We start from the raw sequence: 88,655 nt of genomic DNA, 5'->3' as shown, positions 1-88,655 counted from the left end.
TCATGTAATATGAGCTGTTTGAATAGCTCGATTTGTTGTTACTAGCGAATTGACTTCGCAATGTTTAATTCTTTTCAATTAAGAAAAGCCCTATCACATTTACGAAACTTTGTTCAGTTTTCAAAGGACTACCTTGTCGTTAAGACAACTTAATGAGTATATCTTATCGCGACGATGTTGTCAACGGTTATTTTAAGGGGTGAATATTTATTCATTCCCGCCGCTCAGCAACCGGTGGGTCGCTTCGACAACAACAAGTATCTTACCAGCCAAAGGGGCGCAACGTCAACCAAAAATCTGCTTTTCCGCAGAAAAAATTGAAGAACCGAATGCCTTCCGAACGCTCGCGCGGCGATGAATATTCAGTTCCGTGATTCACGAACGGCGATGCCAATTTTGGAGATTTTATTCGTACCGGGTCGGGATAAAAAAAGAACGCGCTCACCGCGCGTCCTTCTCCAACTCCCTTAAGTACTCCGAGACCCATCCGTCGAGGCGGCTGGCGATCGGGGCAAACCCGGTGTGGTACTTCCGGTTCGTCCAGTAATGCTTGCGATGCCGATAAGTCGTCATCGCCGGCGCCGGCTGAAGCGCCCGCAGTGACAAGCTAATCTTGCCCGAGTACTCGTCGATGTCCAAAATAACCACCGCCAAGCTCTGGCCCACTTTGAATAGGTCCCCGAGTGCCTTGACGAAGCCGTGCTGGCACTCGGAAATGTGGATCAGCCCCTGGTGGTCCTCATCGAGCAGGACGAACACCCCATACGGCTGAATCCCCGTGACTTTGCCAGTAATGATATCTCCGATGCGATACTCCATGCTGACACTTCATTTCTGTTTTTCGATTTCCCTTAATAGTATACATGAAAAATCGCACGTGACCAGCCTACTTTTGGATGGTGACCGACTCGATGGTGATCGGCGTGTTCGGCTTGTCGGCCGTCGTCTTGACCTTGCTGATTTTTTGGACGATGTCCAGGCCTTCCAGGACGTGGCCGAAAACGGTGTGGCGCATGTCCAGCCACGGGGTGCCGCCGTTCTTGTAGGCGTCGATCACCGGCTGCGGGTAGCCGGCACCCGGCATCTGGCCCAGCATGTTCTGGTTGATGTGTTCGTTAGAGACGATGAAGAACTGGCTGCCGTTGGTGTTGGGGCCGGCGTTGGCCATCGACAAGGCGCCTTGCAGGTTGAAGACGGTCGGGTTGAACTCATCCTCAAAGGCCTTGCCCCAGATGCTTTCGCCGCCGGCACCGGTGCCGGTCGGGTCGCCGCCCTGAATCATGAAGTCCGGAATCACGCGGTGGAAGGTCACCCCGTTGTAGTAGCCTTTTTCCGCCAGGCCGATGAAGTTCTCGACGGTCTTTGGGGCCTGCTCGGGAAACAGCGCCAGGGTGATGGTGCCAAGGCTTGTGACCATCACCGCCTTGGGACCTTCAAAATGTTCGAGATCGAGTTGTGGGTACATAATTTCCTCCTTAGGCGCGGTGGCCGGCACCACGCATGTGTGTTCAGCTTATTTTACCTTAGCGGCCGCGTGATTACCATGCGACGGCAAAATGTGATACCTTAGGTCAGTAAGTCAGAAATGGGGAGAGACTATGTCAGAACACACCTATGAAATCACTGTTATCGGCGGCGGCCCCGTCGGCATGTTCGCCGCCTTCTACGCCGGCCTGCGTTCCGCCGACGTCCTGCTGGTGGAAAGCCTGAGCGAGCTGGGCGGCCAAACCGGCAACCTGTACCCGGCCAAAACGCTGTACGACATCGGCGGCATGCCCGGGGTGTCCGGCCAGGAGCTGGTCGACCGCCTCAAGCAGCAGGTGACACACTTTCAACCGACGATCCGCACGGCCACGGCCGTCACCGGCATTACCCCGGTTGACGGCGGCTTCACTTTGACCACCACCGGCGAGCCCATTCACACCAAGGCCGTGATCATCGCCACCGGCGGCGGGGCCTTCACGCCGCGGCGGCTGGCCGTCGACTACGACGCCGCGCTGGACGACCGCAACGTCTTGTACTACGTCAAAAACCTCGAGTCGTTCCGCGGCTTGGACGTCGCCATCGCCGGCGGCGGCGACTCGGCCATCGACTGGGCCCTGGCGCTTGAGCCGATTGCCCAGTCCGTCCACCTGATTCACCGCCGCAACCAGTTCCGCGGCCTGGAATCAAGCGTCGAAACGCTGCAGGCCTCGAGCGTTCAACTGCACACACCGTTTTTGATCGATGCGGTGACCGCCGCTTCAGACCGCATCGACGTCGCCCTCAAGGAGGTCCGCGGCCCGGCCGAGGCGACCCTGAACGTCGACCGGCTGCTGGTCAACTACGGCTTCATGAGCGACAACAAGCAGCTGCGCAACTGGGGGCTTGAGCTTGCCGGCAACGCGATCGCCGTCGACTCGCAGATGGCCACCAGCATCCCCGGCATCTACGCCATCGGCGACGTCGCCGACTACCCGGGCAAGCTGAAACTGATCGCCAGCGGCTTTGGCGAGGCGCCGACGGCCGTCACCGGTGCCCTCAACTACCTGTACCCGGAACGCAAGCAGGCGCTGCACAGCACCCAGCTCTACCATTAGGAGGCATTATGACTAACGAGGCAAAATTGTACGAACACACACTCGCGCTTTTGCAGGAACGCGGCGTGACGCCAGAGGCGATCGGTGAGCTGGTGATGTTCCTGCAGGCCAAGTTCATCCCCGGCCTGACGCTCGAGGTCGCCACCCAAAACGCCTTGATCGTGCTGAAGAAGCGCGAGGTGCAAAACGCGGTGATGACCGGCATCGCCTTGGACAAGGCGGCCGAGGCCAACAAGCTGGAGCAGCCCTTGCAAAGCATCATCGCCGAGGACGAAGGGCTGTACGGGGTCGATGAGATCTTGGCCTTCGCCATCGTCAACGTCTACGGGTCAATCGGCTTCACCAACTACGGCTACATCGACCGGGTCAAGCCCGGCATCCTGGCCAAGCTCAACGCGCATGAGCCGGGCATCATCCACACCTTCTTGGACGACATCGTCGGCGCGATCGCCGCGGCTGCGGCCAGCCGGCTGGCGCATGCCCACCCCGAGCTTGAAGACGACAATTATTAAGCTTTGGCCAAGCCCGGCGCCATCGGCCTGGGCCGCGCGTATAATACGGCTTATAATCGCGCAAAGGAGTAAGCCATGACGCAACTGATTGACTTCATTCTTCACATCGACACCCACCTGGTCAGCATCGTGAACACCTTCGGCAACTGGACCTACCTGATCTTGTTTGTCATGGTGTTCATCGAAACCGGGATCGTGATTTTTCCCTTCCTGCCCGGGGATTCGCTGCTCTTTGCCGCCTGTGCTCTGGCCGCCAATTCCGCCTACCACCTGAACATCTGGCTGCTGTTCGCCATGTTCTTGGCCGCGGCGGTGCTCGGCGACACAGCCAACTACGAGATTGGCCGCCACCTCGGGCTCGCCGCCGCCAACACCGGCTGGTTTGCCAAGCTGATCAACCGCGAGAAGCTGCAGTCGGCCGAGGCCTTTTTCAACAAGCACGGGGGCAAAACCATCGCGATCGCGCGGTTCATGCCGCTGGTGCGAACCTTCGCCCCCTTCGTCGCCGGTGGGTCGAACATGCACTACCCTAAGTTCATCCACTACAACCTGCTCGGCGGCTTCCTGTGGGTGACGATGTGCTGCGTGGCCGGGTTCTTCTTCGGCAACCAACCCTTCGTCAAGGCCCACTTCTCCGTGGTGGTCCTGGCCATCGTCGCCGTTTCGCTGGTGCCAGTGCTGATCACCGCGCTGCGGTCCCGCCGCGCTGGCAAGGCCTAGTCGGTCAAACACCAAAGGCGCCGCTTGCAATCCATTCGATTGCAGGCGGCGCCTTTTTGGTTGGTCACAGTATTCCAGTCACAGTCCCCGAGCGTCGCGGCGGCCGGTCACGATGCCCCAGACCATCAGCGCCTCAAACGCCACAAGCGCCAAGGCGAAGCAGGCCAGGAAAAAGTCCTCCGGCAACACCAAGATGATCGGATCGGTCACCGGGTTGAACAGCCAGTCGTTGTTTCTGAACATGATTTTGTGAAAGGCGACGAACACCGCGTCGAAGTTCAACGACATCAACGCCCCCAGCACCAGCGGGGCGACGGCGCCGATCTGAAACGGCCGCACCAGGCGGTAGCGTTCCTTGACCCGGCGCAGCTTGGCCAAAAACCGCACGGCAATCGGGCCGGTCACGATGCAAATCGCGATGTCCAGCAAGAACAGGTGCTTGACGTCGCGAAAGTGCCGGGCCCCGTGAACGCTGACCGGAAAGTCGCTCATGTGCAGATGCGTCTCCCAAGGCAGGTGCAGGTAGCCCATCAGTTGCACGTAGTTGTGGTACAGCTTGCCCATGCCCATCCCCGCCACGTCCTGCAGGTGATCGAGGTGGACGAACAGCGGAAACAGCGCAAAGGACAGCAGAATCGTCAGCCAGATTGCACCGCTGACCAGAAACAGCCACAGGGCCAAGAAGCGCCAGCGCATGTCACACCTCCCAGTCGGCCAGGGAGTCGACTTCGTGGGTCGGCTGAACCGCCTCGGCGCGAACCTGCGCCTTGGTGGAGATGCCGGAGTACACCAGCAGCTGGTCGATGCCAGCGTTGATGCCGGCCTTAATATCCGTGTTGTAATTGTCGCCGACCATCACCACGTCCTGCTTCTTCAGGCCCATGCGGCGCAGCCCCTGCTCCATGATGATGGCCTCGGGCTTGCCGATGTAAAACGCCTTTTGCTGGGTGCTGCGCTCGACCAAAGCGATCACCGAGCCGGCACCAGGCACGTGGCCGCGTTCGTTGGGCAGGTTGGTGTCGGCGTTGGTGCCGATGAACTTGGCGCCGCGCTGGATTGCCAGCGTCGCCAACTCGAACTTGTGGTAGGTGACGTCGTAGTCCAGCCCGACCACCACGTAATCGGGGTCGACGTCGTTGAAGCGCAGCCCGATGTCAAGCATGGCCTGCTTGAGGCCGAGCTCGCCGATCACGTACACCGACTTGCCGGTCGCATCGCCGTTGTTTTGCGCCTGAATCCAGGCGGCGGTGGCGAGGCTTGGCGTGTACACCTGGTCCGGCGTCGCGTGGATGTCGTGGTTGGTCGCCAGGTTGCGGCAGACTGCCGCCGGCGACTTGGTGGTGTTGTTGGTCAAAAACAAAAACGGGATGGCCTTGGCCTGCAGCCGTTCGATGAACGCCTTGGCTTCCGGGATGCGTTCCCGGCCGCGGTAAACCGTGCCATCCAGATCAATCATGTATCCTTTGTATGCCAAAATTTCGTCTACCCTATTTCTCGTTAGTCTCGCGCGAGTGAATCGTGAAGTGACGCTTGCGCGGTTGGTGCGGCGCCACGGTTTCCGCCTTGCCAGCGGTGACCTGCGGCTTCTTGGTGATGCGTTCGCTGTACGGCTTACGCGTAGCCTCCGAACGCCTGCCGGCATCGCCGCGGCGCTTTTGGTTGCGGCCGCCGCGCGAGCGTTTTTTGACCGGCTTGTCCGGCGCGTCCAGCCGCTGCAGCACGAAGTACGCGCAGCCGAAGTTGCAGTACTCCAGCAGGTAGTCCTGCAGGGTGCGAATCAGCTGGTCCTTGTTGGCCCGGCGGTTGTCGTCGTTGTAAAAACCGCGCAGCCGCAGCTGGTCGTAGCCCCAGTCGCCGACGATGTAGTCGTACTTCTCCAGGATGTCGGTGTAACGGGCGGCGAATTTTTCGCGGTCAAAGGCCTGCTTGTGATCCAAGGCGATGGCGTAGCGGCGACCGTCGACGGTCACCATGTCAGACGCCACCTGCACCACGCGCTGAGCCAGCACCTCATCCGGATTCACGGCTTGCTCCTCATTCACGTTCATGCCCCCTTCACCGCCACCGCGGCGGTTGATATTGGTTAAGTATAGCACGAAACCGCCGCGCTTGGGGCGGCAGCAGGCGGCCGGCACTTGGGCGGCTCGAGCCGGCCGGTCGCGACGCGGTTCGCTAAACCCGCCTCACGCCGCTCTGGGCGTCAAGCTACGCAGCGCAACGCGGGAGCGGCCTGCTCGAAGCGTCATTTGGGGCAAGACCCGCCCCAAGTGCCGCCGCTGCGCTACTCGGTTCGCTAAACCCGCCTCACGCCGCTCTGGTGGTCGGCGAGCTACGCAGCGCAACGCGGAAGCGGCCTGCTCGAAGCGTCATTTGGGGCAAGACCCGCCCCAAGTGCCGCCTCTGCGCTACCCGTCCCGCTAAACCCGCGCTTCTTCGCTCTGGAACCAAAAAAAGACCGGCCGCAGCCGATCTTCTCTTGCTTGTCTATGAACTTGGGTTACATCATGCCGCCCATGCCAGGGGCGCCGGCACCTGGCTGTGGGGCATCCGTCTTTGGTTCTGGCTTGTCGGCCACAACGGCCTCGGTGGTCAGAATCAAAGCGGAGACAGACGCGGCGTTTTGCAGCGCGGAGCGGGTGACCTTGGTCGGGTCGATGATGCCGGCCGCGGCCATGTCTTCCCAGACGTCCGTTGCGGCGTTGTAGCCGAAGCCCGTGGCCTCGTGCTTCATGCGCTCAACGATGACGGAGCCTTCAAGCCCGGCGTTTTCGGCGATCTGGCGAACTGGTTCCTCAAGGGCACGCAGCACGATGTTAATCCCGGTCTGCTCGTCGCCTTCCTCGCTGAGGGCGGCAACGGCCTTTTGGGCGTTGACCAAGGCGACACCACCACCGGCGACGTAGCCTTCTTCAACGGCCGCGCGGGTCGCGTTCAGGGCGTCTTCGATGCGGTACTTGCGCTCCTTGAGCTCGGTTTCGGTTGCGGCACCGACCTTGATCACGGCCACACCGCCGGCCAGCTTGGCCAGGCGTTCCTGCAGCTTCTCCTTGTCGAAGTCGGACGTCGTGTCCTCAATCTGCTTCTTGATGGTGGCCACACGCTCGGCGATGGCGTCCTTGGAACCTGCGCCTTCGACAATCGTCGTGTTGTCCTTGGTGATCGTGACCTTGCCGGCCTGGCCGAGCTGTTCGAGCTTGGCGTCCTTGAGGTCGAGTCCGAGGTCGCCGGTGATGACGGTGGCGCCGGTCAGAATCGCGATGTCTTCAAGCTGCGCCTTGCGCCGGTCGCCGAAGCCTGGGGCCTTGACGGCAACGACGTTGAAGGTGCCGCGGATCTTGTTCAAAACCAGGGTCGGCAGCGCTTCGCCGTCCACATCATCAGCAATGATCAAGAGGGCCTTACCCTGCTGCACGATTTCCTGCAGCAGTGGCAAAATATCTTGGATGTTGGAGATCTTCTTGTCGGTGATCAGGATGTACGGGTTGTCGAGGTCCGCTTCCATCTTGTCGTTGTCGGTCACCATGTACTGGGACAGGTAGCCGCGGTCGAACTGCATCCCTTCAACGACGGACAGCTCGGTTTGGATTCCCTTGCTTTCCTCGATGGTGATGACGCCGTCGTGGCCGACCTTTTCCATCGCGTCGGCGATCAGGTCGCCGACTTCAGGGTCGGCGGAGGAGACGCTGGCCACCTGCGCGATTTCCTTCTTGCCGGACACGGTGTGGGAAATCTTGTGCAGTTCGTCAACGGCCGCCTTGGTGGCCTTTTCGATCCCGCGGCGGATGCCAACCGGGTTGGCGCCGGCGGTCACGTTCTTCATGCCTTCGCGGATGATGGACTGAGCCAGAACCGTCGCGGTCGTGGTGCCGTCACCGGCGATGTCGTTGGTCTTAGTTGCGACCTCGGCGACCAGCTTGGCCCCCATGTTCTCGTAGTGGTCTTCCAGCTCGATGTTCTTGGCGATGGTCACACCATCGTTGGTGATTTCAGGAGAGCCGTAAGACTTGTCCAAAACGACGTTGCGACCCTTAGGCCCAAGGGTCGTCTTGACCGTGTTTGCTAACTTGTCGACGCCGGCCAGCATTGCGTGGCGTGCGTCTTCGCCGAATTTAATATCTTTTGCCATGTGTCTCGTTCACCTCATATGATAGATTATTGACTCAGACTACTCAGCGATCGCCATCAGGTCCTTCTCGTGCAGGACCAGGTACTTCTCGCCTTCGTACTTCACTTCGGAACCGGCGTACTTGTCGTAAACAACCACGTCGCCCACCTTGACGGTCAGCGGCAACAGCTTGCCTTCAGGGGTGCGTGTGCCTTCGCCCACGGCGACGATTTTGCCGGATTGGGGCTTTTCCTTCGCGTTGCTGGCGAGCACAATGCCTCCAACAGTCTCTTCTTGTTCCTCAACGACCGATACGACGACGCGGTCTCCTAATGGTTTTAACAAGGCAATCCCTCCATACATAATTGATTAGGCTTAGCACTCTTATGTACCAAGTGCTAACTACATTCATTACTATAACGAGTTTGCCGCCTGAATGCAACCCCCAAGTCGGTCTGTTATACTGACCCTGAACGAAAATCCTTGGAGGTGCCTGATGTCAGGAGTTAAAAATGCTTTCGCGATTGTCGGCTGCTACCTGGTCGCCTTGCTCGGCGGCCTGTGGCTGACGCGCTGGGGAACCGCCGGCCTGTGGCTGGCGGCCGCCTTGGGGCTGGTCTGCCTAGTCGCCGCCTGGTGGTTCAACCGCCGCCTGGTGATTCCCAACGCGATCGAGGCGGCCGGCGTGGCCAGCCCCACCAGCCGGGCCGTGTGGGGCATCTCCGGCATCGCGCTGGTGCTGGCGGTGCAGCTCGGTGCCAGCCTCTTGGAGCAGTTGCTGTTCAACCGCGCCGGCGGCTGGGCGTTGAACCAGACGCTGACGGCGGTGCAGGCCGCCCCGGGCTACCTGGTGAGCCTGGTGGTGGTGATGCCGGTTCTTGAGGAGCTGACCTTCCGCCGCGTCGTGTTCGGCAACCTCGCCGGCGTCACCGGCAAGGTTGGGGCGGCCCTGATCGCCGGGCTGCTGTTCGCCTTGGCCAGTGACCCGACGCACTGGCTGGTCGCCACCCTGGTCGGCGCCACCTACGCCTTTTTGTACGACCGCACCGGCAGCGTCCAGCCGGCGATCATCGCCCATGTCGGCACCGTGGCCCTGACGCTGATCTACGCCTTCGCGCATTAGGCCGGCGGGGCCTTGAGTGGCGAGCTTAAGGATGCGTTAACAATCGCCGCAAGCTGACCCAGCGGCGGTCGAGTCGGTACAATAGCTTTAAGGAGTGATTGCAATGGATACTCGCACCAGCCGCCACGACCAGGGGCGGCCGCACCGGCCCTGGCTCAAGTTCGTTTTGCTCATCGTGTCGACGCTTCTGGTCACCGCCGGGTTGTACGGCCTGCGCCTATACAGCCAGGCCAAGTACGCCTTCGACAAGACCTACGCGTCGCTTGGCAGCAAGGCCAACCCGACGATTCAAAACAAGAAGCCCTTCGCCGCGCTACTAATCGGCGTGGACTCCGGCGCCTTGGGCCGCACCGACAACGGCCGCTCGGACACCCTGATCGTCGCGGTGGTCAACCCCAAGCAAAAAAAGACCACCCTAGTCAGCGTCCCGCGCGACACCGCCGCCAAGATGATCGGTACCACCCACTTCAACATGCAAAAAATCAACGCCGCCTACTCGATCGGCAGCTCCAAGATGGCGGTCGCAACCGTCTCCGCCTTGGTCAACGTGCCGATCGACTACTACCTGACCGTCAACATGGGGGCGCTTGAGAAAATCGTCGATGCGGTCGGCGGTATCGACGTGCAGGTCCCCTTCTCCTTCACCGACAAGGACACCGGCTCCCAGCACTTCGTCAAGGGGCCGATGCACCTCAACGGCGCCTGGGCCCTGGCCTACGCGCGGATGCGCCACGAGGATCCGGAAGGCGACTACGGCCGCCAAAAAAGGCAGCAGCAGGTAATCCGGGCGATTCTCAAAAAGGCGCTGTCGACCGACACGCTGACCCATTTTGACCGGCTGCTCAAGACCATCTCCGGCAACATGCGAACCAACCTGAGCTTCTCGGACCTGACCACCTTGGTCACCAACTACCGCGCGGCCGCCGGCAAGGTCACGACCGACCACGTGCAGGGCCACGACGCCTGGGTCTACCCCGGGCCGTCGTCTTACCAGATTCCCGCGACCAGCGAGCTGCAGCGCGTCTCCGACAAGCTGCGAACCGCCTTGGGGCTAGCCACCGAGACCATCGCCAACCAAAACGTCCGGGAGAACAAGGCCAACACCGGCTTCAACTTCGCTAACCCGGCCGCGCAGGTCTACACCATCTACAACCCCGAGCTCTAACCCCAAAACGCCGTCGTGAGGCCATCGCGGCGGCGTTTTTGCGTCCAGCGGCGCCGCGTCAAAAAGCCGCCGCAACGATTGGGTTGCGGCGGCCGCGCCGAAGCCACCGAAGACGCATGTTCCGGTGGCCTTGGCCTGATTTGGTCACGTTTCTGGCTTCTGCTTACCGTGGTGGTACACCACCGATCTCGCCGGGGCCGCAGCTACCTCGCGTTGCGAGTAGGTCCCGGCTTGGTGCGAACGGTGGGTTGGTGAAATCCTATGCCCTGGTATCTCCTCCTAAGTTGAAGGGGTTGCACTAAAACTCTTGAGTTTGAAAGCCGTGTGGCAATACACTGCGGCTTGGCATGGGTTGGGTACTAGAGGCGCTTGCGCTCCGGATCGTTCCCCTATGCGGCAGAGGTGCCAGCGCTGCGGCCACAGCGTTGTCCCCGCACTTGAACAATCATTCGAGTGTAGCTTAACACCGGACCAATTGGTCGTCAAGCAATTTGACTCGCGTGAATGCACCCGTCGCTCGCCAACCGGTCGGCGAACCACTCGGCATCAACAAAGGCGCATCCCCGCTGGGAATGCGCCTTTGTCGTGCCTCAGCCGGTGCCGACATGCGGCTCGAACTGCGTTGCACTGAAACCTGGCCTACGTCGTACCTCACCCGGTGGCTGAACCGCGGCCTGGCCAGCGTCGTGCCTCACGAACCACGGCCGAACCGCGGCCTCGCACCGCGGCGCTTACTCGGCCTTTTGCACCGCGTCGGCCACCGGCTTGGTGCCGGCCTTGGTGCTGATGGTGCTGTTGATCACCTGCTCCAGGTCGATGCCGGTCATCTGGTGAATCATCGCCAGCTGCTTAGTCATGTTCTCGACCGACTGGCCGGTCACGTCGCCTTGACCGTACAGCGTCACGTGATCGACGTTCTTGTAGGCGTCGGCGTTGGCGGCAAACAGCGCCGGCATCACATCCAGCACCATCTGCAGCTTCCCGGACTCGTTCATTTTGGCCAGGGCGGCGGCCTTCTTCTCGGTCGCCTCGGCCTCGGCCAGCCCGACGGCGCGGGTCTTGGCCGCCGTCGCGTTACCGGTCAGCTCCGTGGCCTTGGCCTCGGCCTGCCCTTGCACCTCGACTTGGTGAGCCGCGGCGTCGGCGGCCTGGCGAACCTGCTCCGCCTGGGCGGCCGCCTGCAGCTTGACCTGCTCGGCAGACGCTTCGGCCGACAGCTTCACCTGTTCGGCTTCGGCCTGAGCCTTGGCGATGCTGGCCGCCTTTTGCGCGGCGGCCTCCTGCTCGGCCTGGTAGCGGTTGGCGTCGGCCTGCTTACGCACGGTCGCATTCAGCGTCATTTCCTGCAGGTCTGCGTCTTTTTGCGCCAGCTCGATGTCTTTTTCCTTTTGGACCTGCTTGGCCTTCATCTGCTCGGCAATCGAAGCCTGATCCGCCTGGGCCTTGGCAATCTGCTGCTCCTTTTCGAACTCCGCGACCTGCACGGCCTGGGCGCGTTTGGAGTCGGCGACCTGCGTCTGGCGCTTGATCTCCTCTTCCTGGGCCAGCTGGTCGGCCTCGGCCTGCTTGATGCGCCGCTCCTTGTCGGCCTCGGCCTCGGCGATCGCCGCGTTCTTTTTGACCTCGGCAATCTGCTTTTTGCCCAGGCTGTCCAAGTAGCCGTTGCTGTCGGTGATGTCCTTGATGGTGAAGGACACGATCTGCAGACCCATCTTGGCCAGGTCGGAGCTTGCGACCTCCTGCACCTTCTCGGCGAACACTTCGCGGTTTTGGTAGGTGTCCTCGACGGTCAGCGTCCCCAAAATGGCGCGAAGGTGGCCTTCCAGAATCTCGGTGGCCTCGCCGTTGATCTGCGCGTCCTCCTTACCCAGGAACTGCTCGGCGGCGGTGGCGATTTCCTCAAGCGAGGAGCCGATCTTCAGGATGACCGTGCCGTCGACCTTGATCGGCACCCCGGCCTTGGTGTAAACCTCGGGCGTGGCGACCTCGATGGTGCGGGTGTTAAGCGACAAGGCGTCCCAGCGCTGCACGATCGGCAGGATGAACGCCCCGCCGTTGGTGATCAGCTTCACCTTGTTACCGTTGGTGTCTTGGTAAGAGTGCTTGCCGCCGATCATCGCCCCGGAGATGATCAAGACCTCGTTGGGCAACGCCGTCTTGCGGTGCGTGACCAAAAAGACAAAGAACAAAATGATTAACACGGCGATGACGCCGATGATGATCAGACTCGAGTAGTTTTCCATCATGACACTTCCTTTTAGTAGCGTGTGGCCGGTGCGGTGGCGCCGCCCGGACTGCAAAAATCCCTTATTCCGTTGGCGGCGTTGCCGGATCGCGAACCGGCTGCACATACGCCACCCCGGCCTTGAGCTCGATCACGACGACCCGGGTACCTTGCGCGATGCGAGTGCCTGGGTCGTAAGCGCGAGCGGCGTAGGTCTGCCGGGCCCGGCCGTTGCCGACGACCATCACCTCGCCGAGGCCACCGACCGGGATCGTCAGGCTGAGCCGGCCGACCAAGTAGGCCTTGCTGCTTTCGGCGGTGCTGTTATCGACGCCGCGAAACAGCCGGCTCAAGGCCGCCAGAATCGGCAGTGCGACCAGGGAGAAAAGCGCCCACAAGAAGGCGCCGCCGACAATCGCCACGAGGAGGCCGACCAGCGCCAGCACCCACCAGGGTTGATTCCACAATGCCTGCATGGTCTCACCTCATCCCATGAAATAAAGCCAAAGCAACACGATCGCGACCACGCCGAGAATCAGCGTCCCCCAGTTGATCCCGCCGCCGGGCTGCCGGGTCGGGTTGGCACGCGGTGGCGCCGCTGGTTTGGGCCGCGCCTGATCGCCGCGAGCCGCGGTCCCACGCGGTTTTGTCGGGGCCTCGGTTGGCATCCGCACGTGGGGGGCGTTGGCCTGCCGGTGCGACTGCTTGGCGGCATTGCGCGGTTGGGGCGCGTTGGCCCCGCCCGTTGTGCCCTGAGTCGCCCGGTTACGCGCGGCGCCTTGCCCGTTGCGGGCGGTCTGCCGGCCCCCGTTGCGCTGACCGCCGCTGCCACTTTGACCGCTGGCGTTCTGGCCGCCGTGCCCCGCCAAGCGCTTGCGGTCGGTCCGAGCCGCCTCGCGCGATTGCCCGGCCTGGGCTGCGGTGGTCCGGTCTTGGGTGGCCGCCGTCGCCGCGGTGGCCCGGCCGCTGGTGCCCTGGCCGTGCGGGGCCGCGTCCAGCCCGGCGCGACCCGGCGTCGCCCGGTGGCCGGCCACCGCCTGCGCCGTTCGGCTCGGCTTGGTCGCAAGCCCGGGCCGGCCCAGACCCAGCCCCGGTCGCAGCACGTGGCGCTGCTTGAGGCTGACGCTTGAATGATGCTGTTTCAACAACTGACTGCCGCGCTGTCCGTCTAGGCTCATGCCGCATTCCTCCCCGCTAGTGATCGAGGTCAATATACCAATTTGTAGCGCTTACGTCAACGTGACAGCCCCTGTCTCCCCGGTCCTGCCGCCGCCAACGCTCACCTAGCAAAAAAGCCGCCTCTTTGTGAGACGACTCGCTTATGCTAGTCTTCCTCGGTGTCCTGCAGGGTTGGCCCGTAGTGTTCCAGGAAGTAAATCAGCGTCTGCAGCTCGGTAGCCAGGTCGACGTTTTGGACCCGAACGTAGCTTGGCACCGAGATGCGCAGCGGGGTGAAGTTCATCACACCCTTGATGCCGGCCTTCACCAGGTCATCGGTGATGCCCTGGGCCGCATCGATCGGCACGGTCAGAATCACGATTTCGATCTGCTGCTGGCGCAGCTGCGACACCAGCTCGGACATCGGGTACACCGGCACCCCGGCCTGAATGGTGCCGGCCAGCTGGGGGTTGACGTCGAAGGCCGCGCTGATGCGGATGCTGTTGGTCTGGCGGAAGTTGTAGTTCAAAAGCGCGTGGCCGAGGTTCCCGACGCCGACCAGTGCCACGTTGGTCAGGCGGTCCTGATTGAGAATTTTCTTGAAAAACTTGATCAGGTCCATCACGTCGTAGCCGTAGCCGCGCTTGCCCAGCGCCCCGAAGTACGAGAAGTCGCGCCGAATGGTTGCCGAGTCCACCTTGACCGCCTCGGACAGCTCCGTGGATGAAACCTTGGTGGTGCCGGAGTTCGCGAGGAAGTTCAGGTAGCGGTAATAAAGCGGCAGTCGCTTCGCCGTGGCCTTGGGAATCATCGTTTCAGCCATCAATATGCCTCCTAAGTTGGCCGCGTCAGCGCGGCAGCTCTGCATGCCTTATTGTGAAATTGTCAGCATGCTTCTCAAAATATAGTAACCGCTTTTTCATAAGACTGCAAGTTTCTAGACCGGTCATGCTCAACTTTTTTCACAACCCGAACATTCCTTCTATGGTAAACTGGAATTATTGACGACTGAAAGGAACGATAAGATGATCATCATGCAGGCCCAAGGCGTCGGCCGCACCTTCGACGGCAACGACTTATTCACGGGCATCACGCTTGAGGTTCAGACCAACTCCCGCATCGGCTTGGTCGGCCCCAACGGCATCGGCAAAACCACCCTGCTGCGCATACTCGCCGGACTCGACCCGGCAGACGGCGGCCTGGTCACCACCGGCAAGAACATGTCGATCGGCTACCTGGCGCAGGATTCGGGGCTCGACTCCAGCCGCAACATTTTCGACGAAATGCTGACGATTTTTGCCAAGCAGATTGCCCAGGAGCAGCGGATGCACGAGCTCGAGGCCGCGATTGCCGACCCCAAGCTCGCCGAGAACCAGGCCGACTACGACGCGGTGCTGAAGCAGTACGACCAGCTGCAGCACGACTTCGAGGCGGCCAACGGCTACGGCTACCGCGCCGAAATCCGCGGCGTCCTCACCGGCTTCAACTTCCCGGAAAGCACTTGGCAGATGCCGATTCACACGCTGTCCGGCGGCGAACGCTCGCGGCTGGCCCTGGCGAAGCTTTTGCTCGAGCACCACGACCTCATCATCTTGGACGAGCCGACCAACCACTTGGACATCGACACGCTCAGCTGGCTGGAGGGCTACCTCAAGACTTACGCCGGCGCGATTCTCACCGTCAGCCACGACCAGTACTTCCTGGACCACGTGGCGTCTGAGATCTACGAGCTGACCCCGAGTCGCGCGGTTCACTACACCACCAACTACACCGGCTACCTACAGCAAAAGGACCAAAACCGCGCCTTGGCGTGGAAGGCCTACGAGAAGCAGCAAGAAGAAATCGCCAAGCTCGAGGACTTCGTGGCCAAAAACATCGTCCGGGCCAGCTCGACCAAGCAGGCCCAGGCCCGGCGCAAGCAGCTGGAGAAGATGGACCGGCTGCCGCGGCCGGACGGGCCGGAGAAGACCGTGCATTTTCGCTTCAGCCCCGAGAAAACCTCGGGCAACGAGGTGCTGCAGGTCCAAGACGCCGCCGTCGGCTACCCGGACGGCCCGGTGATGGCCGGCCCGATCAACTTCCAGGTCAACAAGGGCGACCGCATCGCGATTATCGGCCACAACGGCGTCGGCAAGTCCACCCTGCTCAAGTCGGTCCTCGGCCAGATTCCGTTCAAAGCCGGCCACGCGCGGTTCGGCACCAACGTCACCACCGGCTACTACGACCAAGACCAGCACCAGCTGCACTGGGACAAGTCCGTGATCGCCGAGATCTGGGACGACCACCCGACCATGGCGGAAAAAGACATCCGCTCCGCGCTGGCGGCCTTCCTGTTCGACGCCAACGACATCGAAAAGCGCGTCGGTGACCTCTCCGGCGGCCAAAAGGCGCGGCTGGAGCTGACCAAGCTGTCGTTGAAGCACGACAACTTCCTGGTCCTGGACGAGCCGACCAACCACCTGGACATCAACTCCAAGCTGGTCCTCGAGCAGGCGCTGGCCGATTTTGAAGGCACCGTGCTGTTCGTCTCGCACGACCGCTACTTCATCAACCAGCTGGCGACCAGCATCGTCGCCGTCGAGCCGAGCGGCGCCGACCTGTACCTGGGCAACTGGGATTACTACCAGGAGAAGTTGGCCGAAAAGCTCGCGCTGGCCCAGGAGAACGCCGACCCGGTCGCGGGGCCGACCGTCAGCGCCGCCAAGGTCGACTACCAGCAAAGCAAGGCCGACCAAAAGGCGCAGCGCAAGCTCGAACGCGAGGTTGCGGCGCTTGAGGACCAGCTGGGCGAGCTGGCCGATCAGGCCGACGCGCTGCAAAAGCAGATGACCGCCCCGGACGTGTTGACGGATTACGTCAAGATGCAGGATCTGCAGACGAAACTGGACGCCGTCAACGCCAAGGTGGCGACCACCGAGGACGCCTGGGAAACCGCCAGCCTGAAGCTGGAGGACATGCAAGGCGCCTGAGACCCCAACAGCGGCCCGGCCGCACTTCCATTGCGAAGTGCGACCGGGCCGCTGTTAGTCCGTCTATTACCGGCGCCGCCGCACCGGCCCGGGCTTGGGCAGCACGACCTCGCCGCGGTGGCCCAGGTCGGGTTGTCCAGGCTTGGGCTGTGGGGCCTGGGCGGCACGAGTCCGGCCGGCCGAGGCCTGCGCTTCGGTCGCCGCCGCAACCGGCTGCGGCTGGCTTGCACCGCTCGCAACGGCCGGTGCCGCCTCGCTGGCCCGGGGGAAGTTCAGCCCCGGCGTGGCGGTCAGCGACTCGTCGGCCAGGTGGTGATGCGCCAGCTCGATGTGAGCGGCCGCGCCGATCATCGCCGCGTTGTCGCCGGTCAGCCGCACCGGCGGCACAATCAGCGTGATGTCCGGGTGCCGGGCGGTCAGGGCCTGGGCCAGCGCCGCGCGAAGCCCCTGGTTGGCCGCAACGCCGCCGGCCAGCACCAGCTGGGCCACCGGATGCGCGTCGAGGGCCGCCATGGTTTTGGCCACCGAGACGTCGATCACCGCGGCCTGGAAGCTCGCCGCCAGGTCCTCGCGGCTCAGGGTCTCCCCGATCTGGTCGGCGTGGTGAACCGTGTTGATGAACGCCGACTTCAGGCCGCTGAAGCTGAAGTCCAGGTCGTCTGAGTCGACCATCGCCCGAGGAAAATGAAACGTGTCCTGCCCCAGATGCGCCAGCCGGTCGACCTCCTTGCCGGCGGGATAGGGAATGCCCAGTACCCGCCCGATTTTGTCGTAAGCCTCGCCAGCCGCGTCGTCGCGGGTGTCGCCGATGATGGCGAACTCGCCGGGCGCGTTGACCGTCACCAGCTCGGTGTGGCCGCCGGACACCACCAGCGCCAGCAGCGGGTAGGTCAAGGGCTGCACGAACCGCGCGGCGTAGATGTGGCCGGCCATGTGGTTGACCGGGATCAGCGGCAGGTGATGCGCGAACGCGACCGTTTTGGCCGCCGTCACGCCGATCATCAGGCTGCCGACCAAGCCGGGGCCGTAAGTCACGGCCACCGCGGTCAGGTCGGTGTAAGTCACCTTGGCCTCCTTCAGCGCCAGGTCGATGACCTCAGTGATCTGCTCGACGTGGTGGCGCGAGGCGACCTCGGGTACGACGCCGCCGAAGCGCTTGTGCGAGTTGATCTGCGTGGCGATGATGTTGCTCAGAATGCGGGTGCCGTCTTCGATCACCGCAACCGAGGTCTCGTCGCAGCTGCTTTCGAAGGCTAGAATCAGTTCACTCAAAGTACTCGTCCTTTCAATCCAGTGGCCGCCACATGTCCATGGCGTCCTTGTGCGTGGCCACGTAATACCCGGGCTTGATCGCCCCGTCGTAAAACCCCAGCTGGTGGTACAGGGCCTGGGCCGGCGCGTTGTCGGTGCGAACCTCAAGCGTCATCTGCCGGGAGCCGAAGTCGTAGGCCTTGTCAATCATCACCTGCATCAACGCGGTGCCGATGCCCAGCCGCTGCACGGACGGGCCGACCGCGATGTTGGTGATATGGGCCTCGTCTCTGGTGAAGCTGGCGCCGACGAACGCATCGATGCCGTAGTCGCCGGCCAACACCAGGTACAGCGAGTGCTGCACCTTGCGCAGCTCGGACAAAAAGGCCATGCGGTCCCACGGCGTGTCGCCTTGGTATACCGCGCGTTCAATGCCCAGCGCCGCGTCGATGTCGGCGTTGCGCATTCGCCGCAGGGTGTAGGCCACCCCGTTGATGGTCAGCGGTCGCTCGGCGAAGGCCAGGCTGGCCGGCGGTTCGTGGTCCAGCCACGACTTAAACTTTCTCAACATAAGGGGCATGTCCTTTGTCGTCGTGCGTTTTCAGCCAGTTGGTCTCCGCCTCGGTCAGCCGCAAGTAACGCGGCACGAAGGTGATCGCAGACACCGGTGTGCTCATTGCGCCGAGCTGCGCCAGCCGCGCGGCGTCGGGCAGCGCCGTGATGGCGTCGGCAAAGCTCGCCGCGTGACCCAGCGCCGCCTGAATCGGCTCGCGAAAGGCCACGGCGTCCGGCCCGGTGAAAACGGCCGGCTGCTTGAGCACCGCAAGCTCCGCCAGAAGCTGATCCAGCGGCAGGTGCCGGTCGGCGATCACGTTTTCAAGCCGCCCGTTGGCCCATTGGTAGCCGCCGGCGAACACGTTGTGGCGCCGGGCGTCCATCAGCGGCACGATCACCGCGGTGGTCGCCGTGACGCCGGCGGCCAGCGCCGCCAGGCTGGACACGCCGACCAGCTCCAGGTTCAGCGTGTAGGCCAAGGTCTTGGCCGTGGTGACGGCGATGCGCAGCCCGGTGTAGGAGCCCGGCCCCTGCGCGACCACTACCCGGTCCAGCGCCGAGGCGGTCAGGCCGGACACGTCCAGCAGGCGGTGAATCGTCGGCAGGAGCTGTTCGCTGTGGGTTTTCTTGCGGTTGATGGTCATCGTGGCCAACACCAGCTCGCCGTCGGTCACGGCCACGCTCATGGCCTGATTGGACGTGTCGAGCGCTAAGATCTTCATGGTTAAGGTCAACTCCTATTATCTCTGACAAGGCGCGTCGGCCCCGGTCGCAGCGGCCCGAACCGGCGCCGCCCTCGGTCGCAGCGGCCCGAGGCGGCAACTTGGCCCGGCCGCACCGCGACGCCAGCGCCTGACCGCGCGTTTTTCTCATGCCCCTTAGTGTACCACAAAGGGACCGCCTAAGCGGTCCCTGGCTCTGGCATTCAGTTGAGGTGGGGCTTGATGCGTTCGACGGCCTTGAGCGTCGCGTAGGACAGGAAGGCCTGAATCGGCCACATCGCGAGGTTCTTGACGGTGCGAATGGCGATGACCCCCTGCCATGGCGTTCCCAGCATGTCGATCCACACCGTGTTCATGAAGATGTTCACGATGATAATCACCAACCCGACGGCGGTGACGACGCGCCAGACGGTGACCTTCTTATTGTAGAAGAAAACGCCGTAGATGATGGCGGCCAGGACGGCACTCAGCGTGAACGGTGGAAAGTTCGCGCCGGGGTTGAAGACGATGGTGGAGAGTTGGTCGGTGAAGGCGGCGGTCAGCCCCGACAGCCACGGGCCCAGGTAGTAGGCCATCAGAATGGTGGCGAAAAAGGCCGGGCTGAACTTCAGGAAGCTCGTGCCAAACGACAGGCGACCCAGCACAACCTGCATCGCCATGAACATCGCCATGTAGACGAGGTTGCGGGTGGTGAGCTTCGGGCCGGTCAAAGATAATGCTTGCATATGATAATCCCCTTTGCGGAGACGCCAAAAGCGGCGAATGCGGACCCACCACCGCGGCAATGCCTTCGTCCGCCGTTCACATTCCGTTCCGGCGGCACTTAACGCGGTGAGTCCTACTCCTTAGATTTTTGGTACGGCCTTATCATACGCCTTTTTCCGAAAAACCGCAAGAAACCGCGACCTTATCGAATTATTGTTCGGGGATTATGTGCAAAATTGATATCGGTTTTGCACGAGCTTTCCGACCTGGTCAACTTGCGCTTGCAAAGCGCCGGGCGCATGTTACGCTAGTGAGGACGCGGCGCGTGACGCTCGCGCATGCTCTGGAGGCGACTGATGATGAAACACATTTTGGCTTTGCACACCGGCGGCACCATCGCCATGACCGCGGATGAAACCGGGGCCGTGGCGCCTGGCGCCCACAACGCCCTCTTGGCCCAAGACGCGACGCTCGACGGCATCGACGTGACCAACGAAGAGGTCTTCAACCTGCCGTCGCCGCACGTCACCCCGGCGCGGATGCTGGCCTTGTCCAAGCGCATCCGCCAGGCCGAGGCGGCCGGCATCGACGGGATCGTGGTCACCCACGGCACCGACACGCTGGAGGAGACGGCCTACTTCCTGGACCTGACGCTGGACCCGACGATTCCGGTGGTGGTGACCGGCGCGATGCGCTCGGCCAACGAAATCGGCTCCGACGGCCGCTACAACTTCCTCGGCGCGATTCGCACCGCGGCCAGCGCCGGGGCCCGGCACAAGGGCTGCCTGGTGGTGATGAACGACGAGATTCACACCGCGCGGTTCGTGACCAAGACCCACACGACCAACGTCGCGACCTTCCGCACCCCCACCTTCGGCCCCATCGGCCTGGTGACCAAAACCGGCGCCGTGTTCTTCCAGGAGCTGATCAACCAGGCGGCCTGCCCGATCGACCGGGTCGTCTCCAATGTTTTCCTCCTCAAGGCCTACGCCGGCATGGACGCGACCTTGCTCGACGCCTTGCCGGCCACGACCGCGGGACTAGTGATTGGGGCGCTGGGGGCCGGCAACCTGCCGCCGGCGACGCTGCCGGCGCTTGAGCGGCTGATGCAGCGCCACGTGCCGGTGGTGTTGGTGTCGCGCTGCTTCAACGGCGTCGCCGAGGCCGTCTACGACTACGAAGGCGGCGGCGTCAACCTGAAGAAGGCCGGCGTGATTTTCTGTCAGGGCCTCAACGGCCAAAAGGCGCGGATCAAGCTGATTGTCGGCCTCAGCGGTGGCAAGTCCGGGGCGGAGCTGGCCGCGTATGTGAACAATGCCATCAGCTGACTGGTCCCTGCCCGACCTATACGCGCAACTCGGCCAGGCGCTTGGGCCCAGCGGCTGGTGGCCGGCCGACTCCAAGTACGAGATCTTGGTCGGCGCGGTGCTGGTCCAAAACACCAACTGGGCCAACGTCGACCGCAGCCTGGCCAACCTGCGCGAGGCGACCGGCTTTGACCCCGACAAGCTGGCCGCCTTGACCCAGGCCGACTGGGTGCCGCTGATTCGCCCCAGCGGTTTTTACCAAAACAAGAGCCGGGCGTTGGTCGGCCTCTTCGCCTGGCTGGCGCATTGGGACTTCGACCTCGCTGTCATCGGCGGCTTCCCGCCGGCGACGCTTCGAGCACAGCTGCTGGCCCTGCGCGGCATCGGCCAGGAAACCGCCGACGCGACGCGGCTGTTCGTCTTCGATCAGCCTACCTTCGTCGCTGACGCCTACGCCCGGCGCCTGTTCGGCTTCCTCGGGAGGCCGTATGCGACCTACCAGGCGCTGGCCAAGGTGACACAGGCCGTCGCCGGCTGGTCGCTGCACGACGCCCAGGAGTTCCACGGCCTGATCGACAACTTCGGCAAAACGGTCAAGACGCCGCTCGACTTCGCCGCCAGCCCCTTGGCCGGTGGCCGACTGGCGCCTTTGAGGGCGTCACTGGCCTGATGCCCCGGGCCGCTGAACGGCCGCTCGATGCTTGATCGCACTGCCGGTGATTGCATCGCCGGTAATTGCACCGCCGGTAATTGCACCGCCGCGACTGATGCGGCGGTGTTTTTTGGCGTGGCGCTGGTTCAAGCAGTCACGCGGCCGCCTCGGCTTCTTGGCCTTTCATGACCGGCGTCTGTGGCTCCTGCCACCACACCGCCACGTCCTTTTCATGAACTAAAACTTTGGTGGCAACAACGCGCTGGTCCAGCGGTGGCCGCCACCGCAAAGACCACACGACTGGTGAAGCGGCCACCATCGGCACAAGCCGCGGATATTGGGATTTTAATTGAGGGCGGCATTAAGTGGCACGCAATCCAATTGACCCATGTCGTGACACTCCGTATACTGAGGCGGATGAGACCACTCATCAAACCCGCTTCCCAAGGAGGAAACTTATGACAGAGCTTCGCAGCAGCACGACCCGGAAAAATCGCCACCGCATTTGGGTGACCGCCGCCCTCGCCGCCACGACCCTGCTCAGCTTCCAGGCGCTGAACGGCCAGCCCGTTCACGCCGCCAGCGTGATGGTCAGCCAGGCCGGCGTCACCGCCGCCCCAACCGCGCCGATCACCGACGCCACGGAAAACGGCGCCGCCGACCAAACCGGCCTCGGCCGCCCCGACTACAACCACGCCGGACCTAACACCGATGCGACCGCGCAAGGCGCAACCGACCAAACCGGTGCTGGCCGACCGGACTACAACCATGCCGGACCTAACACCGATGCAACCGCGCAAGGCAGCACAGACCAAACCGGTGCTGGCCGACCCGATTACAACCAAGCCGGACCTAACACCGATGCTTCTGCGCAAGGCGCAACCGACCAAACCGGTGCTGGCCGACCGGACTACAACCACGCCGGACCGAACACCGATGCGACCGCGCAAGGCAGCACAGACCAAACCGGCGCCGGTCGGCCCGACTACAACCACGCCGGACCTAACACCGATGCGACCGCGCAAGGCAGCACGGACCAAACCGGTGCTGGCCGACCGGACTACAACCACGCCGGACCGAACACCGATGCGACCGCGCAAGGCAGCACAGACCAAACCGGCGCCGGTCGGCCCGACTACAACCACGCCGGACCTAACACCGATGCGACCGCGCAAGGCAGCACGGACCAAACCGGTGCTGGCCGACCGGACTACAACCACGCCGGACCGAACACCGATGCGACCGCGCAAGGCAGCACAGACCAAACCGGCGCCGGTCGGCCCGACTACAACCACGCCGGACCTAACACCGACGCGACCGCGCAAGGCAGCACAGACCAAACCGGTGCCGGCCGGCCCGACTACAACCACGCCGGACCTAACACCGACGCGACCGCGCAAGGCAGCACAGACCAAACCGGCGCCGGTCGGCCCGACTACAACCACGCCGGACCGAACACCGATGCTTCTGCGCAAGGCGGCGCCAACCAAACCGGTGCCAGCCAGGCCGCAACCGACGCCTACGCCAAGGGCCTGATGATCGGTCAAACCGGTGCCGCCTTCCTGCCGACCAGCGTGTTGGAAGGCCTCAGTGCCGAGGAAAAAGACGCCTTGCAGCAAGGATTCGCCGCCGGCCACACGCTTTGGGCCAACCGCCTCGACGCCAAGACCAAGCCCAACACCGACGCTTCCGCGCAAGGCGGCGCCAACCAAACCGGTGCCAGCCAGGCCGCGACCGACGCCTACGCCAAGGGCCTAATGATTGGCCAATCCGGCGCCGCCTTCCTGCCGACCAGCGTGTTGGAAGGGCTCAGTGCCGAGGAGAAGGAAGCCCTGCAGAAAGGCTTTGCCGCCGGTCACACGCTTTGGGCCAACCGCCTCGACGCTAAGACAAAGCCCAACACCGATGCGGCTTCGCAAGGCGGCGCCAACCAAACCGGTGCCAGCCAGGCCGCAACCGACGCCTACGCCAAGGGCCTGATGATCGGCCAAACCGGCGCCGCCTTCCTGCCGACCAGCGTGTTGGAAGGGCTCAGTGCCGAAGTGAAAGAGGCCCTGCAAAAAGGCTTTGCCGCCGGTCAGCTGGTCTGGGCCAACCACGTTGGACCCAAGCCTGAGCTAATCATCCCGGCTCCCGAAATTGGGGAGAAGCCGACCCCGACGCCAGGGCCGGAACCGACCCCAGAACCCGAACCTAAGCCGGAGCCTGAGTCGAAGCCTGAGCTAAAGCCGACCCCGGAGCCAGAACCGCAGCCAGAATCAAAGCCAATCCCGGAACCGAAACCAGAACCAAACCCAGCACCTGAACCGAAGCCAACGCCGGCACCCGAGTCTAAGCCGACCCCGGAACCAGCTGAAGTAACCACGGCCACCGCGACCACCCCGGCCGTGCCGGTCACCACGCCGACGCCGTCGAAGGCCGTGCCGACAGCCGGCGGTAAGCCGACGGGCCTCAGCGCGACCGGCCGCGTTCACACCCGCAGCGGTCAGGCCACGCTGCCGCAAACCGGCGCAGAACCAAACCGCCTGCTGAGCGGTGCCGGCCTCCTGGTCGCCTTGGCCGGACTGTTCGGACTTGCTGGTAGTCGCCGCAAACGCGTCTAGTCACCGCACCGCCGCGGCGCATCCCGCGGTGCCGACCCACGCCACACACCTAACCCGGTGAGAATCGGCATGCCGCCCTGAGTCGTCACTGGGAACAAATCTCGCGACCGGCACCTGGACCGCACTTCAGGCAGCACTTCAGGCAGCACTTCGAATCGCACTTCGAATCGCACTTCGAATCGCACTTCGAATCGCGACTCGACCCGGTACCTACCCGCCACCGCGGGACCAGTCAAAAACAGCGTCACAACTTCGCAATTGCCGCAAAGTTGTGACGCTGTTTGCTATTCCGTTGGGTTAGCGAACGCCGAACGCCAGGCGCAACGTCGCCATCGCGTTGTCGCCGCTGATGGTGTAGTAGGCGCTCGTCTCGCGCCAGCTCACCGTATTCTGGCGCTTAGTGCCATCGGCCACGTGCAACACGATGGCGCCGCGGGTCGCGGTTCGTGGCAAGGCGTTGCTGGCCAGGACGCTCACGACGTTCTTGGCCAGCTCCTTGGCCTCGGTGGGGTCCTGCTGATCGTCGGCCACGATGATTGCGTAGTCGCCCTGTCGCCAGCTCACGGTTGCCTGCCCGGTGGCGGTGCTGACGGTGCCGGTGAGGCCGGCCCCCAGTGTCGTCTCAGTCTTGTCCGGGTCGGGAGCACGGTAGGCGAGCTTGCCGGCCTCGGTCTGCGCCTGGGCCGTGCTGGTCGGCGTCACCTTTTTGAGCGCCAAGGGGGCCGCCGTGGTCGTCAGCTGCGCGGCATGCTCGGCAAAAAGCAGCCGGTAATCGCCAACGCTGCCGGTCGCCTTGGTGTGGACGGTCACGCCGTCGCCGAAGGGGTTGACGGTCGGCACCTTGACGCCCGGCAGCTGCGCCTCAAGCGTGGCCTTCAGGGCAGCTAGGTCACTGGTCGCCTGCCGGGCCGCCACGCGGGTCGCCTGGCCGGCCCGCACCGTCTTGCCGACGTGCCGGGCCACCACCACGGTGTGCTCGGCCTCGGCCTGCGGCGCCGCGCCGGCGCGGCTGGCGACGTAACCCACGCCGCTCAGCAAGAGGATCGCCGGAATCAATAATAGTCGCTTATTCATCTGCTCCCCACCCTTCTCTCATTTCATTCTACGCCAGATTGCGGCGGCTGGCCAGCGCTTTTTGAAGCCGATTTCAGATTTTTCAGGCCTTGCCCCGTCTATTTTTCGCCGCCGCAAGCGCCGCGATGAAAGCGGCTGTTGAAAATTTCATTACGTGAAAACAATGAGAAAATTCCAACCAATCAGTGAGAAAAAGGCGGCACCCGACTGCCGGGTGCCGCCTTCTTCAGATTGTCTCCCAGGTCATCGTCGCCGTCGCGTTATCCGCCCCGGTCACCGAAATCTGGTGGTGCGAGGTCGCGCCGTCGATGGTGTAGGCCGACTCGACCGTGCTGCCGTACGTGACCTCACGCGCGAACTTGATGTCAACGCTGGTCAGCCGGTGCGTGGTCAGAAAATCCGCCCCCAGCGCGTCTTCCATCCACTCCATGTAATGAGTGTTGTTGACGTGGCCGTTGCCGTCGATGTCGAAGTACCGCACGGTGTAAGGCTTGCGATGCGCGAAGCCCGTGAGCTTGGGCAGCCGCGGGTAGCGCCTGACCTTGGTGGTTTTGGGTGCCTCGACCTTGGCCGCGAAGCTCTCGATGATGGGAATCAGCTTGCGGGTCGTCAGGTCCATCATCACCCACGCGCCGCTCATCGTCGCCAGCGTGTTGCCGGCGGGGTCTTTGACCCAGTACTCGCGGTAGGTCATCAGCTTGTTGTAGCCAGAGGCCTCCGTGCCGACCACCAGCGGCTCCTCGACTTTGGGCATCCGGGTGATCGCGATGTGGTACTGCGTGATCACCCAGCCGGCGCCGTGCTTGGCCAGCGCCGCGATGCCGGCGTCCAGCCGGTCCAGCTGGTGCTCGGACGTCAGGAGCATGATGTTGGTCAGGGTGGCCAGGCTCAGGTTGCCGGTCTTGGTGCCGAGGAAAAACGGCACGGTGACCGCTTCTTCGTAAATCATTGCGGCGCCTCCAATTCGTGATAGGCGGCATAGACCGCCTGCTTCTTCAGCCCGTTTTGCTTGGCCACGGTCTTGATCGCGTCGTTGGGCCGAGCCCCGGCCGCCACCAACGCTTCGACCTGCTCACGAAGCGGCACGGTGCTTGGCGTCGGGGCGACGACCGGCGCCGGGCCGACCATCACGACGAACTCGCCACGCGCGTTGTCGACCGCCCAGTCGGCCAGCTCAAGCAGGCTGCCTCGGGCGAACTCCTCGAATTTTTTGGTCAGCTCCCGGGCCAGCACCGCCGGCCGATCGCCGAACACTGTGGCGATGCTGGTCAGCGTTTTGGCCAGGCGGTACGGCGACTCGTAGAAAATGACGGTCTGCGGCTGCGTCGCCAGCGCCTCAAGCGCCGCCTTCTGTTCACTGGCCTTGCGCGGCAGGAAGCCGTAGAACATGAACGGCTGCGGCGGCAGGCCCGAGGCGATCAGCGCCGTGGTCGCGGCGTTGGCACCGGGCAGCGGCACCACGGGAATCCCGGCCTCAATCGCCGCGGCGACCAGCTCCTTGCCGGGATCGGAGATCGATGGCATCCCCGCATCCGAGACCTGGGCGATGCTGTCGCCGTTTTGCAGCCGCGCCAGCAGCTCGGGAATCCGGGCCTGGGTGTTGTGCTCGTGGAAGCTGATCTGCTTGGTAGCGATGTCGAAGTGGTTCAAGAGTTTTTGCGTGTTGCGCGTGTCCTCGGCGGCGATCACCGCGACCTGCTGCAGGACGTGGACGGCGCGAACCGTCATGTCCTCGAGGTTGCCGATCGGCGTCGGCACCAGGTAGAGGGTGCCGACGTCGTGTTCGGCGAAGCTTTTCTGCTGTGTCACGCCCATCAGTGTTCACCGTAGATGATGTCGACGCAAAAGGCGCAGGGCTCATCGTTGACCCGGCGCTGGCCGTACATGTACGGGCAGACGTGGAAGCCTTCCTCGTACAGGTTCTCCAGGTTCAGCTTGGACTTGGACAGCTCCACGGCGCCTGTCGACTTGTGGTCGCCGCTTTTTTGCAGCTCCTCCAAGTGCTCGCGCAGGTGGCGATTCTCGATTTCAAGCTCCGCGTTCTTCTCCAGCACCGTCGCCATGTCCGTTTTTAGGGCCGCCAGCTGCGCCAGGATGGCCGAAGTCTCGTGTTCTAACTGCAAAAAGCCGTCATAGAGATCTTTCTTCTCCACGGGCTCACCTCCACTACTCGTGACTCATGTGATTAATTCAGGTGCGACTGGTTGCACCAAACGCGGCGGTGCCGCGCCGTTGGCCGGCGGGATGGCCTACCCCGCCACCCCCAGCGCAATCACCAGCGCCTCGGTGGCCGATTGGAAGGTCACGTTTTGACGCAGGCGAATCTGGGCCTGCAGGATGGCGGCGAGACCGCCACTCAGGCGCCGGCCGCTGGTGCCGGCCAACCGCGCCACGCGCGGCTCCTCGCCGAACGCCGCGACGCCGGCCACCCCGTAGTGCTGGTTCAGCGCGTCGGCGTAGGCCTGGGCCAAAAGCGCCAGCACCTGCTCTTGATCCGGCGGGGTTTTGGCCAGCGGCACCAGGTCGGCTTGCACCGCGACGAAGGCCGCGGGGTCGCCGGCGGCCAGCTGGTCGACCAAGGCCAACACTCGCTCGATGCGCTGGGCGAACTGCGGGTCGGCGGCCATCGCCGTGCCGGCCTCAACCGACGCGCTCAGGTGAGCGGCGACCCGGGCCAACGGCGGCGTGACGCCGGCGGCTTCCAGCTGCTCGATCACTTGGCTGCGAGCCGGCGCCGGGAAGTTAATCACCTGGGCCCGTGACAGAATGGTCGGCAGCAGTTGGTTTTTGGCCGTGGTGGTCAAAATAATCAGCATCCCCGGCACCGGCTCCTCGTAGAATTTCAGCAGGCTGTTGGCCGCCCCGGGCGTCAACCGCTCGGCGCCTTCGATCACGAACACGCGCTGGTTGCCTTCCACCCCGCTTTTGCTCATTTCCTGCTTCAGGCCCCGCACGTCGTCGACCTTGATGCTTTTGGCGTCGCTTCGCAGCCACACCACGTCCGGGTGGTTCTCCGACAGAATCCGTGAACACTCCGGGCACTTACCGCAGGGTTGGCCGTCTTGCAGGTTCTGACAAAATAGGCGCATCGCCAACCACTGAGCGAACTGCGCCTTTCCCGTCCCTTTTTGGCCGTTGAAAATGTAGGCCTGGCTCAGCTGCCCCTCCGCGATGACTTGGCCGAACTGCCGCACCAAGGTCGGCTGCAGCGCCTCGATGTCTGGCATCAGAAGCGGTGGAACGCGTCGACCGGCAGCACGAAGACGGTGGCGCCGCCGACTTGGACCTCGATCGGGTAGGCCATGGTCGAATCGGAAGTCGCGTCCAGGTTAACCGGCGGGGTCATGAACTGCTCGCGCGTCTGAGCGGATTCCTTGATGATCTGAAGCACCTCTTGAACGCGTTCATCGTCGATCCCGATGATGAACGTGGTGTTGCCGGACTTGAGGAAGCCGCCGGTGGTCGAAAGCTTCGTTGCCCGAATATTGGCATCGATGAATTCGCTCGACAGCAAGTTGGCGTCCTTATCTTGAACGATGGCTAGAATCAACTTCATGGGCTTACTTCCTTTCTGCGCCGCTAAGCCAGCCAGCTCGCGGACAAAACCGTGTGCAACGTACCCAGACAATCCGAGACGACTTGAGCCAGTGGCTTAGTGGCATCGATGGTCACAATCCGCTCGGGCTCGCGCTCAGCCAGGCGCAGGTAGGCCCCACGCACCCGCCGGTGAAAGGCAATGGACTCGCGGTCCAGCCGGTCGTACTGGCGCTCTTGCCGATGCGCCTCGATGCGAGCCAGCCCGACCTGGCTTGGCACGTCCAGGTACAACGTGCGAACCGGCGTCAGCCCCTCGGTCGCGAACTGGTTCATCGCCAAAACCGCGTCCTCACCGATCTGCCGCCCGGCGCCTTGGTAGGCTACCGAGCTGTCGACAAAGCGATCGCAGATCACGACCTCCCCGGCCCCAAGCGCCGGGCGAATCACCTCGGCCAGGTGCTGGCGGCGCGACGCCGCGTAGAGCAAGGCCTCGGTTCGCGCATCCATCTCGGTGTTGGCCGGATCCAGGATCAGCTCCCGGATGGCCTCGGAGAGTTTGGCACCGCCGGGTTCGCGGGTGAGGCGAACCGGCTTGGCCAAATGAGCCTGAAGCTTGGGCATCAGCGCCGCCAAGACGCTGGTTTTACCCGCACCGTCGGGTCCCTCGAACGTGATGAATGTGCCTGCCAATACACTGCCTTCTTTCTCGTCAATATCTATAGTGTACTTGAAATCAGCGCCGATTGCACCAAATACCAGGGCGAAGGCCGGCGCCTTTAGCGGGACGCATAGCCTAGCCGTGGCGCGTGAGGCCCGAACTTGGCCTCGGGTGCCGCGGCGTAGCTATGCGTTCCCGCGTTGCCGGCCGCAGCCCGACGAACCAGGGCGGAGGCCGGCGCCTTTAGCGGGACGGGTAGCGTAGGGCTGGCGCTTGGGACCCGGGCCTGGTCCCGAGTGACGGCCCCAGCTAGCCGCTCCCGCGTTGCCGGCCGTAGCCCGACGAACCAGGGCGGAGGCCGGCGCCTTTAGCGGGACGGGTAGCGTAGGGCTGGCGCTTGGGACCCGGGCCTGGTCCCGAGTGACGGCCCCAGCTAGCCGCTCCCGCGTTGCCGGCCGTAGCCCGACGAACCAGGGCGGAGGCCGGCGCCTTTAGCGGGACGGGTAGCGTAGGGCTGGCGCTTGGGACCCGGGCCTGGTCCCGAGTGACGGCCCCAGCTAGCCGCTCCCGCGTTGCCGGCCGTAGCCCGACGAACCAGGGCGGAGGCCGGCGTCTTTAGCGGGACGCATAGCCTAGCCGTGGCGTGTGAGGCCCGAACTTGGGCGCAATCCAAACAGCCCGGCGATGGCCTTGAAGGCTCACGGCCGGGCTGCGGATGGCGGCTACTTCTTGTTGAGCTGCCAGCTTTGGTTGTCTTCTTGCAGCTGCTGAGCCGCCATCTCGGCGACCAAGGCGCCGGAGACATCACGAACCCGGGCCTGGCGGTGCAGGAAGTCGAACAGGCCCTCCTGCAGGTTGACCTGGGCCCGGGTCGCCTCGTCGACCTCGCGGAACGTGGCGACCAGCTTGCGCTGCGCCGCCATTTTGTCGCGAACCCGGTAGACCGTGGTCATCAGCTCGCGGTCTGCCTCGGTTTTGATGTTAGGACGCTTCTTGAAAAACATGGCCTCGCCTGCTTTCTACAGTTCGGTTCGCCCTTCGACGGCCTTGAGCAGGGTCATCTCGTCGGCGTATTCGATGTCCGACCCGACCGCCAACCCATGGGCCAGGCGGGTGACCTTGATGCGAGCCGGCTTAATCAGCCGCGCCAGGTACTGGGCAGTGGCCTCACCTTCCGGCGTCGCGTTGGTGGCCACGATCAGCTCCTTGACCTCGGGATGGGCCTGGAGCCGCTTGATCAGGCTCTCGATGTTCAGGTCCTCGGGGCCACGCCCTTCAATCGGGCTGAGGACGCCGTGCAACACGTGGTACAGGCCGTGGTACTCGTTGGTGCGGTCGATGCTCATCACGTCCTTGGGCTGCTCGACCACCAGAATCGTGGTTTGGTCGCGGCTTTGGTCGCGGCAGATCTCGCAGGGCTCGGTGTCCGTGATGTTACCGCAAACGGTGCAATAGTGCAGGTCGTTTTTAGCGGCGGTCAGGCTCTTGGCGAAGGCCGCGACGTCGTCTTGGTTCATGTCGATGGTGTAAAAGGCCAGGCGCGTGGCGGTTTTGCTGCCGATGCCCGGCAGCTTCATGTAGCTGTCAATCAGCTTGGCGATGGGTTCTGGGTACTGCATAACTTCCTCCTTCGACACAACGCGGCCGGTCGCAACCGACCGGTGAGGCTACATCCCCAGGCCGCGGGTGTACTTGCCCATCTTGGCCTGGGTAGCCGTGTCGACCTGCTTGAGCGTCGCGTTGACCGCCTCGATGATCAGGTCCTGGAGCATGTCCGGGTCGTCTGGGTCGATCGCTTCCGGCTTGATCTTGATGTCTTTGAGCTGCTTGTCGCCGGTGAAGGTGGTGGTGACCATGTCGCTGGCGGAGCTTGCGGTGAACTCGGTTTGGTTCAGCTCGTCTTGCGCCTCGGTCATTTCCTTTTGGAGCTTCTTCATCTGCTTCATCATACCCTGCATATTGCCCATTCCACGCATATTCGTCATCCTCTTCTTTCAGTCATTCTTGATTGCAACATTGTCTGCGTCGCCGAACATGTCGGCGATGGTGGTCAAAACCGGGTCGGCCGCCTTCTTGGCCGGCTTGGCCTTCGGGGCCCCCATTTCCTGGAGGTAGGCCTTGCGAACCCGCGGCCACTCGTCTTTTTGGACCAAAACGACCTTGAGCGTCTCCCCCATCAAGCGGTTCAACGCCCCTTCCAGCTCGGTCATTAGCGCCGCGTCGTTCATCGCCCGTTCGACCAAAATGTCGTAGGCGAAGCTGACGATCACGCCGGTCGGGCTGGCGGCGACCGGATCGGAAATCCGCATCATCGCGCGTTTGGTCACCGACAGCATGTTCAACAGGTCCGGCCAGATGTCCTTGACCTTCAGCAGGTCGGCCTTGGTCGCCGCACCGAGAATCGGGTACAGCTGGGCCTTGTTGACCTGCGCATGCTTTTTGGCCGCCGGCTTGGCCTTCGGGGCCGGGGCCGGCGCGACGCCGGCTTGCTGGAGGCCGGCGACCGTCGCCTGCAGCTTTTGAATCTGCGCCTCCAGGGCCGTGACCGACTCGCTCGGGGCGGCCGCGGCCGGCTGGGCCACGGTTGCTTGCGGGGCCTCGCCCAGCCGCACCGTGGCGACCTCCAGGTACAGCGTCGGGTGGTTGGTCAGCCGCAGCTGCCCCTGCGTCTCGTTGAGCACGTTGATCATGTGGTACAAGACGGCCGGCTGCAGCGCCTGGGCCAGGTCCTTGAAGTGGCTATCCTGCAACGCGCTGGTCTCGCCGACCAGGCTCGGGGCCTGCTGGAACACCAGCAGGTCGCGCAGGTAGCCGATCAAGTCGTCGAGCAGTCGCCCGGCGTCTTTGCCCGAGGCCAGCAACTGCTCGATGGTCTCAAGCGCCTGCGCCGGCTCGTGGTTGGCCACGGCGGTCAGGTAGGCGCCAAGCTGCGCCACCGCCACGCCGCCGGTCACATCCAAAGCGTTTTCCACCGTCACGTGGTTTTGGCCAAAAGACAGCACCTGGTCCAAAATCGACAGCGCGTCTCGCATCCCGCCTTCTGCGGCCTTGGCGATGATGGCAAGGGCCGCTTGATCGTAGGTGATGCCCTTGTCGTCCAGGATGTAGGCCATCCGTGAGACGATGTCGTCTGCGGTGATGCGGCGAAAATCAAACCGCTGGGTGCGGGAGATGATGGTCGCCGGAATCTTCTGCGGCTCCGTGGTGGCCAGGATGAATACCACATGCGCCGGTGGCTCCTCCAGCGTCTTGAGCAGCGCGTTGAACGCGCCGGTCGACAGCATGTGGACTTCGTCGATGATGTAGACCTTGACCCGGCCGACGGTTGGCGCGTACTTGGCCTTGTCTCGGATGTCTCGAATCTCGTCGACGCCGTTGTTGGACGCCGCATCGATTTCGATCACGTCCGTCAGGCTGCCGTTGTTGATCGCCTGGCACATATCGCAGGTGTTGTCGGGTTCACCATCTTGCAGGTGTTCGCAGTTCAGCGCCTTGGCCAAAATCTTGGCCACCGAGGTTTTCCCGGTGCCGCGGGGGCCACAAAACAGGTAGGCGTGGCTGGTCTGCCCCGTCACCAAGGCGTTTTTGAGCGTGGTTGTAATCGCGGTTTGACCGATCACATCCGCGAAGGTCTGGGGCCGCCAGACGCGGTATAAGGCTTGGTAACTCACCTGACTCATCCTTTCTGTACTCGTTCAAGTGTACCACACGGCCGCCTGATTCGGGGTGGCAAACGCGCCGAGTTTGGCCGCGTCTTACGGCCCGGCGAAGGCCGCGGCGGGGGCCTGTCACCCGAGGCCAAGCCCGGGCCTCATGCGCCAGGCCTGCGCTTGCCATCTCGCTAAACCCGCACCTCTTCGCTCCGGGGTCGTCGAGCTACGATGCGCAACGCGAGAACGTCCAGCTAGGCCTGTCACCCGAGGCCAAGCCCGGGCCTCATGCGCCAGGCCTGCGCTTGCCGTCTCGCTAAACTCGCACCTCTTCGCTCTGGGGTCAAAAAAAACCGGCCATCCATTCGATGGCCGGGCTCATTGACTACAAAACTTAAGGCACATGACCGGCGATTCTTAGTGCTGCTTCCTTCCGGACCTGACACAATTCGAAAGGCGGTCATTGCCTCAAGGCCTTTCGGCAAGAATAAGTATACCCGTTTTGGTTGCTTTTGGCCAGCCCGGGTTCGATAATGGCCATAACTCAGAAGGGAATGATTCCATGTCTTACAGCGTTACCTTGCTCAAGCACCAGGTTCTTCGCACCGACCGGCTGGTGCTGCGGCCGTTCGCCGTCACCGATGCCAAGCGCCTGTTCGAAATCGGCAGCCAGGCGCAAGTCGCCGATTTTTCCATCAAGTACCCGACACTCGACGCCGCTTACGCCGGCCTGGCCGACTACTGGATTGGCAGCCCCCTGGGCAAGTTCGCCGTCACGCTGGACGGCGAGCTGATCGGCGCCTGCGAGCTTCACGCCGATGAGAAAAACCGCAAGGCGGAAATCGGCTACTTGCTGGATCCGGTCTACTGGGGCCACGGCTACGCGACCGAGGCCGCCGCGGCGGTGATGGCCCTGTGCTTCGACCTGCTCGGCGTCACCCGCGTCGAGGCGATGCACGACGCGCGAAACCCCCGCTCCGGCCGCGTGATGCTGCGGCTGGGCATGCACGAGGAGGGCCGGCTTGAGGCCGAGCACATCGAAAACGGCGTGGCCGTGACCACCGTCGTGATGGCCAAGCTCAAGGAACGCAAGTAGGCGGTTCCGCCCGGGGCGTGGTTAGCAGCCTAATCCCGCCGGCGGTTCACCGACCGCTGGCCGCGCCACCTAGCACCCGAGCCGCCGCGCCGGGTGCCGCCGGTCATGCAGCCGCACCCAGCGCGGCCGTCACTTGACCCGGCCGCGCCACCGGTCGTGCGGCCGCACCTAGCGCGGCCGCCGTCACTTGGTCTGGCCTTGCCGGGCCTTTTTGGCTGCCTTGCGCTTGGCGCGGATGGCGCGAAAGAAGTCCTGCAAAAGCGCCGCCGCCTCGCCTTCGCGAACGCCTGGCACGACTTGGACCTGGTGGTTGAAGCGCGAATCCGTCAGCAGGTTCATCAGGGTGCCGGCCACGCCGGCCTTGGGATCGGCGGCGCCGTAGTAGCAACACCGCACCCGGCTGTTGATCATGGCGCCGGCACACATTGGGCAAGGCTCCAGGGTCACGAACAGGTCGCAGTCCTCCAGGCGCCACGACTTCAGGGTCGCGCAGGCCTCCTGAATCGCCAGCACCTCGGCGTGCAACGTGCTGTCTTGGCTGTGCTCGCGCAGGTTGTGGCCGCGGCCGACCACCACGCCGTCGTGGACGATCACTGCCCCGATCGGCACCTCGCCGACCAGGCCAGCCCAGCGTGCCTCTTCCAGGGCCAGGCCCATGTAGTGTTCAATGTCTGCTTTTTCCAATCGGACCTCCGTTTCGCCGAGGCGGGTTCTTTGTTACAATGGACGTGAAAGTTGGTGAGACAATGGCAGCAATGCTCCCATTACTCAAGCGGGTGGTGCCGGTGATCACGGCACCGCCCTTTCCGGAAAACGCGCTGGTCGTGACCGTCGACAACCAGGTCGTCGCCATCGATGCCGAGGCGCTGACGCCGCGCGAGGTCGCGCTGGTCAAGGCGCTGCTCCCGCAGGCGCAAAGCCAGCACCCCTGGGCCCGGTTCCTGCGCGGCGAGGGGCTGGCCCCGACCACCCATCCGGTTCGCATGCTCTATTTTAACGTGGATCTGCACAATAGCCAAGCGACGCCCGGGGCGTGGCTCGACGCGCTGTGCAGCCTGTTTGCAAGCGCGGTTACCGGCTTTTTCGACACCGCCTCAAGCGGCGTGGTGATCGAGCCGACCGAAAACTTCATCGCCAGTGCCGCCGACCTGGCCGGCATTCTCGACACGCTGGACTCGGATTTTGACTCCAAAACCCGCCTGTTCATCGGCCACCCCTGGCCGGTCGACGACGAGCTGCCCGGCCTGGTCGCCGCGGAACGCCAGCTGGCCGCCGCCGCCCCGCAGCGCCTGGCCACCATTCAGCAGACGGCGCTGACCACGCTGACCCGCAACGCTCGCCAAAACAACCCGCTGCTGCAGGCGCTGACGGCCGTGATCGCCCAGGACGCGGGGATGCAAGACGTCATCACCACGCTGTACCACGAGCAGGGCAACCTGACCGCGGCCGCCAAGGCGCTGTTCCTGCATCGCAACACGCTTCAGTACCGGCTGGAAAAATTCGAGCACCAAACCGGCTTCAACCTCAGGCAGATGGACGACCTGGTGCTTTGCGCCTTGCTGATTCAGGCCTGAGCGTTCAAAAACACGCCGTCGCAGACAATTGCGACGGCGTGTTTTTGCTGGCCGACGGTGGTTCGCGTCCGGTCCCCCGCTGTGAAATGGGTTCCCGCCGCTAGGCCTTCGTCGTCTTCAGGATGTAGTAGCCGTGTTCCTTCTTGACCACGGCGGCGTCGCCGAAGGTGGCCTTCATCAGCTTCAGGGCCGACGGGGCGCCTTGCTTTTTTTGCAGCACCACGAAGAGCTGGCCGCCCGGGGTCAGGTGGGCGAAGGCGCCGCTCAGAATCGCCGACACCACGTCCTTGCCGGCGCGAACCGGCGGGTTGGTGACGATCACGCCGAATTGGCCTGTGACTTGCTCGTACACCGAGGACTCGAGAATCGTGACGTTGGTGATTTGGTTGGCCGCGGCGTTGCGCTTGGCCAGCGCCAACGCGCGTTCGTTGACGTCGCTCATCGTGACGTGCCGGGCCGCAAAATGCCGGGCCAGCGCCAGCCCAATCGGCCCGTAGCCGCAGCCGACATCGAGAATGTCGCCGGCGGCAAGCGCCGGGTCCGTCGCCACCACGTCGATCAGGACGCGGGAGCCGAAGTCGATGGTGTGCTTGGAGAACACGCCGTTGTCGGCGGTGAACAACAGGTCGTGGCCGGCCAGCGCGAAGCGAAAGCTGTGTTCGTCATGCGCCAGCGTCGGGTCGTTCGTGTAATAGTGATTCATGGGTACCTCACTTCTTGGGAGTCAACACCGAGCCGATCTGGCTGACCAGGCCCAGATACTTGTGCCACAGGCCGTGCGGCGCAGCCGTCACCGGGGTGTTGACGAGCATCAGGATTTGCAGCAGCGTGAACAACAGCGACTGCCGCTTGCGGTACGCGACGTACTTGGGGGTCCAGGTGGTCACGTACTTCTCTTTATAAGAGCGTAACCCCTGGAAGCCGTAAAAGCGATACCCATATTCATAAACCAGGTGGGCCATTTTCTCTTCCAAGAAGGCGAAGTCGGAAGTCCCGACGTTGCTCAAAGGCGCCATGCCCATGTTGAACTGGGTGTAACCCGCCGTCTTGGCGCGTTCGAACAGGTTGACGAACAGCGCGTCCATGATGCCGCTTGGCGCCGCCTCACTGGAGCGCATCAGGTCGATGGACATGACGCCCGGGCCCATCGGCATGATGCTCGCGAAGGACACGATGCGCCCCGCCGCGTCTTGAATCACGGCCACCGGCGCCTGGTTGAGGTAGCGCGGGTTGAAGTAGCCGAGGGAAAAGCCGATCTCGGCCTTGCCGTCCAGCCAGCTGTCGGAGACCTGGCGCAGCTGCACCATGGTCGCCGCGTCGAACGGCGGCGTCAGCCAGGCGAACTGGTAGCCCTGACGTTCGAACTTGTGCATCAAGGCGCGTTCGCCCTTGCGCTTAGTGCCGGCCAGGGTGAAGTCGGTCACGTCGACCGTGCCTTCCTCGCCGAACTTCATGAAGTCAAACCCGTACTCGTGCAGCATCACGGTCAGCCGCTCGGACACCTCGTAGAACACCAAGGACAGGTCCTGCTTGTCCGCCTCCCGGATGAAGTCGGCGATGGCCGGCGCCCAGTTCTCGTGGTCACCGATCGGCTCGCCGAGGATCACCAGCTTGTCGCTTTTCTTGCGGAACAAGAACAGCACGGCGTCCTCGCCGTCGACTTGGTAAAAGCGCATCAGCTTGTCGCCGGTGAACGCCAGGTGCGACACGGCATTGCCGCCGACCCGCGCGATGAAGGCGCGAAGCCGCGCGTCGTCGACCAGGCCGCCCAGCGTTTTTTGCGGATTGCTCAAGTAACCGTAGATCAGGCTCAGCGTGATGGCCGCGACCAGCACCCCGGCCAGCGTGGTCACCCACATCCGCTCGGACGGGAAGAAGAACACCGGCGGCACCGGGTGGTGGTGGTGAATCTGCGGCACGTTGTAGAACAGCGCGACGGCGTAAAACAGCGCGGTGACGGCGAAGATGCCGCCGTCGACGATGCGGTTACCCCAGGGAAAGTCCATCCGGTCGCGCGTCAGCTCGCGCTTGGCCAGCACCGCCGCCAGCAGGATCACCGCCAGGAAAATAATGAATTTCACGCTGACCTCGCGCCGCAAAGACGCCACCAGCGCCAACCCCAAAATCACCAGCGTCGGCCAGTAAGCGCGACGCACCCGGTTGGCGATGCCTCGCGCCAGCCCGAAGATGATGAAGGCCATCATGATGTTGGTCACGCGGCTGAGAAACAGGAAGGTCCAAGGGTACAGCCTGAGGTAAACGGCGTTGCGCAGCGCGATATCCGGCACCACGCCGCGCAGCAGCAGCATGACGGCGGAGAAGTAGAAGAACACCACCAGCGTCACGTGGCCGAGGCGCGTGAACACCTGCACCGGCAGCCCTTCCAGCCGGGCGTTGAGCTGGCGGCCGGCGTCTTGGATGAACAAGCCGACCCCCAGGATGAAGGGCACGATGTAGTAAAACAGGCGGTAGAAAAGCAGCCACACCACGCCGATGTTGCTGTTGACGCCGACTTGCGCCAGCCCCATCAGCATGAACACGTCAAAGGAGCCCAGCCCCCCGGGCACCATCGAGATCACGCCGAGCACATTGGCGACCAAAAACAGCGGCAGCACATGCGCCAGGTTGACCGGGGCCCCGATGAAGTGGCCGATCAGCAGGAAGAAGCCGGCCGCGGCCCCCCACTCGCAAAACGAGCCCAACGTCAGCCGCAGCTGCCGGGCCAGCGGCATGTCGGCGAACACGCCGCGGCCGTTGAGGTGCGTGACCAGCATCAGCACCGGGAAGTAGGCGCCGCCGCCGATCAGCCAGACCCAGTAATCCGTGTACATCCGGCCGATCCCGAGGCCAAAAATCAGCCCCAGCGCGATCAGCGACCACAGCGACAGCCCGGCCAAAAGGAACAGTGCGATTTTGGCGATCGCGGCCAGCACTTCCTTGTTGGTCGCGTGCTTGTGGTAGAAATTGGCGCGGAGGCTGGCACCGAGGAAGCCGCCGAACCCCGCGATGTTGGTGAACGAGTTGACGATCCAGCCGGACTTGGCCACGTACCACGGCCGGTACGACCCAGGCAGCATCTCGGTAATCACGAAGTCGTAGTTCAGCATCGGCAAGACCGCCGCCATGCCGATGACGGCCATGGCTAACAGCGACCACGGGCTTTGCGTCGCCAGGCTAGCCCGTACCTCGTCGCCGTTCAGCTCGCGAAAGATCCGCCCCAGCATCACGACGGCAAAGACCAATACCGAGACGACAAACAGCACCTTCAACAGTGTGAGGTGCTGCTTGACCCAGCCGACGATTTTTTTCCCTAAAGTTTTCAACAGACGTCCTCCATTCAGACCTCTATTATATGAAATTTAGGCGGCCCTGTGCGGCAGGTAACAAAACTGTTAGCTCACCGGGCCGAAGACGCACCAACCCCCCCGACGGCGAATTTGGGCGTGGTGGTGTTGACACGTATCGGGTGACCAGCCCCCTGCGCGAGCTGCCACGCCTCAGTGAGACCAACCGAAGCCGGGCTGGCCCTACCCGACGTTCAGTTTAGCAGGTAAGCGGTACCCCGGCGAATCTGACGCTCGTACCACCGAACTTTTGGGCGGCTCACTTGGCGAACAGCTTCAACAGCGTCGCCTCGTCCAGGAAGGGCAGGAAGCGGCGAATCTGCGACTCCGCCGCCCCACCGGCCGCGCCTAACCGCTTGATGTGGTGGGCCAGCACCGCCGCCTTGACGAACGGCGCCATGGCGACCAGCCGCTCATCGGTCACGTCGGCCGCCTCAATGGCTTCGAAGTGCTCGGCGGCCTCGTCGTAGCCCAAAAACGGCAGGGCCGCCTTGAACAAGTCGGTGTCGTCTGGTGCCTGGGCCAGCAGCTTGGCCAGCGTCGGCGCAGACACGAATGGCAGCAGGTGGCGGATGCCGTCAAGCGGTTGCGGCGCCTCGGCCAGCCGCAGCGCCACCGCGTTAACCTTGGCCTGGGTCAAAAACGGGGCGAGCTTGCCGATGTAGGCGACGTCGGCCGACTCGCCGCTGGTCAGCTTGGCGTCGACGATCGCGTCAAGCGCCGTGGCGGCCAAGAACGGCGCGAGCTTGACTACGGCCGCGTCGTAATCCGCGGTGCCTTCAAGCGCCTGCAGCTGCGTGGCCAGCGTCTCGCTGCTGAGAAACGGCGCCAGTGACGCGAGGTTGGCCAGGTCCAGCTGCAGGCCGCTGGCGCTTTTTTCGACCTGGCTGGGCTTCATCACCGGGGCCGCCTGGGCCAGGGTCTCGGGTTCAAGCGGGGCGTCGGCCTCCACGATGTGAACCGTCGCCTCCGCCTTGGCCGAGCCCAAAAGCTCGGTCAAAGGCAGCTGCAGCACCGCTGCCAGCTGCGCGTATTTGTCAATGTCCGGCAGCGACTGGCTGCGTTCCCAGTTGGACACCGCCTGGTAGGACACGTTGAGCTGATCGGCCAAGGCGCTTTGGGTCAGGTTCAGGCGCTTGCGAGCCGCCGCAATCTGCTGGCCGATGCGCTGGGCGTCAAAAATGTAGGTTTCTGTCATGATAGTTCCTCCTGCCGCACTCGACGGCGCTGTGATGTGATGCTGACCTCAGACTACCCGATTGCGGCCAGCTTGCCTATCAAGCCGTGCTTGAGTCGCCGCCACAAGCCGCTTGATAACGATTCAGCGCTTTTCGGCTCGCCTAGTATTCATAAAAGTTAAGGGCTATAATTTTAATTAAACTCATGAGAGGACGGTGAGGACATGCGCCTGCCGCACAACCTGGCCGGCTTGGCCACGCAGATTGGCTTTGACCTCAAGAAGAACTGGCGCTCGACCACCAATCTGGTGGTCTTCGTCGTGTTCGCCGCGCTACTTTTGATCACCTTTTTCACCGCGCAAAGCGGCAGCGACTTGTCGGCTCGCCAGACCTACCAGGCCTACGCCAGCGCCGACAACATCATCCAAAACCAGGCCTTCGCGCTGCAAAAGACGGCCGACCGGCGCAAGCTGACGACGGCCGAGCGGCACCGCCTGACCCGCAAAATGGCGCAGCACGAGTACTTCAAGACCATCATCTTGGCCGACGCCGCCGTCTTCTCGCCGACTCTAACCAGCATGCGCGAGGCCAAGCTGACGTCGCAAAAGGCGGTGCTGGCCTACCAGCGCTACACGCTGCGCGAAACTCGGGCCGGCCGGCTGGACCTGGCGATCATCGCCGTGCCGGGCAAGCAGCCCGATGCCAGCCTCCTGGGCCGCAAGCTCGACGTCGCCTTTTACCAGTACCTGGTCGATCACAAGCTGGTGGAGATCCCGGTCACGCGCCAAACCGCGCCGGCCAACAACTACATGATCAACGTCTTGCTGTACCGACTGTCGCCGCTTTTGCTGCTCGCGGTGTTTGCGGTTCAGGCCGGGCTGCTGTTCACCAACGAGAAGCGCCGCGGCACCATCAGCTTCATGAACAACCTGCCGACCGGCAAGCTCGCGATTCTGACCGCTCGCATGACCAGCTACGTGCTACTGACGCTGCCGCTTTTGCTCATCGCCGGCGCCGTCACTTACGGACTGGTCGCCCAAAGGTTCGGCATCGGCAGCTGGCGGTACCCGATCGTGTTCTCACCAGATGGCCAGCACGTCGCGACCATGTTCCCCGCCCAGTTCCTACTATTGTACACCGGCTTGATCCTGGCCGGGGCAATTTGGCTGATGGCCGTCAGCGCGTTGACCAGCCTGTTTTCCGGGTCGCTCGGCGTCAACCTCGGGGTGCTGGCCGCGGTGATGCTGACCGCGTTGCCGCAGGTCACCGGGCTGTCGGTTCTGCGCGGCGTCGCGCCGTTTCTGCCGAGCAGCTACCTGCAGGTGTCTTCTGTCGTCTTGCACACCACCGCCGGCCCGATCCTGAGCGTCGGGGCCGGGGTCGTCGTGCTTTTGGCCTGGAGTGCCGCGCTGTACGTCGTCTGCGCCGTGGTGTTGCACCGGCGTGAGCGGCTCTAGCCGAAAGGAGGAACACCATGCTTGCACTGATTCGCCTGGAACTGCGCAAACAGCCGTGGGTGATCCACGCCATCGCGCTGGTCGGGATGCTGATGCTGTTCGCCGCACCGATGGGCCATTACCTCGGCGTTTTGCCCAACCAATACTACATCCTCAACGGGGTCAAGCACTACTTGAGTACCCGCCAAACCGCGGACGACCGCTACCACCAAGTCGTCGCCACCGTCGACCGCGAGCTGAAGGCCAACCTCAAGCAGCAGGCCTACTACCCCGACCACAACCGCGCGGCGGCCGTCACCATGCTCAAGGCGGTCCAAAAACCGCTGGCCGACCGCGATTTTGTCAAGGTCAACCAGCTCACGCTGGCCGCCATCACCAAGCACCCGACGATCGTCTACAACGACTACGCCAAGGGCTTCCTGCAGACCAGCGGCGCCAATCAGGTCAACAAGTGGGAACGCGTCGCCTACCCGCTGCGGTACCTGGTGAAGCACCGCGAAAACCGGCTGCTGGCCATCGACCAAACCACGTCGGCCACGGCCATCGTCTACAACGTCTGGGCCAAGGCCGGCAGCCACGCGGCCCAAACCGCCAGCGCCGATGACCCCAGCCAGATGACCGACTCGACGGCCATCGATCAAGGGACGCCTTTGATGTGGGCCTTTTTGGCCTACGCAACCATCGTCTTGACCCTGGTGTTCAACTTCGACCAGCGCAACCACACCGAGGCCTTCATGCGCATGACCCCGGCCGCCGACTTCCGGCTGGCCGTCTCTCGCGCCGTGATCACGCTAGCCGTGATCTTCGCGGTGATGCTCGCCTTGATCGGCCTGGCGCTGGCCGTCAACGCCGCCGTCCCCGGCCAGACTTGGGGCAGCCTGAGCCTGCCGATCGCCGACACCTTCCAGTCCCACACCACCGCGGTGCCGATCTGGCTGTACCTCGGCCGGGCCCTGGCCCTGATGATGGCCTGGGCCGCCTTGATCGCCGGCATCGCCTTCACCGTCAGCCAGTTCTCCGCCAACGCCTTGGTCGGCATGATGGTCGCCGCGGCCCTGATTCTTCTGATGCCGCTGCACGTGCTGGACGCCTTCGGCCAGCCGGTTCGCCAGCTGTTCCCCGCCTATTACACCAACCCGGCGGCCCTGCTCAACCACCTGGACTTTTTCGCCGGCATCACGCTGGGCTAGGTGCTAGCGCTGTTCGGCCGGTGGCTGGTCGCCACCTGGCTGATCGGCGGCGTCGTGCAGTGGCTGCGCAGCCACGTGCGAGGGCCGTGGCTGGCGTGACGCCAAGCGAGACTGTCCTGCGCGTCAGTGACCGAGAAAACCGGCCGCACCCCGCATGAATGATCAGCTCTCCGCTCTGGATCGTCGCGCTTTGAGCCGCAACGCGAGGGCGGCCTGACTGGCCCGTCGCGTGAGGCCAGGCCCGTGCCTCCCAGGCCGACGCGAACCGCTCTGGACACAAAAATGCCGCCGCACCACTCCCGATTGGGAATTGTGCGGCGGCATTTTTAACGAACCGTGAGCTGAATTACTTCAGGGTTACGGTTGCGCCAACGGCTTCAAGCTGTTCCTTGATCTTGTTGGCTTCTTCTTCGTTAACGTCTTCCTTGACGTTAGCTGGGGCACCGTCAACCAGGCCCTTCGCATCCTTCAGGCCAAGGCCGGTGATCGTGCGAACTTCCTTGATAACCTTAACCTTTTCCTGGCCAACTTCGGTCAGTTCAACGTTGAAGGAGTCCTTAGCTTCTTCAGCTGCACCAGCAGCTGCACCGGCAGCGGCTACAGGAGCTGCTGCGGATACGCCAAATTCTTCTTCGATTGCCTTAACGAGGTCGTTCAGTTCAAGAATGGAAGCTTCTTTGAGCTGGTCGACGATTGCTTGTGTGTCTAAAGCCATGTTTGTTTCCTCCAATTTATATTGTATTTGAAAATTAGGTTGAACTCAGGCTGCTTTAGGCAGCTGGTTCCTCGCTCTTGCTGTCGGCAATAGCCTTGACAGCGTAAGCAACGTTGCGAACTGGTGCCTGCAGAACAGACAGCAGCATGGAAAGCATGCCGTCGCGATCTGGCAGCTTGGAAAGGGCAAGGACTTCTTCAAGGCTTGCAACCTTACCTTCGATGATGCCACCCTTGATTTCAAGGGCATCGATCTTGTCGGCGTACTTCGCCATGATGCGGGCAGGTGCGACAACATCGTCGTTAGAAAAGGCGATGGCAGTCGGGCCAGCGAACACATCATCCAGTGCCTCGTAACCGTTCAGGTCAGCGGCGCGGCGAAGGTACGTGTTCTTGATAACTTCCATCTTGACGCCGGCGTCACGGAGCTCCTTACGAAGTTCGGTCACTTGTGCGACGGTCAAGCCACGGTAGTTCACAACAACGGCACTCTTAGCAGCCTTGAACTGTTCAGAAATGCCGTTAACGACCTCAGCCTTCTGTGCGATAATAGCTTCACTCATTTGGTTCACCTCCTGTTAGTTTGTTGAAGTTTTTCGCATAAAAAAACTCCATGTCCACCAAGACATAGAGGTATCTAATCGTTCCGATACCACCTCGGCAGGATGATTAAGGCTTGCGCCCCCTGAGTCTTAGGTAGAGTGAAATAATCACGAGGCCCATCTTACCATTGAGCGGCGCCAGGCGTCAAGGGGGCGGGGAAAATAAAAGGCGCGGCTGAATGGCCGCACCCTTATGCGATGCATCATTGGGTCTGTAAATATGAGTCGGCATCCGCAAAGGCGCTTGGAACGTACTTGGTTCCGCTGTACTTGCCCGCTTTGGGCCCAAACTGCGCAGAACGCCCGGCATAAGTGAGCTTATAACTGCTGATGCTGACGTTTCGATACTGAATATCAGATAGCAAGATTTTGAAGTGGTCGCCATTATCGTCCTTGAGTTCAACTAGGATATTGTCATTGTCCTGCCATGCATTGACTACCTTGCTTTTCCGGTAAGAGCCGCCTTCCGCAATCTTCCACGTGAAGTCTTCATCGTTACCCTTGAACGAAGACTTGGCCGCGTCTTTTTTTCTCAATTGATGCGACGAATTCTGCTCCACTGCCGGATCGATGCCCAGAAACAGGTCCTGCCACGCGTTCGTGGGAATCGCCTGATCATGCGGCGGCAGCGCTACTTCCGGTTTCGGCAGCGCCTTGTGCTGGAGATCTGCCTCCCAACTTTTGATTTGCGGCAATCTGACGAACTTCTTAAGACGATCGGCGTGGAAGATTCTACTGTTGTTTGTTACAGTCTCTCGATCGGTTGAAGTAGTCATTCCATCTGACTCCTCTGCCGACTTTTTTTGACCATAAAACTTGCCACGAACGTAATCGTACTCATCGCTTACTCGTGTTGTCGTCATTGTCAATTTCCCCGTCATAAGATCAAGATGGTACTTGCCTTCGGCCATCGCCTGATTGTGCCCTAGCTCACCCAATGAACTCAAATCACCACCGGCAACAGCGACATTATGCCACGCCTCGGGGGCCCCATCGGGTTGGGTGATTACAATCATGCGAAAACGGTCCTTGGTAAAGGATACCGTACTCTGATTGCCCCATTCCAGTGAATACGAGCTGTTGGCAACATCTAGGTACTTATGCGCCAGCTTCAGGTACTGCTTCTTCACGCTCGGTAATTGACTCGCAGACGGCTTGCCAATGTAGTGTTTGGGAATGGGCGCATCACTGATGTCCGTTAACTGATACTTCTTATCGAAGGTCATCGTGAACGACTTGGGCCGCTTCTTATCCGCGTACTGGCCAGTGAGCTCCGCCGCCTTAGGGTACTTTTTCCCCTTGATGACCGGGCACGAATACTCGCCACCCCAGCTCGGCGTCAACTTGAGGTGACGCCCGTGACCGCTCATCCGCCCGGTCTGAAAATCAACCAGAATGAACTGACGATCACCTTCCGGGTAATCCGGCCGCGAAATTCGTGACACTGTCATCGACTCAAAGGTGTGATCGTCCTTGAGCTGGATTGAAATCGTGGATTTGTGGCCCGTGTCGTCCTTGCCACTGATCGAGTAGCTCATCTGATCCACCCCCGGCACCCGGTCGGCCACCGGCTTGCCACAGGCGGTCAGAATCAGGCCCAGCGCCGCGGTGCCGAGCAGGAGCAATCGCTTCAAAGGTTTCATTCGTGGTTCCTCCCCAGCAGGTTGAGCAGGATGCCGACGCCGTAAACCGCCATCACGGCCACCGGCAGGTACTGCACCATCGTCGCCAGGTTGCCGATGTCGTCCAGGCTCGCACCGCTTTCGTAGGCCGCCCGGGCCGCCTGGTAGGCGCTGGCGAAGGGATGCGCGTAGACGTAGCTGGCCGCAGCCGCGGCGGCCGCACCGGCCAAAACGGCCAGGGCCTTAAGAATCGCCCCACCGTTGGCCTTGTGCATCAGGCCCTTGACCAGGCCCCCGACCACGGCCAAAATGCCGAGCCGCAGCGCTAGGTAACCCCAGATGAACACGTAACCGTCGCTTGACAGCGAGCCGGACTGAATCACCGCCTGCAGCTGGCCGATGCCATCGGTCACGCCTTGGCCGCCTTGCTGTTGGGCGAGGTAGCCGACCACGCCGACCACCAGCCCCAGCCAAAGCTCCAGATTATTGGTGAAAAGCGGCTGGTGCGGCCGGGCCACCGAAGCGCCCTGGTTAGCCGTGCCCTGGACGGGTTGGCCGGCCGCGGCCGCAGTCGCAGTCGCTGATGCCGGCTGACCGGCGACTGGTTGCGTTCCGGTAGCGCCGGTCGCCTGGCCGCCAGTCGCCCCCACGCCACCCGCTGCCGTGGTATCACCGGGCTGCGCCGCGGCAGACTCAGCACCGGTGGTGCCGCCTGCGGTCGTCGCCGCACCTCGCGCGTTTTTCACGCTGTCGGCCAAGGCGCCGGCCTGCTGGCTCAGCTCGTCTTTGACCTGGTTCAGCCGGGCCAGCTGCTGCTGGTTTTGCCGGCGTCTGACCTCCGGATCGGCCAGCCAGTCGTCCAGCCGCCGGTCCCAGCCAAAGCGCGTCTTGTGCGTCAAAAGCGGGTAGGCGTAGCACAGCACCATGTAGGCCAGCATCAGCCAAGTCGCCCACCAGGCAGGCAGGAACACGGCGACCCACGCGACGGCGAACAGCATCAGCGGGTTGGCCTGAAAGAACCGCAGCGCCTGAATCCAGTGCTTCTGGTTCGGTGCCAGCGCCGCGGTGAACGAGCCGGCCGGCGTCTGCTCGGCCAGCTGGCGCCGCAGCTCGTCAATCTGCGCCTGCAGATTGGGATCGGCGGCCGGCTGCGGCTCCTGGGCCGCCGCGGCAGCTGACGTGGCCGCGTTCAGATCAGCACGTCCCGACGCCGAGGCGGCGGTGTTCGAACCGCCAGCACCCGTGGCAGTGGCGGCAGCGTTCGAACCAGCCACATCCGTGACAGAGGCGGCAGTGTTCACCCCGCCGGCACCCGCGGGCGCGGTCTGCGCCGCCGGGGCAGTCTTCGCGGCCGCCGTAACATCTGGCGTCGACGTGGCAGCGCCTGGCGTTGCGTCGGCCGCGTTCCCATCCAGTGCCGCGGCATCCCCCGGCGCCTCGCTCAGCGCCTCCAGCTGCGCCGCCAAGTCCTTGACCGCGTCATCCGAAGGCGTGGTAAGCTTCTTCTCCATGCTTTCTCCTCCAAGCGACGGCGGCACACAAAAAGCCGGCCGCGTCGCAATTATTCCCCATCCGTTGCATATCTGCAGGTCCGGAGTGGGTTGAGCAATAATGACTTAGTCGGCCGACTATTTTTTGAAATTCGAATTATGCCTACATTGTAGGCGAAAAAGGGCAAGCAGACAACCTTAATCTCAGCACTGTTCGCCGCCAACCTCCTCGCAAAGAGCTGCTAATGTGCTTGCCAATTCGCCACGTCGTTCGTATATTGTGCTAAAATATCTTAATAACGGGGCAAATTCCGAATGATTATTCGGAAATATCGAACCTTTATCGTTTTTGCTGGGGCTTACGTGAGGCTTTCGCATCTCATCATCAGTTTGCCCCACCCCATGCAAGCCAGCATTGCAATACCACACCCGTCTTGGACACCTGATCAGGGCGGCGGGTCAACTTCACCAGGAGGACGCCATGAGTACCGCAAAGGAACGGTTGTTACTGGAGTACATCACGAAAAATCGCCGGCCGGTCACCGCCAAGGAACTGGCCACCTACCTCGGCGTGTCCCCACGGACGGTCAAAAACTATGTTCACAATCTGAATACTGCACAGGCGACCGCTGTGGTTCAATCCAGTTACAGGGGGTACGAAATCACGCCCAAGGCCGGCCAATCCGCGATTCGGCAGGCAAGGACGACCGCCTCACCAATTCCGCAAAACTATGCCGAACGGGCGCAGTTCATCAACCAGCGCTTCCTGCTGATGCACACCAACATGTTGAATCTCTACGACCTGAGCACCCAGCTATTCGTCAGCATCCAGACAATCAAGAATGACTTGGACCGGATGACCCTATCCTACGCGAATTTCCACGTCCAATACATAGTCCATCGCGATACTGTCACGCTTCAGGCAAGCGAGCAGGCCCTGCGTCGACTTGGCAAATACACGCTTTTTGAAGGCAGCGACAAGAGTTTCTTTGACCTTAGCGAGTTTGAGTCGCTGTTTCCAACCGTCTCCATGACGACGCTTCACCGCCTCGTTCAGCAAACCGTCGACAACTACGATTTTTACATCAACGATTTTGCCCGACGCAACCTCGTGCTTCACCTCGCCATTGCCATCATTCGCATCCAAGGCAAAAACTACTTGCAAGACGCCCCGACCCCGCTCAAGACGCCACAAGACAGGGTTCACCGGGCCGCACTTGAGCTGGCCGATGCGATGGCGGCCGCGTTTCGCATCGAGTTGACTAAGGACGAACGCAATAACATCTACCTGTTGTTGAAGACCAACGTGAATTTTTCCAACCCCTTCTCCGGTGAGGTAGCCGACAACGAGCTTGATCCGGCGGTGCTCGCCTTCACTCGCCACGTCACCGCTGCGCTGGGTCACCAATACTACGTCGACCTCTCAAATCCGACGTTCATCAAGCTACTTGCCATCCACTTTCAAAGCCTTCACACGCGCCTCCTGCACCACCAACAGACCATCAGCGCCGTCAGCCCTGTCGTCCGCGTGGCCTACCCAATCATTTTTGACATGGCGGTGTTCACGGTCGTGGCCTTTGAAAAACACTTCAGATTGCAGGTGACGGCCGACGAGGCAACCTACATTGCACTTCATCTCGGTGGCGAAATGGCCCGTCAGCGCGTCGACGACGAGAAGGTGCAGGCCGTCTTGGTGTGTCCCGAGTACCTGCACCTCGGTACCCATCTGATTCGCCAGCTTCAACAGCGCTTTGGTGAAGACATGGCACTGGTTGCAACGCTGCCCGACGCGACCCAGCTGACCCGGTACGCTTACGATCTGCTCTTGACCACTGTGCCGCTTCCCCGCCAGCTGACTAGCCAGAAACTCACGATTGAGGTACCACTACTGGGGTTATCAGGGACGCAGACCGACATTTCCGATGCAATCGAAATCATCAAGAATCGTGAGGCCCGAGCCATTTTCCACAGTAGATTCGATGAGCTCTTCAGCCCCCAACTATTCTGGCCGGCAGCGGACGCAATCGCTGACAAGAACGCGGCGATGACGCGCATGGCCCAGGCCATGAAGCAGGCAGGCAAGGTGCAGGCAAGCTTTTTGCAAAGCATTCTGGACCGCGATGCGGCCTCAAGCACCGGCTTCCCCAACATCGCGATTCCCCACTCGCTGAACATGGACGCGGTCAAAACAAGCATTGCTGTAATGCTTTGTCCCGGCGGCCTGCGCTGGGGCGAACAGGTCGTGAAGTTGGTCTTGGTCATCGCCATTCCCCGTGCCGACGGCGCAATGTTCCGCAAGCTCTATCAATACCTGATCCAGATTCTGAGCGAGGGCAACAACGCCCAGCTATTGAGTCGTTGTCAATCCTACGCCGAATTTCGCCAGCTGATGCTGGCCATGGGCGTCTAGTTGCCCCGAGTCGGGCAATTCTCTAGTTGAGCGTGACCGGGTCGCGCCGCTATGCTTGAGGCGCATTCAATCTTCTAAGGAGCGTGACTCGCAATGGCAACTCAACGCATTATGCTTTGCTGTGGGGCTGGTTTTTCCAGTGGCTTTCTTGCCCAAAAAACCCGGCAGGCGGCTAAGAAACAAGGACGTGACCTTCATGTCGACGCCCGCAGTGAATCTCAGGTCGCACAGTATCTGAACAACATTGATATGCTCCTGATTGGGCCGCATTTCGCCAATCAGCTGGCGACTTACAAGGAAATGACGGCCGGGCGCGACATCATCGTCGCTGTGATTCCATCAGAGATTTACGGGACGCTGGACGGCAGTGGGTTGATTGGCTTCATCGATCAGCTGACACAATCCAACGCCGCCGAGTAGGAGGCTGACCATGAAAGCAATGATGGCTTGGCTTCAAAATTCCTTCTCCCCAGCGATGAACAAGGTGGCGCGTAACCCCTGGGTCGCGGCCGTATCCAGTGCGATGATGAAAATCCTGCCGTTCATCCTGGTCGGGTCTGTCATCTACTTCTACAACGTGTTCCGCACCTACATTCCGGTGCTGCCCGACCTATCCATAATCCTGCAGTGGTCATTTCAGATGATTTCCATTGTCCTGGTCTTCATGGTGACCAGCCAGGCGATGGAAAAACTGGATCATCCCCAGTACCAGATGAATGCTGGTCTGACCGCGATTATCGCCTACTTGATGTCTACGATGCCGAAAATCAACGCCAAGAGCATCATGACCATCGATTTCTCCAAGTTCGGCCCATCGGGGATGTTCGTGGCGGTGGTGGTTGGCCTGTTCGTCGCGGCGATTTATCACTGGTTCGCTAAGCTTCACCTGCTTGAAGACAGCACCGCGGTCCCGGATTTTGTCGGTGAGTGGATCAACAACATCATCCCCATTTTCATCGCAGTGGCCGCAATGATGCTGCTGGTCGATAACCTTCACTTGGACATCTACAACCTGATTCTCGACCTGTTCAAGCCCATTCAAAGCTTCGGTTTCACTCTGCCTGGCTTCATTCTGATCAGCCTGCTGCCAGCCTTCTTCTTCACGCTTGGGATTTCGACGTGGTTCATCGGCGCCGTCACCACCCCCATCCTGATGGCCGGCACCGCCGCCAACATTCAGGCTGCCGCCGCGGGTCACGCCATTCCGTACATCGTGTGCTACGAAAGCATTTACGCACTGTCTTTGATTGTACTGGGCGGCGCTGGCGGAACCCTGCCGCTCAACATCATGATGCTTCGATCCAAGTCCAAGCGCCTTCGGACCCTGGCCAAAATCTGCCTTGGCCCCTCGCTGTTCAACATTAACGAACCGATTGCATTCGGCACCCCCATCGTCTTCAACCCGCTGTTGATGCCGCCGATGTGGATCAATTCCATCCTGTCGGCTATCATCGTGTGGTTTGCGATGAAGTGGCACTTTCTGACCATTCCTAGTGCAGCTCTGACAACCGGCCAGTTTCCCGCCCCCTTCGGCTACATCGTCATCACCCGCGATTTTCGCGCCCTTCTGTTCTACGTCCTGATCTTCGCGCTGCTGTGGTTGATTTGGCTGCCGTTCTTCAAGGTCTACGAGCATAACGAACTGGCCAAGGAGCAGGACACATCCAAGGATTAGAGGAATTATTATGGCAGACACAGAAGAAACATTAATCACGGTTTCCATGCAAATCATTCTTCACGCCGGCAACGCGCGAACGCACTGCACTGAGGCCGTCGAATGTGCTAACCAAGGAGACGGGGCCAAGGCAGATGCACTGTTAGAGGCAGCCCAAGACGAGATTGTGCTGGCCCATAATGCCCAGACCGCGATCATTCAGCAAGAGGCCCAAGGCGCCAAGTACAACCTCCCTGTTTTGTTCATTCACGCCCAAGACACCCTTATGACCATCATGAGCGAGCTGAATTTCAGCCGTGAGCTGGTTCGCCTTTACAAGTACATTCAAGTACACTGCCTAACGGACAAATAGGAGGTCATCATGTCTTTTCCTAAAACATTCCTTTGGGGCGCTTCCACCAGCGCCTACCAAGTCGAAGGAGCCGCAACCGAAGATGGTAAGGGACTATCTCAACAAGACATCATCAACCAGGAGAACTTCACCAAGCGCGGTTTCGCTACTGCGGCGGTTACCAGTGACCACTACCATCATTACGAGGAAGACGTGGCCCTCATGGCCGAGATGGGCTTTTCCACCTATCGCTTTTCCATCGCCTGGTCGCGCATTTTTCCGGCAGGTGTCGGCAAGCCCAATCCCGCTGGCGTCGCCTTTTACCACCACTTGATCGACGCACTCAAGGCCAACGGCATCGAGCCCATCGTGACCCTTTACCACTACGATCTGCCTTGGGCACTGGTTCAAAAGTACGGTGGCTGGCTTAACCGGCAGGTCGTGGCCGATTTTGAGGCTTATGCGCGTTTCGTCATCATGGAGTACGGCCAAGATGTCACCTACTGGACGACCATCAACGAGCAAAGCATCATTGTGCAGTACTGGACGCAAAAGTGTTACATTCCCACGAACTACCAATCTCAAGATCAGCTGCGGTTCCAGATTAATCACTACATGAACCTGGCTCACGCCATCGCCTGCAACCTCGTGCATGAGCTAGTTCCCGGTGGCAAGGTCGGCGCCGCAATCGGCTACGCGCCGATTTATCCGCTCACCTCCACCCCGGCCGATCAGCTCGCGGCGCTGAACGCCAACGATTTGCGCAACTGGTACTACCTAGACATTTACTTCAAGGGTTTCTACAACGAAGGCGCCTTTCGTTACCTGAAGGCCCACGACCTGGCGCCCGATATCGCGCCTGGCGATATGGCGCTCATCAAGAGCGGCACCTCGGACTTTCTGGCGTTGAACTACTACGCCAGCGAATGTGCGAAGGCCTGCCCCGATGACGGCGAGACGCCGCTTCAGTTCAGCGGCGTCAACTGGAGTGGCAAGAAGGGGGCCATCAGCGGCTATGAGACTCATCCCGGCTACTACCAGCTCTGCAAGAATCCCGCGCTGGACACCACCGACTGGGACTGGGCCATCGATCCAGATGGCATGGAGTACCTGCTTCGCGATATCTATACCCGCTACAACAAGCCTTTAATGATCACTGAAAACGGCATCGGGGCCTTCGACACGCTCACCACGGATCATCACGTTCACGACGACTACCGCATCAGCTATCTGCGTGAACACATTCGCGCGGTCGGCCACGCAATCGATGCGGGAGTTCCGGTCATCGCATACTGCCCATGGTCTGCCCTCGATCTGCTCTCAACCAGCAACGGTGTCAAAAAACGTTACGGCTTCATCTACGTAGATCGAACGGACAGCGATTCCAAGCAGGCCGCGAGAATTCGCAAGGACTCCTTTTACTGGTACCGCGGCGTTATCGCCTCGAACGGCGAGCAACTCGACTAACCCGTTGCGCCTCATGTCGAAACAACTAATGCCTATCAAAAAGATCTGTCAATTCCGACTTGCTCGGGGCTGGCAGACCTTTTTTAATAGGCAGCAGCGTCGCGTATGCATCGGAACACAAGGCGACATTATCGCACAGCGACACCGTGCCAGCGTTCCGTAACCAGGGTCAGCATTGGCCGCCGCTCACTTGACCTCAAGGCGTAGCAGCTGGCGCATCCGTGTCTTCATGGCCAGCGTTCGGTTGAGCTCGTCAATTTGGTTGGCGCGAAGCTCGAGGCTCGCCAGCAAGTGGCGCAGCCCCAGCGTGTCGCCGGTCGGCGCGGCCGCCAGATACGCGGTCATCCCCGCCGCCACGTCGCGGTGTTGTGCGTCCAGCGCCGCGGTCAACTGCGCCAGCTCCTCATCCAGTCGTGCCAGTTCCTGTTTGGCTGTCATATCCCAGTCCTCCTGTCGCGCCCCCACGCGTATTTGCGCCCATTATCGCATGCCGAGGCTGCCTTGGCTAGTGGTATACTGAAGGCCAGACAATCCCAGGAGGTTCACCATGTCACTCACCATTCGCCCCTACCGGCCAAGCGATGCCGCGGCCTGGCTCGCCGTTCGCGCTTCGGCTTACAGCCGCTCGCAGTTCAACGACCAGATCGAACCGGCTCGCGAGCAGTACCCCGAGGCCGATTTCGGCTACGCAAGCGTGGTCGAGCTGGTCGCAGAACGCGCCGGTCAGCTGGTCGGGCTGATTGACGCCGGCGTGTTCAACGCCGACCGCAACCAAGGCGACCTGTACGTTCAAAATCAAGGCACCGGCAGCTACATCGAAGTCGTTGCGGTGGCGCCGGCCGCTCAAGGTCAAGGCGTCGGCCGCGCCTTGCTGACGGCTTGCCTGGCCGCGCTGCGGGACCGCGGGGCCGATTTCGTGGAGATTTTCACCCGCAGCGATGCGGCGGCCAACCGCCTCTACCAAGGCATTGGCGCGGTTGAAATCGCCCACAGCTGGCGGGTGCTGGGCAGCCTTCGCGATGCGCCGGCGCCGCGACAACACTGGCACTTCAATCCGGCCAGCCAAGAGCTTGAGGTCACCGACGAAACCGGGCGGCGCCTCTTGTACCGCGCCGAGCAGCCGCAGTGGTTCACGGTTTTCACCGCCTCGGCGCTTTCGGCCTTTGACATCGAGGTGCAATACGTCGAACGCACCTACTTCCTGAAGCTCACCTGAAGTACAAAGGCAGCCCTGTCGCCTCGCCCGTCTGCAAGACGGACCAGGTGGCAAGGCTGCCTTTTTGAGGCGCACGACCTAGCTTGCCGGCTCGAAGAACGTCAGCAGGTCGCTGCCCAAGAGCAGCTCGGAGCGGTACTTCTTGGTCAACGCGATTTTGCGCTGCGCCGTCGCGTCCCCGCGGTCGGCCGCGGCCAATGCGGTGTAGTAGGTCAGCACCGCCTGTTGGGTGTAGGCCAGCTGGGACCACTCGCCTTGCAGCTCGCGCAGCAGCCGAGTGACGATTCCGGTGAACCCGAGGCGCTGGGCCCGGCGCAGAATCATCAGGGCGCACATGCCCCGCGCCTCGATGACCGCCGGATCGACCACCGTGCTGAAGTCGATGTAGTCCTCGAACGTGCGAATCAGCCGCAGGAAATCGGCGTCGGCTAGCAGATCGCACCCAAGCGTGAAGAGCTGGATGACCGCGGTCGGCCAGGTCTGCTGCGACGCGAAGTACCGCCCCAGCGCCGCCTGCTTGCGCGGCGACAGGCTGCCCTGCCGCAACCCAGCGATGACGACCTCAAGCTGCCGATCAAAGGCGTCGTTGAACACGCTTTGGCTGTTGGCCACAATCGTCGCGGCGTTAGCCAGCCGCACATCGTCGAGCCGCAGTGTGACCCGGGCGGTGATCAACCCGTGCAGCAGCACCCCGCGGTCGGTTTCACGAAAACAGGCCCGGGTGAACTTGGTCACGCTGAAGCCCAAGTGGTTGAGAATGGCCACCAGCCGCGCGAACGAAATGTTGGCGTTGTTGCGCTCGAAGTTCGACAGCGCCTGGGCGCTGAGCACCCCGTCGGCGGCCTCGCTCAGCGTCTTGCCGCGCGCCACGCGCAGGTGATGAAAGGTTCCCCCGAAGTCCAGCTGTGTCTCCTCTGCCATGTGACGCCCTTCCTTTCCACTCATTGACTCCATGTTAGGCGGCAGGGCGGCCATTGTGCGAAAGTGAATCAGAATGTGCAAAAACGCCTCAATTCGTGCATCGCTTCCGCGGCGCAAAAAAGGCCCGGCCGTGGCCGAGCCCGTCTGGATGTCACCGCGGCTGGGACTTTGGCGCCGTCCCCATGAACTCGCGGGCGTCTGCAGCCACCTCCTGCGGCGGGTTACCGGCCTCGCATGCTGCCGGCCAGAGGTCGGAGGCCATGAGCAGCTCCTGGTTGCCGCCGAAAATGGCCATCAGAAACTGTTTGGTGTCCGGCATCAGCGTTTTGGCCTGATGATTCAGCCGCAGCCATGCAGGGCTAGCTTGCGTTGGCCCCGTGGTCACCACCGCCGCCACATATTGCGCATAACGACGCAGAATGCTCCACGCCAACGTATCGGCCCCACCGCGTCGAGGTGTGGCGAGCCCCTGAATCGTGTCGGTGACCGTCAGCACTGCAGCCACTTCATGAGTCCGATAGGCTACCAGCAGCAGGTTCATCCACAAGGTCACGTAGGTTTGAACCGGGATCCGCGCGATGACGGGACTGGCCGTCGCAATCGCCTTGACCAGCCGCTGCATGACCAGGCGAGCCGATTGCATGTCAGCATACCCCCCGACGTCGCCGTACAGGACGTAATCCTGGTAATTCCAGTTATCGTAGGTCATCAGCAGTGCCACCATCGCCTTAACAATCGGCATTGTGGACGAGTTGTCAGCGGTGCCTTCGACGTCGATGGCGCGAATCAGTCGCCACATATTCAGGAAAAACGGGCTACCCGCTGCCAGCGCAAGCTCGTGAACTTGCGCCGTCTCGGCCAGATCGGTGGCAGTCAGCTGTCCCGCGGCGCGCCGTGTGATGTGCGTCTGCACCATGGTCTGAATCGTAGTGGTCCCCGGCAGGTCCCGAACCGTGAGAAATTCCCCCACTCCGATGTGGCAGCAATCCAGCAGCCGACAGAGCTGATTCAAACGCAGCGTGTCGCTGCCGTCGCAAAAGCGCCGGTAGACACCGCGGGACAGGCCGGACAGGCGACACAGGTCCTTGACGCTGACCCCCTTGGCGCGACGTAACCGCGCAAAGCGCAACCCAAAGTTGGCCACGTGCTGGCTGTGGACTGGCGCGACAACTACCTGCTCCCGCCGACGCCTGTCGTGATGGTAGGGGCAACCGGCCAGAAGTCCTTGCAGCCACGTCTGAAGTCGGCCGGTCAGGCGGTGAGGTGCGTCATCCTGCCACGCAGTCAGGATCGCCAACCGCGGCGCAAACACCGCCTCTATGTCAGTGCTCGCTACCTGCGGCCGCTCGAACAGCGACCGCAGTTCCTTCGCGATTGCCGCAATCACCCAACCGTCATAGAACCTCCGATCTGCATCGTTGAAGGTCTCACCGTACCACCGGCAGACTTGCGCGACATTCTCGCAAATGTGCGTTTTGGCCGCCGCCGTCGCATACGCAATCAGCAAGGGCTCCTGGTTCCCGAACGCGGTTTCTCGCACCGCGGTACCGGCCGCGCCGCCGCTCACATACCGCGACATGCAGTGCGACACAATCGGCCAACTGAGGGCGGGCGCGGCAATCACAAAACACTGAAGCTCAAAGCGAGACCACTGCTGCCGCTGCCGCAGCGCCGCCACCACCCGGCGAGCAATGGCCGGCCGTGCCGCCGGTGCGGCCCGCCGCAGGTCAACGAGCATCGCCAGCAGGCGGTAATCACTTTGCTGCGTCTGTACCGCCATTGCCAGCAATGACTCCCGCAAAGGCTCGGCATCGGCCAGCGGGGCCGGGTCACGCAGTCGCTTCAGCGCGTGATTCTCAACGCCAGTCAGCCGGAAGTAGTCCTTCTCCAGTGCCTCCCCGATGGCCGAACCCGGTGCCAAGAACATGAAGTCGATCCACCGACAGAACTCGCTGACCTTGGGACTGACCTCACCGCGCAAAATCCGGCGATACGTGGTCGGCGAAAAACCGATGTACTGACACAGCGTCTTCACGCTGATGTGATGGTCGACGCGCGTCGCCTCGAGGTACGCGCTGTAGCTCAACTGTGCCATTCCAACTAAGCCTCCAAAAATTTTGTCCCCCTCATTTTGCCGCCCGGCCGGCCCGAGCGCAAGCGTCTCACCGCGCCGGCCAAAGTTTTGGCGGCCGTTCTCAAGTATACTTGACGGCGGCGCAATTTTTTGTGCTGTCAGTCAAGTTCAGTTGAGCACTCGCTTCATCCCAAAAAACGTCCGGCGCATCGCTGCGCCGGACGCGCCGAAGCCACCGCGGGTTCGGATCCGTGGCGGCCTCGGTTATTTTGTTGATCACTTGCGTTCTTGTGCCGATGGTCCCGCGGCGCCCGCGCTGCTGCGCGGTACCTTGGGACAAGCCACCGGTCAATGCCCCGCCGCAGCTACCTCGCATGGCGAGTAGGCGGACCAATGAGCGGCCGGTGGGTGGTGGTCCACACCCTGGTGGTCGGCCCCAATCGGAGGAGGCCGTTGCACGAAAACGTCGACGTTGTTGCCTGGTTCGGCATGGCATGGGTGGGGGTACTGGGAATGCTTATGTCCCGGACCTTCCCCCTAAGCAGTAGAGTTGCAAGCGCTGCGGCCGCAGCGTTTTCGCCTGCCCGTTGACAATCATCTGAAGCTAGTGTAAGCCCTGTCATTTCAGCCGTCAAATTTTAAGCTCACGTTTTTGACCAACAAAAAAACAGCCGCTCGAAAGCGGCTGCTCAACGTTCAATTAGAAGCCCAGGGCATCGGTCTTGACGCCAGGACCAAAGGTGGTCGTAACGGTCAAGCTCTTGATGTACTGGCCCTTGGCGGAAGCCGGGCGAGCCTTCAAGATCACGTCGTTCAGGGTCTTGAAGTTCTCAACCAGCTTGGCGTCGTCGAAGGACACCTTGCCGATTGGCGCGTGAACGATCCCCGCCTTGTCGGCACGGTAAGCCACTTGGCCGGCCTTGATGTCGTTGATCGCCTTAGCGACGTCCATCGTCACGGTGCCGGTCTTCGGGTTAGGCATCAAGCCTTTCGGGCCGAGGACACGGCCGAGACGACCAACCTTGGCCATCATCGGTGGCGTTGCGACCGCAACGTCGAAGTCCAGCCAGCCGTCCTGGATCTTTTGAACCAGGTCGTCGCCGCCGACAACGTCGGCGCCGGCATCTTCAGCGGCCTTAGCCTGAGGACCTTCAGCGAAAACGATCACGCGGCTGGTTTTACCAGTCCCGTTAGGCAGCACAACGGCGCCACGGATCTGCTGGTCAGCCTGCTTAACGTCGATGTTCAAGTTGTAAGCAACTTCAACGGTTGCGTCGAACTTGGCGAAGTCGATCTTCTTGACCAGGGCAACCGCTTCAGCGGGTGCGTAGGTCTTGGTGGCATCAACCTGCTTTGCTGCTTCGATATACTTCTTTGCTTTCTTAGCCATTCTGGAATTTTCCTCCTTGCAAATGTGGTCAGCGGGCCGAAGCCCTTCCACTTGATTCATTCAGCTTTCGCTGATGATCCGGATTATAAGCCCTCGACGGTGAAGCCCATCGAACGAGCGGTCCCTTCAACCATGCGCATAGCAGCCTCTACGTCTGCAGCGTTAAGGTCTTGCATCTTCGTCTCAGCGATCTGACGAACTTGGTCCAACGTGACCGTTGCGACCTTCTTCGTGTTCGGTTCGCCTGAGCCGTGTTCAACACCAGCGGCCTTCTTCAAAAGGACAGCAGCCGGTGGGGTCTTGGTTACGAAGTCGAAGGAACGATCTTCGTACACGGTGATCACAACAGGGATGATCATGCCGGCCTGGTCTGCAGTCCGTGCATTGAAGTCCTTGGTGAAGCCCATGATGTTGATCCCGGCCTGCCCAAGAGCAGGACCTACCGGGGGAGCTGGAGTTGCCTTCCCCGCAGGGATCTGGAGTTTAACGATGTTTGCTACTTTTTTAGCCACGAAACATAACCTCCTTAAGTCCGTGATGTGGTGATGATGGCCAAGACAATTTTGGCCTCCCACGCGTATGCCTAAACATACCTGAATAAATTACCATGAATGCCCGCCAAAAGCAAGCATAGGCGGCCATGTCGCACCAGGAGTGGACCCGAGTCGGCACCGGCCCGGCCGCGGGAGCGGCTTTGGGTCGGCGAGCTGCGTCCCGCTAAACCCGCCGGCTTCCGCTCTGGGTTCGTCGAGCTGCGCAAGGCAACGCCAATCCGCCCAGCTAAGGCCGGCACTCGGGGCAAAAAACGCCCCAAGCGTCGGCCTTACGCTAGGCGGTTGGCTAAATACGCCTTGCTCCGCTCTGGGTTTTTAGTGCTTGTCCACTTGGTCGAAGTCCAGTTCGGCCTCGACTTCGCGCTCGAACATCATCATGGCGACCTTCAGCTTGTTCTTCTCCTTGTCGACGGCGGTGACCTTGCCGTCGGTGCCGGCGAAGGCGCCGTCGACGATGGTGACCGGCTCGCCGACCGTGAAGTCCAGGTTAGTCTGGCGGGTGCTCATGCCGAGGCTGTGCAGGATGGTCGCGACTTCGTCAGGCAGCAGCGGTGACGGCTTGGAGCCGGCACCATGGGAGCCGACGAAGCCGGTCACGCCTGGGGTGTTCCGCACAACGAACCAGGATTCGTCGGTCATGACCATTTCGACGAGGACGTAGCCCGGGAAGGTTTTCTCCATCTTGGTCTTCGCCTTGCCGTTTTTGACCTCTTCCTCTTCTTCTTCCGGCACGATCACCCGGAAGATGTAGTCGTCCATCCCCATCGACGTCGCGCGGGATTCGAGGTTCGCCTTGACCTTGTTTTCGTAGCCTGAGTAAGTGTGCAGCACGTACCAGAGCTTTTCTGCTGATTCGACCATCATGATTCTCCTTTTTTTGAGTAAAATAAAAAACCCGCCCCAAGACGGGACGCGGTTCGATGTCTGAGACTAGTATAGCAGGAAAGCTGCCGAATACCAACTAGAAAATGAAGGCGTTCAAAAGCAGCAGGATGATCCAGTCGGCCAGCGCGAAGTACAGCGCGAACAGCAAGGAGGTGATGATCACCGTGGTCGTGTCGCGCCGCGTCTCCTTGGCGGTCGGCCAGGTGACAAGCGTCATTTCGTGAAACACACTCTTGATGAACTTCATGGTCTTACTCCTCCCTTACTTGGTTTCGCGGTGCTCGGTGACCCGCTTACAGTACTTACAAAATTTATTTAACGTCAAGCGCTCAGTCCGGCGCGGGTTCTCCGGCACGAAGTAGTTCCGGCGACCACACACTGAGCAGGCAAGTGCCACTTTTTTAACAGACATTTCGGGCCTCCAGTCATTCAACCTAGCCTACCAAAATTTCACCCAGTGTGCAAGCCCGGCCAGGCCAATCAGCACCGCGACTTCGGCGCCGAAGGTCACAAGCATCGTGTGAATCGCGGTGATGAAGGTCGCCTGCTTGCTGGGGTGCTGCAAGAAGCGGTGGGTGTTTTGATGCGCCAGCGGCCAAAGCCCCCACACCAGAATCACCGGCCAGGGCAATAGCCGCAGCGCCACGCCGACGCCGATGCTCAGGTAGGCCAGGGCCGGCAGCCACGGGTAGACGCGCAGGGCCCGGTCGCGGCCCAGGTAGTAAGGCAGCGTGAAGCGCTGGTTGCGGACGTCTTGCTCAAGGTCACAGATGTTGTCGGCAAACATGGTGGCCGCATCTAGCAGCACGATCGGTAGCGCGACTACGAACAGCCGCAGCAGCAGCGGCACGTCAACGCTCAAGGCGAAGGTGCGACCCGCCAGGCTCAGGGCCACCGGCCGCGGCTGTAGGTGGCCACCAGGTGCATGTCTTGGGTCAGGCGGTTCAAGTCAGCGTCGCGGCCGGTGACCAGCAGTCCTTTGTGCGTCAGGCCGAACTCTTGGGCCTGATTGACGCTGGCCATCTGGACGGCCGCCGCCAGGTCGGCGGAAGTGAAGCGCTGGATGTTGGCGAAGGCGCGGTCGAAGGGCAGCACCGAGCCGGCGATGGTGCCATCGGCAAGCCGCGCCTCGACGCCGCGAACCGTGACGGTTTGGCCGCCCAGCTCGCTTTGACCGTCGCCCAGGCCCTTGGCTCGCATCGCGTCGGTCACCAGCTCCAAGCGGCCCGGCCCCTTCAGGCGGTAAGCCAGCTCGAGCATATCCGGCGCGTTGTGGAAGCCATCGGCGATCAGCTCGCAGGTGATCGCCGGCTCCAAAAGCGCGTGGCCCATCACCCCGGCCTCGCGGTGAACCGCCAGGCGCTGGGCGTTATACAGGTGGGTGACGTGTTGGGCCGGGCAGTGCAACAGCGTCGCCCGGGTCGCGTCGCTGTGCCCAATCGCAAGCGCGATGCCGTGGCCTTGGCAGTAGGCCTCAAAGCCGTGCGGTTCGCCGACCTCCGGCGCGTAGGTAACCAGGCGAATCAGGCCCCGGGCCAGGTGCTGCCACCGCGCGACGGCCGCAGCCGACGCCGGCTGGATGTAGGCCGCCGGCTGGGCCCCTTTGTAAACCGGCGAGATGAACGGCCCCTCCAGGTGAATGCCCTGAATCAAGGGCGTCAGCGCCGCCGCCTGGGCGATGCCGGCCACCGCCCGATCGATGGCGCCGGGCGATTGGGTCATCGTGGTGGGAAAAAGCGTGGTGACCCCTTCTGCCGCGGCGATGCGTTCGGCCATGCCGGCGATGGCATCAGCGTCGCCGTCCATCGCATCCACGCCGTAACCGCCGTGAACATGCATATCGATGAAGCCCGGCACGATCAGGTCACCGTGGACATCCTCCACGGATTCACCCGGCTGCGGCGCAAAGGCGGTCATCGGCCCCGCGTTTTGCACCGTCTCGGCGAAGCGAATGAAGCCGTCCTGCCACTCGGCGGTGCCGGTCACCAGATGCGCGTGGGTCAAAACCCGCGGCTTCATTCGGTCGCCTCGAACGCCGCGACGGCCGCCGGCACAATCAGTTCGGCGTTCGGGTGGGTCTGCACCAGCGTGACCGGAAAGGCCGCGGTCGGCGCAGCGCCCACCGCCTGTCGCACCACGCTGCGGTGCCAGTCGCGAAAGCACCCCAGCACGATGCGGTCGGCCGCCAAAAGCTCGCGCATCCCGAGGGTGACGGCCTGTGTCGGCACCAGGGCCAACGCCCCATGGGTATCGCCGATCGCGCTGGCGATTCTGGTCGCCGGCGTCAGGTCGACCACGCGGGTCGGCAACGCGGCGAAGGCGGCTACGGACAGGCTTGGCTGCGGCTCGTTGAAGGCGATGTGGCCGCTCAAGCCGATGCCGCCGATCACCAGGTCGGCGTGGCCCAGCTTTGCCAGCAGACGGTCGACGGCGGCCGGGTCCTGCGGGTCGGGGAACACGCGCTGGGCCACCGGCGGCGCCAGCGCCGGGTCCAGCCGGTCGTACAGGTTGGCCTGCATGAAGCGGTGGAAGCTCCAGCCGGAGGCGGCGTCGATGAAGCGACCGGCCACCACGTACTCGTCCATGTTCACGAACCAGGTGTGGCGCAGGTCGAGCCGCTCGGCGTTGGCCCGGGCGACGAACACCGGGTATTGCCCCATCGGCCCCACCGGCGTGATGATGACGGTCGGCTGGTTCGCCGCGTTGTTGGCGGCGATGGTGGTGATCATCGCGTCGGCCAAAGCGGCGTAGACGTCTTCGACCTCGGGGACGACGGTCAGCGGCAGCCGGGCCCGTCGCTTGAGTTCCTCAACTGAGTAGCGGTAGTAGTCTTGCATGGGTGCCTCCTAATCCGCGGCCTTTTGGATCACGTCCAGCAGCAGGTAGTCGCTGGCGGTGGCCAGTTCGCCGGTGTCCTTCAGGGTGCCGACCTTGATGAAGTTCTGCTGCTGCGCATTGTACAGCTTGGCCAGCTTGCCGCTTGCGGCCATCTGCTTAATCTGCTTGCTGGTGTAAAGCGTCTCCATCCCGACCATCTGGGCCTTGGCCTGCTTGGTGGTGATCGCCAGTGCTTTGGCGATGTACGGTGCGACCTTGCTGATCGAAGCGGCACGGGCGTCGTTGGCCGCCATCAGCGCCTTGGTGATTTTGACCACCCGGGCCGCGTTGGCCTTCTCGTACTTAGCCGTCACCACCCAGGAGCTGATGAACGGCATCGTGCTGGCAAAATCCTTATCGGAGGCTAGGGTCACGGCGTCGTCGCCCAGCTTGTCCTTGATGGTGGTGGTGCTTGGCGACCAGGTGGCCGCCGCGTCGACCTTGCCGGAGGCCATCGCGCTGGCGATGTTGTTGGCCGACATGTTGACCACGGTGACGTCCGAAGTCTTCATCCCGGCCTTCTTCAGCGCCGCCTCGAAAATCATCTCGGAAGTGGTACCGGCGACCACCGCGACCTTCTTACCCTTCAGGTCGGTGATCTTGGTGATGCCCTTGGCCGAGTTGCCGATCAGCTCGTCGGCGGTGCTGACGCCGTCGATCATGATCACCTTCGCGGCGCCTTGGGCCAGGGCCGTGTGAGCCCCGGAGCCGATGTTGCCGACGTCGATGCTGCCGGACTTCATCGCGGCGAGGATCGACGGGCCGTCGGCGAAGGCGACCAGCTTGACCTTGAAGCCCTGCTTCTTGAAGTAGCCGGCCTGATCGGCGATGGCGGCCAGGCCAACCGAGTTCGCGTTTTCCATGTAGCCGATTTTGATGGTGGTGAGACTTGCGGTGCCGCTTTTGCCACAGGCCGTGACGATCAGCATCATCACCGCAATCAGGGGCAGCAGCAGCCAGCGCCAGCGTCGTTTTGTCATGTCTTTGTCCTCCGAATATTTGAATACCGTTAGTGTAGTCTGAGAATATCCAAAAACCGGGGCCGAGATTGGAACGAGTTGTTAAAATTTTGCGAACAAACTGTGAACGGTGCCGCGACGCCTTTCCCGGACGATTGCGACACGCCGGGCGAATTCCGAACGTTGCCACTGCGCCGCCTAAAGTGTGAATAAACTGTGAACAAAATGATAAACAATGCCGTGGCCGCAACCAAAAAGCGCGGCCCGTGCCGCCCTCATCGGGAAGCACAGGCCGCGCCTGTGGGTGATGCTTAGTTTTCCTTACGCTTACGGTTAATGCCAAAGCCAAACATTGCCAGTGTTGCCGCTGCAAGCACTGCAATCCCCGCTCTCTCAACGTTCGTATCGTGAACGTCGCCGGTTTGTGGCAGGTTACCACTGTTGACAGCGGTCTGATCCTCTGCCGGTGCGTCGATTGCGGTTTGCACCATCTGACCGTTCCCCCCAGTTACTGGCAGTTGATTCTTACCACCGTTGTCAGTGCTGCCACCGTTGTCGGTGCTGCCGCCGTTGTCGGTGCTGCCACCGTTGTCGGTGCTGCCACCGTTGTCGGTGCCGCCGCCGTTGTCGGTACTGCCACCATTGTCGGTACTGCCACCGTTGTCGGTGCCGCCACCATTGTCGGTGCTGCCACCGTTATCGACAATCTTGGTCAGGACCACTTTGAAGCTCTGGTCAACGGTCGGGTCGGCGTCAAACGTCGCACCAACTGTACCGTCACTGGTCAGGTTGTAACCCTGAGAGATCAACGCCTGAATTTGCTTAGCGATTTCCGCGTGACTGACGGCCTCGTTGCTCTGACCGGCAACCTTCAGCGTTGCCAGGGCCCGACCATCCTGATCCACAAAGTTAATCGTGGCACTTTGGTTGGTGTCCTCAGTTGCCATCTTGGTCAGGACAACCTTGAAGCTCTGATCAACGGTCGGGTCGGCGTCAAACATCGCACCAACCGTGCCGTCGCTCGTCAGATTGTAACCTTGAGAAATCAAGGACTGAATCTGCTTGGCGATTTCCGCGTGACTGACCGCCTCGTTGCTTTGACCAGCAACCTTCAGCGTCGCCAGGGCCTGACCAGCCTGATCCATGAAGTTAATCGTGGCACTTTGGTTGGTGTCCTCAGCGGCCATCTTGGTCAGGACAACCTTGAAGCTCTGATCAACGGTCGGGTCGGCGTCAAACGTCGCACCAACTGTACCGTCGCTCGTCAGGTTGTAACCCTGAAAAATCAACGCCTGAATCTGCTTGACGATTTCCGCGTGACTGACGGCCTCGTTGCTTTGACCGGCAACCTTCAGCGTCGCCAGGGCTTGACCATCCTGATCCACAAAGTTAATCGTGGCACTTTGGTTGGTGTCCTCAGCTGCCATCTTGGTCAGGACCACCTTGAAGCTCTGGTCAACGGTTGGGTCGGCGTCAAACGTCGCACCAACTGTACCGTCGCTCGTCAGGTTGTACCCCTGAGAAATCAAGGACTGAATCTGCTTGGCAATTGCTGTGTGACTCAGCTCCTGACCATTTTGACCCTCGACCGTTGCGGTAACCAGTACCTTACCATCTTGATCTACGAAGGTGACCGTGGCACGTTGAGTAGTATTCTCAGCGGCCATCTTGGTCAGAACGACCTTGAATCTCTGGTCAACGGTTGGGTCGGCGTCAAACGTCGCACCAACTGTACCGTCGCTCGTCAGGTTGTAACCATCAAAGATTAGTGTTTGAAGTTGTTTAGCAATTTCAAGACGACTAAGTGCCACACCACTCTGCCCAGTGACTTCGAGTGTTGCCAGAATGTTACCATCCTGATCCACGAAGGTGACTGTGGCACGTTGAGTGGTATTCTCAGCGGCCATCTTGGTCAGGACAACCTTGAAGCTCTGGTCAACGGTCGGGTCGGCGTCAAACGTCGCACCAACTGTACCGTCGCTGGTCAGATTGTAACCTTGAGAAATCAAAGACTGAATCTGCTTGGCGATTGCTGTGTGACTGACCGCCTCGTTGCTTTGACCGGCAACCTTCAGCGTCGCCAGAGACTGACCATCCTGATCCACGAAGTTGACCGTGGCACTTTGGTTGGTGTCCTCAGCGGCCATCTTGGTCAGCACAACCTTGAAGCTCTGGTCAACGGTCGGGTCGGCGTCAAACGTCGCACCAACTGTGCCGTCGCTGGTCAGGTTGTAACCCTGAGAAATCAAAGACTGAATCTGCTTGGCGATTGCTGTGTGACTGACCGCCTCGTTGCTTTGACCGGCAACCTTCAGCGTCGCCAGAGACTGACCATCCTGATCCACGAAGTTGACCGTGGCACTTTGGTTGGTGTCCTCAGCGGCCATCTTGGTCAGCACAACCTTGAAGCTCTGGTCAACGGTCGGGTCGGCGTCAAACGTCGCACCAACTGTACCGTCGCTGGTCAGGTTGTAACCCTGAGAAATCAACGCCTGAATCTGCTTAGCGATTTCCGCGTGACTGACGGCCTCGTTGCTTTGACCGGCAACCTTCAGCGTCGCCAGAGAATGACCATCCTGATCCACGAAGGTGACTGTAGCACTTTGGTTGGTGTCCTCAGCGGCCGTCTTGGTCAGAACGACCTTGAAGCTCTGATCAACGGTCGGGTCGGCGTCAAACGTCGCACCGACTGTGCCGTCGCTGGTCAGGTTGTAACCTTGAGAAATCAACGCCTGAATCTGCTTGGCGATTTCCGCGTGACTGACGGCCCCGTTGCTTTGACCGGCAACCTTCAGCGTTGCCAGAGAATGACCATCCTGATCCACGAAGTTGACTGTAGCACTTTGGTTGGTGTCCTCAGCGGCCGTCTTGGTCAGGACAACCTCGAAGCTCTGGTCAACGGTCGGGTCGGCGTCAAACGTCGCACCAACTGTACCGTCGCTCGTCAGGTTGTAACCCTGAGAGATCAACGCCTGAATCTGCTTGGCGATTTCCGCGTGACTGACGGCCTCGTTGCTTTGACCAGCAACCTTCAGCGTTGCCAGGGCTCGACCATCCTGATCCACGAAGTTGACCGTGGCACTTTGGTTGGTGTCCTCAGCGGCCATCTTGGTCAGCACAACCTTGAAGCTCTGGTCAACGGTCGGGTCGGCGTCAAACGTCGCACCGACTGTACCGTCGCTCGTCAGATTGTAACCCTGAGAGATCAACGCCTGAATTTGCTTGGCGATTTCCGCGTGACTGATGGCCTCGTTGCTTTGACCGGCAACCTTCAGCGTTGCCAGGGCTCGACCATCCTGATCCACGAAGTTGACCGTGGCACTTTGGTTGGTGTCCTCAGCGGCCATCTTGGTCAGCACAACCTTGAAGCTCTGGTCAACGGTCGGGTCGGCGTCAAACGTCGCACCGACTGTACCGTCGCTCGTCAGATTGTAACCCTGAGAGATCAACGCCTGAATTTGCTTGGCGATTTCCGCGTGACTGATGGCCTCGTTGCTTTGACCGGCAACCTTCAGCGTTGTCAGGGTCCGACCAGCCTGATCCACGAAGTTAATCGTGGCACTTTGGTTGGTGTCCTCAGAGGCCATCTTGGTGAATACGATCGTGAAGATTTGATCCGCGTCATCGTCGGCGTCAAAGGTTGCACCCACGGTACCATCACTGGTCAGGTTGTACCCCGCCTTGATGATTGCTTGGATGTAGCTTGCCAGCGGCATGTGGTCGACAGCAGTGTCACTGAACCCGGCAATCTGCCGAGCGTCCAGCTCCTTGCCGGCGGCATCCTTGAAGACAACCGTTGCCACTTGGCGGTTCGCCTTGTAAACCACATCCACGTTTCCATCGGTTGTTGGAATTGATGGTGTGTTAACCACGGTATACCCCGGCACAGTCGGGGCAGTAATATCTGTTCCTGGCACACCATTGCCTTCAGTTGGTGTGGTGCCAGGGACCTTGGTACCATCCGCCAGAACTGGCGTGATTGTGTAATCCACGGTGATTTGTTTCAGCGCTGTAAAGGTGATGACAAAAGTCTGATCTTCATCATCTAACGCGTCAAAGCTTGCGCCAACCGTTCCGTCGCTGGTAAGGTTGTAACCTTTATCCAGAATCATCTGAATGGCATTTTGTAATGCGCTGTGATCAACCAGGGTGTCGCTGCCGCCACTGACTTGTCGAGAATCAATCAGTTTGCCGGTCACAGCCTTGAACAAAACAGTTGCCTGCTGCCGGTGAGCCTGATAAACAACGTTGATGTTTCCGTCAGTGCTTGGGACCGTCGCCGTCCCGACTGCCGTGTAACCTGGCACATCCGGCGCGGCCACCGTCGTGCCAGGAACCGCGCGGCCACTGGTCGGGGTGACGCCAGGAATCTTAGTACCATCGGCCAGAACTGGCGTGATTGTGTAAGCCACCGTTCGTTCAGGCAATGCGGAGAAGATGACAGTGAAGGTTTGATCGGTGGCATCATCAGCATCGAACGTCGCACCCACCGTGCCGTCTTGAGTCAGATTGTAGCCACGGTCCAACAGAATCTGAATGGCATTGTGCAGCACCGAGTGATCGATTGCACTGTTGCTGTCGCCAACAATCTGCCTTGCATCAAGCTGCTGACCGCTGGCATCTTGGAACACCACCGTCGCCACTTGGCGGTTCGCCTTGTAGACAACGTTCGTGTTGCCTTCGGACACCGTGGTCGTTGTGCCGTTGACAGCGGTGTAACCCGGCACGATTGGGACATCAATCGTGCTACCCGGAACACCGCGACCGGTGGTTTCGGTTCCGCCTGGTACCTTTGTTCCGTCTTCCAAAACTGGCGTTAGGGTGTAAGAAACAGTCGCGTCCGGCAACGCCTCGAAGGTGATGGTTAGCGTCTGATCCGTACCATCTGCGGAATCGAAGCGCTGACCGTCCGTTCCGTCCGACTTCAGGCTATATCCCTTGTCGAGAGCGGTCTGGATTGCATCGTGCAGTTGCGCATGGCTAATGAGGGTGCCGCTGTAGCCAACCAACTCAACAGTACCCAATACGGTCCCATCAGTTGCCTTTAGCACCACGGTCATTTTTTGCTGATTGGCCGTATAGTAGACTTGATCACCCAACACAACTGGCTTATCCGTTGAAATTTCAGGCACAACCAGTCCGGTACCACTTTGTCCCTCGTAATGAGCGGTATAGCCGTCGATGACGGGAACGTCATGCGTACCAAAGGTCACAGGGTTGCCATAAGCCACCGGCTTGCCCGTGGCGATATCTGCGGTGTAGGTCACCGGCAATGTATCTGTAATCGTGTCTGGCAGTGCGAGTCCTACCGGCAGGTCATCACTATCGCTCGTCCAGTATTTGGTCATCCCCTGGCCGCTAGCGTATTCATCGGCGTCAACCAAGTAGAAGTAAATTTTGTGAGTGGCGTCCTTCGTGACCGTTTCCGTAGTTGCCGGTACGACAATTTGCTTGACTGGCACGATGATGGTGCGGTTTGGATTGGACATGGTCACAACATCGGTCGGCGTGACAATTGCCTTGCTTGCATCACGCTCATAGCCGTCAGGTAACGTCACTTCGTCTTCGTTGAAGTTCAGCTCAAAGCCCGGGGTTCGCTTAATCTGAGTCGTCCCGACCGGCTGGCCCGATTCATCCACAAAGTTCACGTTAAAGGTCACCGCATCAGGTTCCGGAACCAAGTAGAAAGTATCGGAGAGCTGGCCGTCACTGTAGCCGTCGGCATCTGGCATGTAGGCAAAAATCATTCGAGACCAGCCGTCTGTCGTGTCGACCTGTTTCTTAATGCCTGCATTATTCGTGTAAATCGTGTAGCCTGCGTAGGTATCCAGCGTCGCATAAGGCACCTTCAGGGAGTAAATCGTGCCACTGCCACCGGCAAGTTGCGATTCTTGCACGTAGTCGGTGACATTCGCACTTGATTTATCGAGATTCAGTCCGATCCCTTTGTAGGTGCCGTCAACTAGGTCCTTCTTCAGCTCAAAGGTGGCGCTCATGCTCATCTGTTTGCTTTGCGACTCATCCGGAACTCCGGCCAAGTCCATCTTGAACGTCCCGGTCCAGTTCACGGTGTGACTTTCTAGCGTGGTTTTGTGCGTCAAATGAACCGTCACGATGCGACTGGCATTCATTGTTGGATTCCCAGCAATGCCGTTAGCATCCGCAGCAGCTAATTCATATTTTGACGCGTCGAAATAGTTGAGCTGACCGACTTTGTTCAGATCAACGTCGACGCCAGAATTTGCGACGTCGGCGGCCGAACTAACAAGAACCCCGTTGTTGTCATCGTCGACGTAGCGAATATCAAAAGTTGTTTTCGAGTAGGTGACCTGTGGATTGCCTACCCAGTGGAACCCAGTCTCATCAACGGTTGCGGTCAGGGTCTGCGTGTCCGACGTGTAGCCGGCCGGCGTTGGAACAGTGACGTCAAACGTCGTCCCGTAATCCGCAGAAACTTTGACAGTCTGCTGCAGACTCGTGCCTGACAAATTAGACGGTACGACCAGACTGCCTTCGTAATGCTTGGCCACGTAATGGACAGTGCCAGAGGTTACCTTGTACTGGTTACCACTCAAGAATTCCACGGTAAATGTGCTTTCCAGCGCAGTGTAACCTGTCTGCTCCGGCACGTTGAAGGTCTGAGTTGCACCCACCACGTTATCAACCGGGAGAAACGAAACTTGTTTAGTTGTCACCTGACCGCCGGTAATAAACTCAGCATCAAGCTTGATGTCAGCATGTGACAATTCAGGCGTCGAAACTGCAGCCGAATCTGTTGGATTACTTGGATCAGTTGTCGTCGCATCGCCCGTGTTGTCTGCGTCCGACTGTGTCGTGGTTGATTCGGTCGTCTGGGCTGGCGTCTCGCGACTTGTCAGCGTCGCAGAATCTGCTGATGCAGCCTGAGCAACAGTCTGACTCTGGTCGGTCCCAACCGCATTGGCATCAGCATGGACTGCCACCGCGTTGCCGCCGCCAAGAATGGCAACGGAAAGAAGCCCGGCGAAAACCCAGTTGCGTCCTGCCTTGTACATTTTCACCCGCCGTGTCGCCGTGTCGGTAGCGTTCACCAGCTTGGCGTGATCAGCGCGATAGCTCTGCTTCATATGTTTATCCTCCCCATATGGCATTCAAAAATAAAATTCAAATTGATGCCTAGATATCAAGAAAATAGTAGCATGCCCCCCCCGATTTTAAATTCACTTTTCAATAATTTGATTTGTCGAACTTGTTTTCCGATGATAAGTGCAAAACTATAGCAATGAGCCATTATATTGTGTGTCACCAATTGTTCCATGCTGTACTGACACGCATTCGCACCTTTAACCCCGCAGCTTTCAGGCCTTTTCTACGAGCAAAAAAACAAATTGGTAACTTGGTTAATTGACTCAACTCCTATCCTCAGTCAATTGTTCAAACTACGAACCGTTCCTACTCACGTCGTTCGGTATTCATTAGGAACACAAAATCCCCCTCACCTGCAGTTACGCAGCCGAGGGGGATTCTAATGTCGTATCTCAGGATTTTGGTTTCCGCTCCAGCTTCCGCCGGGCCTTGTCCAGCTGCAGCAGCTGGTCGGTTCGCCACGGCACGTTGCGGCGGTTCTCCCGCATGATGAACGGGTCGGTGGACTTGGTGAACTCGTTGTGCGACCGCTTGACCTCGCGCAGGAAGTCGCGCGAAGAGATGCGCAAGGCCCCGCGGGAGAACACGGTCCACTGCTCGGCCTGATCGGAGGTGACCACGGTCAGCTGGACCAGTGGCGTGTTCAGGTCGTTGGCGAGCTTTTCGATGTAGGAGTCGGCGGTCAGGTCCTGCTGGGTGAACACCACCTGCAGGTCCCACTTGTCGTAACGCTCCCCGATCCCCGGCACGAACATCGCGTCGAAGACCACGATCATATTGGCGTTCTCGTGGCTGCGGTACTCGGCCAGCCGATCGAGCAGGCGGTCCCGTGCGGCGTCGAAGTGACCATCGGCCTTGAGCTTGGCCAGCTCCGGCCAGTTGCCGATCACGTTGTAGCCATCCACGATCAAAATGTGCTTGCGCATGTCAGGCCTTCGTGCGAGCGGTGAAGGCCTGGTACATCAAGATGCCGGCCGCCACGCTGGCGTTGAGGCTTTGGACGTGGCCGACCATCGGAATGGTCAAGGTCGCGTCCATCAGCTTGGCAACGCCCGGCGAGATGCCTTTGCCCTCGTTGCCGATCACCAAGGCGACGGCGCCTTGCGCGTCCCACTCGCGGAAGTCCTGGCCGTCCATCGCGGTGCCGAAGACCCACATGCCGCGGTCCTTCAGGGTTTTGATAGTCGCGGCAAGGTTGGTCACCTTGGCCACCGGCACGTGCTCGATGGCCCCGGTCGAGATCTTGGCCACCGTGCTGGTCAGGCCGACCGCGCGGTGCTTGGGAATGATGATGCCGTCGACGCCGACCGCGTCGGCGGTTCGCATGATGGAGCCCAGGTTGTGCGGGTCCTCCAGGTTGTCGAGCACCAGGAAAAACGGCGCGTGACCGGCGTTTTGTGCGTGTTCGAACAGCTCGTCCAAGGTCGCGTAGGCGTATGGCGTCATCGCGACCAGGACGCCTTGGTGATTGCCGCCGTCGGACAGCAGGTCGAGCTTGGCCTTGGGGACGCTTGACACCAGGATCTTGGCCTTGGTCGCCTTTTGGACGATGGTGCGAATCTGGTCGGCGTTCAGGCCGCTTTGGACGAACAGCTTGTTGATGGTCTTGCTGCTGCCGACCTTCAGCGCCTCTTCGACCGCGTGGCGGCCGAAGACGAACTCGTCTTCGTGCTCGGCGTCGCTCGGCCGGTCGCGGTACTTCTCCGGCACCACGTTGGCCCGGGGCTTGCGGTCACCGCGGTTGCTTGGCCGCTCGCCGCCGCGGTTGGCCGAACGCTGGTTGCCGCGGTTGCTGCCAGGCCGGCGGCTGCCTGGTCGGTTGTCACCGCCGCGACCGCCTTTGGGGCCGCCGGTGGTTGCCCCGCGGCCGGGTTGGCCCTGTGATTCTGAATGCGCGTTAGGCTTTGCCATGACCGGTTCCTCCGTTCTCCACGTAATCGATGCACCACTGCGCCAGCTGATCGAGCCGCGCCAGCTGACCATCAAGCTTCAGGTAGCCGAACAGCGCCTCAAAGCCCGTCGAGGTGCGGTAGGTCACCACGTCCGTGTTCTTGGCGTGGGTGTAAGACTTGGCGTTGCGGCCGCGCTTGAACATCTCCCACTCGTCCTCGGTCAACAGCGACGCGTCTTCCATGCCGGCGATCAGGGCCGCCTGGGCCTTGGCCGACACGAAGGACTTCGCCGTTTTTTGCAGCATGTTCGGCCGCACGATGCCGCGGTTGAGCAGGTGCTCGCGAACGTACACCTCGTACACCGCGTCGCCGAGGTAGGCCAGGGTGACCCCGTTCAGTTGTTTTGCTTCAGTCAAATTTTTCTCCATCTTGTGCCTTGCGGGGTGTCTTCCAAGACGACTCCGGCTTCCGTCAGTTGGTCGCGAATCGCGTCGCTGGTGGCAAAATCCTTCGCCGCTCGGGCCGCATTGCGCTTGGCAATCAGCGCCTCGACGTCTTCGTCCAGCAGCTGTGCCTTGAACTCAACGCCAAAAATCGCCAGCCACGCCGCTTGGGTGCCGAGCAGCAGGCTCAGGCTTGCGGCCTGGACGTGCGACGCCGCGGCGTAGCTGTTCATCAGCTTGGTCAGCTCGTACAAGGCGGCCAGGCCGTTTTGCACGTTGAAGTCGTCGTCCATCGCCTGCGTGAAGGCCTCACGCAGCGTGGCGACCTGCGCCGTGATGGCCGCGTCCTCACCGGCCGCCGCACCGGCCTGGCGGTAGGCCACGGCGTCGTGGGCGTTGCGCAGCTTCTCCAGGTTCCGCGCGGCCTCGGCCAGGCCGGCCTGCGAGTAGCGAATCGGCTTGCGGTACTGGGTGGTCGCCATCAAGAAGCGCAGCACCTGCGGGTCGACGGTCTTGACGATGTCATGCACCGTCACGAAGTTACCCAGCGACTTGCTCATCTTCGCGTCGTCGTCGCCGACGGTCACGAAGCCGTTGTGCATCCAGTAGCGAACGAAGGGCTTGCCCGTCGCCGCCTCGCTTTGGGCAATCTCGTTTTCGTGGTGCGGGAACTCGAGGTCCTGGCCGCCGCCGTGGATGTCGATGGTCTCGCCCAGCATCGTGGTCGACATCACCGAGCATTCGATGTGCCAGCCCGGGCGGCCGGCGCCCCAAGGCGAGTCCCAGCTGATCTCGCCCGGCTTGGCGCCTTTCCACAGGGCAAAATCGATCGGGTCCTCCTTCCGCGCCGTCTCGGCGTCGGCCGTGTGCTGGCTGGCGCCTTGCTCGAGCTCGTCGAGGTTCTTGTGGGCCAGCTCGCCGTAATGCGCGAACTTCCGGGCCCGATAGTAGACGTCGCCGTCGACCGCGTAGGCGTAGCCCTTGTCAATCAGCTTCTGGACGAAGGCGATGATCTCCGGAATCATCTCGCTGGCCCGAGGATGCGCCGTGGCCGGCTCGATGTTGACGGCGGCGGTGTCTTGCATGAATGCGTCGATGTAGCGCTGCGCCAAGGCCAGCGGCGCGACGCCTTCTTCATTGGCGCGGTTGATGATTTTGTCGTCCACATCCGTGAAGTTGGACACGTAATCGACCTGGTAGCCCGAGTACTCGAGGTAGCGGCGGATGGTGTCAAAGGCGATGGCGCTTCTGGCGTTGCCGATGTGGATGTAGTTGTACACGGTCGGACCGCAGACGTACATGGTGACCTTGCCCGGCGTCAGCGGGTGGAACACCTCTTTCTTGCGCGTGAGGGTGTTATAGATTTCAAGCATAAGCGTTATCCTTTCGCAAGTGTCTCCCTATCAGTGTACTCGAAAAGCAGGCCGGGCGAAAGCCGGCGGCCGCAATGTTTCTCGCGGTGCCAGGGCCAGTGTCGGGACCGATTGCCAGGGACCGACCGTCACGCACGGGCCGCCGTTCACCCCACGCTGGCCGTGTTGTTACTCCTGCGCGTCGCCCTGGTCTGCCGCCAGCGCGGCCAAGAAAGTCTCGCCGTACTTGTCGAACTTAGCCTGGCCGATGCCCTTGACCGCCAGCATCTCGACTTCGCTTTGCGGCTTGGCCGCACAAAGGTCGCGCAGGGTCTGGTCGGAGAAGATGACGTAAGGCGGCACCCCGCCTTTTTCCGCCAGCTCGCGGCGCAGGTCGCGCAGCTTCTGGAACAGCGCGTCGTCGACCGGCTGGGTGCGGGTCGCGCGAACCGCCTGCTTGCGCGACACGGTCTGCTGACCGCGCAGCACCGCGGCACCGGCCGGGGTCACGTGCAGCGTCGGGTACTGGCCGCCAATCGGGGTCAGGTAGCCGCCGGCGGTCAGAAAATCGATGAAGCCGCCGATGTCTTTTTTGCGGAGGCTACTCATCAGGCCGTAAGTCGAGAGCTGATCGAAGTGCAGGTCCAAGACGCGCTGGGTCTTGGCGCCGGCCAGCACGTCGGCGATCAGCGCCTTGCCGAAGCGTTCGTGCATCCGGTAGACGCAAGACAGCACCTTTTGGGCGTCGACGGTGACATCGAAGCTCTCGCGGTCGTCCAGGCAGTTGGAGCAGCGGCCACAAGGTTCCGAGGCCTGCCCGAAGTAGCGCAGGATGAACTGCTGGAGGCAATCGCCGGTGTTGGCATACTGGTTCATCACCTGCAGCTTCTGGTACTCGCTGGCGCGGTAGGCCTCGTCGCCGTCGCTTTGGTCGATGAAAAAGCGCCGAATCTGCAGGTCGGCCGGGGAAAACAGCAGGATGGCCTCGGAGTCCAGGCCGTCACGGCCGGCGCGACCGGCCTCTTGGTAGTAGGACTCGAGGTCGCCCGGCACCTGGGCATGGATGACGAACCGCACGTTGCTCTTGTCGATGCCCATGCCAAAGGCGTTGGTCGCGACCATCACCGGCTTGCGGTCGTAGAGAAAATCCTCCTGGGCCGCCGACCGCTCGGCTTCCGGCATGCCGGCGTGGTACTTGGCGACTTGGATGCCGTTTTTGGCCAGCAAGGCATACAGCCGCTCGACCTCCTTGCGGGTGGCGCAGTAGACGATGCCGGCGGAATCCGGGTTCAGCCGCAGGTAATCCAGCAGGTAGGCGTCTTTGGCCTGGTCCTTGATCACCTTGAAGCTCAGGTTGGGCCGGGCGAAGCCGGTGTTGATGCGCCCGGCCTCGGGAATCGCCAGCCGCGAGCTGATGTCCGTTGCGACGCGGGTGGTAGCCGTGGCGGTCAGCGCGATCACGGTCGGGTGAGACGGAAGGCTGGCGGCGACGTCGGCGATGGCCAGGTAGCTGGGGCGAAAATCGTGCCCCCACTGCGAGATGCAATGCGCCTCGTCGACGGCCAGCAGGTCGATTCTCAGCTGCCCGAGCTCGGCCTGAAAATCGGCCATCTCCAGCCGCTCCGGGGCGACGTACAGCAGCTTGACCTGTCCTTGGGCCGCCATGTCCAGCCGGTGGTCGGCCTCACCCCTGGCGATCGTGCTGTTGATGAAGGTGGCGGGGATGCCATTCTCGTTCAAGGCGTCGACTTGGTCCTTCATCAGGGCAATCAGCGGCGACACCACCACCGTCAGCCCGTCCAGCATCAGCGCCGGAATCTGGTAGCACAGCGACTTCCCGCCGCCGGTCGGCATAATCACCAGCGTGTTGTCCCCGGCCAGCACCCGGCTGATCGCCTGGCCTTGACCGGGCCGGAATTCGTCGTAGCCGAATTTTTCCTTCAATAAAGCATGCTGCGTGTCCATCTCGCGTCTCCCCCGTTTCGTATCCATCCATTCTACGCGTTCGCCCGGTTGAAGTAAATTACGCCAAAAAGGCCGCCTCCCCGCAACCGGAGGCGACCAAGGCGGTTTCAAGCCGCCCGTTGCCAAGATTAGCCGGCCCCAACCCCGGTACGACGGCGTTTGGGCCGCGCCGGGTGACAAACTGGCGGCTGCCTTGCTACACTTAGGCTGTCGCTACGCCCGACCGCGTGATACCGCGCCGGAAAGGGGGTAACATTGTGACAACGTTTGATGCTGCGGTAACCGCGCCGCTCATCGTGGGGGTACTCCTTACCTTATTCGAGTACTGGCTGAACCACCGCGATTAGCGTAGTAGCGACACGCGTTCAGCCAACCGGCGTCACACCGGCCACTGCAGGTCGCGCTGCAGTGGCTCCTTTTTTGTGCAATCAAAAACCGCTACCTGTCGCGAGGCAGCGGCTTCGGCAACATTGTGCCAACGTTTGATTCGTCTCGAGTATACCATGGCCGCCGCTTGGGTGTAAAGTCTGGGCAACCCCAATCCGGAACGGCCCGGCTTCAAGGCCGCCACAGCAGGCCCTGGGTCCCCCGAATCGGTTCACAGCCGGTGCCGACACCGGGTCACCCAACTTGCGGCCACCGGTGCCGACACCGCAAGGCCGCCGCACCCGAAAAACTGCGGCGGCCGCGCCGAAGCCACCGGACTCAATGAACCCGGTGGCCTTGGCCTTTTCAGTTACGTTCCTGGCTTCGTCTTGCCGAGTGGTTCACCACCGGTCTCGCCGGGGCCGCAGCTACCTCGCGTTGCGAGTAGGTCCCAGCTTGGTGCGAACGGTGGGTTGGTGAAATCCTATGCCCTGGTATCTCCTCCTAAGTTGAAGGGGTTGCACTAAAACTCTTGAGTTTGAAAGCCGTGTGGCACGACACTGCGGCTTGGCATGGGTTGGGTACTAGATGCGCTTGCGCTCCGGATCGTTCCCCTATGCGGCAGAGAGGCAGGCGCTGCGGCCACAGCGCCATCCCCGCACTTGAACAATCATTCGTACGTAGCTTAACACCGGACCAATTAGGCGTCAAGCAATTGAGCTCACACGCATCGCGCGACCGGTTGGCGCCTAAAAATCACTGTGCGAATCCCACAACCACGCGGCTTTTCCAACCTAACCCGCCCAAAAATTACGGTCACGCTCACCCCTGCTAAAAAAAGACTGTCGCGATGCCCGTCACCACGGTCCCAGAGGTGACTGGTCGGCCTTGGCGCCCCGCACCAGTCGCCTGGCGCCAACTCAAAAACCGCCGCCTTCCTGAGCGGAAGACGGCGGCAGCGGGGCTACTTGGTCATTTCGGCAATCGTCTTGTCGATGTTGGCCAGCACCTTGTCGCGACCCATCAGCTCGATGGTCTCGGCCAGTTGCGGCCCGTGCATGTGGCGGGTGGTGGCGATACGGATCGGCATGTAGAGCTTGCGGCCCTTCACGCCGCTTGAAAGCCGTACCGAATTGACCAGCTCGTTGACGAAGTAGGCCGCGAAGGTGTCCAGGTGGTGCAGCTTCTCAGCCACGGCCTTGATCACCGGCAGCGCGTTGTCGTCTGCGAGCTCCTTGAGCTCGTCTTCGGTCAGGCTGTCACGGTCGTCGAAGAAGATGCTCGACATATCCGTGATCTGGGCGGTGTAGCTCATCTGCGGGATGTAGAGGCTGATCATCTGGCGGGTCCACTCGATGGTCTTGGGGTCCGGATCCTTGGCGATGCGGCCGGCCTCGATCAGGTTGGACAGGGCCAAGGCGGCGAGCTCGGACGGGTCGGTCTTCTTGACGTACTGGTTGTTGACCCATTCCAGCTTCTTTTGGTCGAACCGCGCCGGGGACTTGCTCAAGCGGTGTTCGTCGAAGAGCTTGATGAATTCCTTCTTGGTGAAAATCTCGTCTTCACCCTTCGGCGACCAGCCGAGCAGCGTGATGAAGTTGAACATCGCGGTCGGCAGGTAGCCGAGCTCGCGGTACTGCTCGATGAACTGCAGCACGTTCTCGTCACGCTTGGACAGCTTTTTGCCCGTGGCGCCGTTGATGATCAGCGTCATGTGGCCGAAGACCGGGGCCTCCCAACCAAAAGCGTCATAAACCGCCATCTGCTTAGGGGTGTTGGCGATGTGGTCGTCGCCGCGCAGCACGTGCGTGATCTCCATCAGGTGGTCGTCGATGACCACGGCGAAGTTGTAGGTCGGCATGCCGTCGCGCTTCAGGATTACGAAGTCGCCGCCGATGGTGTTGCCGTCGATGGAGATGTCGCCCTTGACGATGTCTTGCCACTCGTAGGTCTTGTCGGCCGGAATGTGGAAGCGAATGACCGGGGTCAGGCCCTTGGCCTTGGCCGCGTCGATTTTGGCCTGCTTTTCTGCCTCGCTCAGCCCTTCGTACTCGTAGACGTAGTGCGGCATCTCGTGGTTAGCCTGCTGAGCTTCACGGTCGGCCTGCAGCTCCTCTTCGGTCTTGTAAGACTCGTAAGCCTTGCCTTCCGCCAGCAGCTGGTTGACGTACTTGAGGTAGATGTCCTTGCGCTCGGATTGGCGGTAAGGGCCGAAGTCGCCGCCCTTGTCGGGACCTTCATCCCAATCGATGCCAAGCCAGTGCAGGTTTTCGATCTGACTCTTTTCACCATCCGCGATGTTGCGCTTGGTGTCGGTGTCTTCGATGCGCAGCACCATGGTCCCGTTGTTGTGACGCGCGAACAGGTAGTTGAACAGCGCAGTACGCGCGTTGCCGATGTGTAAGTGCCCGGTTGGACTTGGTGCATACCGCACCCGAATTGGTCGATCTGTCAATGCATGACGCCTCCATTTGTTTTAACAATGCATTGCTAGTGTACCACAATCCCTCATAGATGGGGGCGAAAATGCCAGAGTTGCGGCCCCGAGGGCAGGCTTTGCTCACCCCTCGCCGGTGGTCGCTCGCCGCGCGGCCAGCCGCCGCACGAACGGCGCGTAGACGGCGGCGCCCAGCGCAAGCTCGAGCAGCTGCAAGGCGGCGCCGCGCCAGGAGCCCGTCGCCAGCCACCCGGACACCAAGGGCGGCGTGGTCCAAGGCAGCATCACCCCGTTGGGCCGCGGCACCCAGCCGAGGTGAAAGGCGGCGCCGGACACCGCGACGTTGAGCAGCGGCACCAGCACGAATGGCACGGCCAGCAAGGGCTCCAGCACGATCGGCAGCCCGAACAGCAGCGGCTCATTGATGCCAAACAGCCCCGGGGCCAGCGCCAGCCGGCCGGTGCGGCGCAGCTCGGCGTTGCCAACCACCAAGAGCACCAGCGCCAACGACAGCGTGGAGCCCCCGCCGCCGTACGTGGTGAAGAAGTCGATGAACGACTGGGTGTAGATGTGCGGCAGCGGCAGCCCGGCGGCGAAGGCCTGCAGGTTGTCCAAGCTCAGCCCCAGCCCAAGCGGCGACCACACGGCGTTGACTACCGCCGGCCCGTTGATGCCCAGGCTCCACAGCAGGCTGGACAACCCGGTGTACAGCAGTTGCGCCGGCATGGTGTCGGCCAGGGCCAACAGCGGTCCTTGCACCCAGGTGTAAGCCAGCCGGGCCAGCGGCGGCCACCAGGCGTCGGCGGCCAGCCGCAGCCCGGCACAGAGCGCGACCAGCACCACCCCGGGCACCAGCTCACTCAAAGACTGCGCGACGGCCGGCGGCACCGCGTCCGGCAGCCGGCGCGGCCACGGGTGCCGGCTCAGCCAGGCCAGCGACTCGGCCGCCGCCAGTCCGACCAGAATGCCCAAGAACAGGCCGCTGGTCCCCAGCCCCTGGGCCTGAGCGGTAGCGTCCCAGGCGGTCGGCTTCGCCGGCAGCGTCAGAATCGTCAGCGCCAGGCCCCCGGCCACCGCGCCGACCGCCGGCCGCAATCCGCGGTTTCGCGCGTGGCTGGCCCCGACCGCCACGGCCAGCGCCAGGCCCATCAGGGTGCTGGCGCCGTGCATCGCCACGTTGGCCCACTCGTGCCAGGCGGGACCCGGCAGCTGCTGCCAAAAGGCGTCCCATCCCGGCAGCGGCAGGTCGACCACCAGCAGCACCAAGGACAGGGTCGCAACCCACGGCACCACCGCCGCCAGGCCGTCTCGCAACGAGCGCAGCACCAGCCAGTCGGCGACGCCGCCCAGCGGCGCCAGCCGCTTCTCAAGTTTCTCCATCATCTGCGTTCTCCAAAGTCTTGTCGTGGGGGACCGCCGGCGCATCACGACTGGATACCCAACTGCGGGGGGCGTGTCGTCCGCTGCCGCGGTGCGGTCAACACCGGTCGCGGTTCTTCGCGGCGTCAGGCCCTCGGCGTCAGTTCTGCGCTTGGTCGGTCAAGCCCGGCACCGGCGCCTTGATCCGCTTTTCGTAGGCGTCCAGCCAGGCCTGCGTAATCGGCTCGATGATTGTGGTCTGGTCGGGGCCGGGGTTGGCCAGCAGGATCCGGGCCGGGTCGCCCTGGGTCGCCACGCTGAAGGTGAACTCGACGTTGGTCGCCACGCCCCACGCGCCTTGGTTGTTCATCGCGATCAGCGAGAACTCACCGGCCTTGCCGTAGCGACGGCGAAGCTTTGCGATGAACGGGTACACCGCCGCATCGCAGGCCTGCTGCGGGGTCTGCCCCTCACCCATGCGCCGGACGATTTCGTAGGCCAGACAGCCCTTCATAATGTCCTCGCCCAGGCCGGTGGCCGCCGCGCCGCCGATGGTCGAGTCGACGTAGTAGCCGGAGCCGGACAGCGGCGAGTCCCCCACCCGGCCGGCCTTTTTCATGAACAGGCCCGAAGTCGAGGTGGCCGCGGCCATCGAGCCCTGCTTGTTCAGCGTGATGGCGCCGACCGTGTCGTGGCCGTCGTAGGGGTTGAGGTCCTGGTCGCGCATCTCGGCCAGCCGATTGAGCCAGACCTGCTTGGCGCGAGGCGTCAGCATGTTGGTCATCTCAAAACCCTGCAGCTGGGCGAACTTGGTCGCCCCGGCACCGACGCGAAAGCTGTTGTAATGCTCGGCGCTCAACGCCCGGGCGACGGACACGGCATGCATCACGTTGTGGATGCCGGCCACGGCGCCTTGCGCCAGCGTGTCGCCGTCCATGAAGGCCGCGTCCATTTCGACGACGCCTTCCTCGTTGGGCAAGCCGCCAAAGCCCACGCTTTTGTAGTAAGGGTAAGCCTCCACCAGGTTGATCAAGGCCTCCACCGCGTCGCCGGCGCTTGCGTCTTGCGCCAGCAGCTCGCTGGCCTTGACCACGCCTTCATGTGCCATCCGCCACGTTGCAATCGTTCCCCAAGTCATGTGCGTCATCCTTTCTGTTTACCAGTTACACCTATTATGCACCGCCGCCGCTCGCCCCGCCAAGTTTGCGGTCGCTGACCGGACCACCGCGGCGGCACCGGGCCACCAGTGCGAAGCCGGCCACCGGTGCAAGGCCGCCAATCCGCGCAAGCCAACCGCCGCCAGCCGGTCAGCCGCTGACCGCGGCGATGGCCCGAGCGTAAATGCGAACGCAGGCGATCAAGTCGGCCTTGGCCAGCCACTCGTCTTCCTTGTGGGCGATGCCTTTTTGCCCCGGAAAGGACGGGCCGAACGCGACGATGTTGGGCACCGCCCGGGCGTAGGTCGCGCCGGTGGTGGTGACCGGCGCCGCGGCTTCGCCGGTCACCGCCTGGTAGGCCGCAGACAGCGCCTGGATGCGCGGATCCAGCGGGTCGTGGCGGGTGCCAGGCAGCGACCGAGTCACGGTCACGCGACTGCCGAGCGGCACCGCCGCGGCCAGCCCGGCGGTGACCTGCGACTCGGTGACGCTGACCGGGTACCGCACCGCCAGCTCAAGCGCCAGCCCCGTCGCCGTGCGGGTCAGCTTGTACGGTGTTTGAATCAGGCTGCCGCTGGCCGCGTCGTGAAAAACGATGCCGAGCCCCTCACCGTGGTGCTGGCCGTGCAGGCCGCCCAGCCAGCCGAAGTAGGCGGAAAGCTCTCCGGTGGCCACCGGGGCGACCGCCTGAGCCAGCTTGGTCAGCGCGTTGTCGCCCAGCTCCGGGGCGTTGCTCGGCGACCGGTGGCCGTGAGCCTCAAGAAGTCGCCCGGCCAGGGTCGCACGCATCACCGCCGGCACGTGACCGCGGTCGGTGTCGCCGCTCACGGCGGTCAGCGCGGCCAGGCTGCCGTCAACGATTGGCGTGTCGATGCGGTAGTTGACGATGCCGCGTTCGCCGTACACCACCGGGAACTTGCAGTCCGGCGTCCAGCCGAACGCCGGGGCCCCGGCCGCCGCCAGGTACCGCGGCATGTCGCGGCTGCCGCTTTCCTCGTCCGATCCCAGCACCAGCCGCACCCGCCGCCGCGGCGTGAAGCCGGCGTCCTTGAGCAGCCGCATCGCAAAGAGGCAGGCCCAGGCCGGCCCCTTGTTGTCCAAAACCCCGCGGCCGTAGTAGCGCCCGGCGCGTTCGGTCAGCGCAAACGGGTCACTGTGCCAGTCCGCCCCCGCCGCCACCACGTCCAGGTGGCCGAAAATACCGATGTCACCTTCGGCCGCCGGGGTCGCGGCGGTAGCCGGCGGTTCGGTTTGGGCCGAGGCCCCACCTGGGGTCCCGGCCGGAGTCGCCGGCACGGTCCCCGCCGCCCCTGGGTCACCCGCTGCGGCGGCCGGCGCGTTGGCTGCCGGGATTGCGGCCGCTTCCGGTCCCCAGGTCACCTCGGCGGCGACGTCTGCGACCACCCGCGCCGAGAACCCGGCGGCTGCGGCCAGCTCGCAGGCGACGGCCAGCACCCGCCGCGGCGCCTGGCCGAACGGCGCGTGGGGCGCCGGCTCACCGGCAACGCTGGGTACCGCAACCAGCACCGCGAGGGCCGTCTCGAACTCCGGCAGCCGCCGCGTGACGGCTGCATCCAATGCTGTCCAATCGATCATGTTCGCACCTCCGTTGTCCTGTCCATTCTAGCGGGACCGGCCCCGAATTGGCAAGCGCTCATAAACTTTCACATTCGGCCGTGTTAGCGCTTTCCTCTGTGATATAATGAACGTATCAACGAAAAGAGGGTGGCAGAATGACTGAACGAAAAGTGATCCTGTATTTATCTGAGAGCTTAGACGGTTTCATCGCCGAGGAAGACGGTTCCACCAGCTTCCTGAGCAAGCTGAACTCGAGCGCGGCCGACCAAGCCTACCAAGACTTCTACCAGACAATCGACACCGTTTTGATGGGGCGCAAGACCTACCAACGGGCGCTGCGGCTGGCCGGGGTCTACCCGTACCAAGACAAGGAAAGTTACGTCTTCTCCACCACGCTGCACGACACCGACGACCCGACCTCAGTCGTGGCCGGCAACATTCCGCAGTTCGTGCGGCAGCTCAAGGCCAAGAAGGGCAAGGACATCTGGCTGGTCGGCGGCGCCGACATTTTCACCGACCTGCTGAAGGAAAAGCTGATCGACGAGCTGATCATCACCGTCGCCCCGGTCCTGCTGGGCTCCGGCGTCAGCCTAGTCTCGACGAACCTGGCCGACGTGCCGCTGCGGCTGACCAACGCCGTGCAGCACGACCAGTTCGTCACCCTGACCTACGCGCTGGATTAGCTCGCACCGAGGACCCGGTTTCAAACCGATAACGCAAAATCGCACCGCCACCCTTGTCGGGCGACGGTGCGATTTTTTGTGGCTTAATTGAACAGGCCGGTGACCCAGTCGGCGATTGCCTTGAAGAACGAGACGATGGAGTCCCAGACCTTTTGCAGGAAGTTGCGGTTCTCCTGGGTGTTCAGGCTGGAGAGCTTGGAAAACAGGCTCTTGGCCGAGTCCTGAATGCTGGTCGCGAGCTTTTGGGCCTGGGCCTTGAAGTCGCTGGACTTCAAGGCGCCGGAGCTTTGAATCTTCACCAGCAGGTTGATGATCTGAGTGCGTTGGTTGTTGTTGATGATGTTGGTCAGGTTGTTGACCTTGAGCTGCGAATCGACGATGTTGCCGATCTGATTCTGCGACAAGGTCTGCTCGCCGCTGTTGCTTTGGCTGGCCATGTCCTTTTTCATGCCGGCGACGGCGTTGTTGAGCTGCTTGTCGGTGTAGCCGTCCTTGTCCTTGTTCTCGGCGGTGATGCCCGACAGCGTGTTGACCTCGCTTTGCGCCGCGTCGATCTGGCTGGCGTTGAGGGTCTGGCCGTTCTGGGCGAACGCGGCGTAAACGCCGGCCAAGGCGCCGGAGCCATCGATCTTGACGGCGCTTGTGATGTACAGGTTCGCGTTGGTCACCCCGGCGGTCAGGGCCGCGTTGCGGTACTGGTCGGCGGTGATGGTCGTGATGTTGTTCACGTTGTTGTACGGCACGATTTTGACGTTGATGCCACCGTCGCTGGTTTTTTGCACCAAGGCGCTGGACCAGACGCCGCTGGCGCTGGTGAAGCTTGCGCCGGACGGGTTCAGGTACTTGACCAAGGTGTCGCCGGTCACGGTCAGCTCGCTCACCGTGTCCAGGCCGGCGGCGCCTTTCAAGGTGCTGAGCGTCCCGGTCTTTTGAGCCGTCGTCAGGCTGGTACCAAGCGTCGCCACCGGCTGAAAGCTTTCGGCGGCAGACACCGGCTTGGCGGCCGTAATTGCCGCGGTGGCCAGGGCCGCCACCGCCGTTAGTGTGATGAGCCATTTTTTCATGCTGAACGCTCCAATCTCAGTCTGTTTAGCCCAGTGTAGCAGACCCGCCGCCAATGCGCCGCAATTGGCCCCGGGACTTAACCAAAACTTCTCGATTGCAACGCAAAACAGCGGCCCCAGGTGGGAGTCGCTGCTTTAGTCGGTGCCTGGCCTAGCCCTGCTCATGCGCGTTGAGGTAGGCGTACAAGGCGCCTTCGCGCAGGCCGTTTTGGGAGAAGGTCAGGCGGTCGGAGTCCAGGTAGCGGATCATGGTGATCACCGGAATCAGGCCGCCGACGATGATGTCGGCGCGTTCCTTGGCCAGGCCGGGAATCGCCTTGCGCCCCTCCAGGTCCTTGGTCAGGATGTCTTCAAAAATCGTGTTGGCGGCGCTGGTCGCCATGCGGTAGCCGTGGATGTCCTCGAAGTTGACCGCCTGCTCCTTGCGCCGCTGGATCTTGGCCAGGGTGCGGTTGGAGCCGCCCAAGGCGACCACCGGCAGGTTCAGCGCTTTTCTCAGCCACCAAATCGAGTTGAGGACCCGGTTGAACTCGGAGATCAGGGCGAACAGCTCCGCCGCCGTGATCAGGTTGTGGTTCAGGTACCGCTCCGTCAGGTTGACCGAGCCGACCGGCAGCGAGATGCGGTGCTGCAGCTTGCGGTTTTGCACCAGCACCAGCTCCGTTGAGGCGCCGCCGGTGTCCATGATCAAGGCGTTTTGGATCGGCAGCGTGTTGATCACGCCGAGGTAATCCAGCTCCGCCTCGCGGGTGCCGGGAATCACCGTAATGGTCAGGTTGCAGGCCTGCTGCACCTGGCGCAGGAAGTCCTTTTGGTTGACCGCTTGGCGGGTGGCCGCCGTCGCGAAGGCCTCAAGCGTCAGGTCCGGGTAGGCGCCAGCCGCCGTCACGAAGGCCTTGAGGGCCGCGAGCGTCCGGGCGATGGCCGCCGGCTGCAGGGTCAAGGTGCTACCCATGCCTTCGGACAGCCGCACCATTTCCTTGAGCTTCAGGACCTGCCGCGGCGCCGCGTCTTGGTCCAGGGCCCACACCGACAGCCGCGCCGAGTTGGAACCCAGGTCGATCACACCGTAATGCCTCATTCGTCTTCCTCCTCACTGTCCGGCGCCTGCATCGGCGTGAAGCGCCGCGTGTTTTGGACGTCGCCGACCTTTTCGGCCGCGTCTTCGGCCTTGGCCTCCTTGATGGTCTTGGCCACCGCCTCGGCCATGAAGGTCGCCTGGGCGTTTTGCTTGGTCTGGCCGCGCAAGTCGATGCGTTCCCACGAATCGTCCGGCATCAGCACCCGGGTCTTGACGTTATCGGCCCACAGCGTGTCGAAAATGTCGCAGACGCGCTGGTGGATGTCCGGTTGCAGAATTGGGAACAGCAGCTCGACGCGCCGCGACAGGTTGCGCTTCATCAGGTCGGCCGAGCTCAGGTACAGGTTCTCGGCCCCGCCGGCGTAGAAGTAGTAGATGCGCGAGTGCTCGAGGTAGCGGCCGACGATCGAGTGAACCTCGATGTTCTCGGAAACGCCGGGGATGCCGACCTTGAGATTGGTGATGCCGCGAACGATCAGCTCGACCTTGACCCCGCAGGCCGCCGCGCGGTACAAGGCGGCGATCATGCCGGCGTCCGACAGCGAGTTCATCTTCATGCGAATCAGCGCCGGCCGGCCGGCCTTGGCGTTTTGGCACTCCTCTTCGATGCGCTCGTAGAGAAAGTCGCGGATGCCCAGCGGCGCGATCACCAGTTGGTTGAAGTAGGCGGGTTCGGAGAAGCCCGACAGCATGTTGAAAATGTTCGAGGCGTCGGCGCCCATTTCGGCGTTGGCCGTGAACAGCCCGAGGTCGGTGTAGACGTTGGCGGTCACGTCGTTGTAGTTACCGGTCGCCATGTGCATGTAGCGGCGGATACCGGTTTCCTCGCGCCGCACCACCAGCGCCAGCTTGCTGTGGGTCTTGAGCCCGACCAGCCCGTAGATCACGTGGCAGCCGGCGCGTTCCAGCTCCTGGGCCCAGTGGACGTTGTTCTCCTCGTCGAATCTCGCCTTGAGCTCGACCAAGACGGTGACCTGCTTGCCGTTCTCGGCGGCCTGCTTGAGGTAGCGGATGATCGGCGACTTGGAGGATACGCGGTACAGCGTCATTTTCACCGCCAGCACCTGCGGGTCCGTCGCGGCCTGGTGGATGAATTCGACCACCGGCGTGAAGGCGTCGTAGGGGTGTTGCACCAGGATGTCGCGCTTGGCGATCGCCTCGAAGATGTTGCCTTCGATCAGCTTGCGGTCGACGTACGGCGTGAACGGCGAGAACAGCAGGTCGGGGTGACCCTGCACCTGCTTGACCAGCTTGCTCATCACGTTCAGGTCGATCGGGCCCTTGATCTCGTAGACGTCGGCGGCGGCGCGAACCTCCAGGCCCTTTTCGAGGTGCTTGCGCAAGTACTTGCTCATCCCCGCGTCGATTTCAAGGCGCATCACCTTGCCGCGCTGGCGCTTTTTGAGCTGGGACTGAATCTCCTTCATCAGGTCCGACGCGTCCTCTTCGGCCACGTCCAGGTCCATGTCGCGGGTGACGCGAAAAATCGCGGTTTCCTGCACCGTGGCGCCGACGAACAGCTCGCCGACGTAGGCCTGCACCACGTTTTCAAGCAAAATGAAATCATTTTCGGCATCGGGCAGCCGCAGCACCCGCGGGAAGACATCCGGCACCTGCACGGTCGCAAAGCCCCGCGCCTTGTCGTCGTCGCCGTCCGGCCGCTGCAGGCGAATCGCCAGGTTCAGCGAGTTGTTGGCCAAAAAAGGAAACGGCCGCGTCGGGTCGACGCCCATCGGGGTCAGCACCGGGTACAGCTCCTGGTGGAAGTACTCGGAGACGAACTCGTGCTGCTTGGGCGTGAGGTCTGCGAAGCCTTTGAGGCGAATATCAAGCTCCTCGAGCTTGGGCACCAGCGACC

General features: G+C 61.9%; 79 protein-coding genes, 1 other RNA gene, 1 pseudogene, 1 riboswitch and 1 other annotated feature (1 of these 83 only partly in view). Of the genes and pseudogenes, 21 read left to right on the top strand and 60 right to left on the bottom strand.

What is annotated here, in order from left to right:
• Nucleotides 1–441 precede the first annotated feature (441 nt).
• Both ACYVRZ_RS06555 and ACYVRZ_RS06550 read right to left on the bottom strand, forming a co-directional pair.
• Nucleotides 442–819, bottom strand: coding sequence for a CvfD/Ygs/GSP13 family RNA-binding post-transcriptional regulator (locus ACYVRZ_RS06555; RefSeq protein WP_461225804.1), 378 nt, complete (start codon nt 817–819; stop codon nt 442–444).
• A 67-nt stretch (nt 820–886) separates the two neighbouring features.
• A complete protein-coding gene (locus ACYVRZ_RS06550) occupies nt 887–1,468 on the bottom strand; it encodes a peptidylprolyl isomerase (RefSeq protein WP_461225817.1) in 582 nt (193 codons plus the stop codon).
• 130 nt (nt 1,469–1,598) lie between these two features.
• Between ACYVRZ_RS06550 and ACYVRZ_RS06545 the strand changes: the two genes are divergently transcribed.
• The 3 genes from ACYVRZ_RS06545 (at nt 1,599) to ACYVRZ_RS06535 (ending at nt 3,811) form a co-directional block, all read left to right on the top strand.
• Complete coding sequence (locus ACYVRZ_RS06545) at nt 1,599–2,579, top strand: NAD(P)/FAD-dependent oxidoreductase (RefSeq protein ID WP_461225802.1); 981 nt, start codon at nt 1,599–1,601, stop codon at nt 2,577–2,579.
• Between the two features lie 8 nt (nt 2,580–2,587).
• Complete coding sequence (locus tag ACYVRZ_RS06540; protein WP_461225800.1) at nt 2,588–3,091, top strand: phosphatidylglycerophosphatase A family protein; 504 nt, start codon at nt 2,588–2,590, stop codon at nt 3,089–3,091.
• Between the two features lie 75 nt (nt 3,092–3,166).
• The gene (locus tag ACYVRZ_RS06535; RefSeq protein WP_461225798.1) at nt 3,167–3,811 is read left to right on the top strand and encodes a VTT domain-containing protein; all 645 of its coding nucleotides are present in this window, start codon (nt 3,167–3,169) and stop codon (nt 3,809–3,811) included.
• 78 nt (nt 3,812–3,889) lie between these two features.
• Here the strand turns inward: ACYVRZ_RS06535 and ACYVRZ_RS06530 are convergent, their stop codons facing one another.
• The 5 genes from ACYVRZ_RS06530 to groES all read right to left on the bottom strand — a co-directional run bounded on the left by ACYVRZ_RS06530 (nt 3,890) and on the right by groES (nt 8,261).
• Nucleotides 3,890–4,507: a TIGR01906 family membrane protein gene (locus ACYVRZ_RS06530; protein ID WP_461225796.1), complete on the bottom strand. Its 618-nt coding sequence runs from the start codon at nt 4,505–4,507 to the stop codon at nt 3,890–3,892.
• A 1-nt stretch (nt 4,508) separates the two neighbouring features.
• Entirely contained in the window at nt 4,509–5,285 is a 777-nt protein-coding gene (locus tag ACYVRZ_RS06525; RefSeq protein WP_461225794.1) for a TIGR01457 family HAD-type hydrolase, read from the bottom strand.
• 13 nt (nt 5,286–5,298) lie between these two features.
• Nucleotides 5,299–5,853: a YutD family protein gene (locus ACYVRZ_RS06520; protein WP_461225792.1), complete on the bottom strand. Its 555-nt coding sequence runs from the start codon at nt 5,851–5,853 to the stop codon at nt 5,299–5,301.
• Nucleotides 5,854–6,308: 455 nt separating this feature from the next.
• Nucleotides 6,309–7,937 (bottom strand): chaperonin GroEL, encoded by a 1,629-nt coding sequence (gene groL, locus ACYVRZ_RS06515; protein ID WP_262315731.1) that lies wholly within the window; start codon nt 7,935–7,937, stop codon nt 6,309–6,311.
• Between the two features lie 39 nt (nt 7,938–7,976).
• Nucleotides 7,977–8,261, bottom strand: a complete 285-nt coding sequence (groES, locus tag ACYVRZ_RS06510) for a co-chaperone GroES (protein ID WP_262315730.1) — start codon at nt 8,259–8,261, stop codon at nt 7,977–7,979.
• Nucleotides 8,262–8,412: 151 nt separating this feature from the next.
• Here groES and ACYVRZ_RS06505 point away from each other — a divergent pair, with 151 nt between their 5' ends.
• Both ACYVRZ_RS06505 and ACYVRZ_RS06500 read left to right on the top strand, forming a co-directional pair.
• Nucleotides 8,413–9,039, top strand: a complete 627-nt coding sequence (locus ACYVRZ_RS06505; RefSeq protein WP_461225789.1) for a lysostaphin resistance A-like protein — start codon at nt 8,413–8,415, stop codon at nt 9,037–9,039.
• 103 nt (nt 9,040–9,142) lie between these two features.
• Complete coding sequence (locus ACYVRZ_RS06500) at nt 9,143–10,204, top strand: LCP family protein (RefSeq protein ID WP_461225787.1); 1,062 nt, start codon at nt 9,143–9,145, stop codon at nt 10,202–10,204.
• 731 nt (nt 10,205–10,935) lie between these two features.
• Here the strand turns inward: ACYVRZ_RS06500 and ACYVRZ_RS06495 are convergent.
• The 4 genes from ACYVRZ_RS06495 to ACYVRZ_RS06480 form a co-directional block, all read right to left on the bottom strand.
• Nucleotides 10,936–12,447 carry a flotillin family protein gene (locus ACYVRZ_RS06495; protein WP_461225815.1) on the bottom strand — a complete coding sequence of 504 codons (1,512 nt, stop codon included), beginning with the start codon at nt 12,445–12,447 and terminating at the stop codon, nt 10,936–10,938.
• A 64-nt stretch (nt 12,448–12,511) separates the two neighbouring features.
• The gene (locus ACYVRZ_RS06490) at nt 12,512–12,904 is read right to left on the bottom strand and encodes a hypothetical protein (protein ID WP_461225785.1); all 393 of its coding nucleotides are present in this window, start codon (nt 12,902–12,904) and stop codon (nt 12,512–12,514) included.
• A gap of 9 nt (nt 12,905–12,913) precedes the next feature.
• Entirely contained in the window at nt 12,914–13,606 is a 693-nt protein-coding gene (locus tag ACYVRZ_RS06485) for a hypothetical protein (RefSeq protein ID WP_461225783.1), read from the bottom strand.
• A 146-nt stretch (nt 13,607–13,752) separates the two neighbouring features.
• The gene (locus tag ACYVRZ_RS06480) at nt 13,753–14,409 is read right to left on the bottom strand and encodes a redox-sensing transcriptional repressor Rex (RefSeq protein ID WP_262315725.1); all 657 of its coding nucleotides are present in this window, start codon (nt 14,407–14,409) and stop codon (nt 13,753–13,755) included.
• A gap of 202 nt (nt 14,410–14,611) precedes the next feature.
• On the opposite strand from ACYVRZ_RS06480, the gene ACYVRZ_RS06475 reads away from it, so the two are divergent.
• Nucleotides 14,612–16,555 (top strand): ABC-F family ATP-binding cassette domain-containing protein, encoded by a 1,944-nt coding sequence (locus ACYVRZ_RS06475; protein WP_461225780.1) that lies wholly within the window; start codon nt 14,612–14,614, stop codon nt 16,553–16,555.
• A gap of 255 nt (nt 16,556–16,810) precedes the next feature.
• Here the strand turns inward: ACYVRZ_RS06475 and tsaD are convergent.
• From tsaD to ACYVRZ_RS06455, 4 genes and pseudogenes are all read right to left on the bottom strand, one after another.
• Nucleotides 16,811–17,827 (bottom strand): annotated as a pseudogene (gene tsaD, locus ACYVRZ_RS06470) (tRNA (adenosine(37)-N6)-threonylcarbamoyltransferase complex transferase subunit TsaD); the annotation flags it as partial.
• Between the two features lie 13 nt (nt 17,828–17,840).
• Nucleotides 17,841–18,377 (bottom strand): ribosomal protein S18-alanine N-acetyltransferase, encoded by a 537-nt coding sequence (gene rimI, locus ACYVRZ_RS06465; RefSeq protein WP_461225778.1) that lies wholly within the window; start codon nt 18,375–18,377, stop codon nt 17,841–17,843.
• Nucleotides 18,361–19,083, bottom strand: coding sequence for a tRNA (adenosine(37)-N6)-threonylcarbamoyltransferase complex dimerization subunit type 1 TsaB (tsaB, locus tag ACYVRZ_RS06460; RefSeq protein WP_461225776.1), 723 nt, complete (start codon nt 19,081–19,083; stop codon nt 18,361–18,363). Before tsaB ends, rimI begins: the two co-directional genes overlap by 17 nt.
• Nucleotides 19,084–19,286: 203 nt before the next feature.
• A complete protein-coding gene (locus ACYVRZ_RS06455) occupies nt 19,287–19,808 on the bottom strand; it encodes a folate family ECF transporter S component (RefSeq protein ID WP_461225774.1) in 522 nt (173 codons plus the stop codon).
• Nucleotides 19,809–19,837: 29 nt separating this feature from the next.
• A riboswitch (THF riboswitch) is annotated at nt 19,838–19,931 on the bottom strand.
• Between the two features lie 213 nt (nt 19,932–20,144).
• Here ACYVRZ_RS06455 and ACYVRZ_RS06450 point away from each other — a divergent pair.
• The 3 genes from ACYVRZ_RS06450 (at nt 20,145) to ACYVRZ_RS06440 (ending at nt 24,350) form a co-directional block, all read left to right on the top strand.
• Complete coding sequence (locus tag ACYVRZ_RS06450) at nt 20,145–21,116, top strand: asparaginase (RefSeq protein ID WP_461225772.1); 972 nt, start codon at nt 20,145–20,147, stop codon at nt 21,114–21,116.
• Complete coding sequence (locus ACYVRZ_RS06445; RefSeq protein ID WP_461225770.1) at nt 21,103–21,765, top strand: deoxyribonuclease I; 663 nt, start codon at nt 21,103–21,105, stop codon at nt 21,763–21,765. Before ACYVRZ_RS06450 ends, ACYVRZ_RS06445 begins: the two co-directional genes overlap by 14 nt.
• A gap of 440 nt (nt 21,766–22,205) precedes the next feature.
• Nucleotides 22,206–24,350, top strand: a complete 2,145-nt coding sequence (locus ACYVRZ_RS06440) for an LPXTG cell wall anchor domain-containing protein (protein WP_461225768.1) — start codon at nt 22,206–22,208, stop codon at nt 24,348–24,350.
• 297 nt (nt 24,351–24,647) lie between these two features.
• Here ACYVRZ_RS06440 and ACYVRZ_RS06435 read toward each other — a convergent pair whose 3' ends face one another.
• The 12 genes from ACYVRZ_RS06435 to ffs all read right to left on the bottom strand — a co-directional run bounded on the left by ACYVRZ_RS06435 (nt 24,648) and on the right by ffs (nt 33,749).
• The gene (locus tag ACYVRZ_RS06435) at nt 24,648–25,424 is read right to left on the bottom strand and encodes a hypothetical protein (protein WP_461225766.1); all 777 of its coding nucleotides are present in this window, start codon (nt 25,422–25,424) and stop codon (nt 24,648–24,650) included.
• 226 nt (nt 25,425–25,650) lie between these two features.
• On the bottom strand, nt 25,651–26,373 hold the full coding sequence (locus tag ACYVRZ_RS06430) for an acyl-[acyl-carrier-protein] thioesterase (RefSeq protein ID WP_461225764.1): 723 nt from the start codon (nt 26,371–26,373) through the stop codon (nt 25,651–25,653).
• Nucleotides 26,370–27,233, bottom strand: coding sequence for a 16S rRNA (cytidine(1402)-2'-O)-methyltransferase (gene rsmI / locus ACYVRZ_RS06425; RefSeq protein WP_461225813.1), 864 nt, complete (start codon nt 27,231–27,233; stop codon nt 26,370–26,372). The genes ACYVRZ_RS06430 and rsmI overlap by 4 nt, the downstream gene beginning before the upstream one ends.
• Before the next feature lie 5 nt (nt 27,234–27,238).
• Nucleotides 27,239–27,577 (bottom strand): DNA replication initiation control protein YabA, encoded by a 339-nt coding sequence (locus ACYVRZ_RS06420; RefSeq protein ID WP_461225762.1) that lies wholly within the window; start codon nt 27,575–27,577, stop codon nt 27,239–27,241.
• A gap of 96 nt (nt 27,578–27,673) precedes the next feature.
• Nucleotides 27,674–28,651 carry a DNA polymerase III subunit delta' gene (holB, locus tag ACYVRZ_RS06415; protein ID WP_461225760.1) on the bottom strand — a complete coding sequence of 326 codons (978 nt, stop codon included), beginning with the start codon at nt 28,649–28,651 and terminating at the stop codon, nt 27,674–27,676.
• Nucleotides 28,651–28,980 (bottom strand): cyclic-di-AMP receptor, encoded by a 330-nt coding sequence (locus ACYVRZ_RS06410; protein ID WP_262315714.1) that lies wholly within the window; start codon nt 28,978–28,980, stop codon nt 28,651–28,653. Before ACYVRZ_RS06410 ends, holB begins: the two co-directional genes overlap by 1 nt.
• 23 nt (nt 28,981–29,003) lie before the next feature.
• Nucleotides 29,004–29,651 carry a dTMP kinase gene (tmk, locus tag ACYVRZ_RS06405; protein WP_461225757.1) on the bottom strand — a complete coding sequence of 216 codons (648 nt, stop codon included), beginning with the start codon at nt 29,649–29,651 and terminating at the stop codon, nt 29,004–29,006.
• Nucleotides 29,652–30,341: 690 nt separating this feature from the next.
• On the bottom strand, nt 30,342–30,623 hold the full coding sequence (locus ACYVRZ_RS06400; RefSeq protein WP_461225755.1) for a YaaL family protein: 282 nt from the start codon (nt 30,621–30,623) through the stop codon (nt 30,342–30,344).
• Nucleotides 30,624–30,638: 15 nt separating this feature from the next.
• Complete coding sequence (gene recR / locus ACYVRZ_RS06395; RefSeq protein ID WP_461225753.1) at nt 30,639–31,238, bottom strand: recombination mediator RecR; 600 nt, start codon at nt 31,236–31,238, stop codon at nt 30,639–30,641.
• 48 nt (nt 31,239–31,286) lie between these two features.
• Nucleotides 31,287–31,595, bottom strand: coding sequence for a YbaB/EbfC family nucleoid-associated protein (locus tag ACYVRZ_RS06390; RefSeq protein WP_262315710.1), 309 nt, complete (start codon nt 31,593–31,595; stop codon nt 31,287–31,289).
• 18 nt (nt 31,596–31,613) lie between these two features.
• A complete protein-coding gene (dnaX, locus tag ACYVRZ_RS06385) occupies nt 31,614–33,290 on the bottom strand; it encodes a DNA polymerase III subunit gamma/tau (protein ID WP_461225751.1) in 1,677 nt (558 codons plus the stop codon).
• Nucleotides 33,291–33,652: 362 nt separating this feature from the next.
• Nucleotides 33,653–33,749, bottom strand: an RNA gene (gene ffs, locus ACYVRZ_RS06380) — signal recognition particle sRNA small type.
• Between the two features lie 82 nt (nt 33,750–33,831).
• On the opposite strand from ffs, the gene ACYVRZ_RS06375 reads away from it, so the two are divergent.
• Nucleotides 33,832–34,365, top strand: coding sequence for a GNAT family N-acetyltransferase (locus tag ACYVRZ_RS06375; protein WP_461225749.1), 534 nt, complete (start codon nt 33,832–33,834; stop codon nt 34,363–34,365).
• A gap of 183 nt (nt 34,366–34,548) precedes the next feature.
• Here ACYVRZ_RS06375 and tadA read toward each other — a convergent pair whose 3' ends face one another.
• Nucleotides 34,549–35,049, bottom strand: coding sequence for a tRNA adenosine(34) deaminase TadA (tadA, locus tag ACYVRZ_RS06370; protein WP_461225748.1), 501 nt, complete (start codon nt 35,047–35,049; stop codon nt 34,549–34,551).
• 62 nt (nt 35,050–35,111) lie between these two features.
• Here tadA and ACYVRZ_RS06365 point away from each other — a divergent pair, with 62 nt between their 5' ends.
• On the top strand, nt 35,112–35,939 hold the full coding sequence (locus ACYVRZ_RS06365; RefSeq protein WP_461225746.1) for a helix-turn-helix domain-containing protein: 828 nt from the start codon (nt 35,112–35,114) through the stop codon (nt 35,937–35,939).
• 100 nt (nt 35,940–36,039) lie between these two features.
• Here the strand turns inward: ACYVRZ_RS06365 and ACYVRZ_RS06360 are convergent, their stop codons facing one another.
• The 3 genes from ACYVRZ_RS06360 to ACYVRZ_RS06350 form a co-directional block, all read right to left on the bottom strand.
• Entirely contained in the window at nt 36,040–36,642 is a 603-nt protein-coding gene (locus tag ACYVRZ_RS06360; RefSeq protein ID WP_461225744.1) for a class I SAM-dependent methyltransferase, read from the bottom strand.
• Nucleotides 36,643–36,649: 7 nt separating this feature from the next.
• Nucleotides 36,650–39,262: a bifunctional lysylphosphatidylglycerol flippase/synthetase MprF gene (mprF, locus tag ACYVRZ_RS06355; RefSeq protein WP_461225742.1), complete on the bottom strand. Its 2,613-nt coding sequence runs from the start codon at nt 39,260–39,262 to the stop codon at nt 36,650–36,652.
• A gap of 280 nt (nt 39,263–39,542) precedes the next feature.
• Entirely contained in the window at nt 39,543–40,481 is a 939-nt protein-coding gene (locus tag ACYVRZ_RS06350) for a helix-turn-helix domain-containing protein (RefSeq protein WP_461225740.1), read from the bottom strand.
• A gap of 204 nt (nt 40,482–40,685) precedes the next feature.
• Here ACYVRZ_RS06350 and ACYVRZ_RS06345 point away from each other — a divergent pair, with 204 nt between their 5' ends.
• Nucleotides 40,686–41,918: a hypothetical protein gene (locus tag ACYVRZ_RS06345; RefSeq protein ID WP_461225738.1), complete on the top strand. Its 1,233-nt coding sequence runs from the start codon at nt 40,686–40,688 to the stop codon at nt 41,916–41,918.
• A 17-nt stretch (nt 41,919–41,935) separates the two neighbouring features.
• Nucleotides 41,936–43,108 carry a hypothetical protein gene (locus ACYVRZ_RS06340; RefSeq protein ID WP_461225736.1) on the top strand — a complete coding sequence of 391 codons (1,173 nt, stop codon included), beginning with the start codon at nt 41,936–41,938 and terminating at the stop codon, nt 43,106–43,108.
• Nucleotides 43,109–43,454: 346 nt separating this feature from the next.
• On the opposite strand, the gene rplL is transcribed toward ACYVRZ_RS06340, so the two are convergent.
• From rplL to ACYVRZ_RS06320, 4 genes are all read right to left on the bottom strand, one after another.
• On the bottom strand, nt 43,455–43,823 hold the full coding sequence (rplL, locus tag ACYVRZ_RS06335) for a 50S ribosomal protein L7/L12 (RefSeq protein WP_262315701.1): 369 nt from the start codon (nt 43,821–43,823) through the stop codon (nt 43,455–43,457).
• 55 nt (nt 43,824–43,878) lie between these two features.
• Entirely contained in the window at nt 43,879–44,385 is a 507-nt protein-coding gene (gene rplJ, locus ACYVRZ_RS06330; RefSeq protein WP_461225734.1) for a 50S ribosomal protein L10, read from the bottom strand.
• 31 nt (nt 44,386–44,416) lie between these two features.
• Nucleotides 44,417–44,537 (bottom strand) — a sequence feature (ribosomal protein L10 leader region).
• 90 nt (nt 44,538–44,627) lie between these two features.
• Nucleotides 44,628–46,067 (bottom strand): hypothetical protein, encoded by a 1,440-nt coding sequence (locus ACYVRZ_RS06325; protein ID WP_461225732.1) that lies wholly within the window; start codon nt 46,065–46,067, stop codon nt 44,628–44,630.
• Nucleotides 46,064–47,557, bottom strand: coding sequence for a hypothetical protein (locus tag ACYVRZ_RS06320; protein ID WP_461225730.1), 1,494 nt, complete (start codon nt 47,555–47,557; stop codon nt 46,064–46,066). The genes ACYVRZ_RS06325 and ACYVRZ_RS06320 overlap by 4 nt, the downstream gene beginning before the upstream one ends.
• 460 nt (nt 47,558–48,017) lie before the next feature.
• On the opposite strand from ACYVRZ_RS06320, the gene ACYVRZ_RS06315 reads away from it, so the two are divergent.
• The 5 genes from ACYVRZ_RS06315 (at nt 48,018) to ACYVRZ_RS06295 (ending at nt 53,419) form a co-directional block, all read left to right on the top strand.
• Nucleotides 48,018–49,946, top strand: coding sequence for a BglG family transcription antiterminator (locus ACYVRZ_RS06315; RefSeq protein WP_461225728.1), 1,929 nt, complete (start codon nt 48,018–48,020; stop codon nt 49,944–49,946).
• Between the two features lie 93 nt (nt 49,947–50,039).
• Nucleotides 50,040–50,366 carry a PTS sugar transporter subunit IIB gene (locus tag ACYVRZ_RS06310; RefSeq protein ID WP_461225726.1) on the top strand — a complete coding sequence of 109 codons (327 nt, stop codon included), beginning with the start codon at nt 50,040–50,042 and terminating at the stop codon, nt 50,364–50,366.
• Between the two features lie 10 nt (nt 50,367–50,376).
• On the top strand, nt 50,377–51,621 hold the full coding sequence (locus tag ACYVRZ_RS06305) for a PTS sugar transporter subunit IIC (RefSeq protein WP_461225724.1): 1,245 nt from the start codon (nt 50,377–50,379) through the stop codon (nt 51,619–51,621).
• A gap of 10 nt (nt 51,622–51,631) precedes the next feature.
• Nucleotides 51,632–51,973: a PTS lactose/cellobiose transporter subunit IIA gene (locus tag ACYVRZ_RS06300; RefSeq protein WP_461225722.1), complete on the top strand. Its 342-nt coding sequence runs from the start codon at nt 51,632–51,634 to the stop codon at nt 51,971–51,973.
• Nucleotides 51,974–51,982: 9 nt separating this feature from the next.
• Nucleotides 51,983–53,419 carry a glycoside hydrolase family 1 protein gene (locus tag ACYVRZ_RS06295; protein ID WP_461225720.1) on the top strand — a complete coding sequence of 479 codons (1,437 nt, stop codon included), beginning with the start codon at nt 51,983–51,985 and terminating at the stop codon, nt 53,417–53,419.
• A gap of 186 nt (nt 53,420–53,605) precedes the next feature.
• On the opposite strand, the gene ACYVRZ_RS06290 is transcribed toward ACYVRZ_RS06295, so the two are convergent.
• A complete protein-coding gene (locus tag ACYVRZ_RS06290) occupies nt 53,606–53,857 on the bottom strand; it encodes a hypothetical protein (RefSeq protein WP_262315697.1) in 252 nt (83 codons plus the stop codon).
• Between the two features lie 109 nt (nt 53,858–53,966).
• Between ACYVRZ_RS06290 and ACYVRZ_RS06285 the strand changes: the two genes are divergently transcribed.
• Nucleotides 53,967–54,635, top strand: coding sequence for a GNAT family N-acetyltransferase (locus tag ACYVRZ_RS06285; protein ID WP_461225718.1), 669 nt, complete (start codon nt 53,967–53,969; stop codon nt 54,633–54,635).
• Between the two features lie 78 nt (nt 54,636–54,713).
• Here the strand turns inward: ACYVRZ_RS06285 and ACYVRZ_RS06280 are convergent, their stop codons facing one another.
• The 17 genes from ACYVRZ_RS06280 to recQ form a co-directional block, all read right to left on the bottom strand.
• A complete protein-coding gene (locus ACYVRZ_RS06280; RefSeq protein WP_461225716.1) occupies nt 54,714–55,556 on the bottom strand; it encodes a helix-turn-helix domain-containing protein in 843 nt (280 codons plus the stop codon).
• 151 nt (nt 55,557–55,707) lie between these two features.
• Nucleotides 55,708–57,651: a helix-turn-helix domain-containing protein gene (locus ACYVRZ_RS06275; protein ID WP_461225714.1), complete on the bottom strand. Its 1,944-nt coding sequence runs from the start codon at nt 57,649–57,651 to the stop codon at nt 55,708–55,710.
• Between the two features lie 679 nt (nt 57,652–58,330).
• Entirely contained in the window at nt 58,331–59,020 is a 690-nt protein-coding gene (rplA, locus tag ACYVRZ_RS06270; protein WP_262315693.1) for a 50S ribosomal protein L1, read from the bottom strand.
• Between the two features lie 83 nt (nt 59,021–59,103).
• Nucleotides 59,104–59,532, bottom strand: a complete 429-nt coding sequence (gene rplK, locus ACYVRZ_RS06265) for a 50S ribosomal protein L11 (protein WP_225048110.1) — start codon at nt 59,530–59,532, stop codon at nt 59,104–59,106.
• Between the two features lie 357 nt (nt 59,533–59,889).
• On the bottom strand, nt 59,890–60,435 hold the full coding sequence (nusG, locus tag ACYVRZ_RS06260; protein ID WP_461225711.1) for a transcription termination/antitermination protein NusG: 546 nt from the start codon (nt 60,433–60,435) through the stop codon (nt 59,890–59,892).
• A gap of 100 nt (nt 60,436–60,535) precedes the next feature.
• Nucleotides 60,536–60,706, bottom strand: coding sequence for a preprotein translocase subunit SecE (gene secE, locus ACYVRZ_RS06255; RefSeq protein ID WP_262315691.1), 171 nt, complete (start codon nt 60,704–60,706; stop codon nt 60,536–60,538).
• 15 nt (nt 60,707–60,721) lie between these two features.
• The gene (gene rpmG, locus ACYVRZ_RS06250) at nt 60,722–60,871 is read right to left on the bottom strand and encodes a 50S ribosomal protein L33 (protein ID WP_125705175.1); all 150 of its coding nucleotides are present in this window, start codon (nt 60,869–60,871) and stop codon (nt 60,722–60,724) included.
• A gap of 27 nt (nt 60,872–60,898) precedes the next feature.
• Nucleotides 60,899–61,354: a prenyltransferase gene (locus ACYVRZ_RS06245; protein ID WP_461225708.1), complete on the bottom strand. Its 456-nt coding sequence runs from the start codon at nt 61,352–61,354 to the stop codon at nt 60,899–60,901.
• Nucleotides 61,345–62,478, bottom strand: a complete 1,134-nt coding sequence (nagA, locus tag ACYVRZ_RS06240; RefSeq protein WP_461225706.1) for an N-acetylglucosamine-6-phosphate deacetylase — start codon at nt 62,476–62,478, stop codon at nt 61,345–61,347. Before nagA ends, ACYVRZ_RS06245 begins: the two co-directional genes overlap by 10 nt.
• Nucleotides 62,475–63,296: a sugar phosphate isomerase family gene (locus ACYVRZ_RS06235; RefSeq protein ID WP_461225704.1), complete on the bottom strand. Its 822-nt coding sequence runs from the start codon at nt 63,294–63,296 to the stop codon at nt 62,475–62,477. Before ACYVRZ_RS06235 ends, nagA begins: the two co-directional genes overlap by 4 nt.
• A gap of 9 nt (nt 63,297–63,305) precedes the next feature.
• Nucleotides 63,306–64,316 carry an ABC transporter substrate-binding protein gene (locus ACYVRZ_RS06230; RefSeq protein ID WP_461225702.1) on the bottom strand — a complete coding sequence of 337 codons (1,011 nt, stop codon included), beginning with the start codon at nt 64,314–64,316 and terminating at the stop codon, nt 63,306–63,308.
• A 290-nt stretch (nt 64,317–64,606) separates the two neighbouring features.
• On the bottom strand, nt 64,607–71,401 hold the full coding sequence (locus ACYVRZ_RS06225) for a mucin-binding protein (RefSeq protein ID WP_461225700.1): 6,795 nt from the start codon (nt 71,399–71,401) through the stop codon (nt 64,607–64,609).
• Nucleotides 71,402–71,812: 411 nt separating this feature from the next.
• Nucleotides 71,813–72,346: an NYN domain-containing protein gene (locus tag ACYVRZ_RS06220; RefSeq protein ID WP_461225698.1), complete on the bottom strand. Its 534-nt coding sequence runs from the start codon at nt 72,344–72,346 to the stop codon at nt 71,813–71,815.
• A gap of 1 nt (nt 72,347) precedes the next feature.
• Nucleotides 72,348–73,130, bottom strand: coding sequence for a 23S rRNA (guanosine(2251)-2'-O)-methyltransferase RlmB (rlmB, locus tag ACYVRZ_RS06215; protein ID WP_461225811.1), 783 nt, complete (start codon nt 73,128–73,130; stop codon nt 72,348–72,350).
• A gap of 187 nt (nt 73,131–73,317) precedes the next feature.
• Nucleotides 73,318–73,740: a Mini-ribonuclease 3 gene (locus ACYVRZ_RS06210; RefSeq protein ID WP_461225696.1), complete on the bottom strand. Its 423-nt coding sequence runs from the start codon at nt 73,738–73,740 to the stop codon at nt 73,318–73,320.
• Entirely contained in the window at nt 73,725–75,128 is a 1,404-nt protein-coding gene (gene cysS, locus ACYVRZ_RS06205; protein WP_461225694.1) for a cysteine--tRNA ligase, read from the bottom strand. Before cysS ends, ACYVRZ_RS06210 begins: the two co-directional genes overlap by 16 nt.
• 168 nt (nt 75,129–75,296) lie before the next feature.
• On the bottom strand, nt 75,297–77,072 hold the full coding sequence (recQ, locus tag ACYVRZ_RS06200; RefSeq protein WP_461225692.1) for a DNA helicase RecQ: 1,776 nt from the start codon (nt 77,070–77,072) through the stop codon (nt 75,297–75,299).
• Between the two features lie 227 nt (nt 77,073–77,299).
• Between recQ and ACYVRZ_RS06195 the strand changes: the two genes are divergently transcribed.
• Nucleotides 77,300–77,419, top strand: a complete 120-nt coding sequence (locus tag ACYVRZ_RS06195; protein WP_461225690.1) for a type I toxin-antitoxin system Fst family toxin — start codon at nt 77,300–77,302, stop codon at nt 77,417–77,419.
• A gap of 983 nt (nt 77,420–78,402) precedes the next feature.
• Here the strand turns inward: ACYVRZ_RS06195 and gltX are convergent.
• The 4 genes from gltX to ACYVRZ_RS06175 all read right to left on the bottom strand — a co-directional run bounded on the left by gltX (nt 78,403) and on the right by ACYVRZ_RS06175 (nt 83,987).
• Nucleotides 78,403–79,893 (bottom strand): glutamate--tRNA ligase, encoded by a 1,491-nt coding sequence (gene gltX / locus ACYVRZ_RS06190; protein ID WP_461225688.1) that lies wholly within the window; start codon nt 79,891–79,893, stop codon nt 78,403–78,405.
• Between the two features lie 105 nt (nt 79,894–79,998).
• Nucleotides 79,999–81,258 carry a PTS sugar transporter subunit IIC gene (locus ACYVRZ_RS06185; RefSeq protein ID WP_461225686.1) on the bottom strand — a complete coding sequence of 420 codons (1,260 nt, stop codon included), beginning with the start codon at nt 81,256–81,258 and terminating at the stop codon, nt 79,999–80,001.
• A gap of 136 nt (nt 81,259–81,394) precedes the next feature.
• Nucleotides 81,395–82,381 carry a N(4)-(beta-N-acetylglucosaminyl)-L-asparaginase gene (locus tag ACYVRZ_RS06180; RefSeq protein ID WP_461225684.1) on the bottom strand — a complete coding sequence of 329 codons (987 nt, stop codon included), beginning with the start codon at nt 82,379–82,381 and terminating at the stop codon, nt 81,395–81,397.
• Nucleotides 82,382–82,541: 160 nt separating this feature from the next.
• Nucleotides 82,542–83,987 (bottom strand): M20/M25/M40 family metallo-hydrolase, encoded by a 1,446-nt coding sequence (locus ACYVRZ_RS06175; protein ID WP_461225682.1) that lies wholly within the window; start codon nt 83,985–83,987, stop codon nt 82,542–82,544.
• A gap of 137 nt (nt 83,988–84,124) precedes the next feature.
• Here ACYVRZ_RS06175 and ACYVRZ_RS06170 point away from each other — a divergent pair, with 137 nt between their 5' ends.
• A complete protein-coding gene (locus tag ACYVRZ_RS06170) occupies nt 84,125–84,652 on the top strand; it encodes a dihydrofolate reductase family protein (protein WP_262315659.1) in 528 nt (175 codons plus the stop codon).
• An 83-nt stretch (nt 84,653–84,735) separates the two neighbouring features.
• On the opposite strand, the gene ACYVRZ_RS06165 is transcribed toward ACYVRZ_RS06170, so the two are convergent.
• The 3 genes from ACYVRZ_RS06165 to ACYVRZ_RS06155 all read right to left on the bottom strand — a co-directional run.
• A complete protein-coding gene (locus ACYVRZ_RS06165) occupies nt 84,736–85,716 on the bottom strand; it encodes a DUF1002 domain-containing protein (RefSeq protein WP_461225680.1) in 981 nt (326 codons plus the stop codon).
• 151 nt (nt 85,717–85,867) lie between these two features.
• Nucleotides 85,868–86,797 (bottom strand): Ppx/GppA phosphatase family protein, encoded by a 930-nt coding sequence (locus tag ACYVRZ_RS06160; protein ID WP_461225678.1) that lies wholly within the window; start codon nt 86,795–86,797, stop codon nt 85,868–85,870.
• A protein-coding gene (locus ACYVRZ_RS06155) for an RNA degradosome polyphosphate kinase (RefSeq protein ID WP_461225676.1) crosses the window boundary here: on the bottom strand, nt 86,794–88,655 show its 3' portion. 313 nt of this gene lie beyond the right edge of the window; the window shows 1,862 of its 2,175 coding nt (coding positions 314–2,175); its start codon lies off the right edge, out of view; its stop codon occupies nt 86,794–86,796. Before ACYVRZ_RS06155 ends, ACYVRZ_RS06160 begins: the two co-directional genes overlap by 4 nt.

The organism is Lacticaseibacillus suihuaensis (assembly GCF_054785075.1).
Note: the sequence above shows the minus strand (reverse complement) of the source record. Positions and strands in the feature narration are given on the sequence as shown.

Bases quoted from the DNA above. Each gene is read 5' to 3' on its own strand.
- ACYVRZ_RS06180 (WP_461225684.1), bottom strand. From the start codon at position 82,381: ATGACGCACATGACTTGGGGAACGATTGCAACGTGGCGGATGGCACAT.
- recR (WP_461225753.1), bottom strand. From the start codon at position 31,238: ATGCAGTACCCAGAACCCATCGCCAAGCTGATTGACAGCTACATGAAG.
- ACYVRZ_RS06225 (WP_461225700.1), bottom strand. From the start codon at position 71,401: ATGAAGCAGAGCTATCGCGCTGATCACGCCAAGCTGGTGAACGCTACC.
- ACYVRZ_RS06220 (WP_461225698.1), bottom strand. From the start codon at position 72,346: ATGCGCAAGCACATTTTGATCGTGGATGGCTACAACGTGATCGGCAAC.
- ACYVRZ_RS06450 (WP_461225772.1), top strand. From the start codon at position 20,145: ATGATGAAACACATTTTGGCTTTGCACACCGGCGGCACCATCGCCATG.
- ACYVRZ_RS06495 (WP_461225815.1), bottom strand. From the start codon at position 12,447: ATGGAAAACTACTCGAGTCTGATCATCATCGGCGTCATCGCCGTGTTA.
- ACYVRZ_RS06490 (WP_461225785.1), bottom strand. From the start codon at position 12,904: ATGCAGGCATTGTGGAATCAACCCTGGTGGGTGCTGGCGCTGGTCGGC.
- ACYVRZ_RS06540 (WP_461225800.1), top strand. From the start codon at position 2,588: ATGACTAACGAGGCAAAATTGTACGAACACACACTCGCGCTTTTGCAG.
- ACYVRZ_RS06165 (WP_461225680.1), bottom strand. From the start codon at position 85,716: ATGAAAAAATGGCTCATCACACTAACGGCGGTGGCGGCCCTGGCCACC.
- ACYVRZ_RS06430 (WP_461225764.1), bottom strand. From the start codon at position 26,373: ATGATTTACGAAGAAGCGGTCACCGTGCCGTTTTTCCTCGGCACCAAG.
- rplA (WP_262315693.1), bottom strand. From the start codon at position 59,020: ATGGCTAAGAAAGCAAAGAAGTATATCGAAGCAGCAAAGCAGGTTGAT.
- ACYVRZ_RS06295 (WP_461225720.1), top strand. From the start codon at position 51,983: ATGTCTTTTCCTAAAACATTCCTTTGGGGCGCTTCCACCAGCGCCTAC.
- ACYVRZ_RS06235 (WP_461225704.1), bottom strand. From the start codon at position 63,296: ATGCAAGACTACTACCGCTACTCAGTTGAGGAACTCAAGCGACGGGCC.
- ACYVRZ_RS06310 (WP_461225726.1), top strand. From the start codon at position 50,040: ATGGCAACTCAACGCATTATGCTTTGCTGTGGGGCTGGTTTTTCCAGT.
- ACYVRZ_RS06500 (WP_461225787.1), top strand. From the start codon at position 9,143: ATGGATACTCGCACCAGCCGCCACGACCAGGGGCGGCCGCACCGGCCC.
- ACYVRZ_RS06475 (WP_461225780.1), top strand. From the start codon at position 14,612: ATGATCATCATGCAGGCCCAAGGCGTCGGCCGCACCTTCGACGGCAAC.
- ACYVRZ_RS06545 (WP_461225802.1), top strand. From the start codon at position 1,599: ATGTCAGAACACACCTATGAAATCACTGTTATCGGCGGCGGCCCCGTC.
- ACYVRZ_RS06555 (WP_461225804.1), bottom strand. From the start codon at position 819: ATGGAGTATCGCATCGGAGATATCATTACTGGCAAAGTCACGGGGATT.
- ACYVRZ_RS06445 (WP_461225770.1), top strand. From the start codon at position 21,103: ATGCCATCAGCTGACTGGTCCCTGCCCGACCTATACGCGCAACTCGGC.
- nusG (WP_461225711.1), bottom strand. From the start codon at position 60,435: ATGGTCGAATCAGCAGAAAAGCTCTGGTACGTGCTGCACACTTACTCA.
- ACYVRZ_RS06210 (WP_461225696.1), bottom strand. From the start codon at position 73,740: ATGGAGAAAAATTTGACTGAAGCAAAACAACTGAACGGGGTCACCCTG.
- rplJ (WP_461225734.1), bottom strand. From the start codon at position 44,385: ATGAGTGAAGCTATTATCGCACAGAAGGCTGAGGTCGTTAACGGCATT.
- nagA (WP_461225706.1), bottom strand. From the start codon at position 62,478: ATGAAGCCGCGGGTTTTGACCCACGCGCATCTGGTGACCGGCACCGCC.
- ACYVRZ_RS06345 (WP_461225738.1), top strand. From the start codon at position 40,686: ATGCGCCTGCCGCACAACCTGGCCGGCTTGGCCACGCAGATTGGCTTT.
- rpmG (WP_125705175.1), bottom strand. From the start codon at position 60,871: ATGTCTGTTAAAAAAGTGGCACTTGCCTGCTCAGTGTGTGGTCGCCGG.
- ACYVRZ_RS06320 (WP_461225730.1), bottom strand. From the start codon at position 47,557: ATGGAGAAGAAGCTTACCACGCCTTCGGATGACGCGGTCAAGGACTTG.
- rplL (WP_262315701.1), bottom strand. From the start codon at position 43,823: ATGGCTTTAGACACACAAGCAATCGTCGACCAGCTCAAAGAAGCTTCC.
- ACYVRZ_RS06440 (WP_461225768.1), top strand. From the start codon at position 22,206: ATGACAGAGCTTCGCAGCAGCACGACCCGGAAAAATCGCCACCGCATT.
- ACYVRZ_RS06505 (WP_461225789.1), top strand. From the start codon at position 8,413: ATGTCAGGAGTTAAAAATGCTTTCGCGATTGTCGGCTGCTACCTGGTC.
- groL (WP_262315731.1), bottom strand. From the start codon at position 7,937: ATGGCAAAAGATATTAAATTCGGCGAAGACGCACGCCACGCAATGCTG.
- ACYVRZ_RS06340 (WP_461225736.1), top strand. From the start codon at position 41,936: ATGCTTGCACTGATTCGCCTGGAACTGCGCAAACAGCCGTGGGTGATC.
- tsaB (WP_461225776.1), bottom strand. From the start codon at position 19,083: ATGAAGATCTTAGCGCTCGACACGTCCAATCAGGCCATGAGCGTGGCC.
- ACYVRZ_RS06185 (WP_461225686.1), bottom strand. From the start codon at position 81,258: ATGATGGAGAAACTTGAGAAGCGGCTGGCGCCGCTGGGCGGCGTCGCC.
- ACYVRZ_RS06435 (WP_461225766.1), bottom strand. From the start codon at position 25,424: ATGAATAAGCGACTATTATTGATTCCGGCGATCCTCTTGCTGAGCGGC.
- ACYVRZ_RS06305 (WP_461225724.1), top strand. From the start codon at position 50,377: ATGAAAGCAATGATGGCTTGGCTTCAAAATTCCTTCTCCCCAGCGATG.
- holB (WP_461225760.1), bottom strand. From the start codon at position 28,651: ATGCCAGACATCGAGGCGCTGCAGCCGACCTTGGTGCGGCAGTTCGGC.
- ACYVRZ_RS06160 (WP_461225678.1), bottom strand. From the start codon at position 86,797: ATGAGGCATTACGGTGTGATCGACCTGGGTTCCAACTCGGCGCGGCTG.
- ACYVRZ_RS06365 (WP_461225746.1), top strand. From the start codon at position 35,112: ATGGCAGCAATGCTCCCATTACTCAAGCGGGTGGTGCCGGTGATCACG.
- recQ (WP_461225692.1), bottom strand. From the start codon at position 77,072: ATGGACACGCAGCATGCTTTATTGAAGGAAAAATTCGGCTACGACGAA.
- secE (WP_262315691.1), bottom strand. From the start codon at position 60,706: ATGAAGTTCATCAAGAGTGTGTTTCACGAAATGACGCTTGTCACCTGG.
- ACYVRZ_RS06300 (WP_461225722.1), top strand. From the start codon at position 51,632: ATGGCAGACACAGAAGAAACATTAATCACGGTTTCCATGCAAATCATT.
- ACYVRZ_RS06315 (WP_461225728.1), top strand. From the start codon at position 48,018: ATGAGTACCGCAAAGGAACGGTTGTTACTGGAGTACATCACGAAAAAT.
- ACYVRZ_RS06400 (WP_461225755.1), bottom strand. From the start codon at position 30,623: ATGTTTTTCAAGAAGCGTCCTAACATCAAAACCGAGGCAGACCGCGAG.
- ACYVRZ_RS06350 (WP_461225740.1), bottom strand. From the start codon at position 40,481: ATGACAGAAACCTACATTTTTGACGCCCAGCGCATCGGCCAGCAGATT.
- ACYVRZ_RS06275 (WP_461225714.1), bottom strand. From the start codon at position 57,651: ATGGCACAGTTGAGCTACAGCGCGTACCTCGAGGCGACGCGCGTCGAC.
- ACYVRZ_RS06390 (WP_262315710.1), bottom strand. From the start codon at position 31,595: ATGCGTGGAATGGGCAATATGCAGGGTATGATGAAGCAGATGAAGAAG.
- ACYVRZ_RS06535 (WP_461225798.1), top strand. From the start codon at position 3,167: ATGACGCAACTGATTGACTTCATTCTTCACATCGACACCCACCTGGTC.
- ACYVRZ_RS06485 (WP_461225783.1), bottom strand. From the start codon at position 13,606: ATGAGCCTAGACGGACAGCGCGGCAGTCAGTTGTTGAAACAGCATCAT.
- ACYVRZ_RS06410 (WP_262315714.1), bottom strand. From the start codon at position 28,980: ATGAAGTTGATTCTAGCCATCGTTCAAGATAAGGACGCCAACTTGCTG.
- ACYVRZ_RS06530 (WP_461225796.1), bottom strand. From the start codon at position 4,507: ATGCGCTGGCGCTTCTTGGCCCTGTGGCTGTTTCTGGTCAGCGGTGCA.
- ACYVRZ_RS06175 (WP_461225682.1), bottom strand. From the start codon at position 83,987: ATGATCGATTGGACAGCATTGGATGCAGCCGTCACGCGGCGGCTGCCG.
- ACYVRZ_RS06290 (WP_262315697.1), bottom strand. From the start codon at position 53,857: ATGACAGCCAAACAGGAACTGGCACGACTGGATGAGGAGCTGGCGCAG.
- ACYVRZ_RS06170 (WP_262315659.1), top strand. From the start codon at position 84,125: ATGACTGAACGAAAAGTGATCCTGTATTTATCTGAGAGCTTAGACGGT.
- ACYVRZ_RS06360 (WP_461225744.1), bottom strand. From the start codon at position 36,642: ATGAATCACTATTACACGAACGACCCGACGCTGGCGCATGACGAACAC.
- ACYVRZ_RS06285 (WP_461225718.1), top strand. From the start codon at position 53,967: ATGTCACTCACCATTCGCCCCTACCGGCCAAGCGATGCCGCGGCCTGG.
- ACYVRZ_RS06480 (WP_262315725.1), bottom strand. From the start codon at position 14,409: ATGGCTGAAACGATGATTCCCAAGGCCACGGCGAAGCGACTGCCGCTT.
- cysS (WP_461225694.1), bottom strand. From the start codon at position 75,128: ATGCTTGAAATCTATAACACCCTCACGCGCAAGAAAGAGGTGTTCCAC.
- ACYVRZ_RS06325 (WP_461225732.1), bottom strand. From the start codon at position 46,067: ATGAAACCTTTGAAGCGATTGCTCCTGCTCGGCACCGCGGCGCTGGGC.
- ACYVRZ_RS06280 (WP_461225716.1), bottom strand. From the start codon at position 55,556: ATGGCAGAGGAGACACAGCTGGACTTCGGGGGAACCTTTCATCACCTG.
- ACYVRZ_RS06455 (WP_461225774.1), bottom strand. From the start codon at position 19,808: ATGCAAGCATTATCTTTGACCGGCCCGAAGCTCACCACCCGCAACCTC.
- ACYVRZ_RS06230 (WP_461225702.1), bottom strand. From the start codon at position 64,316: ATGACAAAACGACGCTGGCGCTGGCTGCTGCTGCCCCTGATTGCGGTG.
- rimI (WP_461225778.1), bottom strand. From the start codon at position 18,377: ATGTTGAGAAAGTTTAAGTCGTGGCTGGACCACGAACCGCCGGCCAGC.
- ACYVRZ_RS06375 (WP_461225749.1), top strand. From the start codon at position 33,832: ATGTCTTACAGCGTTACCTTGCTCAAGCACCAGGTTCTTCGCACCGAC.